The organism is Streptomyces sp. CCM_MD2014 (genome assembly GCF_000772045.1).
In the GTDB taxonomy this organism is placed as follows: Bacteria; Actinomycetota; Actinomycetes; order Streptomycetales; family Streptomycetaceae; genus Streptomyces; species Streptomyces salinarius.
Window position 1 is genome coordinate 4,393,113 of the sequence record NZ_CP009754.1, and the last position, 113,706, is coordinate 4,506,818.

The 113,706-nt window shown below is 70.4% G+C and carries 99 protein-coding genes, 3 tRNA genes, 2 pseudogenes and 1 riboswitch (2 of these 105 running past the window's edge); of the genes and pseudogenes, 48 read left to right on the forward strand and 56 right to left on the reverse strand.

The features are described 5' to 3' along the window. Positions 1-439: the 3' portion of a GNAT family N-acetyltransferase gene (locus tag NI25_RS19345; protein ID WP_061443643.1), read on the forward strand. It extends 179 nt beyond the left edge of the window; only the last 439 of its 618 coding nucleotides appear in the window; its start codon lies beyond the left edge, outside the window; the stop codon is at positions 437-439. A gap of 103 nt (positions 440-542) precedes the next feature. On the opposite strand, the gene trxA is transcribed toward NI25_RS19345, so the two are convergent. From trxA to NI25_RS19380, 7 genes are all read right to left on the reverse strand, one after another. Further along, positions 543-875: a thioredoxin gene (gene trxA / locus NI25_RS19350; protein ID WP_061443644.1), complete on the reverse strand. Its 333-nt coding sequence runs from the start codon at positions 873-875 to the stop codon at positions 543-545. Positions 876-914: 39 nt separating this feature from the next. Next, positions 915-1,883, reverse strand: coding sequence for a thioredoxin-disulfide reductase (gene trxB / locus NI25_RS19355; protein WP_061443645.1), 969 nt, complete (start codon positions 1,881-1,883; stop codon positions 915-917). A 158-nt stretch (positions 1,884-2,041) separates the two neighbouring features. Continuing rightward, positions 2,042-2,890: an anti-sigma factor family protein gene (locus NI25_RS19360; protein WP_107071771.1), complete on the reverse strand. Its 849-nt coding sequence runs from the start codon at positions 2,888-2,890 to the stop codon at positions 2,042-2,044. Between the two features lie 17 nt (positions 2,891-2,907). Beyond that, the gene (sigM, locus tag NI25_RS19365) at positions 2,908-3,633 is read right to left on the reverse strand and encodes an RNA polymerase sigma factor SigM (protein WP_061443647.1); all 726 of its coding nucleotides are present in this window, start codon (positions 3,631-3,633) and stop codon (positions 2,908-2,910) included. Between the two features lie 31 nt (positions 3,634-3,664). Next, positions 3,665-5,383, reverse strand: a complete 1,719-nt coding sequence (locus NI25_RS19370) for a protein kinase family protein (protein WP_061443648.1) — start codon at positions 5,381-5,383, stop codon at positions 3,665-3,667. A gap of 139 nt (positions 5,384-5,522) precedes the next feature. Next, positions 5,523-7,931, reverse strand: coding sequence for a murein biosynthesis integral membrane protein MurJ (murJ, locus tag NI25_RS19375; RefSeq protein WP_061443649.1), 2,409 nt, complete (start codon positions 7,929-7,931; stop codon positions 5,523-5,525). A gap of 44 nt (positions 7,932-7,975) precedes the next feature. Next, the gene (locus NI25_RS19380) at positions 7,976-10,399 is read right to left on the reverse strand and encodes a DUF6049 family protein (protein ID WP_061443650.1); all 2,424 of its coding nucleotides are present in this window, start codon (positions 10,397-10,399) and stop codon (positions 7,976-7,978) included. A 225-nt stretch (positions 10,400-10,624) separates the two neighbouring features. On the opposite strand from NI25_RS19380, the gene NI25_RS19385 reads away from it, so the two are divergent. Next, on the forward strand, positions 10,625-12,076 hold the full coding sequence (locus NI25_RS19385) for a CCA tRNA nucleotidyltransferase (RefSeq protein WP_061443651.1): 1,452 nt from the start codon (positions 10,625-10,627) through the stop codon (positions 12,074-12,076). Between the two features lie 91 nt (positions 12,077-12,167). Here NI25_RS19385 and NI25_RS19390 read toward each other — a convergent pair whose 3' ends face one another. The 4 genes from NI25_RS19390 to NI25_RS19405 all read right to left on the reverse strand — a co-directional run bounded on the left by NI25_RS19390 (position 12,168) and on the right by NI25_RS19405 (position 15,945). Then, the gene (locus NI25_RS19390; RefSeq protein ID WP_061443652.1) at positions 12,168-12,752 is read right to left on the reverse strand and encodes an LppU/SCO3897 family protein; all 585 of its coding nucleotides are present in this window, start codon (positions 12,750-12,752) and stop codon (positions 12,168-12,170) included. Positions 12,753-12,798: 46 nt separating this feature from the next. Continuing rightward, the gene (locus tag NI25_RS19395) at positions 12,799-14,061 is read right to left on the reverse strand and encodes an MFS transporter (RefSeq protein ID WP_061443653.1); all 1,263 of its coding nucleotides are present in this window, start codon (positions 14,059-14,061) and stop codon (positions 12,799-12,801) included. Between the two features lie 79 nt (positions 14,062-14,140). Next, the gene (locus NI25_RS19400; protein WP_061443654.1) at positions 14,141-15,223 is read right to left on the reverse strand and encodes an inositol-3-phosphate synthase; all 1,083 of its coding nucleotides are present in this window, start codon (positions 15,221-15,223) and stop codon (positions 14,141-14,143) included. 44 nt (positions 15,224-15,267) lie between these two features. After that, a complete protein-coding gene (locus tag NI25_RS19405; RefSeq protein ID WP_019324689.1) occupies positions 15,268-15,945 on the reverse strand; it encodes a PadR family transcriptional regulator in 678 nt (225 codons plus the stop codon). A gap of 664 nt (positions 15,946-16,609) precedes the next feature. Here NI25_RS19405 and NI25_RS19410 point away from each other — a divergent pair. Next, positions 16,610-18,997: a transglycosylase domain-containing protein gene (locus NI25_RS19410; protein ID WP_061443655.1), complete on the forward strand. Its 2,388-nt coding sequence runs from the start codon at positions 16,610-16,612 to the stop codon at positions 18,995-18,997. 120 nt (positions 18,998-19,117) lie between these two features. Then, a complete protein-coding gene (locus NI25_RS19415) occupies positions 19,118-20,626 on the forward strand; it encodes a glycosyltransferase family 87 protein (RefSeq protein WP_061443656.1) in 1,509 nt (502 codons plus the stop codon). A gap of 85 nt (positions 20,627-20,711) precedes the next feature. On the opposite strand, the gene NI25_RS19420 is transcribed toward NI25_RS19415, so the two are convergent. The 3 genes from NI25_RS19420 to NI25_RS19430 form a co-directional block, all read right to left on the reverse strand. After that, entirely contained in the window at positions 20,712-21,743 is a 1,032-nt protein-coding gene (locus NI25_RS19420; protein ID WP_061443657.1) for an alanine racemase, read from the reverse strand. Between the two features lie 61 nt (positions 21,744-21,804). Next, on the reverse strand, positions 21,805-22,926 hold the full coding sequence (femX, locus tag NI25_RS19425; RefSeq protein WP_061443658.1) for a peptidoglycan bridge formation glycyltransferase FemX: 1,122 nt from the start codon (positions 22,924-22,926) through the stop codon (positions 21,805-21,807). Between the two features lie 139 nt (positions 22,927-23,065). Beyond that, a complete protein-coding gene (locus tag NI25_RS19430; RefSeq protein ID WP_061443659.1) occupies positions 23,066-23,371 on the reverse strand; it encodes a hypothetical protein in 306 nt (101 codons plus the stop codon). A gap of 275 nt (positions 23,372-23,646) precedes the next feature. Here NI25_RS19430 and rpsF point away from each other — a divergent pair, with 275 nt between their 5' ends. From rpsF to rplI, 4 genes are all read left to right on the forward strand, one after another. Then, positions 23,647-23,937 carry a 30S ribosomal protein S6 gene (gene rpsF, locus NI25_RS19435; RefSeq protein ID WP_019324683.1) on the forward strand — a complete coding sequence of 97 codons (291 nt, stop codon included), beginning with the start codon at positions 23,647-23,649 and terminating at the stop codon, positions 23,935-23,937. Positions 23,938-24,017: 80 nt separating this feature from the next. Next, entirely contained in the window at positions 24,018-24,611 is a 594-nt protein-coding gene (locus tag NI25_RS19440) for a single-stranded DNA-binding protein (RefSeq protein WP_061443660.1), read from the forward strand. A 45-nt stretch (positions 24,612-24,656) separates the two neighbouring features. Further along, complete coding sequence (gene rpsR / locus NI25_RS19445) at positions 24,657-24,893, forward strand: 30S ribosomal protein S18 (protein WP_003949403.1); 237 nt, start codon at positions 24,657-24,659, stop codon at positions 24,891-24,893. Between the two features lie 18 nt (positions 24,894-24,911). Then, positions 24,912-25,358 (forward strand): 50S ribosomal protein L9, encoded by a 447-nt coding sequence (gene rplI, locus NI25_RS19450; protein WP_003975023.1) that lies wholly within the window; start codon positions 24,912-24,914, stop codon positions 25,356-25,358. Between the two features lie 124 nt (positions 25,359-25,482). Here the strand turns inward: rplI and NI25_RS19455 are convergent, their stop codons facing one another. Continuing rightward, positions 25,483-26,820 carry an MATE family efflux transporter gene (locus NI25_RS19455; protein ID WP_061446992.1) on the reverse strand — a complete coding sequence of 446 codons (1,338 nt, stop codon included), beginning with the start codon at positions 26,818-26,820 and terminating at the stop codon, positions 25,483-25,485. Positions 26,821-27,279: 459 nt separating this feature from the next. Between NI25_RS19455 and dnaB the strand changes: the two genes are divergently transcribed. Next, positions 27,280-28,758, forward strand: a complete 1,479-nt coding sequence (gene dnaB / locus NI25_RS19460) for a replicative DNA helicase (protein ID WP_061443661.1) — start codon at positions 27,280-27,282, stop codon at positions 28,756-28,758. Positions 28,759-28,860: 102 nt separating this feature from the next. Further along, the gene (locus NI25_RS19465) at positions 28,861-30,246 is read left to right on the forward strand and encodes a serine hydrolase domain-containing protein (protein WP_061443662.1); all 1,386 of its coding nucleotides are present in this window, start codon (positions 28,861-28,863) and stop codon (positions 30,244-30,246) included. 69 nt (positions 30,247-30,315) lie between these two features. Here NI25_RS19465 and NI25_RS19470 read toward each other — a convergent pair whose 3' ends face one another. Together NI25_RS19470 and NI25_RS19475 are read right to left on the reverse strand one after the other, a co-directional pair. Next, positions 30,316-30,768: a GNAT family N-acetyltransferase gene (locus NI25_RS19470; protein ID WP_061443663.1), complete on the reverse strand. Its 453-nt coding sequence runs from the start codon at positions 30,766-30,768 to the stop codon at positions 30,316-30,318. Between the two features lie 21 nt (positions 30,769-30,789). Then, positions 30,790-31,254 carry a MarR family winged helix-turn-helix transcriptional regulator gene (locus NI25_RS19475; protein WP_061443664.1) on the reverse strand — a complete coding sequence of 155 codons (465 nt, stop codon included), beginning with the start codon at positions 31,252-31,254 and terminating at the stop codon, positions 30,790-30,792. 141 nt (positions 31,255-31,395) lie between these two features. Between NI25_RS19475 and NI25_RS19480 the strand changes: the two genes are divergently transcribed. Both NI25_RS19480 and NI25_RS19485 read left to right on the forward strand, forming a co-directional pair. Next, positions 31,396-32,604 (forward strand): MFS transporter, encoded by a 1,209-nt coding sequence (locus NI25_RS19480; protein ID WP_061443665.1) that lies wholly within the window; start codon positions 31,396-31,398, stop codon positions 32,602-32,604. A gap of 106 nt (positions 32,605-32,710) precedes the next feature. Next, the gene (locus NI25_RS19485) at positions 32,711-33,130 is read left to right on the forward strand and encodes a GlcG/HbpS family heme-binding protein (RefSeq protein ID WP_061443666.1); all 420 of its coding nucleotides are present in this window, start codon (positions 32,711-32,713) and stop codon (positions 33,128-33,130) included. Between the two features lie 94 nt (positions 33,131-33,224). Here the strand turns inward: NI25_RS19485 and NI25_RS19490 are convergent, their stop codons facing one another. The 6 genes from NI25_RS19490 to NI25_RS19515 form a co-directional block, all read right to left on the reverse strand. Further along, entirely contained in the window at positions 33,225-34,091 is an 867-nt protein-coding gene (locus NI25_RS19490) for a GNAT family N-acetyltransferase (RefSeq protein ID WP_061443667.1), read from the reverse strand. 77 nt (positions 34,092-34,168) lie between these two features. Continuing rightward, the gene (locus NI25_RS19495; protein WP_061443668.1) at positions 34,169-34,651 is read right to left on the reverse strand and encodes an NUDIX domain-containing protein; all 483 of its coding nucleotides are present in this window, start codon (positions 34,649-34,651) and stop codon (positions 34,169-34,171) included. Positions 34,652-34,721: 70 nt separating this feature from the next. Then, entirely contained in the window at positions 34,722-35,618 is an 897-nt protein-coding gene (locus NI25_RS19500; protein ID WP_061443669.1) for a LysR family transcriptional regulator, read from the reverse strand. Between the two features lie 253 nt (positions 35,619-35,871). After that, on the reverse strand, positions 35,872-37,050 hold the full coding sequence (locus NI25_RS19505; RefSeq protein WP_061443670.1) for a cystathionine gamma-lyase: 1,179 nt from the start codon (positions 37,048-37,050) through the stop codon (positions 35,872-35,874). After that, on the reverse strand, positions 37,047-37,541 hold the full coding sequence (locus tag NI25_RS19510) for a low molecular weight protein-tyrosine-phosphatase (RefSeq protein ID WP_061443671.1): 495 nt from the start codon (positions 37,539-37,541) through the stop codon (positions 37,047-37,049). Before NI25_RS19510 ends, NI25_RS19505 begins: the two co-directional genes overlap by 4 nt. 5 nt (positions 37,542-37,546) lie before the next feature. Continuing rightward, entirely contained in the window at positions 37,547-37,924 is a 378-nt protein-coding gene (locus tag NI25_RS19515; RefSeq protein ID WP_030403100.1) for a phage holin family protein, read from the reverse strand. Between the two features lie 60 nt (positions 37,925-37,984). On the opposite strand from NI25_RS19515, the gene NI25_RS19520 reads away from it, so the two are divergent. The 4 genes from NI25_RS19520 to NI25_RS19535 all read left to right on the forward strand — a co-directional run bounded on the left by NI25_RS19520 (position 37,985) and on the right by NI25_RS19535 (position 40,251). After that, positions 37,985-38,302: a cupin domain-containing protein gene (locus NI25_RS19520; protein ID WP_003975009.1), complete on the forward strand. Its 318-nt coding sequence runs from the start codon at positions 37,985-37,987 to the stop codon at positions 38,300-38,302. A gap of 151 nt (positions 38,303-38,453) precedes the next feature. Further along, positions 38,454-38,666 (forward strand): DUF5326 family protein, encoded by a 213-nt coding sequence (locus NI25_RS19525; RefSeq protein WP_061443672.1) that lies wholly within the window; start codon positions 38,454-38,456, stop codon positions 38,664-38,666. Positions 38,667-38,987: 321 nt separating this feature from the next. Then, complete coding sequence (locus NI25_RS19530) at positions 38,988-39,713, forward strand: IclR family transcriptional regulator (RefSeq protein ID WP_061443673.1); 726 nt, start codon at positions 38,988-38,990, stop codon at positions 39,711-39,713. 100 nt (positions 39,714-39,813) lie between these two features. Beyond that, the gene (locus tag NI25_RS19535) at positions 39,814-40,251 is read left to right on the forward strand and encodes an SsgA family sporulation/cell division regulator (RefSeq protein ID WP_007388906.1); all 438 of its coding nucleotides are present in this window, start codon (positions 39,814-39,816) and stop codon (positions 40,249-40,251) included. Between the two features lie 48 nt (positions 40,252-40,299). On the opposite strand, the gene NI25_RS19540 is transcribed toward NI25_RS19535, so the two are convergent. Next, positions 40,300-41,790, reverse strand: coding sequence for a YibE/F family protein (locus tag NI25_RS19540; protein WP_061443674.1), 1,491 nt, complete (start codon positions 41,788-41,790; stop codon positions 40,300-40,302). A 71-nt stretch (positions 41,791-41,861) separates the two neighbouring features. Beyond that, positions 41,862-42,051, forward strand: a riboswitch (TPP riboswitch). Here NI25_RS19540 and thiC point away from each other — a divergent pair. Both thiC and NI25_RS19550 read left to right on the forward strand, forming a co-directional pair. Then, positions 42,044-43,870 (forward strand): phosphomethylpyrimidine synthase ThiC, encoded by a 1,827-nt coding sequence (gene thiC / locus NI25_RS19545; protein ID WP_061443675.1) that lies wholly within the window; start codon positions 42,044-42,046, stop codon positions 43,868-43,870. It overlaps the preceding riboswitch by 8 nt. Positions 43,871-43,949: 79 nt before the next feature. Then, entirely contained in the window at positions 43,950-45,434 is a 1,485-nt protein-coding gene (locus NI25_RS19550; protein WP_061443676.1) for a VWA domain-containing protein, read from the forward strand. Positions 45,435-45,458: 24 nt separating this feature from the next. On the opposite strand, the gene NI25_RS19555 is transcribed toward NI25_RS19550, so the two are convergent. The 3 genes from NI25_RS19555 to NI25_RS19565 form a co-directional block, all read right to left on the reverse strand. Beyond that, positions 45,459-46,331, reverse strand: coding sequence for a hypothetical protein (locus NI25_RS19555; protein ID WP_061443677.1), 873 nt, complete (start codon positions 46,329-46,331; stop codon positions 45,459-45,461). Between the two features lie 182 nt (positions 46,332-46,513). Further along, positions 46,514-47,620, reverse strand: a complete 1,107-nt coding sequence (sppA, locus tag NI25_RS19560) for a Ser/Thr/Tyr protein phosphatase SppA (protein WP_107071772.1) — start codon at positions 47,618-47,620, stop codon at positions 46,514-46,516. 370 nt (positions 47,621-47,990) lie between these two features. Further along, positions 47,991-49,103, reverse strand: a complete 1,113-nt coding sequence (locus tag NI25_RS19565) for a LacI family DNA-binding transcriptional regulator (RefSeq protein ID WP_003975000.1) — start codon at positions 49,101-49,103, stop codon at positions 47,991-47,993. Positions 49,104-49,525: 422 nt separating this feature from the next. Between NI25_RS19565 and hisC the strand changes: the two genes are divergently transcribed. Continuing rightward, a complete protein-coding gene (gene hisC, locus NI25_RS19570) occupies positions 49,526-50,605 on the forward strand; it encodes a histidinol-phosphate transaminase (protein WP_061443679.1) in 1,080 nt (359 codons plus the stop codon). A 14-nt stretch (positions 50,606-50,619) separates the two neighbouring features. On the opposite strand, the gene NI25_RS19575 is transcribed toward hisC, so the two are convergent. After that, positions 50,620-51,024, reverse strand: a complete 405-nt coding sequence (locus NI25_RS19575; RefSeq protein ID WP_061443680.1) for a cyclophilin-like fold protein — start codon at positions 51,022-51,024, stop codon at positions 50,620-50,622. Between the two features lie 210 nt (positions 51,025-51,234). Here NI25_RS19575 and NI25_RS19580 point away from each other — a divergent pair, with 210 nt between their 5' ends. The 5 genes from NI25_RS19580 to NI25_RS19600 all read left to right on the forward strand — a co-directional run bounded on the left by NI25_RS19580 (position 51,235) and on the right by NI25_RS19600 (position 60,300). Further along, positions 51,235-52,740, forward strand: coding sequence for a cytochrome ubiquinol oxidase subunit I (locus NI25_RS19580; protein WP_061443681.1), 1,506 nt, complete (start codon positions 51,235-51,237; stop codon positions 52,738-52,740). Positions 52,741-52,760: 20 nt separating this feature from the next. After that, complete coding sequence (cydB, locus tag NI25_RS19585) at positions 52,761-53,765, forward strand: cytochrome d ubiquinol oxidase subunit II (RefSeq protein WP_061443682.1); 1,005 nt, start codon at positions 52,761-52,763, stop codon at positions 53,763-53,765. Between the two features lie 79 nt (positions 53,766-53,844). Then, on the forward strand, positions 53,845-57,360 hold the full coding sequence (cydD, locus tag NI25_RS19590) for a thiol reductant ABC exporter subunit CydD (RefSeq protein ID WP_061443683.1): 3,516 nt from the start codon (positions 53,845-53,847) through the stop codon (positions 57,358-57,360). An 85-nt stretch (positions 57,361-57,445) separates the two neighbouring features. After that, positions 57,446-59,125 carry a GAF domain-containing sensor histidine kinase gene (locus NI25_RS19595; protein ID WP_061443684.1) on the forward strand — a complete coding sequence of 560 codons (1,680 nt, stop codon included), beginning with the start codon at positions 57,446-57,448 and terminating at the stop codon, positions 59,123-59,125. A 122-nt stretch (positions 59,126-59,247) separates the two neighbouring features. After that, entirely contained in the window at positions 59,248-60,300 is a 1,053-nt protein-coding gene (locus NI25_RS19600) for a M23 family metallopeptidase (protein ID WP_061443685.1), read from the forward strand. Between the two features lie 24 nt (positions 60,301-60,324). On the opposite strand, the gene NI25_RS19605 is transcribed toward NI25_RS19600, so the two are convergent. The 5 genes from NI25_RS19605 to NI25_RS19625 all read right to left on the reverse strand — a co-directional run bounded on the left by NI25_RS19605 (position 60,325) and on the right by NI25_RS19625 (position 65,143). After that, on the reverse strand, positions 60,325-61,212 hold the full coding sequence (locus NI25_RS19605) for a Cof-type HAD-IIB family hydrolase (RefSeq protein ID WP_061443686.1): 888 nt from the start codon (positions 61,210-61,212) through the stop codon (positions 60,325-60,327). A gap of 90 nt (positions 61,213-61,302) precedes the next feature. After that, on the reverse strand, positions 61,303-62,208 hold the full coding sequence (locus NI25_RS19610) for an LLM class flavin-dependent oxidoreductase (protein ID WP_061443687.1): 906 nt from the start codon (positions 62,206-62,208) through the stop codon (positions 61,303-61,305). 52 nt (positions 62,209-62,260) lie between these two features. Further along, positions 62,261-62,719 (reverse strand): hypothetical protein, encoded by a 459-nt coding sequence (locus NI25_RS19615; protein WP_061443688.1) that lies wholly within the window; start codon positions 62,717-62,719, stop codon positions 62,261-62,263. A gap of 6 nt (positions 62,720-62,725) precedes the next feature. Then, complete coding sequence (locus NI25_RS19620; RefSeq protein WP_061443689.1) at positions 62,726-63,274, reverse strand: RNA 2'-phosphotransferase; 549 nt, start codon at positions 63,272-63,274, stop codon at positions 62,726-62,728. Positions 63,275-63,385: 111 nt separating this feature from the next. After that, on the reverse strand, positions 63,386-65,143 hold the full coding sequence (locus tag NI25_RS19625; RefSeq protein WP_061443690.1) for an SDR family oxidoreductase: 1,758 nt from the start codon (positions 65,141-65,143) through the stop codon (positions 63,386-63,388). Positions 65,144-65,474: 331 nt separating this feature from the next. Here NI25_RS19625 and NI25_RS19630 point away from each other — a divergent pair, with 331 nt between their 5' ends. From NI25_RS19630 to NI25_RS19645, 4 genes are read left to right on the forward strand one after another with little or no spacing between them, the layout of a single operon-like run. Beyond that, the gene (locus tag NI25_RS19630; RefSeq protein ID WP_061443691.1) at positions 65,475-66,437 is read left to right on the forward strand and encodes an ABC transporter ATP-binding protein; all 963 of its coding nucleotides are present in this window, start codon (positions 65,475-65,477) and stop codon (positions 66,435-66,437) included. After that, positions 66,427-67,335 (forward strand): ABC transporter permease, encoded by a 909-nt coding sequence (locus NI25_RS19635; RefSeq protein WP_061443692.1) that lies wholly within the window; start codon positions 66,427-66,429, stop codon positions 67,333-67,335. Before NI25_RS19630 ends, NI25_RS19635 begins: the two co-directional genes overlap by 11 nt. After that, a complete protein-coding gene (locus NI25_RS19640; protein ID WP_061443693.1) occupies positions 67,332-68,243 on the forward strand; it encodes an ABC transporter ATP-binding protein in 912 nt (303 codons plus the stop codon). Before NI25_RS19635 ends, NI25_RS19640 begins: the two co-directional genes overlap by 4 nt. A gap of 11 nt (positions 68,244-68,254) precedes the next feature. Further along, positions 68,255-68,974 (forward strand): ABC transporter permease subunit, encoded by a 720-nt coding sequence (locus NI25_RS19645; RefSeq protein ID WP_007388893.1) that lies wholly within the window; start codon positions 68,255-68,257, stop codon positions 68,972-68,974. A gap of 309 nt (positions 68,975-69,283) precedes the next feature. Here NI25_RS19645 and NI25_RS19650 read toward each other — a convergent pair whose 3' ends face one another. The 9 genes from NI25_RS19650 to NI25_RS19690 all read right to left on the reverse strand — a co-directional run bounded on the left by NI25_RS19650 (position 69,284) and on the right by NI25_RS19690 (position 79,446). Beyond that, positions 69,284-70,126 carry an HAD family hydrolase gene (locus NI25_RS19650; protein ID WP_061443694.1) on the reverse strand — a complete coding sequence of 281 codons (843 nt, stop codon included), beginning with the start codon at positions 70,124-70,126 and terminating at the stop codon, positions 69,284-69,286. Then, positions 70,123-71,400: a serine--tRNA ligase gene (gene serS / locus NI25_RS19655; RefSeq protein WP_061443695.1), complete on the reverse strand. Its 1,278-nt coding sequence runs from the start codon at positions 71,398-71,400 to the stop codon at positions 70,123-70,125. The genes NI25_RS19650 and serS overlap by 4 nt, the downstream gene beginning before the upstream one ends. A gap of 532 nt (positions 71,401-71,932) precedes the next feature. Then, positions 71,933-72,865, reverse strand: coding sequence for a prephenate dehydratase (gene pheA, locus NI25_RS19660; RefSeq protein ID WP_061443696.1), 933 nt, complete (start codon positions 72,863-72,865; stop codon positions 71,933-71,935). An 80-nt stretch (positions 72,866-72,945) separates the two neighbouring features. Next, positions 72,946-74,283 (reverse strand): iron uptake transporter deferrochelatase/peroxidase subunit, encoded by a 1,338-nt coding sequence (efeB, locus tag NI25_RS19665; RefSeq protein WP_061443697.1) that lies wholly within the window; start codon positions 74,281-74,283, stop codon positions 72,946-72,948. Positions 74,284-74,291: 8 nt separating this feature from the next. After that, positions 74,292-76,418: a copper resistance CopC/CopD family protein gene (locus NI25_RS19670; protein WP_061443698.1), complete on the reverse strand. Its 2,127-nt coding sequence runs from the start codon at positions 76,416-76,418 to the stop codon at positions 74,292-74,294. Positions 76,419-76,431: 13 nt separating this feature from the next. Next, positions 76,432-76,923, reverse strand: coding sequence for a copper chaperone PCu(A)C (locus NI25_RS19675; RefSeq protein WP_061443699.1), 492 nt, complete (start codon positions 76,921-76,923; stop codon positions 76,432-76,434). Continuing rightward, on the reverse strand, positions 76,920-77,570 hold the full coding sequence (locus tag NI25_RS19680) for an SCO family protein (RefSeq protein ID WP_061443700.1): 651 nt from the start codon (positions 77,568-77,570) through the stop codon (positions 76,920-76,922). Before NI25_RS19680 ends, NI25_RS19675 begins: the two co-directional genes overlap by 4 nt. A gap of 149 nt (positions 77,571-77,719) precedes the next feature. After that, positions 77,720-78,475 (reverse strand): YcnI family protein, encoded by a 756-nt coding sequence (locus NI25_RS19685; RefSeq protein ID WP_061443701.1) that lies wholly within the window; start codon positions 78,473-78,475, stop codon positions 77,720-77,722. 131 nt (positions 78,476-78,606) lie between these two features. After that, positions 78,607-79,446 (reverse strand): hypothetical protein, encoded by an 840-nt coding sequence (locus NI25_RS19690; protein WP_061443702.1) that lies wholly within the window; start codon positions 79,444-79,446, stop codon positions 78,607-78,609. Positions 79,447-79,687: 241 nt separating this feature from the next. On the opposite strand from NI25_RS19690, the gene NI25_RS19695 reads away from it, so the two are divergent. After that, positions 79,688-80,152, forward strand: coding sequence for an ATP-binding protein (locus NI25_RS19695; RefSeq protein WP_061443703.1), 465 nt, complete (start codon positions 79,688-79,690; stop codon positions 80,150-80,152). A gap of 69 nt (positions 80,153-80,221) precedes the next feature. Here the strand turns inward: NI25_RS19695 and NI25_RS19700 are convergent, their stop codons facing one another. Both NI25_RS19700 and NI25_RS19705 read right to left on the reverse strand, forming a co-directional pair. Then, on the reverse strand, positions 80,222-81,697 hold the full coding sequence (locus tag NI25_RS19700) for an aminopeptidase P family protein (protein WP_383515419.1): 1,476 nt from the start codon (positions 81,695-81,697) through the stop codon (positions 80,222-80,224). 143 nt (positions 81,698-81,840) lie between these two features. Continuing rightward, on the reverse strand, positions 81,841-83,265 hold the full coding sequence (locus NI25_RS19705) for a PP2C family protein-serine/threonine phosphatase (RefSeq protein ID WP_061443705.1): 1,425 nt from the start codon (positions 83,263-83,265) through the stop codon (positions 81,841-81,843). 661 nt (positions 83,266-83,926) lie between these two features. On the opposite strand from NI25_RS19705, the gene NI25_RS19710 reads away from it, so the two are divergent. Next, entirely contained in the window at positions 83,927-84,592 is a 666-nt protein-coding gene (locus tag NI25_RS19710) for a bifunctional DNA primase/polymerase (RefSeq protein WP_061443706.1), read from the forward strand. A gap of 55 nt (positions 84,593-84,647) precedes the next feature. Further along, positions 84,648-85,379, forward strand: a complete 732-nt coding sequence (locus NI25_RS19715) for a hypothetical protein (RefSeq protein WP_233520752.1) — start codon at positions 84,648-84,650, stop codon at positions 85,377-85,379. Positions 85,380-85,623: 244 nt separating this feature from the next. Here NI25_RS19715 and NI25_RS19720 read toward each other — a convergent pair whose 3' ends face one another. The 3 genes from NI25_RS19720 to NI25_RS19730 all read right to left on the reverse strand — a co-directional run bounded on the left by NI25_RS19720 (position 85,624) and on the right by NI25_RS19730 (position 88,507). Then, positions 85,624-86,589, reverse strand: a complete 966-nt coding sequence (locus NI25_RS19720) for a DUF5926 family protein (protein WP_061443707.1) — start codon at positions 86,587-86,589, stop codon at positions 85,624-85,626. A gap of 171 nt (positions 86,590-86,760) precedes the next feature. After that, positions 86,761-87,399, reverse strand: a complete 639-nt coding sequence (locus NI25_RS19725; RefSeq protein WP_061443708.1) for an ATP-binding protein — start codon at positions 87,397-87,399, stop codon at positions 86,761-86,763. Between the two features lie 271 nt (positions 87,400-87,670). After that, positions 87,671-88,507, reverse strand: a complete 837-nt coding sequence (locus NI25_RS19730; protein ID WP_061443709.1) for a glycerophosphodiester phosphodiesterase — start codon at positions 88,505-88,507, stop codon at positions 87,671-87,673. A gap of 262 nt (positions 88,508-88,769) precedes the next feature. On the opposite strand from NI25_RS19730, the gene NI25_RS19735 reads away from it, so the two are divergent. Next, positions 88,770-90,326, forward strand: a complete 1,557-nt coding sequence (locus tag NI25_RS19735; protein WP_061443710.1) for a S1C family serine protease — start codon at positions 88,770-88,772, stop codon at positions 90,324-90,326. A 78-nt stretch (positions 90,327-90,404) separates the two neighbouring features. Here the strand turns inward: NI25_RS19735 and NI25_RS19740 are convergent, their stop codons facing one another. Then, a complete protein-coding gene (locus NI25_RS19740; RefSeq protein WP_061443711.1) occupies positions 90,405-91,298 on the reverse strand; it encodes an NADP-dependent oxidoreductase in 894 nt (297 codons plus the stop codon). A 71-nt stretch (positions 91,299-91,369) separates the two neighbouring features. Here NI25_RS19740 and NI25_RS19745 point away from each other — a divergent pair, with 71 nt between their 5' ends. Then, positions 91,370-91,960 carry a TetR/AcrR family transcriptional regulator gene (locus tag NI25_RS19745; RefSeq protein WP_061443712.1) on the forward strand — a complete coding sequence of 197 codons (591 nt, stop codon included), beginning with the start codon at positions 91,370-91,372 and terminating at the stop codon, positions 91,958-91,960. A gap of 63 nt (positions 91,961-92,023) precedes the next feature. Continuing rightward, a tRNA-Ser gene (locus NI25_RS19750) sits at positions 92,024-92,108 on the forward strand. 117 nt (positions 92,109-92,225) lie between these two features. Here NI25_RS19750 and NI25_RS40500 read toward each other — a convergent pair. Continuing rightward, entirely contained in the window at positions 92,226-92,360 is a 135-nt protein-coding gene (locus NI25_RS40500; protein ID WP_267484633.1) for a hypothetical protein, read from the reverse strand. 706 nt (positions 92,361-93,066) lie between these two features. Here NI25_RS40500 and NI25_RS19755 point away from each other — a divergent pair. After that, the gene (locus NI25_RS19755) at positions 93,067-93,543 is read left to right on the forward strand and encodes a DUF6281 family protein (protein ID WP_061443713.1); all 477 of its coding nucleotides are present in this window, start codon (positions 93,067-93,069) and stop codon (positions 93,541-93,543) included. A 50-nt stretch (positions 93,544-93,593) separates the two neighbouring features. On the opposite strand, the pseudogene NI25_RS37725 reads toward NI25_RS19755, so the two are convergent. Beyond that, positions 93,594-94,385: pseudogene (locus tag NI25_RS37725) on the reverse strand (IS5 family transposase). A gap of 215 nt (positions 94,386-94,600) precedes the next feature. Here NI25_RS37725 and NI25_RS19765 point away from each other — a divergent pair. The 5 genes and pseudogenes from NI25_RS19765 to NI25_RS37745 all read left to right on the forward strand — a co-directional run bounded on the left by NI25_RS19765 (position 94,601) and on the right by NI25_RS37745 (position 98,245). Further along, positions 94,601-95,386: an aminotransferase class IV family protein gene (locus NI25_RS19765; RefSeq protein ID WP_061443715.1), complete on the forward strand. Its 786-nt coding sequence runs from the start codon at positions 94,601-94,603 to the stop codon at positions 95,384-95,386. A 570-nt stretch (positions 95,387-95,956) separates the two neighbouring features. After that, positions 95,957-96,371 (forward strand): annotated as a pseudogene (locus tag NI25_RS40785) (formylglycine-generating enzyme family protein). Between the two features lie 160 nt (positions 96,372-96,531). Next, a complete protein-coding gene (locus NI25_RS37735) occupies positions 96,532-97,200 on the forward strand; it encodes a dual OB domain-containing protein (protein WP_199560975.1) in 669 nt (222 codons plus the stop codon). 14 nt (positions 97,201-97,214) lie between these two features. Then, complete coding sequence (locus tag NI25_RS37740) at positions 97,215-97,811, forward strand: DUF488 family protein (RefSeq protein WP_199560976.1); 597 nt, start codon at positions 97,215-97,217, stop codon at positions 97,809-97,811. Further along, positions 97,808-98,245 (forward strand): DUF488 family protein, encoded by a 438-nt coding sequence (locus NI25_RS37745; RefSeq protein ID WP_078884669.1) that lies wholly within the window; start codon positions 97,808-97,810, stop codon positions 98,243-98,245. Before NI25_RS37740 ends, NI25_RS37745 begins: the two co-directional genes overlap by 4 nt. Positions 98,246-98,505: 260 nt before the next feature. Here NI25_RS37745 and NI25_RS19770 read toward each other — a convergent pair whose 3' ends face one another. Next, on the reverse strand, positions 98,506-99,399 hold the full coding sequence (locus NI25_RS19770; RefSeq protein WP_061443716.1) for a bifunctional DNA primase/polymerase: 894 nt from the start codon (positions 99,397-99,399) through the stop codon (positions 98,506-98,508). Between the two features lie 362 nt (positions 99,400-99,761). Here NI25_RS19770 and NI25_RS19775 point away from each other — a divergent pair, with 362 nt between their 5' ends. The 3 genes from NI25_RS19775 to NI25_RS19790 all read left to right on the forward strand — a co-directional run bounded on the left by NI25_RS19775 (position 99,762) and on the right by NI25_RS19790 (position 102,856). Continuing rightward, positions 99,762-100,088 carry a hypothetical protein gene (locus NI25_RS19775; protein WP_061443717.1) on the forward strand — a complete coding sequence of 109 codons (327 nt, stop codon included), beginning with the start codon at positions 99,762-99,764 and terminating at the stop codon, positions 100,086-100,088. Between the two features lie 331 nt (positions 100,089-100,419). Further along, positions 100,420-101,052: a SigE family RNA polymerase sigma factor gene (locus tag NI25_RS19785; RefSeq protein ID WP_078884670.1), complete on the forward strand. Its 633-nt coding sequence runs from the start codon at positions 100,420-100,422 to the stop codon at positions 101,050-101,052. A gap of 127 nt (positions 101,053-101,179) precedes the next feature. Then, positions 101,180-102,856 carry a long-chain fatty acid--CoA ligase gene (locus NI25_RS19790; protein ID WP_061443718.1) on the forward strand — a complete coding sequence of 559 codons (1,677 nt, stop codon included), beginning with the start codon at positions 101,180-101,182 and terminating at the stop codon, positions 102,854-102,856. A 76-nt stretch (positions 102,857-102,932) separates the two neighbouring features. Here the strand turns inward: NI25_RS19790 and NI25_RS19795 are convergent, their stop codons facing one another. Then, positions 102,933-104,240, reverse strand: a complete 1,308-nt coding sequence (locus NI25_RS19795) for an MFS transporter (protein WP_061443719.1) — start codon at positions 104,238-104,240, stop codon at positions 102,933-102,935. A gap of 140 nt (positions 104,241-104,380) precedes the next feature. Here NI25_RS19795 and NI25_RS19800 point away from each other — a divergent pair, with 140 nt between their 5' ends. Further along, entirely contained in the window at positions 104,381-104,959 is a 579-nt protein-coding gene (locus NI25_RS19800; RefSeq protein WP_061443720.1) for a TetR family transcriptional regulator, read from the forward strand. Between the two features lie 13 nt (positions 104,960-104,972). Here the strand turns inward: NI25_RS19800 and NI25_RS19805 are convergent, their stop codons facing one another. Both NI25_RS19805 and NI25_RS19810 read right to left on the reverse strand, forming a co-directional pair. Then, a complete protein-coding gene (locus tag NI25_RS19805; protein ID WP_061443721.1) occupies positions 104,973-109,388 on the reverse strand; it encodes a PAS domain-containing protein in 4,416 nt (1,471 codons plus the stop codon). Between the two features lie 194 nt (positions 109,389-109,582). Beyond that, a complete protein-coding gene (locus tag NI25_RS19810; protein WP_061443722.1) occupies positions 109,583-110,050 on the reverse strand; it encodes an SSI family serine proteinase inhibitor in 468 nt (155 codons plus the stop codon). A 212-nt stretch (positions 110,051-110,262) separates the two neighbouring features. Between NI25_RS19810 and NI25_RS19815 the strand changes: the two genes are divergently transcribed. Together NI25_RS19815 and NI25_RS19820 are read left to right on the forward strand one after the other, a co-directional pair. Next, a tRNA-Ser gene (locus tag NI25_RS19815) sits at positions 110,263-110,353 on the forward strand. Positions 110,354-110,546: 193 nt separating this feature from the next. After that, positions 110,547-110,619 (forward strand) — tRNA-Arg (locus NI25_RS19820). A 54-nt stretch (positions 110,620-110,673) separates the two neighbouring features. On the opposite strand, the gene NI25_RS19825 is transcribed toward NI25_RS19820, so the two are convergent. Further along, positions 110,674-111,102: a DUF6010 family protein gene (locus NI25_RS19825; RefSeq protein WP_061443723.1), complete on the reverse strand. Its 429-nt coding sequence runs from the start codon at positions 111,100-111,102 to the stop codon at positions 110,674-110,676. A gap of 242 nt (positions 111,103-111,344) precedes the next feature. Here NI25_RS19825 and NI25_RS19830 point away from each other — a divergent pair, with 242 nt between their 5' ends. After that, positions 111,345-112,832 (forward strand): peptidoglycan D,D-transpeptidase FtsI family protein, encoded by a 1,488-nt coding sequence (locus NI25_RS19830; protein ID WP_061443724.1) that lies wholly within the window; start codon positions 111,345-111,347, stop codon positions 112,830-112,832. Here the strand turns inward: NI25_RS19830 and NI25_RS19835 are convergent. Further along, a complete protein-coding gene (locus NI25_RS19835) occupies positions 112,822-113,217 on the reverse strand; it encodes a winged helix-turn-helix transcriptional regulator (protein ID WP_061443725.1) in 396 nt (131 codons plus the stop codon). The two genes, NI25_RS19830 and NI25_RS19835, sit on opposite strands and share 11 nt — an antisense overlap. A gap of 106 nt (positions 113,218-113,323) precedes the next feature. On the opposite strand from NI25_RS19835, the gene NI25_RS19840 reads away from it, so the two are divergent. Then, a protein-coding gene (locus NI25_RS19840) for a DUF2797 domain-containing protein (RefSeq protein WP_061443726.1) crosses the window boundary here: on the forward strand, positions 113,324-113,706 show its 5' end (the start). It continues 499 nt past the right edge of the window; the window shows 383 of its 882 coding nt (coding positions 1-383); it begins with the start codon at positions 113,324-113,326; its stop codon lies off the right edge, out of view.

The following is a 113,706-nucleotide window of genomic DNA, read 5'->3' on the forward strand; positions in this document are numbered from 1 at the left end:
CGGCCGGGTGGTCTATGTCGATGACGTGCCGGTTGGCTACGTTCTCTACGCGCCGCCGGCGTATGTACCGCGCTCGGCGGCATTCCCCACCAGTCCGGTCTCCTCGGACGCGGTCCAGCTGATGACCGGCTTCGTGATCCCGGGGTATCAGGGTCAGGGGCTGGGCCGGGTGATGGTCCAGACGGTCGCCAAGGACCTTCTGCGCCGGGGCTTCAAGGCGATCGAGGCGTTCGGAGATGCTCGCTGGAAGGAGCCTGCCTGTCTTCTGCCGGCAGACCATCTGTTGGCGGTGGGCTTCAAGACGGTCCGGCCGCATCCCCGTCACCCACGGTTGCGACTGGATCTTCGGTCCACGCTCTCCTGGAAGGAAGACGTGGAGATGGCACTGGACCGCCTGCTTGGCGCAGTTCAGAAGGAACCGGTGTTGCGTCCGCTGTAGTGAGGTACGGAAAGCTGTTGTAAGCAGAATGGGCCGACCCGCTCGGGTCGGCCCATTCGTGTTTCACGTGAAACGTGTGTCGGCGATCGTCAGCCGACGATCGTCAGTCGGCGATGAAGGCCTCGAGGTCGCGGACGATCGCGGCCTTCGGCTTGGCGCCGACGATGGTCTTGGCGACCTCGCCGCCCTGGTAGACGTTCAGGGTGGGGATGGACATGACGCCGTACTTGGCAGCCGTACCCGGGTTCTCGTCGATGTTCAGCTTGACGATTTCGATCTTGTCACCGTACTCGGCGGCGATCGCCTCGAGGGACGGCGCGATCTGGCGGCACGGACCGCACCAGGCGGCCCAGAAGTCCACCAGGACGGGCTTGTCGTTCTTGAGGACGTCCTGCTCGAAGGAAGCGTCGGTCACATGCTTCAGGGTGCCGGCCACGGCGGGCTCCTTAACTGAGTCGTGCGGGGGATGGGGTGGTCAGACGGCGGTCTTCTCGGGCTCCGCCTTGTCCTCGTCGCTGAGCGCGGCGAGGTAGCGCTCGGCGTCGAGAGCGGCGGAGCAGCCGGTGCCCGCGGCGGTGATCGCCTGGCGGTAGGTGTGGTCGACCACGTCACCGGCGCCGAAGACACCCGTCAGGTTGGTGCGGGTCGAGGGTGCCTCGACCTTCAGGTAGCCCTCCGGGTCCAGGTCCAGCTGGCCCTTGAAGAGCTCGGTGCGCGGGTCGTGGCCAATCGCGATGAACAGGCCGGTCACCGGGAGGTCCGAGAGCTCGCCGGTCTTGACGTTGCGCAGCTTCAGGCCCGAGAGCTTCTGGTCGCCCTGGACCTCGGCGACCTCGCTGTCCCAGACGAACGTGATCTTGGGGTCGGCGAAGGCACGCTCCTGCATCGCCTTGGAGGCGCGCAGGGTGTCGCGGCGGTGGACGATCGTCACGGACTTCGCGAAGCGGGAGAGGAACGTGGCCTCCTCCATCGCGGTGTCACCGCCACCGATCACGGCGATGTCCTGGTCCTTGAAGAAGAAGCCGTCACAGGTCGCGCACCAGGAGACACCACGGCCGGACAGCGCGTCCTCGTTCGGCAGGCCGAGCTTGCGGTGCTGGGAGCCGGTGGTGACGATGACGGCCTTGGCGCGGTGGACCGTGCCTGCGGTGTCGGTGACGGTCTTGATCTCACCACTGAGATCGACGGCCACGACATCGTCCGGGATCAGCTCGGCGCCGAAGCGCTCCGCCTGGGCCCGCATGTTGTCCATGAGCTCGGGGCCCATGATGCCGTCCTGGAAGCCGGGGAAGTTCTCGACCTCGGTGGTGTTCATCAAGGCTCCGCCCGCGGTGACGGCACCCTCGAACACCAGCGGCTTCAGCGACGCTCGCGCGGTGTAGAGCGCCGCCGTGTAGCCGGCGGGCCCGGAGCCGATGATGATCACGTTTCGGACGTCGCTCACGGCTTCATTCCTCGTCTCTGGACTGCGTCTTCAGGGCCGGGTGGAGCTGCACTCGGAACTCTCACCCCACCTAACGGATCCTACGGGGCGCGCATTCCCGCTGTGTCCGGGCACACGGCGACAGGGCCGGGCCGTCCGAGGGCGACGAAGCCGGACCGCTACGAACGCGCGTAGGAGTGCTTCAGAAGGATCTTGCCCTTGCCGATCGTGGGCTGTTTCACGCACGCCGACTCGACGATGTAGGCGGTGACCCGTGTGTCGTTGGCGGCGTCGGGCAGCACCACCAGCAGGGCTTCCTTGCCCTTGTAGACGCCCTCCTCCGTGGCGATCGCCGGGTCGTCGCGCCCGATGCCCCTTTGGATGCACTCGGGGACGGTCGGCTGCTTGAAGACGTGGTTTTCGGAGGTCGCGCCACCGTTCTCGGACTCCATGCCGAAGCTGCGCGGTGTGCGCGACTCCTTCTGGGCGCTTCCGTCCGCGACGAGGCCGGTGACCTTGTCCTTGAGGTGCCCCTCGGAGAAGGTGTCCGCGAGCGCGGTCTGCTGCTCGTGGGCGGTGTCGTCGGAGGAGCTCCCCCCGTTCAGGGAGGACACGATGACCGAGCCGAGTCCGATGGCGGCAGCCGCGGTCACGGCGCTGAGGACAGCGATCCTGCGTCGCCCGCCTCTCCGACGGTCCTTGCGACCGGGACCGGTGGAGGAGGGGCGGGCGTGACCAGTGGGCCGGTCGACCGCTGCCGATGTTTCACGTGAAACATGCGTGGTGCCGGAGACACTCGGCAGTGGCTCGGCTGCCAGGGCGGCGTCGATACGGGCAGCCACGTCGTCCGGCATGCGTTCCGGGGCGGGCAGGCTGCCGAGCAATCCCCGGATCTCGTCCAGTGAGGCGTAGACGTCCGCGCAGAGCTCGCAGTCGGCCAGATGCTGCCGTACGTCGGTGGTCCGTGCACTGGGGAGGAGACCTTCGGCGAGGTCGGAGAGCTCCGTGGTGTCCGGGTGCTCGGTCATGTCTGTCGTCGACGACGTCACGCTCGTCCACCTCCGCCCTTCACTGCGGCTGAATCGCTCGGTCCTGTCTCCGGCGGACCCGCACGCTGCGGCCCCGCTGCGGGTGGGACGGATGCCCCCTGCGTCCGGTTCCGCTCCGCGTCCGGTTCCCTCTTCTTCTCGCTGCCGTCAGGCCGGAGGTGGGTGAGTAGCGGCAGAAGCCTGGCTCTGCCCCTGGCACACCGGCTCTTGATCGTCCCGCTCGGTACGTCGAGGATGCGGGCGGCCTCGGCGACGGGGTAGCCCTGCATGTCCACCAGGACGAGAGCGGCTCGCTGGTCGGCCGGCAGGGTACCCAGGGCCTCCAGCAGCTGACGGTGCAGATCATTGCGCTCGGCGGGTGCGGAGGCCGACTCGTGCGGCTCCAGGAGCTGCTCCAGGCGCTCGGTGTCGTCGACGGGTGCGGTTTTCCTCGACGCGGCCTTGCGGGCACGGTCCAGACAGGCGTTCACCGTGATCCGGTGCAGCCAGGTCGTGACGGCTGCCTGCCCGCGGAAGGTGTGCGCGGCCCGGTAGGCGGAGACGAGAGCGTCCTGGACGGCGTCGGCCGCCTCCTCGCGATCCCCCAGCGTCCGCAGGGCCACCGCCCAGAGCCGGTCGCGGTGACGGCGTACGACCTCACCGAAGGCATCGGGGTCGCCCTCGACATGGCGGGCGAGGAGGTCCTGATCGCTGATGCCGCTGTAGGCGGTGTCATCTGCCATCGGGCCTCCTCCCCCTACCCTCCGAGGGCCTTCAGCCCTTGAACGTCACGTCGGTGATCGCCTGCTTGTAGCCGGCGCCGCTGTAGCCGTCGGACGGAGCGTTCGGCACGTCGGTCATCCACAGGAGGACGTACCGCGTCTTGACGGGCTTCGATGCCTTGGCAGTGAGCGAGGTGCCGGTCGTGGTGGCGCTCGCGATCTCCTTCATACCGTCGACCCCTGTCGAGGGCGACAGGCCGTCGGTGGCGTAGAGATGCACGGTCGTGTGATCACCGGTGTACCGGAGCCCCACCGACGCTGTCGAGACGTCCTGCGGCGAACCGAGGTCGTAGACGATGCCGACTCCGGGCTTGTACGGCGCGAGCTTCGGGCCTTCGTTGTACTTCTTCGTGCGCCAGAAGGTGGAGGCGTCGCCGTCGTAGGTGTTGGCGACGTCCCCCGGGGCCTGGGCTCCGCCGCTGGCGACATACTCCTGGGCTTCCCGCACACTGATCGGCTTGGCCGGCTTGGTCCGCTCGTCGTTCTTGTCGTTGCCGTCCGTCGTCTGGGTCTGGTTCTGGTCGTCGGCCTTGCCGCCCCGTTCCATGAGGGCGTCCGCCAACTGCCAGCTGCCGAGGCCGAGCGCGGCGATCAGCAGGGCCGAGACGCTCCACTTGAGGGCCTTGCCGGTACGGCTCTGGAGCGGGGGCGGCGGCGTCGGCACGGGCTGGGTGACACCCGGGAGCGGTGCCGGGCGGCCGTACGCGCCCTGCTGGTAGGCCGTGCGCTGGTACTGGGGTGGAGCGGTGTACGCAGGCTCCGGCGGGCGGATGCGCGGCATCTCGCCGATCGCCTTCACCAGCTCCTCCGGCGTCGTGCACGGGGACTCGTGGCGGGAGGCGGTGGCGCCGTCGTTGGCGAGCGCCCGCATGGCCAGTTCGGACAGGCCGCGGTGGACGCCGGCCCGCACCTGGTCCGGGGGGATCAGGCCGATGTCCTTGGGCAGTCCCGCCAGACCGTGCGCGTCGCTCTCGTACGGCCACCGTTGGGTGAGCGTGGCGTACAGAAGGGCGCCGATGGCCTCGGTGTCGGTGCGCTGCGGAGTGTCGGAACTGATGCCGCGCAGCGCGGCGTTGACGGCGAGTCCGCGGATGCGCCACTGGCCCGTCGACGTACGCAGCACCGCGTTGGGGCTCAGGCGCAGATGGGCCAGGCCTTCGCGGTGTGCGGCCGCCATGGCCGACGCCACCTGACTGACCATCTGATAGGCGTCGTAGGCATCCAGCGGTCCGGAGGCGAGGAGCGCGGTCAGCTCGGTGGCGTCGGGAAGCCACTCGTGGACGACGTAGACGAGGTCGTTGTCCTCGACGGCGTCCAGTACCTGGACGAATCGGGGGTCGCCGAGGAGGGCGGAGGAACGTGCCGCGGCCAGCACGGAGCGGGCTCGCGGGTGGTCCGCCGGAAGGAGGTGGACTCCGACGGCTCGGCGCAGCTTCTCGTCGACGGCCCGCCAACTGCTGAAGCCGTCCAGACGGGTGACGCATTCCTCGAGGCGGTAGCGTCTGGCGAGCTTGTGCCCGCTGTGCAGTTCGGGAGGCGAGGGCTTGCCGGATTCCTCGCTCGTGGGGCTCCCCTGTGCCTCGTCGCTGTCCGTGTCCCGCTCCCGGTTGTTGGCCACCCCGTCGGCCGTGGACTGGTCCGCCTGTGCGGTCAGCGGCTCGTCACCGCTGTTGTCTGCCACGTCGACGGCAGCTGTGCTCCGTTCCGCCACCGTCGTTCCTGCCTCCCCATTCCGTGCGCGTCGGCCGACTCCCGATCCGCGCGTCCGACGCCGAACCCAATTGTGCCCACAGTCCGCCGCTATGCACGACACACAGCGGCGGACGATGGTTGTGCGCCTACCCCGGGTCTCAGCGTCCCAGGCGTCCGCGCACCATCCCGACCAGAGAGTTGACTTCCTCGATGCGCATCTTGCGGGCGGCGACGAAGAAGACGCCGAACAGGAGCAGTCCGCCGGCGATCAGCGCGGCGAACGATCCCACGACGCCCTGGCCGAGCGCCTGGCTGATCGCGTAGCAGGCGGCGCCGCCGAGCAGGGCTGCCGGTACGGACGCGATGCACAGCCGGGCGTACGTGCGCAGCACCCGGGCGCCGTCCAGGTCACCACCGAGCCGCTTGCGCAGCCTGCGCCAGGCGACGCCCACGCCGATCACGTAGGCCAGGCCGTAGGAGGCGGCCATGCCGACCACGGCCCAGCGGGAGGGCAGCAGGAGGTAACACAGACCCGAGGCGGCGGCGTTGACCACGGCCACGATGACGGTGTTGTAGAACGGCGTCCGGGTGTCCTCGTAGGCGTAGAAGGCGCGCAGGACGACGTACTGCACGGAGTACGGGATGAGGCCGAGGCCGAAGGCCATCAGTATGTAGCCCATGTTGGTGGCCGCGCCCGTGCCCGAGGAGCCGAAGATCAACGTGCACATCGGGATGCCGAGCGCCACGAAGCCGAAGGAGACCGGCACGATGGCGACGGCCGTGGTGCGCAGGCCCTGGGAGATGTCGTCGCGGACCGCTCCCCCGTCTTCCTCGGCCGCCGAGCGGGAGATACGCGGCAGCAGGGCCGCCATCAGGGAGACGGTGATGATGGCTTGCGGCAGTCCCCAGATGAGCTGGGCGTTGGCGTAGGCGCTGTAACCGGTGCCGGCGAGGTCGGTGTCGGTGACCGACGCCGTGGCGAGCTGGATGACGACGAGGGCGCCCGCCTGGTTGGCGAGGACGAACAGGATGGTCCACTTGGCGAGCATCGCGGCCTTGCCGAGGCCGTGCCCCCTCCAGTCGAACCGCAGCCGCAGCCTGAACCCGGTCTCGCGGAGGTAGGGGATCATCGCCAGGGCCTGGACGACGAGGCCGAGCAGGATGCCGACGCCGAGGAGCTGCTTGCCCTCTTCCGGGATGGTCGCGACCGTCATCCCGGAGTCCGCGGCGGTGCCGTAGACATAGAGGAACATGCCGAGGGTGACGATGATGACGATGTTGTTCAGGACCGGGGTCCACATCATCGCGCCGAAGCGTCCACGGGCGTTGAGAACCTGCCCCATCACTACGTGGACGCCCATGAAGAAGATGGACGGCAGGAAGTACCGGGTGAAGGTGATGGCCGTCTCGTTGGCCGCGGGGTCCGACGCCACCGGGTTCGACAGTGCGCGAACCAGCAGAGGGGCCGCCAGCATGCCCAACACGGTGAGCACGCCCAGAGCCACCATGACGAGGGTGAGGAGCCGGTTGGCGTAGGCCTCGCCACCGTCGTCGTCGTCCTTCATGGCCCGTACGAGCTGGGGGACGAAGACCGAGTTGAGGCCGCCGCCGACGGTGAGGATGTAAATCATCGTCGGCAGTTGGTAGGCGATCTGGAAGGACTCGCCCAGCAGCGCGAGGCCCAGGGCCGACACGATCATCGCTGACCGCACGAACCCGGTCAGCCGCGAAACCATCGTGCCCGCCGCCATCACGGCGCTCGACTTCAGCAGGCCGCCCGCACGCCCGCCCTTCTTGGGCGCGGCGGCCGGCGGCGCCGCGGGGGCGGGCTCGGGCTCCTGGAGGGGGGCCTCGGCCGCCTCAGGGGTGGGCGCCACCGCGTACTGGCCCGGCGCGGGTGCCGCGTGCTGGCCGGGCGCCGGAGTGGGGCCGCCGTACTGGCCGTGCGCGGGAGCGTTGCCGTACGGGTCGGGCCCTTGGTGCCCGCCGTACTGTCCCGGAGCCGGTGTGGTGCCGTACTGCCCCGGTCCCGCCGTCCCGCCGTACGGGGCCGGAGCCGGGGCGGGTACGGCCGCCTGGTCGTTGTACGAGGGGTGGCCGCCGCCCTGCTGCTGGTCGCGGAAGAGGTGTGCGAAGGCGTCGGGCTCGTGACGCTGGTCACCGGCCTGGCCGACCAGGTCGTCCACGCCGACGAACTGGGTGGTCCGCGGGTCGTCGCCGTACGGCAGGTACTGCGTCGGGCCCTCCGGTTCGGGGGCCGGGGTCGGGGCCCAGAGACGGGGGTCGGGGGCGTGGGGCGACTGGGGAGGCTGGGAGTACAGCGGCTGCTGCGGCGGGTACGTGCCCTGGGGCGGCGGGGGATGCGCGGCGCGGTCGTAGAGCGCCTCGGACACCGGGTCCTGGGCGGAGAGGTCCTGCGCCCGGTAGGGGTCCTGGTCGTAGGCGTCCTGGAGGTACATGTCCGCGGGCGCCTGCGGCGGCGTCCGGCCGGGGTCCGGCGGCGGGCCCTGGGGGTGACCCGAGCCGTCCGCGGCCTGACCGCGGTCACCGTCGTACGGCGCGTTCATGGTTACCCCACCTCATCGTCCCGGGCCGACCGGCCACGACATCCTCAACGGTCCACTCTCTCACCCGTGCCGGACGGGTCGGCGCTTTCCGTTGCGGTGTCCGGTGTCGGGTCACTCGGCTGCTCCGGGTCGCCTGCCCGGGCCGGTGCCTCGGACTCCTGTGTGTGACGTGCTTCGGGGGTTTCCGGGTTCTCCGGGTCGTCCTCGGAGTTCTCCGCCGCCTCCGACTTCTCCCCGGACTCGGTCTCCTCGTCCGTCTCCTCGTCGGCCTTCTCGGCGGCGCGGGCCGCGGCGCGCTTGCGCTGCGTGTACATCCGGAAGCCGGCGAGGACGAGCAGCAGGACACCGCCGCCGATGACGAGCATCACGGTGGCCGTGATCTCGGTGACCTTCACGTCGAAGGTGACGGCCTTGCCGTAGGGCCGCCCGTCCTGCGTGTACAGCTGGGCGATCACGGTGGCCCGGCCGTTGGCGTTGGCCGACGTGGTGAACTTCACCGACTGGCTGTGGCCGCCGGAGACCGAGATCGGCTGCTCCTGGTAGCGGGCGCCGCCGATCTCCAGGCGCGTCGGGTTGGTCGAGGTGAGCCGGAGGACCAGGGGGCCGACGTCCTGCACCAGGTTGTTCTGGACCGTCACCGGGATCGTGGCGCTGCGGCCGGAGAGCTTCGTCTCCGACTTGTCGATCAGCCTGACCCGGCCCGACAGGCTGTCGAGGTAGGACTTCACCCCGTCGCGGAACGACTTCGCCTCGGCGGCCCGGCCGCGCCACGACACGGACATCTCCCGGTTCAGGGCACGTCCGAAGGGGGTCACCACCCGGGACGGGTCCGAGAGCACGACCTTGAAGCTGTCCAGGGCGTCCTGCGTCCGCGCGCTTTCCACGAAGGCCGACCGGGGCAGCTCCTTCTTGCGCAGCCCGGACGGGTAGGAGGAGGTGCCCGGCACCTTGGTGGCGGCGTCCGGGTCCGGCTTGGCGGCGGAGGCAGCGGACAGCTTCTGGGACTGGGACCAGGTGCCGCTCTGGAGGGCCCGCAGCGCCTCGGCCATCGCGCGGGCCTGGCTGCCGGAGGGCATCCGCTGCGGGGCGATGACGACGCTGCGCTGCTTGTCGGTCTGGAGGCCCAGGCCGAGGCTCTGGGCGAGGAAGCGCTGCACGGCGAGCGTGGAGGCGGACGCCGTCGTGAGGTCGCCCTCGAACGCCGTGGAGAGCCGGGCGTCGGCCACGACGGCCGTGGTGCCGCCACCGATGGGACGGGCGGCCGAGGGGGTGTAGGGCAGGCCTTCGGTCTCCCGGAGGGAGTCGCTGCGGGCGATCACCTTGTCGGCGCCCGCGGAGGTGGCGACCTTGACGATCGACCGGTCGACGGCGCCGTCCACGGGCCAGGCGAAGTCGGTGTTCGGCTTCACGTGGAGGATCGGCTCGACGGTGTTGCCGATGACGTCCGTCGCTTCCTTGAGCTGACTCAGGGAGCCGGTGACGTCCGTGCCGTTGTGGGCCAGGGAGGCCAGGTCGGGGTCGGCGAAGGGGAGGGCGACGACCTCCTCGTCGGCCACCGCGTCCTGCAGGTCGGCCAGCCACTGCTTGGCGATCGCCTGGTGGGTGCCGGCGACGGTGTTGTCCCCGTCCCGGACGCGGTAGCTGCCGGTCATCGCGTCGACGGAGGCCAGCAGGTCCGGATCGACCACCCAGGTGACGTCGAGATCCTTGCCCAGCGTCACCATCTGGTTCAGACGGCCGCCGGGAGAGATCTCCTTCGCCAGGTCGTCGTTGAGGAAGACCGGTGTCTGCTCCTCGTTCGGCCCCGTCTCGGCGGCCATGTGCGTCGTCGAGACGAGAGGCCACAGCGCCGTGGTCTTGGTTTTGGTGTCGGCCCCGTCGGGCTGCCACGGCAGGAAGGTCCGCTGGATGCCGAGGATCTGTTCCCACGGCTGTGCGGAGGTCTCACCGGACAGCGAGACGGCGAATTCGTAGACGCCGTCGTCGCCGAGGTTGAGATCGTCGACCGGGACGGAGATGTTGAAGTGCTCGGCGACGCCGGGGGTGAGCTTGGAGAACTTCTCGGTGTACTTGTCGTCGATCTCCGGAGAGACGGAGCCCTGGAGATCGTCGCTGTCCTTGGCGATCGCGTCGACGGACGACCGGGTGTCGATCTGCGGTCCCACGCGCAGGCCCACATGGGCGTCGGTGACGGTCTGCTTGCCCTTGTTCGTCACAGTGCCCGACACGGTCACCGTGTCCCCGTCGGTCGGTGCCGAGGGGGTGAGCGAGTCCACGGCGACGGCCACCGAGCCCGAGTCCGAGTCGGCCAGGGCGGCGGCCGCCCCCTCGGCGTGCGCCGAACCGGCGGCGGGCAGCTGGACCAGGCCGGCCAGCAGCGGCGCCCCGGCGAGCAGTGCCGTGGTGCGCCGGAGCCACCGGCGGGCAGGTGAGGGACTGGTCCCCTGGAAGTCTGCCGCCTCGGCCACGCGCTCGCCCGTCCCTCGTCGTGATCAGTGGTCGTCGGAATGTGCGTCCACGCATGGTAACGATGTGCGCCGAGGGGAAGTGCCGCGGCGTATGCCACAAGATCCGCAGCCGGGGCGGGCTTCCCTCTTTGTGCGCCTATAAAGGGAGCGGTACGAAAGCGGGGGATTCCGCGCCCGATGAATGGGGGCGCCTGTCTCCGTCCGGGCCACGTACCCTGTTCTGTTGTGCCGAACGCCAACGAAGTCAGCCCCAGTGTCCTGAACCAGGAGCAGCACCGCGCGGTGAACGAGCCGCTGCGGGTCGCCCCCGTAGCCGACGATCTCGCCCGCCGCTTTCAGGAGGCCGGGTTCTCGCTCGCCCTGGTCGGCGGGTCGGTCCGGGACGCCTTGCTCGGGCGGCTCGGCAACGACCTGGACTTCACGACGGACGCCCGTCCCCAGGACGTACTCAAGATCATGCGCCCCTGGGCGGACGCGGTCTGGGAGGTCGGGATCGCCTTCGGCACGGTCGGCGGGCAGAAGGACGGCTGGCAGATCGAGGTCACCACCTACCGGTCGGAGGCGTACGACCGCACCTCGCGCAAGCCCGAGGTGTCCTACGGCGACTCCATCGAGGAGGACCTCGTCCGGCGCGACTTCACGGTGAACGCGATGGCCGTCGCGCTCCCGGAGAAGGTGTTCATCGACCCGCACGGTGGGCTCGACGACCTCGCGGCCGGCGTGCTGCGTACTCCGGGTACTCCCGAGGACTCCTTCTCGGACGATCCGCTGCGGATGATGCGAGCCGCGCGCTTCGCCGCGCAGCTTGACTTCGAGGTGGCCCCGGAGGTCGTCAAGGCCATGCGGGACATGGCCGGACGCATCGACATCGTCTCGGCCGAGCGGGTCAGGGACGAGCTGAACAAGCTCATCCTCTCGTCGCACCCGCGCAAGGGACTGACCCTGCTGGTGGAGACCGGCCTCGCCGAGCGGGTCCTGCCCGAGCTGCCGGCGCTGCGGCTGGAGCGTGACGAGCACCACCGGCACAAGGACGTCTACGACCACACGCTCATCGTCCTGGAGCAGGCGATGGCCCTGGAGAGCGAGGGCCCTGACCTGACCCTGCGCCTGGCCGCCCTGCTGCACGACATCGGCAAGCCGCGCACCCGTCGCTTCGAGAAGGACGGCAGGGTCTCGTTCCACCACCACGAGGTGGTCGGGGCGAAGATGACGAAGAAGCGCATGCTCGCGCTCAAGTACTCCAATGAGCTGGTGAAGGACGTCTCGCGCCTGGTCGAGCTGCACCTGCGCTTCCACGGTTACGGCACGGGCGAGTGGACGGACTCCGCGGTCCGCCGCTATGTCCGGGACGCGGGACCGCTGCTCGATCGGCTCCACAAGCTGACGAGGTCGGACTGCACGACGCGCAACAAGCGCAAGGCGTCGGCCCTCTCTCGCGCGTACGACGGTCTGGAGGAGCGGATCGCGCAGCTTCAGGAGCAGGAGGAGCTGGACGCGATCCGCCCGGATCTGGACGGCAACCAGATCATGGAGATCCTCGGAATCCGGCCCGGGCCGGCCGTCGGGCAGGCCTACAAGCACCTGCTGGAGCTCCGTCTGGAGAACGGGCCGATGGGGCATGACGCGGCGGTGGAGGCCCTGAAGGAATGGTGGGCCCAGCACCCGGCGAGCGCATGAGAACGGGCGGCACGTTTCACGTGAAACGTGCCGCCCGCCGGGGTCACGTTTCACGTGAAACATGCCCGTGAGGTTGAGGTGATCCTCGCGCTCAGACGTCGCCGAGGCAGAGCAGGAACTCTTCCCCGTCGCCCGTCTCGGCGTAGAAGCCGGTGGCTCCGTCGACCTTCCGGCACTCGGTCTCGGCGGTCAGCGACGTGAAGTGGCCCTTCACCTTCGAGAGAACCTTGCCCTCGGCCTCCGACGACGAGCAGTCCACGACCTCCATGCGGTCCGAGGACGACGACGCGGACTTCAGGCAGTCACCCACGCCGGCCTGGTCGGCGTCGTCCCGGCTGGCGATGTAGCCGCCGACCGCGACGCCGACGACGATCACCGCGATGACGATGTTCTTGATCGTCTTGAAGCTCGGCTTGCGACGGGCCGGCTGCGGCGGCACGGGGGCGTACGGAGCACCCTGCTGCGGAAACCCGGGCTGGCCCGCCTGCTGCGGGAAGCCCTGCTGGCCCTGGGCGTAGGGGTTCTGCCCCTGAGGCTGCTGCGGAGCCTGCGGCTGGTTCTGCGCGAACGGGTTGCCCTGAGGCGGCGGCTGGGTGGTCACTGGGGGTCCCCCTGGAATAGGTGCGTGTCGCGGACATGCCGCGAGATAAGACGCACGTAAGCTACCGGGTCCCACTGACAACTCTGTAGTCCAGTGGGGCTCTGTGTCACTGATGTGACACTTACCGGCTCTCAAACCGGGCCATAGCTGCCGCAACCACTCCGTAGACCACGGAGACCGTCACGACCAGCGGCACCGAGCGGCCGTCCGGCGGCAGCATGAGTGCGGCCACCCCGGCCGCGCCGACGAAGGCGACGTTGAACAGCACGTCGTAGACGGAGAAGATCCGGCCGCGGAAGGTGTCGTCGACCGCGGACTGCACAACCGTGTCGGTGGCGATCTTCGCCCCCTGGGTCGTCAGGCCGAGCACGAACGCGGCGGCGAGCAGGGGCGCGGTGGCGAACGGCAGGCCCAGCGCCGGCACCAGCACGGTGGCGATCCCGGCGCATACGGCCATCCAGCGGCCGGGGCCCAGCCGTCCCGCCGCCCAGGGGGTGACCACCGCGGCCGCGAAGAAGCCCGCCCCGGAAACGCCGAGCGCCAGTCCCAGCAGGGCGAGTCCCTCCTCCGTGTCCGAGGTCAGGGCGTACCGGCACAGCATCAGCAGCATGACCAGCAGGGCGCCGTAGCAGAACCGCATCAGCGTCATGCCGGCGAGTGCCCAGGCCGCTTCCCGGCGGGCGGGTGCGGCCAGATGGCGCACGCCCGCCACCAGGTCGCGGGCGGTGCCGGTGAGAGCCGAGGTCAGCCTCGGCGGAACACGTGCCGGGTCCGGGCCCAGCAGCGCCACGGCGATGCGCAGCGACGCCAGCGCGCCGCACAGATAGAGACCGGCACCGAGCAGCACCACGGCGGCGTCGGAGTCGGAGACCACGAGGCGCACGACGAACGCGAGTCCGCCGCCCGCCGTGGCGGCCAGGGTGCCGGCCGTCGGGGAGAGCGAGTTGGCGATCACCAGGCGCTCGGCGTCGACCACCCGGGGCAGCGCGGCCGACAGGCCCGCCAGGACGAAACGGTTGACGGCGGTGACGCACAGGGCCGATACGTAGAAGAGCCAGTCGGGGACGGAGGCGAGCATCAGCACCGCCGTCACCGAGGCCAGCACGGCGCGCAGCAGGTTGCCGTACAGGAAGACCTGGCGGCGTCGCCAGCGGTCCAGGAGGACACCGGCGAAGGGGCCCACCAGGGAGTAGGGGAGCAGCAGGACGGCCATGGCGGAGGCGATCGCGGCGGCCGAGGTCTGTTTCTCCGGGGAGAAGACGACGTAGGTGGCGAGCGCGACCTGATAGACGCCGTCGGCGCCCTGGGAGAGAAGGCGAACGGCGAGCAGGTGCCGAAACCCCTTCAGGCGCAGCAGGATGCGCAGGTCACGGACGACGGCCATGGAGCACAGCCTCACATATGGGAAAGGTCCCCGGGTCATGCGACCCGGGGACCCTCGGCAGACCGGGGTCAGCGGCTTCTCAGCGCTCGACCTCGCCCGCGATGAACTTCTCGACGTTGGCGCGGGCCTCGTCGTCGAAGTACTGGACCGGCGGGGACTTCATGAAGTAGCTCGACGCCGACAGGATCGGGCCGCCGATGCCGCGGTCCTTGGCGATCTTCGCGGCGCGCAGGGCGTCGATGATGACACCGGCCGAGTTCGGGGAGTCCCAGACCTCGAGCTTGTACTCCAGGTTCAGCGGGACGTCACCGAAGGCGCGGCCCTCGAGGCGGACGTAGGCCCACTTGCGGTCGTCCAGCCAGGCGACGTAGTCGGACGGGCCGATGTGGACGTTGTCCGCACCCAGGTCGCGGTCGGGGATCTGGGAGGTGACGGCCTGCGTCTTGGAGATCTTCTTGGACTCCAGGCGCTCGCGCTCGAGCATGTTCTTGAAGTCCATGTTGCCGCCGACGTTCAGCTGCATCGTGCGGTCCAGGACGACGCCCCGGTCCTCGAACAGCTTCGCCATGACGCGGTGCGTGATGGTGGCGCCGACCTGGGACTTGATGTCGTCGCCGACGATCGGGACGCCCGCCTCGGTGAACTTGTCCGCCCACTCCTTGGTGCCGGCGATGAAGACCGGGAGGGCGTTGACGAAGGCGACCTTGGCGTCGATGGCGCACTGGGCGTAGTACTTCGCCGCGTCCTCGGAACCGACGGGCAGGTAGCAGACGAGAACGTCGACCTGCTTGTCCTTGAGGACCTGGACGATGTCGACCGGCTCCTCGGCGGACTCCTCGATGGTCTGGCGGTAGTACTTGCCGAGACCGTCGTGGGTGTGGCCGCGCTGGACCTGGACACCGGTGTTCGGCACGTCGCAGATCTTGATGGTGTTGTTCTCGGAGGCGCCGATGGCGTCCGCGAGGTCCAGGCCGACCTTCTTGGCGTCCACGTCGAAGGCGGCGACGAACTCGATGTCACGGACGTGGTAGTCGCCGAACTGGACGTGCATCAGACCGGGGACCTTGGACGCCGGGTCGGCGTCCTTGTAGTACTCGACGCCCTGCACCAGCGATGCGGCGCAGTTGCCCACGCCGACGATGGCTACGCGAACCGAACCCATTCCGGTTGCTCCCTGTGTGTACGAGTGAGGCCCTGACTGGGCGCTCACGTGGCGGTGTCGCCGGGCGTATCCGGCCGGGGGTCGTCCCCCGGCCGGGGCAGGCCGCCCGTCGCTCCAGATGTCGTGTCCTGTTGAGCGGTCCCCTCCGCGGCGGAACCCCTCAGGTCCCGCCCCGCCCGCTCGCTCTCGATGAGCTCGTTCAGCCAGCGCACCTCGCGCTCCACGGACTCCATTCCGTGGCGCTGGAGCTCAAGCGTGTAGTCGTCGAGTCGCTCCCGGGTGCGGGCCAGGGAGGCCCGCATCTTCTCCAGGCGCTCCTCCAGCCGGCTGCGCCGGCCCTCGAGCACGCGCATGCGTACGTCTCGCGACGTCTGGCCGAAGAACGCGAAGCGAGCGGCGAAGGTCTCGTCCTCGTACGCGTCCGGGCCCGTCTGGGAGAGGAGCTGCTCGAAATGTTCCTTACCGTCGGCCGTCAACCGGTAGACGATTTTGGCGCGGCGCCCCGTGAGGGAGGCGGCGGCCTCGCCGACGTTCCCCGGTTCCTCGATCAACCAGCCGTTGGCGACCAGCGTCTTGAGGCAGGGATAGAGCGTCCCGTAGCTGAACGCCCGGAACACGCCCAGTGAGGTGTTGAGCCGTTTACGCAGCTCATAGCCGTGCATCGGGGACTCGCGGAGCAGGCCGAGTACGGCGAACTCGAGGATGCCGGATCTCCGGCTCATCGTCGCCTCCTCTCGCCCTTATGCCGTGCTGATGTATCGACTCGATACATCAGCACGATAGAACGAGCTTCCACGTGCGACAAGGGGGGAACTGGTGAACGGGATCACATCAGGGTTTCATCACGAGCAAGTTGCCTGATTTGAGGTGAACTTCGGGCCTCGGGGGTTTTGACGGTGCGTAGTGTGTGCGCCATGCGAACCACCGGGAACCGAGTGACGTCTGGGGGCGTCCCTGTCCCCGGTGCAGTACGGGTGAATGCGGAAGGGGCCGCATCCGTACTTCGGGGGGACCGGAAACCAGCCGCCTTTACCAGGCGCGCAAGGGTGCGCCTGCCCGAGGAGTAGTCGTTCGATGAGCGAGCACCGTCGCAAACCGCCGCAGCCGCAGGGAGGCGGACGTGCCGCGGCCCGACGCGGTCAGTCCGGCTCGTCCTCCGGCCGCCGTGCGGCACCGCGGGGCGCCACAGGGTCTCCGTCCGGTTCGTACGGTCCGGAGAACGAGGAGCGTGCGTACGGCAGCCGCGCCGAAGCCCGGCGCGCCGCACAGCGGAACGGGGGTGGCCGCCGCAGAGCCGCCGAGCCGGGCCGCGGTGGCCGACGAGGCGCCCCCGGCGGGTCGGCAGGGCCCGGGCGGGGACGTGCCGCCGCGCCCGGCAAGAAGCGGATGATCGACTACCCGCGCTACGACAGGGACGGGTGGCGCCGTTGGGTGCCCTCCTGGAGGCTCGTCTCCGGGCTGTGCATCGCGTTCTTCGGCTGCCTGGTCGGCGCCGCCGGCATCGCGTACGCCATGGTGAGCGTTCCGGTCATCGACGAGAGCGCCACGGCGCAGAACAACGTCTACTACTGGGCCGACAACACCCAGATGGTGGCCACGGGCGGTGACCGCAACCGCCAGAGCGTCGATCTCTCGCAGATCCCCAAGGCGATGCGCAATGCGGTCATCTCGCAGGAGAACAAGACGTTCTACACCGACAGCGGCATCGACCCCAAGGGCATCGCCCGCGCCGTGTTCAACATGGCCAAGGGCGGTGAGACGCAGGGTGGCTCCACCATCACCCAGCAGTACGTGAAGAACGCGATGCTGAACGACCAGTCGCAGACGATCTCCCGCAAGGTGAAGGAGATCTTCGTCTCGATCAAGGTCGGCGCCGAGGAGCCGAAGGACAAGATCCTCGAGGGCTATCTGAACTCCGCCTACTACGGCCGCGGCGCCTACGGCATCCAGGCCGCGGCCCGGGCGTACTTCAACGTCGACGCCGTCGATCTCAACCCGGGACAGTGCGCCTTCCTGTCGGCGATGCTCAAGGGCGCCACCTACTACGACCCGGCGGGTTCGGTCTCCATCGATCCGGCGGCCACTCCGGACGCCAACAAGAAGCGCGCTCACTCCCAGATGCAGGACACCCTCGACAAGATGGTGGAGTACGGGCATCTGAACCAGGCGGAACGGGCCAAGTACACCGAACTCCCCACCACGCAGCACCCGCAGTCGAACGCGAAGCTGGGCGGCCAGATCGGCTACCTCGTCAGGCTCGCCAAGTCCTCCGTGCTCAAGAGCGGCAAGGTGACGGAGCAGCAGCTGGAGAAGGGCGGCTACTCGATCTACACGACCTTCGACAAGAAGAAGGTCGACGAGATGGAGAAGGCGGTCCAGAAGGTCTACAAGGAGAAGATCGACCCCAAGAAGCGCCCCGAAACGGACACCCACGTCCAGTTCGGCGGAGCGTCGATCGACACCAAGACCGGGGCCATCAAGGCCATCTACGGCGGTGAGGACGCCACCAAGCACTTCACCAACAACGCCGACGTGACCGGTGCCCAGGTCGGTTCGACCTTCAAGCCGTTCGTGCTCGCGGCGGCGATGAAGTGGGGCGTGCGCGATCCGGACCTCGGCCCGGTCCAGGCTCAGGACGAGCGCACCATCGCCTCTCCGAAGAGCCTCTACAGCGGCAAGAACAAACTCAAGATCAACAATTACGACGGGTCGGTCTGGGAGAACGAGGACGGCGAGCAGTGGCGCCAGGAGAACGACGGTCAGGACAGTGTCGGTGATCCGCCGGACTACAAGATCGACCTCCGAGAGGCGATGCGGGAGTCGGTGAACTCCGCCTATGTGCAGCTCGGCATGGACGTCGGCCTGGACAAGGTGAAGGAAGCCGCCGTCGACGCGGGGCTTCTGGAGGACAGCCTGACGGGATCCGGCTTCCCGTCCTTCTCCCTCGGTATCTCGGACCCGAGCGCCATCCGCATGGCGGGCGCCTACGCCACCTTCGCGGACAGCGGCAAGCAGCGCGAGCCGTACTCCGTCACGAAGGTGACGAGCAAGGACGGCACGATCTACACGCACAAGGTCGAGGAGAAGCAGGCCTTCACCGCGAAGGTCGCGGACAACGTCACGGACGTCCTGAAGACCGTCGTGGAGGACGGCACGGGCTCCAACGCCCAGCTGCCCGGCCGCGAGGTGGCCGGCAAGACCGGTACGACGGACGGCAACAAGTCCGCCTGGTTCGTGGGCTACACCCCGCAGCTGTCCACCGCGATCAGCATGTACCGCTACCCGGACGACGAGACCATCAAGAACCGCACCTTCCTGGAGATGTACGGAACGGGCGGCGAGAAGAAGATCCACGGCGCCTCCTTCCCGTCCACGATCTGGCAGGACTACATGTCGGACGCGGTGAAGAACCTGAAGGTGGAAGGGTTCCCGGAGCCGGAGCCCATCGGCGAGGTCGTCAACGACACCCCGTCGCCGACCCCCACGCCCACCCCCTCTGCCTCCGCATCCAAGACCGAGGAAGCCAGCCCGTCGCCGACTCCGTCACCCAGTGACACGCAGAACAGCCCCTCGCCTCCGGCCCCGAGCAACACGTGTGGTGTCTTCGAGTGGAACTGTGACGACGAAAGCAATGGCGGCAACGGCAACGGGGGCAATGGCCCAGGCGGCTCGGAAGGGAGCGGATCACCCTCACCAACGTCCAGTGACACGGGTGAAGAGGGCGACAGCAACGGAAACAGCCGAGGGAACACCATCTGGGGTGCGAACGGCTGACCGCAGAGCCGCAAGCAGGGGTGTTTCACGTGAAACACCCGCAAGTTTCACGTGAAACACGGGCCGTCGCATCCAGCAGGGTGCGGCGGCCCCGGCCTGTTCCCAGGGGCATACGGCAGGATGTGCCCCATGCCCAGTGCAGAATCGACGCCAGCGAGCGTGCACGAGCCGGACCCGGTACGACCGACCAGTCAGGACCCGGTCGCCGCGGCCGGAAGCGAGCTGATCGGCGGCCCGATGGGCCGGCGTGCCCTGCTCGGCCGGTCCTGGTGGACGCCTGTGCGGGTGATCGCACTCGTGGCGATCGGCATGTTCGCCCTCGGGCTGGTCCAGAAAGCCCCTTGTTACAACGGTGCCTGGTTCTTCGGAGCCAGCTCCCAGTACACCCACGCGTGCTACTCGGACATCCCGCACCTCTACCAGGGCCGTGGGTTCGTCGACGGACTCGTGCCGTACTTCGACAAGCTCCCCGGCGACATGGAGTACCTGGAGTACCCCGTGCTGACCGGCCTGTTCATGGAGGTCGCGTCCTGGCTCACACCCGGCAGCGGCACCATCCAGGACCAGGAGCAGTGGTACTGGATGGTCAACGCCGGGATGCTCATGGTGTGTGCGGCCGTCATCGCCGTCTGCGTGACCCGTACCCACACCCGGCGTCCCTGGGACGGCCTGCTCGTCGCCCTGGCTCCCGCCTTCGCGCTGACCGCCACGGTCAACTGGGACCTGCTGGCGGTCGCCCTGACGGCCGCGGCACTGCTCATGTGGTCCCGGGAGCGCCCGCTGGCCTTCGGCGTGCTGCTGGGCCTGGCCACGGCCGCCAAGCTCTACCCGTTCCTGATCCTCGGCCCGCTGCTCGTCCTGTGCTGGCGAGCGGGCAAATGGCGGGCGTTCGGAGTGGCTCTGGGTGGCTCGGCCGTCGCCTGGCTCGTGGTGAATCTGCCGGTGATGCTCTACGCCTTCGACGGATGGTCGAAGTTCTACACGTTCAGCCAGGAACGCGGAGTGGACTTCGGGTCCTTCTGGCTGATCCTGGCCCAGAACTCCGACAACCCCCTCAGCACCGAGACCGTCAACACCCTCGCCACGCTCCTGATGCTGCTGTGCTGCGGCGCCGTCGCGGCACTCACGCTGACCGCACCCCGGCGCCCGCGCTTCGCCCAGCTCGCCTTCCTGATCGTCGCGGCGTTCATTCTCACCAACAAGGTCTACTCACCGCAGTACGTGCTCTGGTTGGTGCCGCTGGCCGCACTGGCCCGGCCGAAGTGGCGGGACTTCCTGGTCTGGCAGGCCTGCGAGGTGGCGTACTTCCTCGGCATCTGGATGTACCTCGCGTACACGACCAGCGGTGACTCCCACAAGGGGCTGCCGACGGACGGCTACCACTGGGCGATCGGCCTGCACCTGCTGGGAACGCTGTTCCTCTGCGTCATGGTCGTGCGCGACATCCTGCTGCCGGACCGGGACCCGGTCCGGCGGACGGGCGACGACGACCCGTCGGGCGGTGTGCTGGACGGCGCGGAGGACGTCTTCGTCCTGGGCCCCACGGCTCGCACCGAACCGCCCGCGGCCCACTTCGAAGGACCACACGTCGACTGGGGCAAGAGCCGGCAGCCGGACGGTTCGCTCTGAGCGAACGCATCAAGAGGCCGTACACGACGACCACGGGGATCGCCAGGACGTCGTGTACGGCCTTCGCGCGGGTACGGCCCGTTCGCTAGCGATCGAGGATGCGGTCGAACTGCGTGGTGGTGTGCCGCAGATGGGCCACCAGCTCGTCCCCCACCTTGGGCTCCGTCGCGTCGGACGGAACGAACAGGATCGACACCTGCATGTGCGGCGGCTCCGCGAACCAGCGCTGCTTGCCGCTCCAGACGAACGGCGAGAGATTCCGGTTGACCGTGGCCAGGCCGGCCCGGGCGACACCCTTGGCGCGCGGCATCACGCCGTGCAGCGCCTTCGGCGCCTCCAAACCCACCCCGTGCGACGTACCGCCCGCGACGACCACCAGGAACCCGTCGGAGGCGGCCTTCTGCTGCCGGTAGCCGAAACGCTCGCCCTTGGCCACGCGCGTGACGTCCAGGACCGCGCCGCGGTACTCGGTGGCCTCGTGGTCGCCCAGCCACAGCCGGGTGCCGATCCGGGCGCGGAAACGGGTCTGCGGGAACTGCTGCTGGAGCCGGGCCAGCTCGTCGGCCTTGAGGTGGCTGACGAACATGGTGTGCAGCGGCAGCCGGGCCGCGCGCAGCCGGTCCATCCAGCCGATGACCTCCTCGACGGCGTCCGAGCCGTCGGTACGGTCCAGCGGCAGATGGATGGCGAAGCCCTCCAGCCGGACGTTCTCTATGGCGGCGTGCAGCTGCGGCAGGTCCTGCTCGCTGATGCCGTGCCGCTTCATCGAGGACATCACCTCGATGACCACCCGCGCGCCCACCAGGCCGTACACGCCGTCGATGGACGACACCGAACGCACGACCCGGTCGGGCAGCGGTACGGGCTCCTCACCGCGCCGGTACGGCGTGAGGACCAGCAGGTCACCGCCGAAGAAGTCCTTGATGCGGGCGGCCTCGTAGGTGGTGCCGACGGCCAGTACGTCCGAGCCCAGCCGTGTGGCCTCCTCCGCCAGCCGCTCGTGACCGAATCCGTAGCCGTTGCCCTTGCAGACCGGGACCAGCCCGGGGAACTGCTCCTGCACGTGCTTGTGGTGCGCCCGCCAGCGCGCGGTGTCGACGTAGAGCGTGAGCGCCATGGCCGGACCTGGAACCTTTCTCGTGGCTGTCAGAGGTGCGGATCGGGGATGGGCGGTGTGGTCAGCGGCGCGACATGTAGATGTCGAGCGCCTTGTGGAGCAACTTGTTCAGCGGGAAGTCCCACTCGCCGAGGTACTCGGCCGCCTGACCGCCCGTACCCACCTTGAACTGGATCAGACCGAAGAGGTGGTCGCTCTCGTCCAGCGAGTCGGAGATGCCGCGCAGGTCGTAGACGGTGGCGCCCAGCGCGTAGGAGTCGCGGAGCATGGCCCACTGCATGGCGTTCGACGGCCGGACCTCGCGGCCGATGTTGTCGGAGGCGCCATAGGAGTACCAGACGTGCCCGCCGACGACGAGCATGGTCGCCGCGGACAGGTTCACTCCGTTGTGCCGGGCGAAGTACAGCCGCATGCGATTGGGGTCCTCGTTGTTGAGGGCCGCCCACATGCGCTGGAAGTAGGACAGTGGGCGCGGCCGGAAGTGGTCGCGCACGGCCGTGATCTCGTACAGCCGCTGCCACTCCTCGAGGTCGTGGTAGCCGCCCTGGACGACCTCGACACCGGCCTTCTCGGCCTTCTTGATGTTGCGGCGCCACAGCTGGTTGAAGTTCTTGTGGACCTCTTCCAGGGAGCGGTTGGCCAGCGGCACCTGGAAGACGTAGCGGGGCTGCACGTCACCGAAGCCGGCGCCGCCGTCCTCGCCCTGCTGCCAGCCCATGCGGCGCAGCTTGTCGGCCACCTCGAAGGCGCGCGGCTCGATGTGGTCCGCCTCTATGTCCCGCAGGCGCTTGACGTCGGGGTCCTGGATGCCCTTCTTGATGGACGTCGCGTCCCAGCGCCGGATGATCACCGGCGGGCCCATCTTGACGGAGAAGGCGCCCTGCTGCTTCAGGTGCGCCAGCATCGGCTCCATCCATTCCTGGAGATTCGGCGCGAACCAGTTGATCACCGGGCCCTCGGGGAGGTACGCGAGGTAACGCTTGATCTTGGGCAGCTGCCGGTAGAGGACGAGACCGACGCCGACCAGCTGGCCGGTACGGTCGTCGAACCAGCCGAGGTTTTCCGAGCGCCATTCCGCCTTGACGTCCGCCCATGCCGGGACCTGCATGTGACTCGCCGCCGGCAGGCTCTGGATGTAGGCCAGATGCTGCTCGCGGCTGATGGTCCTCAGGGTCAGGCTCATTCGGGGCGCTCCTCGGGCTGGTGTGTCCCCATGGGTACAGGGGCTCCGGCTCTCGCGCGAAGCCTACTGCGCCCTGTGAGCGCCCCGTCCGGCGTACGGCCGGAAGGGGTGGCCCCGGCCGGGCGGCCGGGGCTGCGGATCAGCCGACGAACCCACCGTGGTAGATGCCGAAGAACAGACCGAACGCGGAGACGCCGAGCGCCAGCACCAGCCCGAAGCGCTCCCGTGTCGTCTCGGACACGTACTGGCCGTACCCGCCGGTCAGGACACCCAGCAGCCCCGCCCAGGAGGTCAGGACGTGCAGTCCCCGGAAGCTCGCGGTCGCGACGGCGAGTACGGCGAGGACGACGGTCACGGCCAGCAGCGTGTCCTGGAGGGGGTGCGGTTTGCCGTCGGTGGCCAGCAGGCCGGTCCGGGGCTTGGCGGGTCGCATGATCTGTGCCATGGGGAACCTCCTGCCGAAGGCAGTGTGTTTTCGCCCTCACATCCCTGACTACCGATTGTGTCCCCTCGGGGCCTGATTTCAACCGCAAGGCGGCAGCCGGGTACGCTGTACCTTCCGCACCGGTGTCTGTTGCCGGCCGTGCCCGGGCCACCTCCTCGGAGGAGGCCCGATTGTCAGTGGGTCCTGGTTTACTCGTTGATGCCGGTGCGAACGCATCGCAACCCTCCTGCCACGGAACGACCGTGGCCGCTGAGTCCAAAGGAGGTGGGTTCCACATGCGTCACTACGAGGTGATGGTCATCCTCGACCCCGATCTCGAGGAGCGCTCTGTCTCCCCGCTGATCGAGAACTTCCTCTCTGTCGTCCGTGACGGCGGCGGAAAGGTCGAGAAGGTCGACACCTGGGGCCGTCGTCGTCTCTCGTACGAGATCAAGAAGAAGCCCGAGGGCATCTACTCGGTCATCGACCTGCAGGCCGAGCCTGCGGTCGTCAAGGAGCTCGACCGCCAGATGAACCTGAACGAGTCGGTCCTCCGGACCAAGGTCCTCCGTCCCGAGACCCACTGAGCCCTCCCGCTCAGCCGATCCCGGGATTCGAGTAGCAGCAACCAAGCAGCCAGAGCAGCAAACCCGCCGAGAGGTTCCCCATGGCAGGCGAGACCGTCATCACGGTCGTCGGCAATCTTGTCGACGACCCCGAGCTGCGCTTCACCCCGTCCGGTGCGGCCGTCGCGAAGTTCCGCGTCGCGTCGACCCCCCGCACCTTCGACCGCCAGACGAACGAGTGGAAGGACGGCGAGAGCCTCTTTCTCACCTGCTCGGTCTGGCGCCAGGCGGCGGAGAACGTCGCCGAGTCGCTCCAGCGAGGCATGCGCGTCATCGTGCAGGGCCGGCTGAAGCAGCGGTCCTACGAGGACCGTGAGGGCGTCAAGCGCACGGTCTACGAGCTGGACGTCGACGAGGTCGGCGCCAGCCTGCGCAACGCCACGGCCAAGGTCACCAAGACCTCGGGCCAGGGCCGCGGCGGCCAGGGCGGTTACGGCGGTGGTGGCGGCGGCCAGGGTGGCGGCGGCTGGGGCGGCGGCCCCGGTGGCGGCCAGCAGGGCGGCGGCGCTCCCGCCGACGACCCCTGGGCGACCGGCGCTCCCGCCGGTGGCCAGCAGGGCGGTGGCGGCCAGGGCGGCGGCTGGGGCGGTGGCTCCGGCGGCGGTGGCGGCTACTCGGACGAGCCCCCCTTCTAAGGGGCGGGCTCCACCCACACTTCTTGATCACACAGGAGAAACATCATGGCTAAGCCGCCTGTGCGCAAGCCGAAGAAGAAGGTCTGCGCATTCTGCAAGGACAAGGTCACGTACGTGGACTACAAGGACACGAACATGCTGCGGAAGTTCATTTCCGACCGCGGCAAGATCCGTGCCCGTCGCGTGACCGGCAACTGCACCCAGCACCAGCGTGACGTCGCCACGGCCGTGAAGAACAGCCGTGAGATGGCGCTGCTGCCCTACACCTCCACCGCGCGATAAGGGAAGGGTGACCGAATCATGAAGATCATCCTCACCCACGAGGTTTCCGGCCTCGGTGCCGCGGGCGACGTCGTCGACGTCAAGGACGGTTACGCTCGCAACTACCTGATCCCGCGGAAGTTCGCGATCCGCTGGACCAAGGGTGGCGAGAAGGACGTCGAGCAGATCCGTCGTGCTCGCAAGATCCACGAGATCCAGACCATCGAGCAGGCCAACCAGGTGAAGGCCCAGCTCGAAGGTGTGAAGGTCCGTCTGGCCGTCCGCTCCGGCGACGCCGGTCGTCTCTTCGGCTCCGTCACTCCGGCCGACGTCGCTTCGGCGATCAAGGCCGCCGGTGGCCCCGAGGTCGACAAGCGTCGCATCGAGCTGGGCTCGCCGATCAAGACCCTGGGCGCCCACGAGACGTCCGTGCGTCTGCACCCCGAGGTTGACGCCAAGGTCAGCATCGAGGTTGTCGCTGCCTGAGCACTGCTCTCGCCGAAGCGATGAGAGGGGCCGCATCTCCTGAGGGGATGCGGCTCCTTTCGTGTTCGTGGCGGCAGTCATGTTTCACGTGGAACGTCGCCTTTCGCCGTTTCGCGCGAAACTGTCAGCGCGTCGCACCGGTGACGATCCAGCGCCCCGATCGGGTACGCAGCCACAGTGTCAGCAGACGCATCGCCATCATCAGCGCCATGGCCGCCCACAGGGCGGTAAGCCCACCGCCGAGCGGGGGGACGAGGAGCGCCGCCGGGGTGAAGACCGCCAGGGTCAGCAGCATGGCCCAGGCAAGGTAGGGACCGTCGCCCGCACCCATGAGGACACCGTCCAGGACGTAGACCACTCCGCAGACCGGCTGTGCCAGAGCCACGATCACCAGTGCGGGCAGCGCGGCGTCCTTGACCACGGAGTCGCCGGTGAACAGCGGCAGGAACGCCGGGCGGGACAGCACTACGAGCAGGCCCAGCACGACCCCGACCGCGATGCCCCACTCCACCATCCTGCGGCAGGCGTCGCGCGCGCCCTGTGCGTCACCCGCGCCCAGATACCGCCCGATGATGGCCTGCCCCGCGATGGCTATGGCGTCGAGGGCGAAGGCGAGCAGACTCCACAGGGACAGGATGATCTGATGCGCGGCGATGTCCGCGTCCCCGAGGCGGGCCGCCACGGCCGTTGCGATCATGAGAATCGCCCGCAGGGAGAGCGTGCGCACGAGCAGTGGCACCCCGGCCTGAGCGGATGCCCTGATGCCGGCCAGGTCGGGTCGCAGGGAGGCGCCGTGCCGTCGAGCCCCGCGAATGACCACCCAGAGATAGACCGCGGCCATGCCGACCTGGGCGATGACGGTGCCCCAGGCGGAACCCGCGATGCCGAGGCCGGCGCCGTAGACGAGCACGACGTTGAGGACGGCGTTGGCGATGAAGCCGGCCACGGCCACGTACAGCGGGGTGCGGGTGTTCTGCAGTCCCCTGAGCACACCGGTCGAGGCCAGTACGACGAGCATGGCGGGGATGCCCAGCGCGGAGATCCGCAGATAGGTCGTGGCATAGGGGCCCGCGGTCTCGGATGCACCGAAGAGTTCCACGAGGGCGGGGGCCGTGGGCAGGACGACCGCTATGACGGCGGCCCCGAGCAACAGGGCCAGCCAGATGCCGTCCATGCCCTGGCGGATCGCCGCTTGCAGATCGCCCGCGCCGACGCGACGGGAAACGGCTGCCGTGGTGGCGTAGGCGAGGAAGACGAAGATGCTGACGGCCGTGGTGAGCAGGGCCGAGGCGATGCCGAGTCCGGCGAGCTGAGCGGTTCCCAGATGGCCGACGATGGCACTGTCGGCCATGACGAAAAGGGGCTCGGCGACGAGCGCGCCGAAGGCCGGGACGGCCAGCGCGACGATCTCTCGGTCGTGCCGGCGCCGGTCGGTCCGGGGACGCGCGGAGGCCTGTGTCATGAGCACTAATCTAATCGTCCACAGGTAAGAGATGCAAAGCCATGACGACCCTTACGAGTGCTCTCGCCCCGTGTGCTTCTGGGCATGGGCTCAAGCGATCTTGGTCCGACTGGGCAAGTTTTTCTTCTGCACAGGCGGTGGACGGTGATTATGCAGGTCAGGGCCGCCTGCCGGCTCGGGCTGCGGGCTTGTTCACAGGGCTGTCCACCGGGTCGTGCACAGGTTTGGCGGAGTTCTCCACAGCATCTGGCCCGTCGTCCACATGGCCTGTGGATAACCAGATTGGCTGACGGTGCCTGCAGGCCTACGGTTATCCGGCGCCCGCTCCGTCCGTCGGCTGGTGAATCGTCACAAAACCGACGCGCCAGAACCGGAGTTGGGCGCCTTATTTGTCAGTGCCGTGCCGTAGAAATGAGACGCACGGCGAGGTCCGCTCGGCGGACGGGAGGAGGTGGCTCGGTGAGCATTTCCGAGCCCTTGGACGACCCGTGGGCCGACAGCGGCCCCAGCGATCGTCTGCCCGCTTCCCGCCGCCGCGGTGAGGGGGGCCGCAACCGCGACGAGCAGCACGAGCGCGGATCGGACAACGGTGCGTGGGACGGCGGCGCCCCGTCGTTCGAGCGGGTGCCGCCGCAGGATCTGGACGCCGAGCAGTCCGTTCTCGGCGGGATGCTCCTGTCCAAGGACGCCATCGCCGACGTCGTCGAGATCCTCAAGGGACACGACTTCTACAAGCCGGCCCACGAGACGGTCTACCAGGCCATCCTCGACGTCTACGCCAAGGGCGAGCCTGCCGACCCGATCACGATCGCCGCCGAACTGACCAAGCGCGGCGAGATCAACAAGGTCGGCGGCGCCTCGTATCTGCACACCCTCGTCCAGACCGTGCCGACGGCCGCGAACGCCGCGTACTACGCGGAGATCGTGCACGAGCGGGCCGTCCTGCGCCGCCTGGTGGAGGCGGGCACCCGGATCACGCAGATGGGGTACGCGGCCGACGACGACGTCGACGAGATCGTCAACCGCGCCCAGGCCGAGATCTACGCCGTCACCGAGCAGCGCACCAGTGAGGACTACCTGCCGCTCGGCGACATCATGGAAGGCGCGCTCGACGAGATCGAGGCGATCGGATCGCGCAGCGGCGAGATGACCGGTGTGCCGACGGGATTCACCGACTTCGATTCGCTGACCAACGGCCTGCACCCCGGGCAGATGATCGTCATCGCCGCACGTCCCGCGATGGGCAAGTCGACGCTGGCGCTGGACTTCGCCCGGGCCGCGTCGATCAAGAACAACCTGCCGAGCGTCATCTTCTCGCTCGAGATGGGCCGCAACGAGATCGCCATGCGTCTGCTGTCCGCCGAGGCACGTGTCGCGCTGCACCACATGCGGTCGGGCACGATGACGGACGACGACTGGACCCGGCTGGCCCGCCGGATGCCCGACGTGTCGGCCGCGCCGCTCTACATCGACGACTCCCCGAACCTGTCGATGATGGAGATCCGCGCCAAGTGCCGTCGCCTCAAGCAGCGCAACGACCTCAAGCTGGTCGTCATCGACTACCTCCAGCTGATGCAGTCCGGCGGGTCCAAGCGCGCCGAGAGCCGGCAGCAGGAGGTCTCGGACATGTCCCGTAACCTCAAGCTCCTGGCGAAGGAGCTGGAGATCCCGGTCATCGCGCTCTCCCAGCTGAACCGTGGTCCCGAGCAGCGAACCGACAAGAAGCCGATGGTCTCCGACCTGCGTGAGTCCGGCTCCATCGAGCAGGACGCCGACATGGTCATCCTGTTGCACCGTGAGGATGCCTACGAGAAGGAGTCGCCGCGCGCGGGCGAGGCCGACCTGATCGTGGCCAAGCACCGTAACGGTCCGACGGCGACGATCACCGTCGCCTTCCAGGGCCACTATTCGCGCTTCGTGGACATGGCACAGACCTGACGTCCGGCCAGGGGGCCTCCACCGTCCTGCCCGACCGAACCGAGGACCGTGCCACGGGGAAATCGGCTCGACGTGAGGGGTGCCGGCCGGTGGACTGGGCACATGACGACACCTGAGCAAGAACTGCTTCCCACCACCCGCCGGGCACTGACACACCGCATCGCCGTGGCGCAGGCCGAAGGGCGTACGCCGTCACTCGTCGCGGCGGTGGCCCGGGGCGGACAGACCGTGTGGCACGGGGCGCGGACCTCGGTCGACGGGCACGGGCCGGACGAGACCGTGCAGTACCGGATCGGCTCGATCACCAAGACGTTCACCGCCGTCCTCGTCCTGCGGCTGCGCGACGAGGGCGTCCTCGATCTCGGGGATCCGCTGGAGAAGCATCTGCCGGGTACCAAGGCGGGGGAGGCCACGATCGCCGAGCTGCTCGCGCACTCGGGCGGCTTGGCCGCCGAGTCGCCCGCACCGTGGTGGGAACGGACGCCGGGCTCGCTGCGACCCGAACTGGCCGATGTGCTGGGCGAACAGCCGCTCCTGCACCCCGTGGGCCGCCGCCACCACTACTCCAACCCCGGATACACCCTGCTCGGCGCGCTGGTCGAGAAGCTGCGCGGTGCTCCGTGGGAGGAGGTGCTGCAGCGAGAGGTGCTGGACCCGCTGGGGCTGGAACGTACGGCCGTGCGTCCCAGTGCCCCGCACGCCGGTGGCTGGGCGGTGCATCCCTGGGCCGATGTGATGCTGGCCGAGCCGCTCGAGGACCTCGGGCTGATGGCCCCGGCAGGGCAACTCTGGTCCACCACGGGGGACCTGGCGCGGTTCGCCGTCTTCCTGATGCGAGGAGACGACAAGGTGCTCGGCGCGGAGACCGTGCGCGAGATGCGGGCGCCCGCCGCGCCGGCCGAGGCGGCGGATGTGGTGGACGGTGCGGCGTACGGACTGGGGCTGCAGCTCCAGCACCGGGACGGGCGGTTGCTGGTGGGCCACTCCGGGTCCCTGCCGGGCTTTCTGGCCAACCTCACCATCGACGCGGAGGACGACGTCGCCGCGGTGGTCCTCACCAACTGCACGTCCGGGCCGCTGCTCGCCGGCGTCGGAGCCGACCTCGTGCGCATCGTCGCCGAGGCGGAGCCCCGGATTCCTGAGCCGTGGCGCCCGTTGCGGGACGTCGACTCCTCGGTGCTGGAGCTGGCGGGGCAGTGGTACTGGGGGACCCACGCCTTCGTCCTGCGGCTGACGCCCGACGGAGGGGTCTCCCTGGGGCCGCTGTCGGGCCAGGGACGACGCTCACTTTTCCGGATGAACGGTGACGGCAGCTGGACGGGGTTGGAGGGTTACTACGCAGGGGAGTTGCTCCGAGCGGTGAGGCATCCGGACGGATCGGTGAGTCATCTGGACGTCGGCTCCTTCGTCTTCACGCGCCAGCCGTACGAAGAGGGCTCCGCGGTGCCTGGCGGTGTGGACCCGGAGGGGTGGCGAGGGATCGGCTGACGGCCGTCCGCCCGGCCCTGTTTCACGTGAAACAGGGCCGGGCACCGGGTGTGCAGCTCGAGTCGTGTCTCAGAGCTGGAGCTTGAACCCCGTGTGAGAAGGCGAGAAGCCGAGACGCTCGTAGAAGCGGTGGGCGTCGGTACGGGTCTTGTCGGACGTGAGCTGCACCAGGTGGCATCCCTGGCGCCGGGACTCGTCGATCGCCCACTCGATGAGCTGGGTGCCCAGCCCGCTGCCGCGTTCGTCGCCGTGGATGCGGACGCCTTCGACGATCGAGCGGGTGGCGCCGCGGCGGGACAGGCCGGGGACGATCGTCAGCTGGAGCGTGCCGACGACACGCCCCTCGCGGACGGCCACCACGAGATGCTGGTTCGGATCGCTTCTGAGCCGTTCGAAGGCGGCCATGTACGGGCCCAGGTCGTCCGGTGATTCGCGTTGTGCGCCCAGCGGGTCGTCGGCGAGCATCGCCACGACCGCAGGAATGTCCTGTGCGGTGGTGGGGCGTATTTCGAGGTCTCCCATGGCAGCACTCTAGAACCGGATCTACGCGGGCACAGGCGCCTTCAGCGTCTCCACGGCCCGGACCAGGGGGGCCAGGTCGGGATTCGTGGCCGCGTCGTCGAGGGCCTCGCGCAGGGCGGCGTCATTGGTGGGCCGCGCCTCGCTGAGCAGTTGCAAGCCCGCCGCGGTGACGTTGGTGTAGATGCCGCGTCGGTCGGTGGGACACAGATAGCGCTCGAGCAGGCCCCGGTCCTCGAGCCGGGTGACCAGTCGGGTGGTCGCGCTCTGGCTGAGGACTACGGCGTCGGCGACCTGTTTCATCTGCAGATGCCCTCCGTCGCCGTCGTGCTGCCTGCTGAGCACGTCGAGCAGCGAATACTCGCGGACGCTCAGGTCGTGGCCGGTTTGCAGAGCGCGCTCGATGTGGGCCTCGATCCTCCCGTGCAGCAGGGAGAGGGCGCACCAGCCCTGGGAGAGGGCGGTGAGCGCGGGATCCGTCGCTGTCATGTGGTTCCTCCGTCCAGGAGCGGCTGAGACCAGGGTAGACCAGGCCCGCAATTGCCTGCGGTTGCATATAGCCCGCGCATGCAACTATTGTCTTCAAATGTAAAGCGCTCTTGCAACCGTTTCGGAAGGTGTACCCCCTCCATGCCTCTCGCGCTTCTGGCCCTCGCGATCGGGGCCTTCGGGATCGGAACGACCGAGTTCGTGATCATGGGCTTGCTGCCCGAGGTCGCGAGCGACTACGGGGTCTCCATCCCCACCGCCGGATATCTGGTGACCGGATACGCGCTCGGCGTGATGTTCGGCGCCCCGCTGATGACCGTGCTCGGCACCAGGGTTCCGCGCAAGCGGATGCTGATGCTGCTGATGGGCCTGTTCATCGTCGGCAATCTGCTCTCCGCCCTCGCCCCCGTCTTCTCCGTCATGCTGATCGGCCGCGTGGTCGCCTCGCTCGCGCACGGCGCCTTCTTCGGCATCGGATCGGTCGTCGCGGCCGGCCTGGTCGCTCCGCACAAGAAGGCCGGTGCCATCGCGATGATGTTCACCGGACTGACCGTCGCCAATGTCGTAGGTGTCCCGCTGGGCACGCTGATCGGGCAGACCGCCGGTTGGCGCGTCACGTTCGCCGTCGTCGCCGTGCTCGGGGTCGTCGGTCTGGCCGGAGTCGCCAAGCTGGTCCCCGACGTGCCCAGGGCCGAAGGCGTGCGGCTGCGCCACGAAGTGGCCGCGTTCAAGAACGCCCAGGTCCTGCTCGCGATGGCCATGACCGTCCTCGGCTTCGGCGGGGTCTTCGCGGCCATCACCTACATCGCGCCGATGATGACCCATGTCACGGGCTTCGCCGACGGCTCGGTCACCTGGCTGCTGGTCCTCTTCGGCCTCGGCATGGTCGGCGGCAACCTGGTCGGCGGCCGGTTCGCCGATCGCGCCCTGATGCCCATGCTGTACATCTCCCTGGGCGCCCTGTCCGTCGTGCTCGCCCTCTTCACCCTCACCGCGCACGACAAGATCGCGTCCGCCGTGACCGTCGTCCTGATCGGCGCCCTGGGCTTCGCCACCGTCCCCCCGCTGCAGAAGCGCGTCCTGGACCATGCGCACGGCGCTCCGACGCTGGCCTCCGCGGTGAACATCGGCGCCTTCAACCTCGGCAACGCCCTCTCCGCGTGGCTCGGCGGCGTCGTCATCGCGGCCGGCTTCGGATACACCGCTCCCAACTGGGTCGGTGCCGTGCTCGCCGCCGCCGCTCTGGTCCTCGCCGTCCTCTCGGCCGCCCTGGAGCGGCGTGGCAGTGCTCCCGGGCCCGTCGTCGCGGGTTCCGTGCCCACCGAGCAGCGAGCCGCTGTCCACCACTGACCGACCTGGGGTCCGGGGCCACGCCGCCTCCGCACCTCCCGGGCCTCTGACGCCTCGTCGACCACCGGGGCACCGCACCACTCAGTACAACCAAGGAGAACGACCCATGAGCACCACCGCCGTCGCCCCGCTGACGATCCAGGACGCCGAAGCGCTCGTCACCGCTGCCCGCCACGCCGCCGAGGCGTCCGGCATCACCGTCAGCGTCACGGTCCTCGACGCCGGGGGCCATCTGCTGGCCTTCCGGCGCGACGACCGCGCCGTGCTGATCTCCGGAGAGACCAGCACGCGCAAGGCCTACACGGCACTCCAGCTGAACACTCCGACCGCCGACCTCGTCGACGCCGTGCAGCCCGGAGGCCCCTTCCACACGCTCCCCACGGCACTCGACCGGCCGCTGCTGTTCATCGCGGGAGGCGTGCCCGTGCACCGAGACGGCCGGCTGATCGGGGCGATCGGGGTCGGCGGAGGCGCGCCCGAGCAGGACCACGGCTTCGCCTCGGCCGCCGTGCGGAGCCTCGCCTGACGGCAGTGGTTCTGGAGCAGCCGCCCGTCCGACCGGTTCCCGGGCCGCCCGGGAACCGGCATCGGCCTGGCGGCGCAGGGGCATGGCGCCGAGATCAGCCCGCCGCCACCGTCAGCGGCGCGAACCGCCGGGTCCAGTCGCCGGGCAGCTCGGTGATCCCGTAGGTCATGACCGCGTTGGGGACGACCGTGGACAGACCGCGCTCCTTGACCCACGCCAGCAATTCCTCGTGCCGTACGTCGATGTCCGTGCGCAGCGGCCGGTCGGTGCGGGCGGCCAGCGAGCCGATCAGAGCCTTGGCCGTCTCGGTGTCGCGGGCGATCAACGGCCCCACCACATGGGTGTCCATGTTCGGCCAGGCCGCGGCATACCCGGTGATCCGGCCGTCCTCCTCGGCGATGCGCAACTGGTCGGCGAAGGCGGGCAGCCGCGTGACGATGTGAGTGCGGTCGGCACCGAAGACTTCCTCGTCGAGCCGGAGGATCGTGGTGAGGTCCTCGGCGGTGGCCGCGCGAGTGACGGCCTTCGGTTCCGGCCCACCCGGGACGAAACGGCCGCGCACCATCTCCGCCCCGCCCGTCACCTTGAAACCCAGCTCCTCGTAGAGCGGCCGACCGTACGGTGTCGCGTGCAGGGTCACGGGAACGGTGCCCAGTCCGGAGACCACGTGGCGCATCAACCGGCGTCCCACCCCCTGGCGGGCGTGCCGCTCGGCGACCAGCACCATGCCGATACCGGCGAGAGCGGGGTGCTCCCCGGGACCGTACTCGGTGACCGTACAGGCGGCGACCAAGCCCCCATCGGGATCGTCGATGCCGTATCCCCGTCCGGCCGTGAGGAGGAACCCCCACTTGTGTTCCTCGCGCGGCCACCCCCGGTCCTCGGACAGGTCGGCGCAGGCGGTGAGATCGCGGAGCGTCAGACGGCGGATCGGTGCAGAGGCGAGGAAAGGAGTCGGCACGCAGGTCAGGCTGTCCGAGAGTGGCCGTCCGCGTCCACCTCTTTCCGGCGGAACACGCGGGCTTTCGGCCACGTCGCTCAGCCGAGGTCGGGGGCGTGCATGGCACGCACACCCTCGATGTTGCCGTCCAGGTAGTGCCGCAGCGACAGCGGTACGAGGTGGACCGAGGCGATCCCCACCCGGGTGAACGGCACTCTGACGATCTCGTACTCACCGGCGGGCTCGTCGACCTCGGGGCCGTGCCGCAGGGACGGGTCCATGGATTCCAGGCGGCAGACGAAGAAGTGCTGCACCTTCACTCCGGTCGCGCCACCGTCCTCGCCGATGTGCTCCACGGTGTCCACGAAGCAGGGCACCACATCGCTGATCTTGGCGCCGAGCTCCTCGTACACCTCACGGTGCAGGGCGTCCACGACGGTGGTGTCGTCCGGCTCGACCCCGCCGCCGGGAGTGACCCAATAGGGATCGACGCCGGGCTTGGTCCGCTTGATCAGGATCAGGTGGTCGCCGTCCAGCAGAACGGCGCGGGCGGTGCGCTTGACCACGGGTCGGACGGTCATGGGAGAAATGTGGCCCGGCTGGTTCCACGTGAAACATCGCGCCGCACGACCGATTCCCGAGTCCGCCGGTTCAGTTCCAGGCGGTGGCCGCACGCAGCAACCCCTCGTGGGCCCGGGCGATGTGCGGCATCGCCAGCGTGCCGGTGCGTGCCACCAGGAAGTACGTCCGCAACGGCGGCACCGGCGGATCGTGCAGGGCGACGACGTCCCCGCGCTCCAGCGCCTCGGCGCACAGATAGCGGGGCAGCACGGCGAGTCCCGCGCCCGCGATCGTGCAGGCGAGAACCGCACGCAGGTCGGGAGCGACGACGGTGGCCGGAGCGGCCGGACGGGCGTCGAACACGGAGCCCCAGTAGCGGGCGACGAAGGGCAGCGACTCGTGCACCTCGACCACGGGGAGGTGTTCAAGGGCGGACGCGTCGGTGTCGTGGAGCTTTTCGACACCGGCACGCTTCGCCCAGTCGGGTGCGGCGACCAGAATGTGCACCTCGTCGCAGAGAGGAGTCGCCGTGAGCAGCGCGCCGCGGGGACGGGCCGTGCCGATGGCCAGATCGTGGTGCCCGGCGGCCAGGCCCTCCAAGATCTGCTCGGCGTTCCCGAAGGAGGCGCGCAGGGCGAACGCCTGCCCGTCGTCTCCTGTCAGGGCCGGCAGCGCCCGTTCCGCGGTGAACTCGGGTGGTCCGGCCAGATGCAGGGTTCGCAGGGCCGAGTCGTCCCCCGGCCCGGTCTCGGCGATCTCCACCAGGGCGTCGAGATGCGGGGCGGCCTTGTGGGCGAGTTCGTCGCCGATGGTCGTCGGAGTCACTCCGCGGGCCTGCCGAAGGAACAGTGGACGGCCGAGCTGACGCTCCAGCGTACGGATCTGCGAGGTGACGGCGGGCTGCGAGAGGCCGAGCAGCGCAGCCGCGCGGGTGAACGAACCGGCACGGTGCACGGTGACGAAGGTACGGAGCAAGGCCAGATCCACGGAAACCCGTCCCTCTTCTGTTCTTCTCCAGCCCCCGCCCGCACCCAACTATAAATATGTCGATAGGTCGCTGTCGCCCCTGTGATTGGACACTGACACTCAGTCAACTAGCCTGGGTCGCGCGGTTCTTCGCGCGTTGAACCGGAGATGCGCGGAGGAACCGGAGGATGGTCCGAGCCACGAGGGGGGAGGCTCGGACCGTCCGTCGCACCCGGCAGGGCGGAGCGTGCGGGCACGGAGCAGTGCTGCGGAGTCAGGCCGCCGTCTCGTCCAGTGCGCGCAGCAGATCGGCCACCAGGTCGTCGGGGTCCTCCGCGCCGACGGAGAGCCGGATGAAGCCCTCCGGTACCGCATCGCCGCCCCAGCGTCCGCGTCGCTCCGCGGTGGAGCGCACCCCGCCGAAGCTCGTCGCACCCTCGACGAGGCGCAGCGCGTCGAGGAAACGATCGGCACGCGCGCGTGAGGGCAGCGTGAAGGAGACGACGCAGCCGTAGCGCAGCATCTGCTGCGAGGCGACCTTGTGGGACGGGTCGTCGGGCAGGCCGGGGTAGCGCAGACCGGTGATCTCGGGCCGCGCCCGGAGCGCCTCGGCCACCTTGAGCGCGGTGGCGTCCTGCCGGTCCACCCGCAGCTGGAGGGTGGCGATCGAGCGATGTGCGAGCCAGGCCTCCATGGGCCCGGGGATCGCACCGACGATCTTGCGCCAGCGTTTCACGGCGGCCATCGCCCCGGCGTCGCGGCCGGCCACGTAGCCCAGGAGGACGTCGCCGTGGCCGGTGAGCTGCTTGGTGCCGCTCGCCACTGAGAAGTCGGCGCCGAGCTCCAGCGGGCGCTGCCCCAGCGGAGTGGCGAGGGTGTTGTCGACGGCGACCAGGGCGCCGCGCGCGTGCGCCGCCTCCACGAGCCGCCGTACGTCGCACACGTCGAGCCCCGGGTTCGACGGCGTCTCGATCCACAGCAGTTTCGCCCCGTCCAGGACGTCGAGCTGGGCGTCCCGGCCGGTCGGCGCGGTGCGCACCTCGATCCCGTACGCCTCCAGCTGTGCACGGGCCAGCGGCAGCGCCTGGTAGCCGTCGTCGGGCAGGACGGCCGTGTCACCGGCTCGCAGCTGCGAGAAGAGCACCGAGGAGATCGCGGCCATGCCCGAGGCGAAGACGAGTGTCTCCACGTCGGCCTGTCCGGGCGCCTCCAGCTCGCCGATGGCACTCTCGAGACGGGTCCAGGTCGGGTTCTCGTCACGGCCGTAGGTGTACGGCCCGGTCGGGTCGCCCGGCAGGTGGAAGTGGGCGGCGAACACCGGACCGGGCAGGGTCGGCTCGTGCTTGACGGGTTCGGGCAGCCCGGCCCGCACCGCGCGTGTGCCGTCACCGGGGCCGGAAGCGGCGCTCCCCGCGCCCCTGCCCGCCCCGTCGTTCGTAACGGAGTCGCTCATGCCGCCCGTCCTTCCACTTGCTCGCGTACGGCGGCGAGCAACCCGGTGCTCGCCGCCTCCACCATCTCAAGGCATTCCTCGAAACCGTCCTGGCCCCCGTAGTAGGGGTCCGGGACGTCCAGGTCATCGCCGTCGGCGGCCGGGTCGTACGAGCGCAGCAGGCGCACCTTGGCCGCGTCCCGCTCGGTGGGGGCGAGGCGCCGCAGGGCCCGCAGATGCCCCGCGTCGAGGGCGACGACCAGGTCGAGACGGGAGAACCAGGACTGCTGGAACTGGCGGGCCGTGTGATCGAGGTCGTAGCCGTTCTCCGCCAGGACGGCCACGGTGCGCGGGTCGGCGCCCTCGCCCTCGTGCCAGCCGCCGGTGCCGGCGCTGTCGGCCTCGACCAGGTCGTCGAGGCCGGCGTCCGCCACGCGCGCGTGGAAGACGGCCTCGGCCATCGGAGAGCGGCAGATGTTGCCCGTGCACACGAAACAGACGCGGTAGGTCACCCGGATCAGTCCCCGTCGGGCAGGAACGCGTTGAGGGCCCAGGAGACGATCGAGATGATCAGACCGCCCAGGACGGCGGTCCAGAACCCGTCGACGTGGAAGCTCAGGTCGAGTTTGTCGGCCACCCACGACGTGAGCAACAGCATCAACGCATTGACCACCAGCGTGAACAGGCCGAGGGTCAGGATGAACAGGGGGAAGGTCAGCACCTGCACGATCGGCTTCACGACCATGTTGACCAGGCCGAACACCAGGGCGACCACGATCAGGGTGGCAGCTTTCTCCCCAGTGCTGCCGCCGGTCAGGGTGATCTTGTCGAGCAGCCACACGGCGACCGCCAGGGCGCCCGCGTTGGCGATCGTCTTGACTAGGAAATTCTTCATGTGTCTGATCGTGGCAGACGCGATCGGAAACGAACGGTGAGGCAGGGGACGGACGAGGCGATGAAGGCATTCCGGCTGGACGAACTGGAGGCGGAGCGCGCCGCCAACGACGGTGCCTACCTGCAGTTCCTGCGCGAGCGGAACATGTCGGTCGGCCTGTACGCCCTCGACGCGGGCACGACCGACCCGCAGAAACCGCACGCACAGGACGAGGTGTACTTCGTGGTGAGCGGGCGGGCCGCGATCACCGTGGGCATGGAGACCACCCAGGTCGCGCGCGGCAGCGTGGTCTACGTGCCGGCCGGGGTCGCCCACAAGTTCCACCACATCAGCGAGGACCTGCGGGTCCTGGTGGTGTTCTCTCCGCCGGAGAGCTGAGACCGGTCCCCGGGATTCCCTAGGGGATCGGTCAGGGGGAGACAAGGGGTGCGGAGCCCCTGCCGTGGTCCTCGCGGCTCTAGCATCGAGTGCAGAACGTCAGAGGATTCCCCGGACTGGCCGGGGTTCCCGAAAGGTGAGGGCAAGGGCGATGCGAGGGATCTTCACGGGACTGCCGTGGTGGGTGAAGTGGATCGCGGTGCCGGTCATCGCCCTGGTCGTGTTCGGCGGACTGATCGCCAGCGTGGTCGGGTTCGTGATCGGGCTGCTGTTCAAGCTGCTGGTCTTCGTCGCGCTCGTCGGCGGACTGATCTACGTCGTACGCAAGTTCATGTCGAGCTCGTCGTCGCGCAGCGACTGGTGAGAGAGGTGGGACACCGGTGGCGGTAACAGGAACCACCGGTTCCCTCGGGCGGGGGAAGTTTCCCGGACGGGCCCTCGGTGAGCGGTGACCGACGGTTAGAGTCCGGAACTCCACGCGGGGGCGACCCCGTGCACGGCGTACACCCCCACCCGTGTTCTCCGCACGGGCTGCCTCCTCGCGTTCCGGGAGTGACCCTTGGCCACGGCTGACACCGCATTCGCTCACCCGCACGCCCTTCCCGTGCAGCCCTGCTCGACGCCTCGGACCTCTCCCACGTCCTCTTCCGCCGACCCGCCGCCCTCAGCGACCCTGATCGGCTCCGTGCAGCGGGCGATGCGCCTGCTCGAGTGCGTCGCCGAGCACGAGTACGGCGCCCCGGCCAAACAACTGGCCCGCGAGACGGGCCTGGCACTGCCCACGGCGTACCACCTGCTGCGCACGCTGGTGCACGAGGGCTATCTGCGCCGGGAGAAGGGACTGTTCTTCCTCGGCGAGGCCGCCGAGCGGCTGAGCAGCAGCGGGGCCGAGCAGAAACGTCGCAGCACGGTGGTCGACACCATGGCCCGCTGGCGCGACGCGATCGGCGTGCCGGTGTACTACGCCATGTACCGGGACGGCGAGATCGAGGTCATGTGCGTCTCCGACACCCCGGGCAACCCGGCGGTCGAGGAGTGGGCGGACTTCCGGGAGACGGGGCACGCGCACGCCATCGGGCAGTGCCTGCTGTCCCAGTTGGACGAGGACGCCCGCCGTGACCACCTGGACCGCTACCCGGTGCGGCCGATCACGCCCTACACGCTGCGTGACGGCCACAGCCTGTTGAAACGGCTGGAGCGCACGCGCCGGATGACGCCGGTGATCGAGCGCCAGGAATACGCGCTCGGCACGGTCTGCGCGGCCATTCCGATCACCGTCGGCACCACGGCAGCGACGATGGCCATCTCGCTCCCCCTCCACCAGGCGGACCGATTGCTGCCCGCGGCTCAGCGTTTGCAGACCGAGGTGGGGCGGCGTCTGGGTTCACTGGCGCTCTCTATCAGTATCTGAAAACTCACTCCTTGTGATCTGGTGTGTACGTTGAGCAAGATGCCACCAGTGTTAGAGGTTTGATTCCCGGACAGTCGACGGCGAATGACGGGGTAGGCGAATGGGCGAGTCCGTACAGGCAGAGGTCATGATGAGCTTTCTCGTGTCCGAGGAGCTGTCGTTCCGCATCCCGGTGGAGCTGCGGTACGAGACACGTGATCCCTACGCCGTGCGACTGACCTTCCATCTGCCCGGAGACGCGCCGGTGACCTGGGCCTTCGGCCGGGAGTTGCTCGTCGACGGAGTGGGCCGGCCGTGCGGCGACGGCGACGTGCGCATCGCACCGGTCGATCCGGAGCCCTTGGCCGAGGTGCTGATCCGCCTTCAGGTCGGCAGTGACCAGGCACTGTTCCGCTCCTCGGCCGCGCCCCTCGTGGCCTTCCTCGACCGCACCGACAAGCTCGTGCCTCTCGGCCAGGAGGGCGCGCTCGCCGACTTCGACAGCCACCTCGACGAAGCCCTGGACCGCATCCTGGCGGAGGAACAGAGCGCGGGCTGAACCGTTACGGCAGACGCGCGGCGGTGGCGTAACGCTTCGCCGGGCGCGTCAGCGCTTACGGCGACGGCCCCGCCCGCCGCGTGCGGGCGTCCTCGTACCGGCTGCCGCTCCCTCGGCCGGGGCCGGCCGGTCCGCCGACACCACCAGGGCCGCGAGGGCCGTGGTGACCGGCACGGAGGCGACCAGCCCGATCGAGCCGACCAGCGTACGCACGATCTCCTCCGCGACCAGCTCGCTGTTGGCGACCGTCCCCACCCCGCTCTGCGCGATCGAGAACAGCAGCAGCAGGGGGAGTGCGGCGCCCGCGTAGGCGAGGACCAGCGTGTTCACGACCGAGGCGATGTGGTCGCGGCCGATGCGGATGCCCGCGCGGTACAGGCCGCGCCAGCCCATCGTCGGGTTGGCCTCGTGCAGTTCCCAGACCGCGGAGGTCTGGGTGACCGTCACATCGTCGAGGACACCCAGCGAACCGATGATGACCCCGGCCAGCAGCAGGCCGCTCATGTCGATGGACGGGTACAGACCGTGGATGAGGCCGGTGTTGTCGTCCGTGTTGCCGGTGAGCGCGGCCCAGCCGATGAACAGCGACCCGAGCACACCGATCAGCAACAACGAGATCAAGGTGCCGAGCACCGCCACCGAAGTGCGGGCCGACAGCCCGTGGCACAGATACAACGCGATCAGCATGATGGCGCTGGACCCGATCACCGCGACGACCAGGGGGTTGGAGCCCTGCAGGATCGCGGGAAGGATGAAGAAGTTCAGCAGCAGGAAGCTGATGGCCAGCGAGACCAGCGCCATGAGACCGCGCAGCCGCCCGACGACCACGACGGCGAGGGCGAAGATGCCGGCGAGCAGGGCCAGGGGGAGCCGGCGGTTGATGTCGGTCACCGAGTACTGCAAATCCTCGGGCGCCGAGGGCTCGTAGGCGACCACCACCTTCTGCCCCTCGTGCAACTGCCGTGACTGGTCCGGCTGCACGATCTCGTTGAACGTACGGCCCTTGTCGTCGCCGGTGTCGACGCGGATGGTCGCCCGCTTGCACTCGCCCTTCGCCTGCTGCACCGCGGAGGATCCCTCGGCCGTGGACGTGTCACCGGTCGGGGTGGCGCCCGAGGCGTTGACCGACTGGCAACTGAGCGCGACCACCTTGGTGACGGTGGCCTCCTGTGTCTGCCGGTCGAAGCCGACACCCGTGCGCTCATGAGAAGGCGCACCGCCCGGCCACAGCACCGCGAGGCCGACCACCACGGCCGCGGCGAAGGGGATCAGGACGGCGGCGATGACCTTGCGCAGATGCCGGGAGACGGGCGCCGCGGGGCCATGGCTGTGTGTGTGCGAGTGCCCGTGCCCGCCACCCGCACCCTGTCCGCCGCCCTCCGCTCCGTGCCCGTGCCCGTGCCCGGCCTCGGGTCTGCCCTCGGGCGCACCATGAGCGGCGGCAGGGGCATGTCCGGTCGCACGGCCGTCGCCCTCTTCGGCGTTCGGTCCGCGGCGGGGCCGACGCGGTGGAAAGGGGGGATGCTGCGGTGTGGTCACCGCCCGATCATCGCAAGAACGAGGGGGGCCCTCTGGTCACCGCGCCCGAAGGGGCGCTAGCGTGGAGGCACCTTTGTACACGCGGGAGCTCGGAGCACCGGGCTGAGAGGGCGCTGACCTCCGTCCCAGCGATGTTTCACGGGAAACGTCACCGAAGTCGAGTGATGTATCCCACGAAGCACCGTCGGACGGAAGCCGCTGCGTCGACCGCCGAACCTGTTACCGGGTAATGCCGGCGTAGGGAGTAGGTCTCATGACCATCAAGGACGCACGCACGCCTGCCTCCGCGCAGAACTCCGCGCACAACCCCACCCAGAACTCCGGCCAGGAGGACGCCGGGGAGACCACGGAGGCCGGGAAGTCCATCGGCTGGCACAAGGCGTACGTCGAGGGCTCACGCCCCGATCTGCGGGTGCCGGTCCGTCAGGTGCACCTCACCAACGGGCAGTCGGTCACGCTGTACGACACCTCCGGCCCGTACACCGATCCACTCGTCGACACCGACGTCCGCAGGGGCCTCGCTCCGCTGCGGGAGAACTGGATCATCGCCCGCGGCGACACCGAGGAGTACGCGGGCCGTCCCGTCCGACCCGAGGACGACGGAATCAAGCACACCTCGCCGCGCGGCGGCCTGCGCAACCTCGACGCCGTGTTCCCCGGCCGCCCGCGCCAGCCGCGCCGGGGCCGGAACGGCACCGCGGTCACGCAGCTCGCGTACGCGCGACGGGGCGAGATCACCCCGGAGATGGAGTACGTGGCCGTCCGGGAGAACGTCTCGCCGGAAGTGGTCCGCGAGGAGATCGCGGCGGGACGCGCCGTTCTGCCCGCCAACGTGAACCACCCCGAGATCGAACCGATGATCATCGGCAAGCGGTTCCTGGTGAAGGTCAACGCCAACATCGGCAACTCGGCGGTGACGTCCTCCATCGAGGAGGAGGTGGACAAGATGACCTGGGCGACCCGGTGGGGCGCCGACACGGTCATGGACCTGTCCACCGGCCGGAACATCCACACCACACGCGAGTGGGTCCTGCGCAACTCCCCCGTTCCCATCGGCACCGTGCCGCTCTACCAGGCCCTGGAGAAGGTAGACGGCCGGGCCGAGGAGCTGACCTGGGAGATCTACAAGGACACCGTGATCGAACAGGCCGAGCAGGGTGTGGACTACATGACGGTCCACGCGGGCGTGCGGCTGCCATACGTACCGCTGACCGCGAACCGCAAGACCGGGATCGTCTCGCGCGGCGGCTCGATCATGGCGGCGTGGTGCCTGGCGCACCACAAGGAGTCGTTCCTGTACGAGAACTTCGAGGAGCTCTGCGAGATCCTCGCCGCCTACGACGTCACCTACTCCCTGGGCGACGGACTGCGCCCGGGCTCGATCGCGGACGCCAACGACGAGGCGCAGTTCGCCGAGTTGCGCACCCTCGGGGAACTCAACCGGATCGCCAAGCGTTGCAACGTACAGACCATGATCGAGGGCCCGGGACATGTCCCGATGCACAAGATCAAGGAGAACATCGACCTTCAGCAGGAGATCTGCGAGGAAGCTCCGTTCTATACGCTCGGCCCGCTGACGACGGACGTCGCGCCTGCGTACGACCACATCACCTCCGGCATCGGTGCCGCGATGATCGCCTGGTGGGGCACGGCCATGCTCTGCTACGTCACGCCCAAGGAGCACCTGGGCCTGCCCAACCGTGACGACGTCAAGACCGGCGTCATCACCTACAAGATCGCCGCTCATGCCGCCGACCTCGCCAAGGGGCACCCGGGTGCACAGGAGTGGGACGACGCGCTGTCGGACGCCCGGTTCGAGTTCCGGTGGGAGGACCAGTTCAACCTGGCCCTCGACCCGGACACGGCCCGGGAGTTCCACGACGAGACCCTGCCGGCCGAGCCCGCCAAGACGGCCCACTTCTGCTCCATGTGCGGGCCCAAGTTCTGCTCCATGAAGATCTCGCAGGACATTCGCCGGGAGCACGGGAGCAGCAGGGGCGAGATCGAGGAGGGCATGGCTCAGAAGTCGAAGGAGTTCGCGGCGGCGGGAAACCGCGTGTACCTGCCGATCGCGGACTGAGTGCCCGGGCGCGGGGAGGGGCCAGACCGCAGGGTCGGCCCTCTCCCCGCCGAGGGGCACCGCTCGGCAGACTGGACGCATGACAGCCACCTCACTGAGCAAGGGTGCCAACGTCGCCGTCGACTCCCCCGCGGTACGCGTCGAACTCGTGTGGTCCGCCGGGCCGGGCGTCCCCGAAATCGACGCCTCCGCGCTGCTGCTCACCTCGGCCGGGCGGGTGCGGGACGACGGTGACTTCGTCTTCTACAACCAGCCCGGGCACAGTTCCGGCGCGGTGCGGCACCTGGGCAAGCGGGGCGGGCCCGGCGCGGACGCGGGCGTGATGAGCGATGCCGTCGAGGTGGAACTGCGGGCGGTGGAGACGGCCGTCGAGCGCATCGTCCTGTGCGCCTCGGCGGACGGCGGGACGTTCGGCCGGGTCCCCGGGCTGTCGCTGCGGGTGCTGGACACCGGGAGGGGCACCGAACTGGCCCGGTTCGACATCACGGCCGGGCCGGAGACCGCGCTGGTCGGTGGTGAGCTGTACCGGCGCCAGGGGAAGTGGAAGTTCCGCGCGGTCGGACAGGGATACGCCGCCGGACTCGCGGGGCTGGCCACGGACTTCGGCATCACCGTGGACGACGCTCCCCCGACGGCCGCTCCCACCGCGGCTCCCCGCCCACCGTCGGCACCGGCACCCCCGGTACCTGCCGCCCCCGCGCCGACGGCACCGCCTTCCCCGGCGCCCACGGCTCCCGTACCGCCGTCGGTCCCCTCCGTACCACCGGTGCCGCCGGGTGCGGCGCCGGCCGCCACCGGCCCCCGTCTCACCAAGGGTGAGGAACGCCTGCCCGTGGACATGCGCAAGCGGCTGTCCCTGCGCAAGGAGCAGGTCGCGGTGAGTCTGAGCAAGCACGGAGCGGCCGGAGTCACGGCGCGCGTCATCCTCGTACTGGACGCCTCCGGGTCCATGTCCTTCCTCTACTCGAAGGGCGTCGTCGCGGACGTCGTGGAGCGGATGGCCGCCGTGGCCGCGCAGTTGGACGACGACGGCGAGATGCAGGCGTGGACCTTCGCCTCCAACCCGGCGCGCCTGCCCGACCTGCGGCTCGGTGAGCTGCCGGACTGGCTGCGGCTGCACGTACGCGTGGGGGAGATCAGCCTCTTCCGGTGGGGCCGGAAGAAGGGCCTTCACCCCGAGCAGGTCGACATGCGGGCGGTCGGCATCCAGAACGAGGAGCAGAAGGTGATCGCCGAGGTCCGCGCCTTCGTCCGGGACCACCCGGCGCCGGTGCCGACCCTGGTGCTGTTCTTCTCCGACGGAGGCGTCTACCGCAACGCCGAGATCGAGCGGGAGTTGCGGGAGGCCGTGGAGGAACCGGTCTTCTGGCAGTTCGTGGGGCTCGGACGCTCCAACTACGGCGTGCTGGAGCGGTTCGACACCCTGCCGGGCCGTCGCGTCGACAACGTCGGCTTCTTCGCCGTCGACGACATCGGCACCGTACCGGACCCGGAGCTGTACGACCGTCTGCTGTCCGAGTTCCCGTCCTGGATCACTGCCGCCGGCCGGGCGGGCATCCTCTGAGTCGCTGCCCGCCCGTGCCGGTGGCTATTCGGGCCGGTGTTCCGGGCCCCCGAAGTCCGGGCTGCTGTAGTCCGGGCTCGAGTAGCTCGGACGCGAACCGGCGTCGGATCCGCCGTCGGGGCTGGTGAACCCGGGGCGGCCGTAGCCGAGGTGCGGCATGCGGCTGCTGCCCGGGGCCGCCGGTCCCCCGTGTTGCAGTGCCGCCGTGCCGGGTTCGCTGAGTGCCTCCCGCAGGAACGGCAGGATGCCCCGTTCCAGCAGGGCCTCGTGCCAGGCGGCCCGGGCCCGGGCCACCTCCTCGTCCCTGGCGTCGTAGAAGCCGGACTCGGCGGACGGGTGGTTGCGCAGCGCCGTGAGCAGCAGCCCCACCGCGGCGACGAGGATCGCCACCGCGGTGACGGCGCCGAACACCCACCCCGTGGTGAGCATGGTCTGCGCGAACGCCTGCTCCGGGTCGAGCATCTTCAGGATGTAGCCGACCAGCAGGAAGATCGCCGCGGCGGTACCGGCCAGGACCGGCGCCAGGACCGCGACGACGGCCACGGCCCCCGCGCCGGTCGCCTCGGCCATCTCGCCCATGGTGGCGGCGAGACCTCCCGCACCCGTGTCCTGCTCCTGGGAGCCGGATCCGCGCGTGGTGGACGACGGGCCCGAGGGCGCGGGGTGCCGCATCTCCTCGCGGACCTTCACGTAGTGCTGGTACTCGGTGGTGGCCGCCGCCGTGATGAGGGCGGTGGCGTTGAGCGCCATGGTGCGCAGTTGTTCGGAGTTGAGCCGCTGACCGACGGCGGTCAGTTCCGGGCGGTGTGGTGCGGAGCGCAGCGCCTCGTCGAGGATCCGCTCGTACTCTTGGCGGTCCTCGGTCGACAGGTACTGCGGAACGCTGTTCATGTGCATCCCCCGATGCTCCGTAGGGCTTGGGGCTCGCATGCCAACGAGCCGTCGGGCAGAAACGGAGGGGAGCCTGCTACGGATAAGCCGATGGTAGAGCGGTGACGGTGGAGGGTGACAGGGGGTTTCCGGAAATTGGGTGCCCGTCCGCGGGGAGGGCGCCCCCGAGAACACCGCGGGGTGAACGGTCAGACGTCCAGGGGAAGTTGCTGGACCAGCAGTTTTCCGGCCATGGTGACGCCGCCGTCCATCGCGATGGCCAGGCCGTCCGCGTAGACGTGCGGTCCCTCGACGACGGTACGGGTGTCATCCTCGCCGTCCTCGGAGCCGACTTCGCCCAGCAGGTAGGGGATGGGGCTGTGGCCGTGAACGATCCGGGTGCCCCCGTACGTATCCAGCAGTGAACGCACGGCGTCGGCGCCGCCCTCGTCGCGGAAGGAGAAGCGCTTGGTGAACTTGCGGAACAGGTCCCACACCTCCTCCGCGTCGTTGCGCGTGAGCGTCTCGCGGACGGTGTCGTTGACCTCTTCGATGGAGCGGCCGTAGTCGAGGTAGGTCGTGGCGTCCGAGTGGACCAGGAGGTGGTCGTCGACCTCCTCCATGGCGTCGAGGCGGGCCATCCACTGCAGATGGTGGTCCTGGAGGCGGTCCATGTCGGTCTTCTGGCCGCCGTTCAGCAGCCAGGCGGCCTGGAAGGTGGCGGTGCCCGCCCCGGAGTTGACGGGCGTGTCGCCGAACCGCTTGGCGCCGAGCAACAGCAGTTCGTGGTTGCCCATCAGCGCCTTGCAGTAGCCGCCGGCCGCGGCGGCCTCCGCGGACAGCCGCATCACCAGGTCGATGACGCCGATGCCGTCCGGGCCGCGGTCGGTGAAGTCGCCGAGGAACCACAGCCGGGAGGTGCCCGCGCACCACTGGCCGGCGTCGTCGACGAGTCCCTTCTCCCGCAGCGCGGCCAGCAGTTCGTCGAGGTAGCCGTGCACGTCGCCGACGACGAACAAGGGCCCTTGGCCCGTGGCCTGCTGCTGCACCGCGACCGGTGCGGGGTCGACCGTGACCTGGACCGTGTCACCCCGGCGGATGACGGGCAGGTCGCGCTGAGTGGGCGTGTAGCCCTCGGGCAGGGCCTCCTCGAGCCCCTCCTCGGAAGGCGGCGCCGACTCGCCCGTGTGCATGCCGGGGGCAGCGTACGGAGCGGCATCGTGGACGTACGCGGGTACCCGGAAGTCGCGCACCGTCGCCGTCCGCTCCACCTCGGGTCCCTGACCGGCCCCCTGAGTCATCGACCCCTCCACCATCGCGCCGCATCTGCACCGCTTCGGACTGCCTGGTCGCAGCGGCCCGCGGTGTGTGGGCCCATCATAGGAATGCGGATCGCGCTGTGTGATGACCCAGGGGTGGTGAATCAGGACGGGACTCCGGTTCACCGCGGCATTCGCCCCGATTGGGCCTGGCTTCGCCCGTCCGCAACCAGGGCCCGGTCCTGTTCCTGACGGGGCGGGTGTGGCGTTCGCCGCCCCGTTTCGCCGTCCCGCGCCGCCGCTTTTCCGGGTCCCTCGGCGGCGTCGTCCGCCCCCACCGGCAGCGCGTGCCGATTCCGACCGGGACGGCGTCGCCGCGCGCCACGCCGCCGCTTCCCGGGGCCCGCGTGCCGCGCGTCCGGCCGTCCTACTCGCCCTCCGGCGACCGCGGCGGGCTGACCGTCGTACGCGGTGGCCGCCGCTGCGACGACGTGCGCACGATCAGTTCGGTCGGTATCACCTGCTCGACGGGCTGATCGGAGTGCAGCCCCTCGATCGCGTCGATGAGGACCTGGATGACCGCGGTGCCGATGCGGCGGGGTTTCAGCGACAGGGTGGTGATGGGCGGCTCGGTGCTGGCGTACACGGTGGACTCGCTGCAGCAGACCAGCAGCAGGTCCTCCGGGACGCGCAGACCGTAGCGGCGGGCGGCGGCGAGCAGGTCGGTGCCGTTCGGGTCGAAGAGGCCGTAGACGGCGTCGGGCCGGTCCGGGCGGGCGAGCAGCCGGTCAGCGGCGACCGCGCCCGCGCACGGATCGTGCGCTGGGTAGGCCTCGTAGACCGGGTCCTGGCCGACGCGCTCGCACCAGCGCAGGTAGGCGGTGGTCGACAGATGCGTGTACGTGTCCGTCGTGGTGCCCGTGAGCAGGCCGATCCTGCGGGCGCCGGCGTCGGCGAGGTGGTCCAGGATGCCTAGTACGGCCGCCTCGTGGTCGTTGTCGACCCAGGCGGTCACCGGCAGCGATCCCGCGGGACGGCCGTCGGACACGACGGGTAAGCCCTGCCGGACCAGTTCGCTGACGACCGGATCGTGGTCCGAGGGGTCGATGACGACCGTGCCGTCGAGTGCGACGTTGGACCACACGTCGTGACGGGAGGTCGCCGGGAGGATGACGAGGGCGTAGCCGCGGGCGAGCGCGGCGGACGTCGCGGCGCGCGCCATCTCGGCGAAGTACGCGAACTCGGTGAAGGTGAAAGGTTCATCCCCGTACGTCGTCACGGTCAGGCCGATCAGCCCGGACTTGCCGGTGCGGAGCGTGCGGGCGGCGGCCGAGGGCCGGTAGCCCAGCCGGTCGGCGACCTCGCGCACATGGCGCCGGGTGGCATCCGGGAGTCGGCCCTTGCCGTTGAGGGCATCGGAGACGGTAGTGATGGACACTCCGGCGGCGGCGGCCACGTCCCTGATACCCGCCCGGCCCGGCCGGCTGCCTCGACGTGAGGTTTCCGCGCGACTCACCTGGTGCTTCCCTGCTGCTGTCATGGCGAGCCGATAGTAGGGCTCATGGGGTGGGGTAGTGCGGACGCATATGCACGCGTTGACAGTCACGTTTCTGCATGATCGTTTAAGGTGAACGCCCTTGGAAAGCAAGTTAGTTGGGCTCTACCACCCCATTACCTGACGTGCTGGCCAGTGAGGGCCTGCGGGGTGGCGGATGTTGCGAAGAGGTCTCAACTCACCTGCACGAGCGATGCGCGCCACGGCGCGAGCCACCGGCGCGTAGATATATGTGCGGCGCGCCCCCCGAATCGTGCGCCTTCGTGTGCTGGTGTCCCTGATGCCACTGTGACGGACGAGGCATGTTCACGCCCGGACGCCGTCCGGTCCCACCTATACGCAGCGACGGCGAATCCTCATAAGGTGAGAAGTATTCGATGCCGGTGGTGGTCACGAGGAGGACTGCGGTGAGCGAGAAGAACCCCAAGCTGCGCGCCGAGCTGGAGGGGATTCCCACCTACAAGCCGGGCAAGCCCGCCGCGGCCGACGGCCCGGTGGCCTACAAGCTGTCCTCCAACGAGAACCCCTATCCGCCGCTGCCCGGAGTGATGGAGACGGTGACGGCGGCCGCCGCCTCGTTCAACCGGTACCCCGACATGGCCTGCACGTCGCTGATGGCCGAGCTGTCGGACCGCTTCGGCGTCCCCCTCTCCCACCTGGCCACCGGCACCGGCTCGGTCGGTGTGGCCCAGCAGCTGATCCAGGCGACCTCCGGCCCCGGCGACGAGGTGATCTACGCCTGGCGCTCCTTCGAGGCGTACCCGATCATCACGCAGATCAGCGGTGCGACGTCCGTGCAGGTGCCGCTGACGCCGGGCGAGGTGCACGACCTCGACGCGATGGCGGACGCGATCACCGACCGGACCCGGTTGATCTTCGTCTGCAATCCCAACAACCCGACGGGCACGGTGGTGCGGCGGGCCGAGCTGGAGCGGTTCCTGGACCGGGTGCCGAGCGATGTGCTGGTGGTCCTGGACGAGGCCTACCGCGAGTTCATCCGCGACGCCGAGGTCCCGGACGGCGTGGAGTTCTACCGCGACCGGCCGAATGTCTGCGTCCTGCGCACCTTCTCCAAGGCCTACGGCCTGGCCGGCCTGCGGGTCGGGTTCGCGATCGCCCACGAGCCGGTGGCGGCGGCCCTGCGCAAGACGGCGGTGCCTTTCGGGGTCAGCCAGATCGCGCAGGAGGCGGCGATCGCCTCGCTGCGCGCGGAGGACGAGCTGATCGGCCGGGTCGGCTCGCTGGTGTGCGAGCGCACGCGCGTGGTCGACGCGCTGCGCGCGCAGGGCTGGACGGTGCCGGAAACCCAGGCCAACTTCGTCTGGCTGCGGCTGGGGGAGCGCACGCTCGCCTTCGCCGAGGCGTGCGAGCGGGCCGGCGTGGTCGTACGGCCGTTCCCGGGCGAAGGTGTGCGGGTGACGGTCGGGGAGAGCGAGGCGAACGACATCTTCCTGAAGGTGTCGGAAGCGTTCCGCAAGGAGATCTGACGGGGCGGTGGGCGTCAGACGTCCACCGTCTCCACGCGTACCGGGTCGCCGTCGCGCACCGTCGCCAGCAGGCGGGGGTCGCCGTCGAGGCGGCCGAGGACGTTGCACGGGCTCGCGAGGCGGCACTCGTCGCCTCGCGAGATCGGCGTGGGCCCGTACGGGAGAGCCAGCGCGTCGCCGTCGGTCCAGAAGGTGACGGTTCCCGGCTCGACGACCTGCCGGGCGTCCGTTTCACGTGAAACCGACACACCTGTGTCGAAGTACACCTCCTCGCCCCAGGTGTGGGCGGAGGCGCTGAGTGGCACGGCTTTGAGAAGCGCCTGTGTGGTGGGGGTGTCCTCGAGGGTCGCGGTGAGGTGACCCGCCGGCCATGAGATGCGTATCCGTGCGTACTGCTCCTGGGTGTCCGTGGTGTCCATGCCGCGGATTCAACAAGATGTTGAACTTCTTGCCAAGGGGTTGACGTCACAGGGGACCCCCCTTCCGGTGTCGAAAAGCAGTAGGTCATAATTGCTTGTGAATGTGAACGCGTTCACAAGCGTGTCCCGGTTGCGCCCGCGTTGGGTGTGACAAACACGCTCAAACTGCCGCTGACCACGGCGATGTGGCGATGTAAGGAGAGTGACGACGTGGACATGGCTCTAGCGCCGGAGACGCTGGCGCGATGGCAGTTCGGCATCACGACCGTCTACCACTTCCTGTTCGTCCCGCTGACGATCTCGCTGGCCGCCCTCACGGCCGGACTGCAGACCGCCTGGGTCCGCACGGAGAAGGAGAAGTACCTCAGGGCGACCAAGTTCTGGGGCAAGCTCTTCCTGATCAACATCGCGATGGGCGTCGTCACCGGCATCGTGCAGGAGTTCCAGTTCGGAATGAACTGGTCCGACTACTCGCGTTTCGTCGGCGATGTCTTCGGTGCCCCGCTGGCCTTCGAGGCGCTGATCGCGTTCTTCTTCGAGTCCACCTTCATCGGGCTGTGGATCTTCGGCTGGGACAAGCTGCCGAAGAAGATCCACCTGGCCTGCATCTGGATGGTCTCGATCGGCACCCTGCTGTCGGCGTACTTCATCCTCGCGGCCAACTCCTGGATGCAGCACCCCGTCGGCTACCGGATCAACGAGGAGAAGGGCCGCGCCGAACTCACCGACTTCTGGCAGGTCCTCACCCAGAACACCACCCTCAACCAGGTCTTCCACAGCTTCTCGGCGGCCTTCCTCACCGGCGGCGCCTTCATGGTCGGCATCGCCGCCTTCCACCTGATGCGCAAGAAGCACATCCCGGTGATGCGGACCTCGCTCCGGCTCGGCCTGGTGACCCTGGCCGTCGGCGGCCTGCTCACCGCGGTCAGCGGCGACACCCTCGGCAAGGTCATGTACGAGCAGCAGCCGATGAAGATGGCCGCCGCCGAGGCCCTGTGGGACGGCGAGCAGCCGGCACCGTTCTCGGTGTTCGCCTACGGAGACGTCGACAAGGGGCACAACGAGGTCGCCCTGGAGATCCCGGGACTGCTCTCCTTCCTCGCCCACAGCGACTTCGAGTCCTACGTTCCCGGCATCAACGACACCAACAAGGCCCTCCAGGAGCAGTTCGGCCCCGGTGACTACAAGCCCATCGTCCCCGTCGCCTACTGGGGTTTCCGCTGGATGATCGGCTTCGGCATGGCGTCCTTCTCCCTCGGCCTGCTGGGCCTGTGGCTGACCCGGAAGCGGTTCCTGCTGCCACCGGCCCTGCGCACCGGGGAGGACGAGGTCCCGCATCTCGTACTGCTGAAGAAGCCGCTCGGCGCGAGGCTCTCCCGGCTGTACTGGCTGCTGGCGCTGTGGACGATGGCGTTCCCCCTGATCGCCAACAGCTGGGGCTGGATCTTCACGGAGATGGGCCGGCAGCCCTGGGTCGTCTACGGCGTGATGCAGACCCGCGACGCGGTCTCCCCCGGTGTCTCCACCGCCGAGGTCATCACCTCGATGTCCGTCTTCACCCTGCTGTACGCCGTCCTGGCCGTCATCGAGGTCAAGCTCCTCGCGAAGTACGTGAAGGCGGGACCGCCCGAGCTGACCGAGGCCGACCTCAACCCGCCCACGAAGATCGGCGGCGATCTCCGTGACGCCGACAAGCCGATGGCCTTTTCGTACTAGGCCGAGGGAGCTGCACAGTCATGGAACTGCACGACGTCTGGTTCGTCCTGATCGCCGTCCTGTGGACCGGCTACTTCTTCCTGGAGGGCTTCGACTTCGGAGTCGGAGTGCTCACCAAGCTGCTCGCCCGGAACCGGGCCGAGAAGCGGGTGCTGATCAACACCATCGGCCCCGTGTGGGACGGCAACGAGGTGTGGCTGCTCACGGCCGGTGGCGCCACCTTCGCGGCCTTCCCCGAGTGGTACGCCACGCTCTTCTCCGGGTTCTACCTCCCCCTGCTGGTCATCCTGGTCTGCCTGATCGTCCGCGGCGTGGCCTTCGAGTACCGCGTGAAGCGGCCCGAGGAGAACTGGCAGCGCAACTGGGAGACGGCGATCTTCTGGACCTCGCTCATCCCCGCCTTCCTGTGGGGCGTGGCCTTCGGCAACATCGTCCACGGCGTGGAGATCGACCGGAACCTGGAGTACGTCGGCTCGGTCTGGGACCTGCTCAACCCGTACGCCCTCCTCGGTGGTCTGGTGACGCTGACGCTGTTCACCTTCCACGGGACGGTGTTCACCGCGCTCAAGACCGTCGGTGAGATCCGTGAGCGGGCGCGGACCCTGGCGCTGCGCGTCGGCCTGGTCGCGGCCGTGCTGGCCCTGGCCTTCCTGCTCTGGACGCAGGCCGACAGCGGGGACGCCAAGAGCCTGATCGCCCTCGTGGTGGCCGTCGCCGCCCTGGCCGCCGCGCTGATGGCGAACCAGGCCGGGCGCGAGGGCTGGTCGTTCGCCCTGTCCGGCGTCACGATCGTGGCCTCCGTGGCGATGTTCTTCCTGACGCTCTTCCCGAACGTCATGCCGTCCACGCTGAACGCGGACTGGAGCCTCACCGTCACCAACGCCTCGTCCAGCGCCTACACGCTGAAGATCATGACCTGGCTGGCCGTGATCGCCACGCCGGTCGTCCTGCTCTACCAGGGCTGGACGTACTGGGTGTTCCGCAAGCGCATCGGCACCCAGCACCTCGCCGACGCCGCGCACTGAGTCCAGCGGGGTGCGTTCACCGTGTTTCACGTGAAACGCGGCTGGGACGCACCCCGTAGGTCAGGAAGGCCTGTTTCACGTGAAACCCATCGATCCACGTCTTCTGCGGTACGCCCGCGCCACCCGGTTCTTCCTGGCGGCCGTCGTCGCCCTGGGGGCCGTCGGGGCCGGACTGCTCGTCGCCCAGGCCATGCTCATCGCCGAGGTGGTGGTCGGCGCCTTCCAGCACGGCACGACGGCCGCCGGACTCCGTACCCCGCTCCTGTTGTTGGTGGCCGTCGCCTGCGGGCGTGCGCTGGTCGGCTGGCTCACGGAACTGGCCGCACACCGCGCGAGCGCCGCGGTGAAGTCGGAGCTGCGGGGCCGGCTGCTGGAGCGGGCCACCGTACTCGGTCCCGGCTGGCTGAGCGGCCAGCGGACCGGGTCACTGGTCGCGCTCGCCACCCGGGGCGTCGACGCCCTCGACGACTACTTCTCCCGCTATCTGCCGCAGCTCGGCCTCGCGGTGGTCGTGCCCGTGGCGGTGCTGGCCCGCATCGTCACCGAGGACTGGGTCTCGGCGGCCATCATCGTCGGCACCCTGCCCCTCATCCCGATCTTCATGATGCTGATCGGCTGGGCCACTCAGTCCCGGATGGACCGCCAGTGGCGGCTGCTGTCGAGGCTGTCCGGGCACTTCCTGGACGTGGTCGCGGGGCTGCCGACGCTGAAGGTCTTCGGCCGGGCCAAGGCCCAGGCCGAGTCGATCAAACACATCACCGGGGAGTACCGCCGGGCGACCATGCGGACGCTGCGGATCGCCTTCCTGTCGTCCTTCGCGCTGGAACTGCTCGCCACGCTGTCCGTGGCGCTCGTCGCCGTCACCATCGGCATGCGCCTGGTCCACGGGGACATGGCGCTGTACGACGGCCTGGTCGTACTCGTCCTCGCACCCGAGGCCTATCTGCCCCTGCGGCAGGTGGGGGCGCAGTACCACGCGGCGGCCGAGGGCCTTGCCGCCGCCGAGGACATCTTCGAGGTGCTGGAGCGCCCCGTACCGGTGTCGGGGACCGGCCGGGTGCCGGCGGACGGTGCCCTGGCCTTCGAGAAGGTGACGGTCCGCTACCCGGAACGCACCGCGGACGCCCTCACGGACGTCGAATTCACCGTGGACCCCGGAGAGACGGTGGCGCTCGTCGGGCCCAGCGGGGCGGGCAAGTCGACACTCCTGAACGCGCTTCTCGGTTTTGTGGCCCCGACCGGCGGACGGATCCGGATCGGCGGGGCCGATCTCTCCTCCCTCGACGTGGCCGAGTGGCACGCCCGGGTCGCCTGGGTGCCGCAGCATCCGCACCTGTACGCCGGCACCATCGCGGAGAACGTACGGCTGGCCCGGCCCGAGGCAGACGACACCGCCGTACGGCGGGCGCTGCGGGACGCGGGTGCCCTGGAGTTCGTGGACGCGCTCCCCGAGGGCACGGCGACGGTCCTCGGGGAAGACGGAGCAGGTCTGTCCGCCGGACAGCGGCAGCGGCTCGCGCTGGCCCGGGCATTCCTCGCGGACCGGCCGGTGCTGCTGCTCGACGAGCCGACGGCGGCCCTGGACGGGGCCACCGAGGCCGAGGTCGTGGACGCCGTGCGCAGGCTGGCGCAGGGGCGAACGGTCCTGCTGGTGGTGCACCGGCCGGCACTGCTGGAGGTGGCCGACCGGGTCGTGCGGCTGGAGGCGCCGGCCGTCGTGGCCTCCGAGGACACCGGTGGGCTGCCGACCGCCGCGCGGGGAAACACGCGCTTGCCCGCCCCGGATGCCTTCGACGAACCGGGTGCCGAGCCCCCTCGGCGCACCGAGCTTGCTCCGGGGGCCCGGGGAGGCGTGCTGTCCAGGGTCCGCGCCCTGTCCGGGGCCCGGAGCGGCCGGCTCGGCCTCGCACTGCTGCTCAGCACTCTGGCTCTCGGCAGCGCGGTCGGCCTGATGGCGACCTCCGGATACCTGATTTCTCGCGCCTCCGAGCAGCCGCCGGTGCTGTACCTGATGGTGGCCGTGACGGCGACGCGCGCCTTCGGCATCGGACGGGCCGTGTTCCGCTACGCGGAGCGGCTCGTGTCGCACGACGCCGTGCTGCGGATGCTGGCCGACACGCGGGTCGCCGTCTACCGCAGGCTGGAGCGGCTGGCCCCCGCGGGGCTGCGCCGCAGCCGCCGGGGCGACCTGTTGTCCCGGCTCGTCGCCGACGTCGACGCCCTGCAGGACTACTGGCTGCGCTGGCTGCTGCCCGCCGGCAGCGCGCTGATCGTCTCCGCCGTGTCGGTGGGATTCACGGCCTGGCTGCTGCCGGAGGCGGGTGCCGTACTCGCGGTCGGCCTGCTCGCGGCCGGTGCCGGTGTCCCGCTGCTCACCGCGGCCGTGGCACGGCGCGCCGAGCGCAGGCTCGCCCCGGCCAAGGGCGTACTCGCCACCAGGGTGACGGACCTGCTCACCGGCACCGCCGAGCTGACCGTCGCCGGTGCCCTGCCCCGGCGTGCCGCCGAGGCGCGGCGGGCCGACGGCGCCCTCACCCGGATCGCCTCGCGGGCCGCCACCGCCACCGCGCTGGGCGACGGACTCACGGCGCTCGTCTCCGGCCTGACGGTCGCGGGCGCCGCCCTCGTCGGAGTCCAGGCGGTCGCCGACGGCCGGCTCGCCGGGGTGGCCCTGGCCGTCGTCGTCCTGACCCCGCTGGCTGCCTTCGCGGCCGTGCTCGGCCTGCCGCTCGCCGTGCAGTACCGGCAGCGCGTGCTCCGGAGCGCCGAGCGCGTGTACGAGGTGCTCGACGCCCCGGAGCCGGTGCGGGAGCCGGAGACGCCCCGGCCGGCGCCCACCTCGCCGTTCCCGCTGGTCCTCAAGGGGCTGTCCGCGCGTCACGCCGGACAGGACAGGGATGCGCTGGCGGAACTGGACCTGACGCTGTCAGAGGGCCGCCGCGTCGCCGTGGTCGGACCGTCCGGGTCCGGCAAGACGACCCTGGCCCAGGTCCTGCTGCGCTTCCTCGACGCGGACGCCGGCTCCTACACGCTGGCCGGTGTCGACGCCTACGCCCTGGCCGGCGACGCCGTGCGGCCGCTCGTCGGGCTGTGCGCCCAGGACGCGCACCTCTTCGACAGCTCGGTCCGTGAGAACCTGCTCCTGGCCAGGAAGGACGCCACCGAGGGCGAGCTGCGCGACGCGCTGGCGCGGGCCCGGCTGCTGGAATGGGCCGACAGCCTGCCCGACGGCCTGGACACGCTGGTCGGTGAGCACGGGGCGCGACTGTCCGGTGGCCAGCGCCAGCGGCTGGCCCTGGCCCGGGCACTGCTCGCCGACTTCCCCGTCCTGGTGCTGGACGAGCCCGCCGAACACCTCGACCTGCCGACCGCAGACGCGCTCACCGCCGATCTGCTGGCCGCGACCGAGGGCCGTACGACCCTGCTGATCACGCACCGGCTGGCGGGACTGCGGGCCGTGGACGAGGTGATCGTCCTGGACGGGGGCCGGGTCGTGCAGCGGGGCACCTACGCGGAGCTGGCGGCCGTTCCGGGACCGCTGCGGGAGATGGCCGGGCGGGAGGCGGCGGCGGAGCTGCTCGTGGCGGCACGATGACCGGCCGGGCCGACCCGGGCACGGTTTCGGAAAAAATCCTGGAATACGACTTTCCTGACCAAAAGGGTCTCATTAGGCTCGGGGCATGCCCCCAGCACCGCCTCCCGGCTCGCTGCCGTCCCGCCCGGAGGCCTCGGCCGAACTCTTGGCCCGGGTGCCGAAACTGCTGGACGCGATGCGGTCCGTCGGCAGCGGCCTGGAGCTGCACACCACGCTCCACCGAATCTGCGAGACGGCCGCCGGCCTGGCACACGCCCGGTACGCGGCCATCGGCGTCGTCGACGAGGACGGCGACGGCCTCGCCGGCTTCGTGCACCACGGCCTCGACGAGGTGACCGCCCGGCGCATCGGCCACCGCCCGGACGGCCGGAAAAGCCTGCTCGGCGCGCTGGTCAGGGGCCCCGAACCGGCCCGGCCGACCGACTCCGCGGACCGGCCTGCGCTCGGCGCGCCCGAGCAGCACCCGCCGACGCGCGGTTTCCTGGGAGTCCCCATCCGCGTGCAGGGCGAGATCTTCGGCCACCTCTACCTGACCGACAAGCACACGGGCGAGCCCTTCGACGACTACGACCTCGCCATGGTCCGGGTGCTGGCCGCGGAGGCCGGAACCGCCATCGGCAACGCGCGACTGCACGAGGCCGCCCAGCAGCGGGAGCGCTGGATCGACGGATCGGTCGCCGTCACCACCGCCCTGCTCGCGGGCGGCGACACCGACGACGCCCTGCAGATCGTCGCCGAGCAGGCCCGCCGCCTGTCCGGGGCTGCGGCCGGGTTCGTCCTGCTGCCGGCCGACGGGGGCGGCCTGGAGATCGTGGCCGTCGACGCACCGCACCCCACGAACGCCCTCGGCACCGTCCTCCCGCCGGAGAACGGCATCGTGGCGGAGCTGCTCGCCGGGCGGCCCGTCTTCGTGGACGACGCCGCCACCGACCCCCGCCTGGAGGCCGGGCCGGCGCGCTCCTACGGACCGGTCATGCTGATGCCGCTGTGCCGGGAGGGGAAGGTCCTGGGGAGCCTCGTCCTGCCCCGATCACGGGGGGAGCGTCCGTTCACCCGGACGGAGCGTGCGCTCGGCGAGCGGTTCGCCTCACAGGCGGCGCTGGCGCTCACGATGGCCGAGGCCCAGCGCGACCGGGAACGGCTCGCCGTGTACGAGGACCGGGACCGGATCGCCCGGGACCTGCACGACCTCGTCATCCAGCGGCTGTTCGCGACGGGGATGATGCTGGAGAGCGCCCAGCGCAGGTCGGCCGTGCCGGAAGTGCGTGACGGGGTCGGCGGGGCCGTCGAGGAACTCGACGTCACCATCCAGGAGATCCGCTCGGCGATCTTCGCGCTCCAGCAGCCGGCCGAGACACCCGCAGGACTGCGCACCCGGGTACTGCGCGAGATCACCATGGCCGCCGCACCGCTGGGCTTCACGCCGGCGCACCGGTTCGCCGGCCCGGTCGACACCGCCGTCGGCGACCTGACCGCCAAGAACCTCATCGCCGCGCTGCGCGAAACCCTGTCCAACGCCTTCCGGCACGCCCACGCGGACCGGATCGAGGTGGTCGTGGACGCGTCGGTGACCCTCCGGGACGGCCGGCCGGGCGTCCGGCTGACGGTCGCGGACGACGGGGTCGGCATTCCGGAGGGCGGCCGGCGAAGCGGCCTGCACAATCTGCAGCGCCGCGCCGAGGCCGTGGGCGGCACCAGCAGGCTCGGGCCGGGCATCGGGGCGGACGGCACCGGCACGACGGTGGTGTGGGAAGCGCCGTACTGAGTGACGCAGGCGCCGTGGTGCCCCGTGTGCAGCAGTGGCACTGATCCGTGTGCAGCAACGGGTCCCCCACTCGTACGACCCGGACGAGACCTCTGGCCCCGCGCCGGGCCACGATCGCTGACATGCGCTCATCCCGCCGACGCCCGCTGCTCGTCCCGGTGCTGTTGTGCGCACTCGCGCTGCTCGCGGCCCGCCCCACCGACGGCACGGACGCGGACGGCGGATCCGCTACCGCCCTCGGCCCGCAGGTGGCGCGCCTGTACCAGGACGCGGCGACGGCCACCCGCCAGTACGAGGACGGGCGGCGCGCGGCCGAGACCCAACGCGCGAAGGCCCTGGAGTACGAGCGGCTGCTCGACGCGCAGCGGCAGAAGACCGACGCCATGCGCGAGGACCTCGGCCGCATCGCCCGTGCCCAGTACCGCGGCGGCGGTGGGCTGCCGCTCACGGCGCGGATGCTGCTCGCCCAGGACCCCGACGAGCTGATGCGCGGTCAGCGGGCGGTGTCCCGCGCGCATCAGGCCGTCGACAGGGCCGTCGGCGCGAACCTCCGGGCCGAGGCACGGCTCGCCGCCGACGAGGACAAGGCACAGGCGGCGTGGCGTGCCCTGGACAAGCGCAACGCCGAACTGGCGCGGCTGAAGAAGAAGATCGAGGACAAGCTGGAGGCGGCGCGGTCGCAGTTGGAGGGACAGGCGGACTCCTCCGTCGCGGCCGGCTCGTGCCCCGGTGCGGTCCGTCTCGACCAGCCGGAACTGCCCGCCGGCCCGGTCTGGGTGGCACCGGTCGAGACCTACGAGCTGTCCGCGTCGTTCGGCAGCGGCGGGGCGCGGTGGGCGAACCGGCACACCGGCCAGGACTTCGCGGTCCCGGTCGGGACACTGGTGCGCTCGGTCGGCGCGGGGCGGGTCCTGAAGGTGTCCTGCGGCGGGGCCTTCGGCATCCAGGTCGTCATCCAGCACGCGGGCGGCTACTACACGCAGTACGCCCACCTCGCCGCCGTCGCCGTCGACCAGGGCGACCGGGTCGAGGCCGGGCAGTGGATCGGGCAGTCCGGCACCACGGGCAACTCCACCGGGCCCCACCTGCACTTCGAGGTACGGGTCACCCCGGAGATGGGCTCGGCGCTCGACCCGGTGCCATGGCTGTCGGAGCACGGCGTGCCGCTGCGGTGACGGCACCGGACGTGCGGCGTGGCGTCAGGGCAGGTCCGCCAGCATCCGCTCGATCACGACGGCCACCCCGTCGTCGTTGTTGGCGACCGTTCGCCCCGAGGCGGCGGCGACCACGTCGGGGTGCGCGTTGCCCATCGCGTACGACCGTCCCGCCCAGGTGAGCATCTCGACGTCGTTCGGCATGTCGCCGAAGGCGACGACCTCTTCGTTCGAGATGCCGCGCTCGGCGCAGCACAGGGCGAGCGTGCTGGCCTTGGAGACGTCCGGACCGCTGATCTCCAGCAGGGCGCTGGGGCTGGACCGGGTGACGTTGGCGCGGTCGCCGATGGCGAGGCGGGCCAGGGTGAGGAAGGCGTCGGGGTCGATCTCCGGGTGGAAGGCGAGGATCTTGAGGACGGGTTCGGCGGCGGCGCGGCCGCCCGGTGCCAGGATCTCCTCGGCGGGCAGGAGGTCGTCGGGCACCTCCATGTGCAGCTTCGGGTAGGCCGGTTCCTGGTGGAAGCCGTACGTCTGCTCTACGGCGTACACCGTGCCGGGCGCCGCCCGGCGCAGCAGCCGTACGGCGTCCAGCGCGTTCTCCCGCGGCAGCTCGCGGACCTTTACGAACCTGTGCTTGCCCGGGCCGCCGTGCAGGTCGACCACGGCGGCGCCGTTGCCGCAGATGGCGAGGCCGTGCCCGTGGACGTGGGCGCTGACGACGTCCATCCAGCGGGCGGGACGGCCGGTGACGAAGAAGACCTCGATGCCCGCCTTCTCCGCGGCGGCCAGGGCGGCGACCGTGCGCGGGGAGACCGACTTGTCGTCACGCAGCAGGGTGCCGTCGAGGTCGGTGGCGATGAGCCGCGGGCGAGTGGCGGCGGCCGGGGGCTCGGGCTTTCGGGTCGCTGAGGTCACCCGGCCATTGTCACGCATATGCGTGCACGCCCGTGCGGGGGTCCGCACATATGTGAGCTACGGCTCTCATGCACGGACCCTCCTTGCACGGACCTCTCCCGCCCGCAGTCACCCCTTCAACTGCGTGGGCGCCTCCATGGCGATCCGCTCGAAGACCTTCTCGTCCGCGGCGAAGTCGGAGTCGGCGATCGGCCAGTGGACGACAAGCTCGGTGAAGCCCAGGTCCTGGTGGCGCCCGGCGAAGTCCACGAAGGCGTCCACGGACTGCAGCGGGCGGTTGCGCTCCGGGGTGAAGCCGGTGAGCAGGACCCGGTCCAGCTCACCCACCTCGCGGCCGATCGCGGCACAGGCGTCGGCCAGCCGGTCGGCCTGCTGCCGCAGGGCCCGGCCGGACTGCTCGGGGGTGCCGTTCTCGAACAGCTTCGGGTCGCCGGTGGTCACCCACGCCTGCCCGTGCCGTGCGGCGAGCGCCAGTCCCCGCGGGCCGGTAGCGGCCACCGCGAAGGGCAGCCGGGGGCGCTGCACACAGCCCGGGATGTTGCGTGCTTCGTGCGCCGAGTAGAAGTCACCCTTGTACGACACGGCGTCCTCGGTCAGCAGCCGGTCGAGCAAGGGCAGGAACTCGCCGAACCGGTCCGCCCGCTCACGCGGCGTCCACGGCTCCTGACCGAGCGCCGTGGCGTCGAATCCCGTGCCGCCCGCTCCTATGCCGAGGGTGATCCGCCCGTCGGAGATGTCGTCGAGGGAGATCAGTTCCTTGGCGAGCGTCACCGGGTGCCGGAAGTTCGGCGAGGTGACCAGGGTGCCCAGACGCAACCGCTCGGTCACGGCCGCGGCGGCGGTCAGGGTGGGTACGGCACCGAACCACGGGCCGTCCCGGAAGCTGCGCCAGGAGAGGTGGTCGTAGGTGTACGCGGTGTGGAAGCCGAGCTGCTCCGCCCGCGTCCAGGTCGAACGGCCGCCCTCCTGCCAGCGGCGGTGGGGGAGGATCACGGTGCTCAGGCGCAGGCTCATGTCTTCGAGCCTATGCGTCCGGCTCCCGTTTCACGTGAAACGGCCTCCTGCGTCACCGTACGCGGCTGCTCAGCCACGGTGTGAGGAGGAGCATCGAGACGTGCTCCCTGACGGTCCGGTCGCCCGGCAGCGGGACGATCAGGCGGTATCCGGGTGGGAAGCGGCGCCCGTGCACGTAGGCGAGGCCACCGAAGACGGCGCGCAGGAACGCGGGTACGTCGTCGCGTTCGACATCGGGAAACTCCACGTTCTCGACGGTGATCAGGGCATCGCCCTCATGGAAGAGCCGCACGCTCACCCTGGGAACGCCACCGAACTCGACGAACGCCTCGTGCGGGAGGGAGCCGTCGGCGTCGGTGGTCACCCCCACGCCCGCGGCACTGCGGCGGGAGGTCTGGTCGGCACCGATGTCGTCGGTGACCTCTATCTCCAGCGCGTACTCCTCGGCGATGGCTCGGAGGGCGGCGACGGCGGACTGGGTGGTAGGGAGGTGCTCCATGACCTCGATCATGCGGGGTCAGTGCGGAGCGGGAAAGCGCAGGTAGCGGGAGGGCACGGCTTTCGTCAGCCAGACCTCGTTCGCGCTGACGCGGAAGACGAGGCCGTCGCGGTGCATGGCGGCGGCGTCCACCGAGAGGACGACCGGCCGGCCGCGGCGGGCCCCGACCCGGGCCGCGGTCGCGCGGTCGGGCGAGAGGTGCACGTCGTGCCGGTTCATGGGCCGCAGGCCCTCGGCACGGATGGCCTCCAGGTGGCGGGCGACGGTCCCGTGGTAGAGGTACGGCGGCGGGGCCGCCGAGGGCAGTCCCAGGTCCACGTCGATGCTGTGGCCCTGGCTGGCGCGGATACGGGTGCCGTCGACGGCGAAGCGCCGCTTGTCGTTGGTGGCGACCACGTGCTGGAGCTCTTCGCGGGTGAAGCGGAAGCCGTGTGCGGCCGCTGCGGCGATCAGCGCGTCGATCTCGGCCCAGCCGCCCTCGTCGAGCGTGAGCCCGATCCTCTCCGGTTGGTGGCGCAGGTGCTTCGAGAGGTACTTGGACACCTTCACCGCGCGTTCCTGTTGCATGGCACCAGCCTGCCTGGTGAGACGCGCGTCACGCGAAAGATTATTGCTCGCAAGGTTTGATCCACAGTCAAGTGTGGTTATCCACAGGCTGGTTGGGTCAGTCTGTGGAAACTAGAGAGGCGGCTTCACACGGGCGAGGCGCCTCAACGCCCCCGGAGCGATACGGGACATGAGGTGGGCGCCCCGCGCTTCCGGCGTCACCGGCACCACGGCCCGGTTGTGCACGACCGCCTCCAGGACGGCGTCCGCCACCTTCTCCGGCGGGTAGTTGCGCGCCCCGTACAGCCGGGTGGCGCGCTGCCGCCGGCGCTTCTCCTCCTCGGCGTCCACCCCCGCGAAGTGCGCCGTGGCGGTGATGTTGGTGTTGACCAGGCCGGGGCAGATCGCCGTGACGCCGATCCCCTGGCCGGCCAGCTCTGCGCGCAGGCACTCGCTCAGCATCAGCACGGCCGCCTTTGAGGCGCCGTAGGCGGGGAGCGCCCTGGAGGGCTGGAAGGCGGCCGCCGAGGCGGTGTTGACGATGTGCCCGCCCTGCCCGCGTTCGGCCATCTGCCGGCCGAACAGACGGCAGCCGTGGATCACGCCCCACAGATTGACGTCGAGGACCTGCTTCCAGTCCTCCGGCGTGGTGTCGAAGAAGGAGCCGGACAGTCCGATCCCCGCGTTGTTCACGAGCACGTCCACCACGCCGTACTCGGCGGCGACCCTGGCCGCCAGCTTCTCCATGGCCTGCCCGTCGGAGACGTCCACGGCCTGTGCCCAGGCGGCGCGCGCACCGATCAGCCGGGACAGCTCCGCCGTCCGGTCGGCGGCCTCGGCGTCCCGGTCGACGGCCACCACGCGCGCACCAGCCTCGGCGAACGCCAGCGCCGTCGCCCGCCCGATGCCGTTGCCCGCACCGGTGACCAGGACGAGCTGCCCGCCGAAGCGGTCCGCGTACTTCCCGCTCGCAGCGGTCCCGGAGCGGCCGTCCTCGGTGGCGGTGACGAACTCCGTGATCCAGTCCGCCAGCCGGTCCGGCCGGGTGCGCGGCACCCAGTGCTTCGCGGGCAGCGTGCGCCGGGTGAGCCGCGGGGCCCACAGTTCCAGTCCGTCGTAGAGCCGCTCCGACAGGAACGCGTCGCCCAGGGGCGTGATGAGCTGTACGGGTGCGTGTGCGTAGGCGTCCTCGCGCGGCCTGCGCAGCCGGGGCCGGACGTTGTCCCGGTACAGCCACGCCCCGTGGGCCGCGTCCGACGGCAGGGACGCGGTCGGGTAGTCGCCGCCCGGCACCTTCTCGACGCGCTCCAGGATGCCCGGCCAGCGCTTGCCGAGAGGTCCGCGCCAGGCCAGCTCGGGAAGCACCGGCGTGTGCAGCAGGTAGACGTACCAGGACTTGGCGCCCTGGCCGAGGAGCTGCCCCACCCGGCGCGGGGTGGGCCGCCTGAGGCACTGGTTGATCCAGTGCCCGAAGTGGTCCAGGGAGGGGCCGGACATCGAGGTGAAGGAGGCGATGCGGCCCTCGGTGCGCTTGACCGTGACGAACTCCCAGGACTGCACCGACCCCCAGTCGTGGCCCACCAGGTGCACCGGGCGGTCCGGGCTGACCGCGTCGGCCACGGCCAGGAAGTCGTCCGTCAGCTTCTCCAGCGTGAACCCGCCCCGCAGCGGGCTCGGCGCGGTGGACCGGCCGTGGCCGCGGACGTCGTAGAGGACCACGTGGAAGCGGCCGGCCAGGCGGGCGGCGACCTCGGACCAGACCTCCTTGCTGTCCGGGTATCCGTGCACCAGGACGACCGTGGGCTGCCGGGGGTCGCCCAGCTCCACGACGCACAGCTCGACCCCGCCCGTGCGCACCCAGCGCTCTCGCCCGCCGTTCAGCACCGTCATGCCTCCTCCGCCCAGCGCCGCTCGCGCGGCAGATCGTCGTCCTGCCCGAAGGCGCGTGCTCCTCCGTGGCCGGTGCCGGCGTGGATCCCCGTCCCGGCGCGGTCCCTCCGACCGTGCTACTCGCGCGTAACGCGGCTGGGCCGAATCTCCCAGCTGTTAGACCCATCGTCAATAGGGCGGTCGGCGAGGCGGCGTGCGGCCGCGGAACCACACTCGGTGGCTCTCAGGTACGGCATCCCCTACGGGCCCGTACTACTCGAGTCTGACGCGAAGACGGCTCTGCGGTCTGACGACCGCAGTGGCGCCCGTCACTACTGTCGTGGATGTGACTGTGATCGCGACCGAAAGCCTGAGCAAGCGGTTCCCCCGGGTGACCGCGCTCGACCGGCTCTCCGTGGACGTCGGACCCGGTGTGACCGGACTCGTCGGTGCCAACGGCGCCGGCAAGTCCACCCTGATCAAGATCCTGCTGGGTCTGTCTCCCGCCACCGAGGGCCGGGCCGAGGTGCTCGGACTCGATGTCGCCACCAAGGGCGCCGACATCCGCGAGCGGGTCGGCTACATGCCGGAACACGACTGCCTGCCACCCGACGTCTCGGCCACCGAGTTCGTCGTCCACATGGCACGCATGTCCGGCCTGCCGCCCACCGCCGCCCGCGAGCGCACCGCCGACACCCTGCGCCACGTCGGCCTGTACGAGGAGCGCTACCGCCCCATCGGCGGCTACTCGACGGGCATGAAGCAGCGAGTGAAGCTCGCGCAGGCCCTCGTCCACGACCCCCAGCTGGTCTTCCTCGACGAGCCGACCAACGGACTCGACCCGGTCGGCCGCGACGAGATGCTCGGTCTCATCCGCCGCATCCACACCGACTTCGGCATCTCCGTCCTGGTCACCTCGCACCTGCTGGGCGAGCTGGAGCGCACCTGCGACCACGTCGTCGTCGTGGACGGCGGCAAGCTGCTGCGCTCCAGCTCCACCACGGACTTCACCCAGACCACCACGACCCTCGCGATCGAGGTCACCGACACCGACGAACACCCCGACGGCACCCGCGCGGTGCGCGACGCGCTCGACGCGCGCGGGGTGACCGTCCAGGACGGCAGCGGCCTGCCCGGCGCCGGTCACGTCCTGCTGCTCACCGCGGCGGGCGAGGAGACCTACGACCTGGTCCGGGACGTCATAGCCGACCTCGGCCTCGGCCTGGTCCGCATGGAGCAGCGCCGGCACCACATCTCGGAGGTCTTCACCGACAGCGACGCAGCACGGAAGGAGGCGGTCGGCCATGGCAGCTGAACAGCCCGCAGCCACGGTGACGGGTGACCAGACCCGCATCCACAACATCGGCTACCGCAGCTACGACGGCCCCCGCCTCGGCCGCGCCTACGCCCGCCGCTCGCTGTACTCGCAGTCCCTGCGCGGCGCCTACGGCCTCGGCCGTTCGGCCAAGTCCAAGGTGCTGCCGATGCTGCTGTTCGTGGTGATGTGCCTCCCGGCGGGCATCATCGTCGCGGTCGCCGTCGCCACCAAGGCCAACGACCTGCCCCTGGACTACACGCGCTACGCGGTCGTCCTGCAGGCCGTCATCAGCCTCTACGTCGCGGCCCAGGCCCCGCAGTCCGTCTCGCGCGACCTGCGCTTCAAGACCGTGCCGCTGTACTTCTCCCGGCCGATCGAAACCTCCGACTACGTCCGCGCCAAGTACGCCTCGCTGGCCTCCGCCCTCTTCATCCTCACCGCCGCACCCCTGCTGGTGCTCTACGCGGGCGCACTGCTCGCCAAACTCGACTTCGCGGACCAGACCAAGGGGTTCGCCCAGGGACTGGTCTCCGTAGCACTGCTCTCCCTGCTCTTCGCCGGCCTCGGCCTGGTCGTGGCCTCGGTCACCCCGCGCCGGGGCTTCGGCATCGCCGCCGTCATCGCCGTCCTGACCATCACCTACGGCGCGGTCTCCACGCTCCAGGCCATCGCGGACGTCCAGGGCAGCTCCGGAGCCGTCGCCTGGATAGGCCTGTTCTCGCCGATCACCCTCATCGACGGAGTGCAGTCCGCCTTCCTGGGCGCCACCTCGGCCTTCCCCGGCGGGGTCGGCCCTAGCAACGGTGAGGGCGCCGTCTACGTCCTCGTCACCCTCGGCCTGATCGCCGGCGCCTACGGCCTGCTGATGCGCCGCTACAAGAAGGTGGGACTGTGACCACGCTGAACATCGACCACGTCTCCCGCTGGTTCGGCAACGTGGTCGCCGTCAACGACATCACCATGACGATCGGCCCCGGCGTCACCGGCCTGCTCGGTCCCAACGGCGCGGGAAAGTCCACCCTCATCAACATGATGGGCGGCTTCCTCGCCCCCTCCACCGGCAGCGTCACCCTCGACGGCCAGCCGGTCTGGCGCAACGAGGACATCTACCAGCACATCGGCATCGTCCCCGAGCGGGAGGCGATGTACGACTTCCTCACGGGCCGCGAGTTCGTCCTCGCCAACGCCGAGCTGCACGGTCTGGGCGCCAAGGCGGCCGACGAGGCGCTCGCCACCGTGGAGATGGCCTACGCCCAGGACCGGAAGATCGCCACCTACTCCAAGGGCATGCGCCAGCGCGTGAAGATGGCCTCCGCCCTCGTCCACCAGCCCTCGCTGCTCCTGCTCGACGAGCCGTTCAACGGCATGGACCCCCGCCAGCGCATGCAGCTGATGGACCTGCTGCGGCGCATGGGCGACGAGGGCCGCACCGTGCTCTTCTCCTCGCACATCCTCGAAGAGGTCGAACAGCTCGCCTGGCACATCGAGGTCATCGTCGCCGGACGCCACGCGGCCAGCGGCGACTTCCGCAAGATCCGCCGCCTGATGACCGACCGGCCGCACCGTTACCTGGTGCGCTCCAGCGACGACCGGGCCCTCGCGGCAGCGCTGATCGCCGACCCGTCGACGTCCGGCATCGAGGTCGACCTCGCCGAGGGCGCCCTGCGCATCCAGGCCGTCGACTTCGGCCGGTTCACGGCCCTGCTGCCGAAGGTCGCCCGCGACCACGGCATCCGACTCCTCACGGTCTCGCCGTCCGACGAGTCCCTCGAGTCCGTCTTCTCGTATCTCGTCGCGGCGTAGGAGGCCGAAGAATGTACGACCCCACAGTCGCCCGGCTCACCTACCGGGCCCTGCTCGGCCGCCGCCGGGCCCTCATCCTCGGCGCTCTCCCCCTGCTGCTGCTCGTCATCGCCGTCGCCGTGCGCGCCCTCGCCGGAGCCGACGACCAGACCGCGGCGGACGTGCTCGGCGGCTTCGCCCTCGCCACCATGGTGCCGATCATCGGTGTCATCGCCGGCACCGGCGCCATCGGCCCCGAGATCGACGACGGCTCGGTGGTGTACCTGCTGTCGAAGCCGATCAAGCGGCCGACGATCATCTTCACCAAGCTGATCGTCGCCATAGCCGTGACGATGGTCTTCTCCGCCGTGCCCACGCTGCTCGCCGGCCTGATCCTCAACGGCAACGGCCAGCAGGTCGCCGTCGCCTACACGATCGCCGCGCTGGTCGCCTCCATCGCCTACGCCGCCCTGTTCCTGCTGCTGGGCACGGTGTCCCGGCACGCGGTGGTCTTCGGTCTCGTCTACGCCCTGGTCTGGGAGGCCCTGTTCGGCTCCCTCGTGCCGGGGGCCCGCACACTGAGCGTCCAGCAGTGGTCGCTGGCGGTGGCCCAGAAGGTCGCCGACGGGAACCTGGTGACCTCCGACGTCGGCCTGCCCACCGCAACGGTGCTGCTCGCCGCGGTGACCGTGCTCGCCACCTGGTACGCCGGCCAGAAGCTGCGGTCGCTGACCCTCGCCGGGGAGGAGTGACCGGGCCGCCCCGGCCCCGGGCGGGGAGCCCGTACGGGGCGCGGTGGCCCGTGAGGACACGTCGCCCCGCGGCGGTCCGGCGGGCGAAGAGCCGTCGGTAACGCGGTGTACGTCCCCTTTTAATCGGTGGCGCCCGGCTCTCCGTGGCGGCACTGTGGGGGATGCACGAGGCCGGACGGCGTCGGCGCAACGGAAGGCCGCTTCGAGCACGCGGGATGCCCCGTGTGGGCCGACCGACGGGGACGCCGACGCCGTCCGGACCGTGTGCGAGACCGCTTCGAAGAGCACCGCCGGGCCGGTATGCCGGGATCAGACCGACAGACGCTCCAGTACCACCGCGATGCCGTCCTCGTTGTTGGAGGACGTCACCTCGTCGGCCACCGCCTTCAGCTCCTCGTGGGCGTTGGCCATGGCCACGCCCCGGGCCGCCCAGCCGAACATCGGCACGTCGTTCGGCATGTCGCCGAACGCGATGGTGTCCGCGGCCTTCAGGCCGAGCCGGCGTGCCGCCAGCGAGAGGCCGGTCGCCTTGGACAGACCGAGGGGGAGCAGTTCGACGACGCCCGCGCCGGCCATGGTCACCGTGACGAAGCCGCCGGCGGCCTGCCGGGCCACCTCGGCCAGCTCGTCGTCCGACAGGGTCGGATGCTGGATGTAGATCTTGTTCAGCGGCGCCGACCACAGGTCCGAGGCGTCGGTGAGCGGCAGCGCGGGGAGGTCACCCCCGACCTCGTATCCGGGGCCGACCAGCACGTCGCCGTCCAGGCCGTCCCGGCTCGCCGCCAGGTACAGCGGGCCGGTCTCCGCCTCGATCTTGGCCAGTGCCACCCCGGCCAGCTGCCGGTCCAGGGTCACGGAGGTCAGCAGCCGGTGCTCCCCGGCGTGGTAGACCTGCGCGCCCTGACCGCAGACGGCCAGCCCGTCGTAGCCGAGGTCGTCCAGGATGTGCCGGGTCCACGGCACCGCCCGCCCGGTGACCACGATGTGGGCCGCGCCCGCCGCGGTGGCCGCGGCGAGCGCGTCACGGGTGCGCTGCGAGATCGTGTCGTCGCCGCGCAGCAGCGTGCCGTCGAGGTCGGTCGCGATCAGCCGGTACGGGAAACCCCCGGCGGAACCGGTGCCGGAGACCGTGGCGCTGCCGGTGTCGGTCACTTGGACACCGGCTCCAGGACCTCCCGGCCGCCCAGGTACGGGCGCAGCACCTCGGGAACGCGGACCGAACCGTCGGCCTGCTGGTGGTTCTCCAGGATCGCCACGATGGTGCGGGGGACGGCGCACAGCGTGCCGTTGAGCGTGGCCAGCGGGCGCACCTTCTTGCCCTCGCGGACGCGGATCGACAGCCGGCGGGACTGGAACTCGGTGCAGTCCGAGGTCGAGGTCAGCTCGCGGTACTTGCCCTGGGTCGGGATCCACGCCTCGCAGTCGTACTTGCGCGCGGCCGAGGAGCCCAGGTCGGCCGAGGCCACGTCGATCACCCGGAACGGCAGTTCCAGCGACGTCAGCCACTGCTTCTCCCACTCCAGCAGGCGCTGGTGCTCGGCCTGCGAGTCCTCGGGGAGGACGTAGGAGAACATCTCGACCTTGTCGAACTGGTGCACGCGGAAGATGCCCCGGGTGTCCTTGCCGTGCGACCCCGCCTCGCGGCGGAAACAGGGCGAGAAGCCGGCGTAGCGCAGCGGCAGGCGCTCGGCGTCCAGGATCTCGTCCATGTGGTACGCGGCAAGGGGCACCTCGGACGTGCCGACCAGGTACAGGTCGTCCTTGTCGAGGTGGTAGACGTCCTGGGCGGCCTGGCCGAGGAAGCCGGTGCCGGCCATCGACTGCGGGCGCACCAGCGCCGGGGTCAGCATCGGCGTGAAGCCGGCCGCCGTGGCCTGCGCGATCGCCGCGTTGACCAGGGCGAGCTCCAGGAGGGCGCCCACGCCGGTCAGGAAGTAGAAACGCGAGCCGGAGACCTTGGCGCCGCGCTCCACGTCGATGGCGCCGAGCAGCTGGCCCAGCTCCAGGTGGTCCCTGGGCTCGAAGCCCTCGGCGGCGAAGTCGCGGTGCGTGCCGTGCGTCTCCAGCGTGACGAAGTCCTCCTCGCCGCCGACGGGCACGTCGGGGTGGACGAGGTTGCCGAGCCGCTGGAGCAGCTCCTGGGTCTCGGCGTCGGCCGCGTCGCGCTCGGCGTCGGCGGCCTTGACGTCGGTCTTGAGCTGTTCGGCCCGCTTGAGCAGCTCGGCCTTCTCGTCTCCGGCGGCCTTGCCGATCAGCTTGCCGAGGCCCTTCTGCTCGGCGCGCAGCTCGTCGAAGCGGACGCCGGACGACCTGCGCCGTTCGTCGGCGGACAGGAGGGAGTCGACGAGCGCGACGTCCTCTCCACGGGCGCGCTGCGACGCGCGCACACGGTCGGGGTCCTCACGGAGCAGGCGAAGGTCAATCACGCGGTCAAGGCTACCGGTGCGCGGTGTCGGGTCTCGACCCACTATTGCCGGACGCTGGCCTCACGTTCCGTCCGGCCGGTCAATGAGGCGGGTCAATGAGGCGTTGCGTCATCCCCGGAACGAGGCTCGCCAGGACACCCCGTTGACCGGATTTGCTTGTGGAGAACGGGACTTGGGGCGCGGCTGTCCACAGGAATCCACGCTCCGGAAAAGTTATCCACAGGGCGTGCGAAAGATCTGTGGACTCACGGAAGTGATCATTCCCAATTCCGGACGGCGGACTGCCCAAACCCTCCACGCCTCCACTTTCGAGTGGAAACGGGGCGCCAGGTGTCACTCCGGAGAATGGGGTGCAAGAAACAGGTGGACGAAGGGTGACCTGGACCCCTGTGGGTGAAGTGAGGGCCCGTAGGGGGATATGTCGACTGAATGCCGTTTCGTTGTCGACTTGTCCCCAGGTCGAGAAGAGGACCTGTGGATAACTTCTGTGGACAACGAGCGGACGAGGAAAATCAGCCGATAGGCCCGGTGATCAGAACCGGCCGTCCTGGCAGCGCGCCACCCAGTCCGCCGCCGCGACGAACGCCTCGTCCGAGGTGCCCGGCCGCAGCGCGTCCACGTCCGCCGGCCCGACCTCCGCCCGCGGGTACGACCCGAGGAAGCGCACCTGCAGACAGGTCCGCTTCAGGCCCATCAACGCGTCGGCCACCCGCCGGTCGGAGATGTGTCCCTCGGCGTCGATGCAGAAGCAGTAGTTGCCGATGCCGGCACCGGTGGGCCGGGACTGCAGGAGCATCAGGTTGATGCCCCGGGTGGCGAACTCGCCCAGCAGGTCGCGCAGGCCGCCGGGATGGTCGTCGCGCTGCCAGAGCACGACGGAGGTCTTGTCCGCGCCGGTCGGTGCGGCGGGCCGGGCCGGGCGGCCCACCAGGACGAAGCGGGTCTGGGCGTTCTCCGCGTCGTGGATGTCGGCCTCCAGCACCTCGAGGCCGTAGCGCTCCGCGGCGAACTCGCCGGCGAAGGCCGCGTCGTACCTCCCCTCTTGCACCAGGCGGGCGCCGTCCGCGTTGGACGCGGCCGACTCCCAGGCGACGTCCGGGAGGTGCGTCTTGAGCCAGTTGCGGACCTGGGGCTGGGCGGCCGGGTGGGCGGTGACCGTCTTGATGTCCGACAGCTTGGTGCCGGGGCGGACCAGCAGCGCGAAGGTGATGGAGAGCAGCACCTCGCGGTAGATCATCAGCGGCTGGCCGGCGACCAGCTCGTCCAGGGTGGTGGTGATGCCGCCCTCGACGGAGTTCTCGATCGGCACGAACGCGGCCTCGGCCTCGCCGGTGCGCACCGCGTCGAGCGCGGACTGCACGGAGACGTACGGGACCAGTTCCCGGGTCGCCGTCTCCGGGAGGGTGCGCAGGGCGACTTCGGTGAAGGTGCCTTCAGGGCCGAGATACGCGTAACTGGCTGGCATGTCCTCACCCTAATGGGCCCGGGGCCGCCAGGTTCACGCGTCTCTCCCAAGCCCCTCGGCGGGGTGACGCACGGCCGGTTTCACCCCTCCAGGAGCCGCTGACCCACGTACTCTCCCTCCGCCGCCCCGCCCGGCACCGCGAACAGACCGCTCGCCTCGTGCCGGATGAACGGCGACAGCGCGTCGCCCCGGTCCAGCTTGCGCTGCACGGGCACGAAGCCCCGCAGCGGATCGGCCTGCCAGCAGATGAAGAGCAGCCCGGCGTCCGGGACGCCGTCGGAGTCGAAACCGTCGTGGTAGGAGAAGGGGCGGCGGACCATGGCCGCCCCGCCGTTCTGGTCGGGGCGGGTGATCCGGGCGTGAGCGTTGATCGGCACGACGAGCTTCCCGGAGCCGTCCGTCTTCTCCAGATCCATCTCCGTCGTCTCGGTCGCGTCACTCCCTCCGGACAACGGCGCCCCGTCGGACTTGCGACGCCCGATGACGTCCTCCTGGGCCTTGAGCGACAGCTTCTCCCAGTCGTCGAGGAGCATGCGGATGCGGCGTACGACGACGTAGGAGCCGTTCGCCATCCAGGCCGGCCCGCCCTTCCCGGCCCCGGGCGCCTCCGGGACGAAGATCCGCTTGTCGAAGTCGGCGTCGGCGGGCTTCGGGTTGCGGGTGCCGTCGACCTGGCCCATAAGGTTGCGGGCGGTCATGGGGTGGGCGGTGGCACCGGGCGAGCGGTTGAAGCCGTTCATCTGCCAGCGGACACGGGCGGCCGTCCCCGCGTCCTGCTGGATCGCGCGCAGGGCGTGGAAGGCCACCAGGGCGTCGTCGGCGCCGATCTGCACCCACAGGTCGCCGTTGCTGCGGTTCCTGTCGAGGTGGTCGGAGGAGAAGTCGGGGAGCGGGTCGAGCGCGACCGGGCGCTGCTCCTCCAGCCCGGTCCGGCCGAAGAAGCTGTGGCCGAAGCCGAAGGTGAGGGTCAGCGAGGAGGGGCCGGCGTCCCTGGCCACGTCGGTGTCGCGGGTCCCGGCCGGCTCGCCCGCCATCAGCCGCCGGGCCGTGTCGGACCAGCGGCGCAGCAGCGCGGCGGCTTCCTTGCGGCCGGCACCTGCCGCGAGGTCGAAGGCGACGAGGTGGCCGCGCGCCTGCATGGGGGTGGTGATGCCGGGCTGATGTTTCCCGTGAAACATCGCCCGCTCACTGCCGAGCGAGGTGAGGGGCGTGGCGGCGGAGGAGGGGGCGGCGGCATAGCCCGCGGCGGCGCCCGCCGCGCCGAGGACGAGCCCGGTGGCACCGGCGGTGCCGAGCAGCCGCCGCCGTGAGATGCCCTGGGGAGCGGTGGTGCCGTCGGAGTCGATCGGTCCGGGTCCGTCGGGTGCCTTGCGGGTCGTCCCAGGGTTCCGGGCCTCCGGGATGGACTGGTCTGCCATGGTGCGGTTCAGCCGATCTGCGCGTTCTTGGTGAGGGTGACCTGGTCGATGTCGGAGGTCCGTACGGTGACGGCGACTTCCCAGTCTCCGGCCATGGGGATCTGTACTCCGCTCGCCGACCAGTGGCCGGTGGTGATGTGGTCGGGCGCGACGGGCAGGGGCCCGATGTCCTTGGCCTTCTGGGTGAGGGCCAGCTTCACCTCGGGGATGTCGAAGGCGGTTCCGTCCGGGCGTTCGACGTAGAGGTGCAGGTCGTTGGCGCCGACCCGGGCGGGGTCGAGTTCGACCCGTACGACGCCCTTGCCGTTCTGGCCGCCGGTGTCGAAGGGCATGTCGAGTGTCACCGCGCCGGTGGTGGGTGCGGCGCTGGCGGCGGAGGCGGCTCCGGCGGCCTTTGCGTCCTCCTCGGTGCGGCCGGGCTCGGTCTGGGTCAGGACGGTGGTGACCACGAGCAGGACGACGGCGACGCCCGCCTCGGCGAGCACGGAGCGGCGCAGTCCGAAGCGGTGCGGGTCGGCGTCGCGTTGCCGTTTCTGCCGGGCGGCGTCCACGGCCGCGCGCTGCCGGGCGAGCTGGGCGGCGCGCTGCGAGCCCCCGGAGCCCTTCCCCGTGCCGGACGCCTTTCCAGGGGCCTTGGTCTTCCCCGCGGCTCCCGCCTTTCCGGCGGCTCCCGCCTTCCCCGCGGCTTCCGCCTTTCCGGCGGCCTCGGTCTTCTCCGAGACCCCGGTCTTCTCCGTGACCCCGGTCTTCGCTGCGGCTTTGGTCTTCTCTGCCACCCCGGTCTGCCCCGTGGCTTCGGGCTTTTCCGTGCCCCCGGTCTTCCGCGTGACTTTCGCCTCGTCGTTCTTGCGGCCGCCCGACGCGGCCACGTGCTCCTTCTCCCGCTGCCCGGCGAGGGACGGCACCGCCTCCGCCAGCTGGGCCGTCCACCGCCGGGAGAAGTACGCGACGCCGACGAGCACCGCCACGAGCCCGATCTTCACGAGGAGCAGCTGCCCGTACCGGGTGTCGGTGAAGGCCGTCCAGGAGCCGAGCTGGCGCCACGACTGATAGGCCCCGGTCACCACCAGCGCCACGACGCTGCCGAAGGCGATGCGCGAGAACCGTCGTACGGCGAAGGCGGGCACCGGTGTCTGTGCCGGTGCGCGGTACAGGGCGACGAGCAGCGCGGTGAGTCCGCCGAGCCAGGTGGCGACGGCGATCAGGTGGACGACGTCGACCGGCATGGCGAGACCGGCCTGGAGGCCGACGGAGGCGTGCTCGGACATGGCCCACGTCGCCGCGAGGCCCGCCGCCACGACGCTGCCGCCGACCGCGAGCCCGAAGGTGAGGTCCCGCCTCTCCTCGTCCTCCCTCTTGTCGTACGCGCCGAAGAGCACGGCGATGAACAGCGCGGCCGCCGCGAGCAGCAGCAGCCGGGAGACGAGCGCGGCGCCGGACTTGGTCTGCAGCACCTCGCCGAGCAGGCTCAGGTCGAAGACGTCGGCGAGCTTCCCGGAGCCGGTGTAGGAGCCGCGCAGCAGGAGGAGCAGCAGGGTGGCGGCGGTCAGCGCGAGCCAGCCGGAGACGACGAGGCGCTGCACGGCGCGCACCCCGGAGCCGCGCGGCCAGCAGGCGAGCACGAAGGCGGCGCCGCCCACCAGGACGACGAAGGCGGCGTACGAGACGTACCGCCCGACGCCGTACAGTCCGCCGACGAAGCCGCCGCCCGCCGCCTGTGCGGAGACGGAGACCGAGGTCTCGGAGGGGGCGCCGACGGAGAAGGTGTAGGCGCCGGCGACGGGGTGGCTGTCGGCGGAGACCACCTGGTAGGTCACCGTGTAGGTGCCGTCGGGCAGCCCGGCGTGCAGTTTCACGGAGTACGTGGTGCCGCCGGTGCCGGACGGGCTGCCGTCGTCGACGCGCGTGCCCTTGGGGTCGAGGACCCGCAGCGAGTCGTCGTCCATGGAGACCGACTCGGAGAAGGTGAGCGACACCTGGGCCGGGGCCTTGTCGACCACCGCCCCCTGCCGGGGATCGCTGCCGGTCAGCGCGGCGTGCGCGGAGGCCGGTCCGGCGCCGGCCAGCAGCGCGCAGGCCGCTGCCAGGAGCAGCAGTACCAGGGTCCGGACGCGCGGGGCGATGGTCTGCGTCAAGGTGGTCCCTCCCTCAGTGTCCGGAGTCTTCGGTGTGCCCGGAGTGTCCGGTGGTGGGCTGATAGGTGGCCGCCTTCACGGGCATCTTGACCGTGACGGGGTCGGAGTGCGCGAAGTGCAGTTCGACGGCGACCGACTGTCCCTGCTTCGGCTGCCGCTTCAGCTTCTCGAACATCAGGTGGTTTCCGCCGCTCTTGAACACGAGTTGACCGTGGGCGGGGACTTCGAGGCGGTCGACCTCCTTCATGGTCCCCTCGACGGTCTCGTGCACGGTGACCTCGCCGGCCTCGCTGGTGACGGAGGTCAGTTCGTCCGCGGTGTCGCCTTCGTTGGTGATCGTGAGGAACCCGGCCGCCATCGAGTCGGAGACGGGCTGCGGTATGTAGGCGGCGTCGACGGAGAGTTCGGCACCGGAGGCCGCGGAGTCGGAGTCCGAGCCGCCGCAGCGCGCGAGGGCCAGGGCGCCGATCATCGTGACGGCGGCGAGAACGGGGCGGCGCCTCACGGGTTCTCCCCCTTGATCAGCTTGGGGAGGTCCTTGGTGTAGTCGTCGACCGTGGCGTCCTCGCCGTAGAGGACGTAGCCCGCGTCGGACTTCGGGGAGAAGGCGACGACCTGGGTGCCGTGGGTCGAGACGATCTTGCCGTCCTTGTCCTTGGTCGGCGGCTCGATCGAGATGCCGAGGGTGCGGGCGCCCGCCTGGATGGTGTCGAAGTCGCCGGTCAGGCCGACGATCTGCGGGTCGATGCCCTTGAGCCACTTGCCGAGCGCGGCCGGGGTGTCGCGTTCGGGGTCGGTGGTGACGAAGACGACGCGGAGCTTGTCCTGCTCCGTCTGGGAGAGCTGCTTCTTGGCCACGGCGATGTTGTTCATGGTCAGTGGGCAGACGTCGGGGCAGTGGGTGTAGCCGAAGTAGATCAGGGTGGGCTTGCCGGCGGTCTGCTCGCGCAGGTCGTACTTCTTGCCCTGGGTGTCGGTGAGGACCAGGTCCGGCTTCTCGAAGGGCTTGTCGAGGACGGTGGCGGCCTGCCGGCTGTTGTCCTCGGAGACCACGGTCACGGGCTTGCCGCTGTCGGCGCCGCTGCCGCAGGCGGACAGTGTCAGACAGGCGGCGGCGAGCACGGCGGCCATGGCGAACGTCTTCTTGCGCATAGAAAAATGTCCCAGATGTGAGGTGCTCCGGTGCGCGCCGGGGTCCGCCGGCCGGGACCGGATGGACGGACCGGCGGACGGGTGTCCGGCGCGCACCGGACGAGATGATGCGCCGGCGAGGTCACGCCGACGCACCGGCACGGGCGCTGTTACGCCGCCGTGCCGGAGTTGCGCCGCCGGCCGGCCAGCACGCCGTATGCGACGCCCGCCGCGCCGACGACGATGCCGACGATGCCGAGGACCCGGGCGGTGGTGTCACTGCCGGAGCCGGAGTCCGACGAGGAGGCGTCGGCGGCGGTGTTCTGTGCGGCCGCCTGGGCGTCGTCGGCCTTCGCGTCCGAGGAGCCCGAGGCGCCGTGGGCGTCGTCCTCGGCCGCGGACAGCTTGAGCACGGGCGCCGGGGTGTCGGGTTCCTCCTGGCCCTCCTGCGGCACCTCGATCCAGCGCACGACCTCCTTGTTGGAGTACGTCTGGATCGCCTTGAACACCAGCTGGTCGGCGTCCTCGGGCAGCGCGCCGATGGAGACCGGGAACTTCTGGAAGTAGCCGGGCTCGACACCCTTGCCGTCGGCGGTCCAGGTGACCTTGGTGACGACCTCGGTGATCTGCTTGCCGTGCGACTCCAGCGGCTTGGCCGGCTTGGCCTTGGTGACCTCGGCCTTCCAGCCCGGCACCGGCTGCGGCATCACGGACGCCAGCGGGTGGTCGGTGGGGAAGGTGACCTCCAGCTTGGTGGTGGAGGCGTTGTCGCGCTCGTTGGGGACCTTGAAGTCGACGACCGCGTAACCGCCCTTGGCGGCCGCGCCCTCCGGCTGCACGCTGACGTGCGCGAAGGCGGGGGCGGACAGGGCGAGTACGGCGATACCGGACACGGCGCCGGCGGCGGCGATACGGGAAGCCTTCATGGACGGAGTACTCCGCTTCGTGTGGACACGGGGATGTGACCCGGTGCCGGGTGACAGGAGGGATGCGCGCACGCGCGCGTGCCGCACGACGGCGGCCCCTCCCGGGGAAGCGGGACGGTGGTCGCGTCGTGTCAGGCGGCGAGGGCGAACGCGTCACTCGGCGGGCCGCGCCTGATGACCGTGTGCTGGAGTGCGGTGGTACGGGGCCGCGGCGGCACCCACAGGGTGGGGCGCGGCAGGCGGGGGCCCGTACCGGGGGCGCCGGCCAGTCCGGCGTGCAGGGCGCGCACCAGGGAGAGCGCGGCGCGCAGGGCGCGTACGAACGCCGCTTCGGCCACGGAGTGGGCCGAGTGCGCCGACAGTTCGACGAGCCGGGCCAGCGCCAGGTCCCCGCGCCGCAGCAGCCAGCCGGCGGCCAGGGCCGCGAGGACGTGACCGAGCAGCATCGGCAGGGACGGCAGCAGCGAGGCGGAACCACCGGCGCCGGCCAGGGCGTCGGCCGGGTGGTGCGTTGCGGCGGTCTGGGCGTCGGGGGCGATCCGCGCGTCGGTGAGGATGCGCTGGGCCTGGGCCGGGCTGATCGCCGCCGCGGTGGTTCCGCAGACCAGCCGTGCGGCCTGCTGGACCAGCGAGGCGTCGGACAGCGCGCCCGCCCCGGTGCCGGACGCCGCGGCCGGGGCGGCGACGGCGGTGCCGTGCTGACCCAGCCCGAACAGGGTGTGCAGCGCGGTCTGTCCGACGGTGAGCAGCGTCACGATGCCGGCCAGCGAGCGCCGGCGCCCGGCGAGTGGCACGGCGACCAGGACCGCCCCGAGGAATCCCGCGCCCAGCGACCACAGCGGAACGGTGGCGCAGGAGGCGAGGGTGTGCCCCGCCGCGGCCAGCACGACGCAGACCGCGGCGAACACCGCGGCCCGCAGGACCCGGAGATCGTTCCCGGAGCGCGCCGTTGGCGGGTGGGGGGCAGTCATGGCGGCCTCATCATCGCACCCGCGGCCCGCGCGCCGTACGGCAGGTCCACAAGATGCCGTACGGCCGGAAGGTGAGGAACGGCACGGAAGGTCACCTTCTGTCACGGGCCGCCCGGCATACACCGATCGGCGCTGGCGACGCATCCGCCAGACGAGCGGTGTCCCGGCGGCGGTGTGCTTACGCCCGGGTGTGAGGGGCAATACGTATCGGTATGTCGAGCCGCGGCCGGGAGGCTGGAGCATGAGCATCTGGTGGTCACTCCATTTGCGGCGCGAGGCTGCGAGCGTGCCCCTGGCCCGCCGCCTGCTGATCGGCACCATGGAGACCGCGGGCGTCGACCCCGACATCTCCTTCGACCTCTCCGTCGCGCTGAGCGAGGCCTGCGCCAACGCCGTCGAGCACGGCGGCGACGACGGGTCCGGCGGCCCCGGCGAGGCCTACCGCGTGACGGCCTACCTGGACGGCGAACTGTGCCGTATCGAGGTCGCCGACACGGGCCCCGGTTTCCCCGCCACCGCTTCGGACGGACCGCGGGGCACGGCGCGTCCGGCACCTGCGGAGGCGGAGAGCGGCCGCGGTCTGTGTCTCATCCGGGAGCTCGCCGACCACGTCCACATCGGCAGTGCGCCGGGGCGTGCCGGTGCCGTGGTGAGCTTCGACAAGATCCTCAAGTGGCGCGAGAACGCCCCGCTGATGGCGGTCTGACGGCCACAGCCGCGCGGGAACGCCGACGGCCGGGCACCCACAGGGGGCGCCCGGCCATCGTACGACAGGTCAGCCCTTCAGCGCGGCCATCCACGCCTCGACCTCGTCCGACCGGCGCGGCAGACCGGCGGACAGGTTCCGGTTGCCGTCGGCGGTGACGAGGATGTCGTCCTCGATGCGCACGCCGATGCCCCGGTACTCCTCGGGCACGGTCAGGTCGTCGGCCTGGAAGTACAGGCCGGGCTCGACGGTGAGCACCATGCCGGGCTCCAGCGTGCCGTCGACGTACGACTCGACGCGCGCCGCGGCGCAGTCGTGGACGTCCATGCCGAGCATGTGACCGGTGCCGTGCAGCGTCCAGCGGCGCTGCAGGCCGAGCTCCAGGACGCGCTCGACGGGGCCCTCGACCAGGCCCCACTCGACGAGCCGCTCGGCCAGCACGCGCTGGGAGGCGTCGTGGAAGTCGCGGTACGCGGCGCCCGGCTTCACCGCCGCGATGCCGGCCTCCTGGGCGTCGTACACGGCGTCGTAGATCTTCTTCTGCAGCTCGCTGTAGCGGCCGTTGATCGGCAGGGTGCGCGTGACGTCGGCGGTGTAGTACGTGTGCGTCTCCACGCCGGCGTCGAGCAGCAGCAGGTCGCCGGAGCGGACCGGGCCGTCGTTGCGGACCCAGTGCAGGGTGCAGGCGTGCGGGCCGGCGGCGCAGATGGAGCCGTAGCCGACGTCGTTGCCCTCGACGCGCGCGCGGAGGAAGAAGGTGCCCTCGATGTAGCGCTCGCTGGTCGCCTCGGCCTTGTCGAGGACCTTCACGACGTCCTCGAAGCCGCGCACGGTGGAGTCGACGGCCTTCTGCAGCTCGCCGATCTCGAACTCGTCCTTGACCAGGCGGGCCTCGGAGAGGAAGACGCGCAGTTCCTCGTCGCGCTCGGCGGTGACCTTGTCGGTCAGGGCCGCCTCGATGCCGGCGTCGTAACCGCGCACGACGCGCACCGGGCCGGTGGCCTCGCGCAGGCTGTCGGCCAGCTCGCGGACGTCGGAGGCGGGGATGCCGTACAGCTTCTCGGCCTCGGTGAGGGAGTGGCGGCGGCCGACCCACAGTTCGCCCTGGCCGTTCAGCCAGAACTCGCCGTTCTCGCGGTTGGAGCGGGGCAGCAGGTAGATCGTCGCGGTGTGGCCCTCGCCCTCGGGCTCCAGGACCAGGACGCCGTCCTCGGTCTGGTTGCCGGTCAGGTACGCGTACTCGACGGAGGCGCGGAAGGAGTACTCCGTGTCGTTGGAGCGGGTCTTCAGGTTGCCCGCGGGGATCACGAGTCGCTCGCCGGGGAAGCGGGCGGACAGCGCGGCGCGGCGGGCGGCGGTCTCGGCGGCCTGGGCGATCGGCTCCAGGTCGTGCAGCTCCGTGTCGGCCCAGCCGGACTTCATGTTCTCGGCCAGCTCGTCGGACACGCCCGGGTACAGGCCGTTCTTGCGCTGCTTGATGGGCTCCTCGGTCTCGTCCGGGTTCTCCGGGTTCTCCGAAATCTCCGGGTTGAGCTCCTCCGCCACGGTCATCCTCCTAGGTACGGCACTGGACCACCCCCATCGTACGGTCGTACGGAAGGGGGCCCAGGGCCGGAGGACCTGTTACGCGAAGGCACTACCGTCCGTTATGCGTGGTCTGCGGGGCGTCAACGCGGGTCCGGTGTCCGTTATTCGAACCGGACCGCCAGGAGGACGACGTCCTCGTCCGAGTCCGCCTCCGCCTTTGCGCCGGGCAGCACGGTGCGCAGGACGTGTTCGACGACCGCGTCCGGGTCGCGGCGTGCGGCTCGGGGCACTCCGGCCGCCGCCGCGTGCAGCCGGGCGAAGGCGCGGTCGGCAGGGTCGCCGGTGCGGTGCAGCAGGCCGTCGGTGTACAGCAGAACCGTCTCTCCGGGTTCGGCCTCGAGCTCCACGCTGGGCGCTTCCCAGCAGGCGAGCATGCCGAGCGGCGCGGAGACGGAGGTCTCGACGAACTCGGTGCGCCGCTCCCCGATCAGCAGCGGCGGGCTGTGCCCGGCGCCGGCGAGGGTGATCCGGCGCAGCGCGGGCTCGCAGTAGCCGAACAGCGCGGTGGCCGAGCGGGCGGGCTCGGTGAGCCGCAGCAGCAGCTCCAGGTCGGACAGGACGGCGACCGGATCCTCGCCCTCCATCACGGCGTACGCCCGCAGCGAGGCGCGCAGCCGCCCCATCGCGGCGACCGCGCTGGGCCCCGACCCGGTGACGGAGCCGACGGCGAGGCCGAGAGCGGCGTCCGGCAGCGGCAGCGCGTCGTACCAGTCGCCCCCGCCGCGCGGGCCGGTGCGGTGCCGGGCGGCGAGCTGCACGCCGGGCACCCGGGGGAGCCGGGAGGGCAGCAGTTCCTCGGCCATGGTGGCCATGGCGGCGCGGGTGCGCTCGACCTCCAGGAGGCGGGTCAGGTGCTGGGCGGCGTACCGCACGTACAGGCCGGCGAGGTGGCGCCGGCGTTCGCCCGGTTCGGCGGGCTCGTCGTAGAGCCAGACGGCGGCACCGAGGCGCCCGGTGCCTTCGGCGCGCAGGGGGAGGGCGTAGCTCGCGGCGTAACCGAGGCGGGCGGCGACCTCGCGGTGGCGGGGGTCGAGGGTCTTCTCGGCGAGCAGGTCGGGTTCGGCGACGCCGTCCTCGTCGACCGGCAGGCCGTCCAGAATCCGTCCGTAGGGCAGGGAAGAGCGGGGCACGGTCTCGATGTGGCCGAGATCGGAGCGGGCGAGGCCGAGGCCGACGGTGGTGTCGGGGCCGAGTCCGTCGGCCGGTTCCAGTACGACGAGCCCGCGCCGGGCGCCGACCAGGGCGGCACCGGCGTGCAGGAGTTCCTGGAGGCCGTCGGCGAGGGTGCCCGTGCGGACCAGGCGTTCGGTCAGTTCGTGCAGGGTCGTGAGGTCCGAGACGCAGCCGGCGAGCCGGTCCTGGAGCAGGGCGCCGGGGGCGCTGGAGGGGTCCGTGACGGCCTCGGCGTCCGCCGTGGGGGACCCGGTCGCCGAGGAGGCGTCCGCCGCGGCGGGCGCGACAGTGTGTGCGGGGGAGGGAACCGTTGAATCGATTCCGGCCACTTTCGCAGGGTGCGGGGCGTTCATGGCGTCCGGCCTTCCGACCGGCGCTTACTGCTCAAAAGCATCGCAAACCCCCATGTCATTCTGCGCCGCCAGCAGTGTCTCCACATGTACACGCACTCGTAAGGGGATGTCCAGCATTGTCCTGCTGGGATTCCTGGTGTCCGTGGGGTGCGAGCGGCCTCCTCCCCGCCCCCTTGCGTAAAAGCGAAATTGGCTTGAAACTGCCCCAGAGGACGCCTTGTTGCGGTCGACTGGGGGTGCTTCACGGAGCGTCACAGCGGTCGTGATGGGTACGTACTCGGAGAAGGCCAGGGGTGGTTGGGGGCCACCTGGAACCTGGCGACGGACCCGGGCGTCCTATCCACCGACGACCGTGCCCCATCCTCCCGTGGCGGAGGCGGAGAGAAATACGCGCGACGGCAAAACGCCATACTTCGCCACCCCCGCGCCACGCCCATGCTTTTGCCAGACGCAGTGGTCGGAACCGTCACGGACGCAGTCAGTGCTCGACCCACAGGGGTTTCCCTTGCCCTTGGCGGAGGTGTCGTCCGGGGATCTCCCCGTGGGGGCGCCCCCCGGCAGGGGTGTGATGCGCCACCAGCAACGCACAGCGAAGTGATCGACACATGGTGTGAAGTGACCACGGTGTTGCCAGGCGTGCAACGGAAAGGAACGAGCGCTCATGCGCGAGATCCTCGGAAGGCGACGCAGGCTCCTGTCCCAGCACGACGACGGGCGGCCTGAGCTGATCGGCGCGGCCCTGACCTACGCGACACAATGGCGGTGGCCCGTACTCCCGGGCGCGGCGGCCGACGAGCGGGCACGGTCGCGCTGCGCCTGCCCCGACCCCGAGTGCACGGTGCCGGGCGCGCATCCCTTCGACCCCGGTCTCCTCGCGGCGACCACCGACGCCCGCATGGTGCGCTGGTGGTGGACCAACCGGCCGACCGCCCCGATCGTCCTGGCCACCGGTGGCAGCGCCCCGTGCGCCGTGTCCCTGCCCGCCCTGCCGGCCGCCCACGCGCTCGCCGCGCTCGACCGCGCCGGGCTGCGCACCGGCCCGGTCGTCGCCTCGCCCCGCCGCTGGTCGCTGCTGGTCAGGCCGTACTCCATGGAGCAGTTGGGCGAGTTGCTCTACGCCAAGGACTTCGTCCCCGGCTCCCTGCGCTTCCACGGCGAGGGCGGCTATCTCGCGCTGCCCCCCTCCGAGACCGGCGCCGGTGCCGTCCGCTGGGAGCGGGCGCCGCTGCCCGGCTCCGCCGCACCCTGGGTGCCGGACGTGGAGGCCGTCGTGGACGCGGTGGTCGACGCCCTCACTCGTACGGGTGTGAGCGCGCCCGAGTTGTAGAGGTGTCCGGCGCGCGCCGGGTCCGGGACGGCTCCCGGTCGTTATCGTCCGCCCCATGCCGCTTCATGCCGGGGAGCACCGCACCGTCGGACCGCGCGGCGCCGTCGGACCGCGCCGCGCCCTAGGGCTGCTCGGCGCCGTCGGACCGCGCCGCGCCGGGCGACGCCGTGGTGGGCCGGACCGTCGGCAGATCCGTCTGTACGGGCTCGCGGGCATCGTGGTGTGCGCGGTCGTGCTGCCGTTCGCCGTGGCGTCCGCAGGGCCCTCGGGCGACGGGGGCGAGGGTGCACCGGCGGCCGTCCCGCTTCCCGCCCGGGGCGGTGACGGCAAGGCGCCCGCGTCCCCGACGGTGACGGGCGCCGCGTCCCCCCGTCCGCCGCTGCCGCCCGGCGCCGCCCTGGCCGCGCGCTGCGGTCCCGAACTCACCTCGCCCGCGGGCGTGGAGGCGCAGACCTGTGTCCTGACCCGGGGTACGGAGACCTGGGCGCGGACCTACTACCGCAATGTCACCGGCGGCCCGCTCGAGTCCGTACTGAGCCTCATGGGGCCCGACGGGCGCAGCGTGCGGATCCGCTGTGCGGTGAGCGCCGAGGACGCGCCGGGAACCTGTGAGACGCCGCCGGACACCGAGGGCGCGACCCGGGGCGGACTGGCGGGGTACAGCGCGGTCGCGGAGTTCGCGCGACGGGCCGGGTACGGGCCGCTGCTGCTGCGTGCCGGGAGCGGCGGGGGTGCCGAGCGCTTCGATAGCACTGGGGACAACTCGCCTGTGCAAACGGGGAGTTGACGGGCGACTGCGGTGAGTGCCCGACCTGGGGCACGGAAAGACCCGGTTGCTGGCGACGGGGGATGCACCAGCAACCGGGCTACTGGAACGGTAACAAGAGATCGGCGGTTAGCAAATTCGATCTTTTGTTTCCGGTCACCGACTGGCCTGTCTCCATGGGGAGTTGTGACCGGAGTCACGCGTCCGGAGGGCGCCGCTCCGGCTGACCGGTCGGTCAGCCGGGGACGGCGTCGGCGAACGGGCGTCAGCTGAGCGTGACCTGCCGGTTGGTCAGGCCGCCGCGCGCCCGGCGCTCGTCGTGCGTGAGCGGGGCGTCCGCGGCCAGCGCCTCGGCGAGCCGCTCGGCGAACTCCGCGGCGGGCTTCTCGATGTCCTGCGCGGTGATCTCGCTCGGCAGGTCCCACACCGGCACGGTGAGCCCGTGGGCGCGGAAGGAGCCCACGAGGCGGGTGCCCTCGCCGAGGGACGACCGGCCCGCGGCGTGCAGCCGCGCCAGGGCGTCCAGAAGGCGCTCCTCCTCGTGCGGCATGACCCACCGAAGGTGGTTCTTGTCCGGCGTCTCGCACCAGTACGCGGCGTCGACGCCCTGCAGCCGGACGGTCGGGATGGCCGCGGCGTTGGCCCGCTCCAGGGAGGCGGTGACGTCCGGCGTGGCGTTGTCCGGGTCCGGCACCCAGAACTCGAAGCCCGAGTGCACCTCCGGCTCGAAGGCGCCCTCGGGTGCGAGCAGGTCCTGCAGCCGGGGACCGTCGGCCGGAGCGCGGCGGCCCTGCACCGGGGTGCCCGGGTCGGCGGTCAGCGCCCGCGCGAGGGTGTCGGCGAGGTCGCGGCTGATGTCGCCGGACGCCGTGTCGTTCTGCAGGCCGAGCAGGACCGAGCCGTCGTCGCGGCGCAGGGCGGGCCAGGCCATCGGCAGCACCGTGGCCAGCGTGACGGAGGGGACGCCCTCGGGCAGGCCGTCGCGCAGGGTCAGCTCGACCGTGGCCGCCGGCACCAACTCCCGCAGGGCCACCCAATCGCACTCGCCGGGCAGCCCCTCGAACGGGCGCTGCACCAGCGCGGTCGTGGCCTGGGCGGCGGTCCGGCCGTGACAGGCCTTGTACCGCCGGCCGCTGCCGCAGGGGCAGGGCTCACGGGCGCCGACGACCGGGACCTCGGCGTCGTCGAGCTGGGGCCGCTTGGCCTTCGTCTGGGGTCGCTTCTTGGCCATCGTGGGTGTCTCCCGGTTACGGCTCTACTCGTACGGCGCGAGCCTAGCCGTTCCGGACCCGGCCGACGGGACCCTGTGGACGACGGGCCGCCTGTGCACAACTCGCCGTCGCCGGCCGAGACCTGTTGCCCGCCCCGGCCACCCCGCCCGCTCCGGGCGCGGGCCGCCGGATCAGCCGAGGTCGTCGAAGGCGTCCGCGAAGTCCAGGCCGGGGATCTCCGAGACCGCCGGTGCCGAGATCCGGGCGGCGAAGTCGTCCCGGCGGTGCCCGGCTTCCGGGTCGCGCACGTCGCCGTGGACGACGACCCAGACCGTGACCTCTCCACGGGGGTCGTCCCGTACGCCCCAGTCGTCGGCGAGCGCCGTGATGATGTTCAGCCCGCGGCCGCCGTGTGCGGTGACCGAGGGGGTCGCCGGAGCCGGGCGGGTCGGGCCGCCGCCGTCCGTGACCTCCACGAGCAGCCGGCCGCCCGCGTCCACCTGCCACGCGGCGCGGACGTCGCCGTCCCCGGCCAGGGCGTCGCCCAGCGGCCGGCCGTGCTTGCAGGCATTGCTCAGCAGTTCGGAAAGGACCAGTACGGCGTCGTCGATGACCGATTCCGTCACACCGCCTCTGCGCAACTGATCACGCATGCGGTGTCTCGCTTCCCCCACGCCCGCAGGGCCATGGGGCACGGCCATGCTCGACGACGTGGGCACCTCCTGTGCCACCACCAACGCCACCCCCGAGACCTCCTTCGCCCCACGCCACGGTGTGGATGCCCCATCGCTCCGAGCCGGAAACCGGCCGATCCCCGTACGGTGACGCATTCGACACGGTCGGACACGCACCGAACGCGCCGGAGCACTCCCCGTAATCGTGTGGCTGGATCTGATCGGTGCGGCCGAGACCGGAGAATGGGGCAGCGGGGCCGCCGGGTCAAGAGCCGCGGACGAACCGACGTCCCGGGCGATCGGCGGATCGCGGTCGGCGGGTGGCGGTCTGGGCTGTCGGCGGGTCGCGGTCGGCGGGTGGTGGTCCGGGCGGTCGGCGGGTCGCGGTCCGGGCGGTGCACCGGTCTCGGTCCGGGCGTCGGGCCGGTCAGCGGCCCGGGTGGCTCAGGTGGTCCAGGACCGCGCGCGGCCGGTTGGTGATGATGGCGTCGACGCCCAGGCCTGCGCAGAGGTCCACGTCGGAGGTCTCGTTCACCGTCCACACGTGCACCTGGTGACCGGCCTGCTTCAGGCGCTCGATGTAGGCGGGGTGATTGCGGACGATGCGCATCGAGGGGCCCGCGATCCGGACACCCGCGGGCAGCCGCCCGTCGCGCAGCCGGGGCGAGACGAACTGCATCAGGTAGACCGTCGGCAGCGTCGGCGAGGCGGCGCGCACCCGGTGCAGCGACCGGGCCGAGAAGCTCATCACCCGCACCGGGGATTCCTCGGCCGAGGCCGGTGCGTCCAGTCCGAACCGCTTCAGGAGCAGCAGCAGTCGCTCCTCCACCTGTCCCGCCCAGCGGGTGGGGTGCTTGGTCTCGATGGCCAGTTCCACGCGCCGCCCCGCGTCGGCGACCAGTCGGAGCAGCCGCTCCAGAGTCAGTACGGAGGTCTCCTCCCGGTCCTCGGGCCGGTGCTCCCAGTCGGGCTGCTCGTCGCGCGTGCGCCAGAACTCCCGGGTCCGTCGGGCGCCGAAGTCCAGGGCGGCGAGATCGGCGAGCTCGAGCGCGGACACCGCGCCGCGACCGTTCGACGTACGGTTGACGCGCCAGTCGTGGACGCAGACGAGATGGCCGTCGGCGGTCAGGCGGACATCGCACTCGAGGGCGTCCGCCCCGTCCTCGATCGCCTTCCGGTACGCGGCCAGGGTGTGCTCGGGGGCCTCCTCGGAGGCTCCGCGGTGGGCGACGACCTGAATCCGGTGCTGTCGTGCGTGGGTCACCGCGTCATGGTGCCACCGCGGGCGGGTAGACGTGCCATCGGCGGAATCGGCAACGCGTCCGTTTAGTCTTGGATGACCTATGTAAAGAACGGTCGGGGACCCACAGCAACGGCTTATGGTGCCCTGACGGCCCGTGGGAAAAGCTGATGGCATACAAAAACACCGGCACATCCGCGTCGCGCCGGACCGTGGAGCAGCGCGTGAGCGCGGCTGAGCGCGACCAGGGTGAGCGACAACCAGCCGTGGAACGAGGAGAGAAGCTGTGAGCACCGAGAACGAGGGCACCGCGGTACCCCCGGCCCCGTCCGCACCTCCCGTGCCGGTGGATGCTCCCGCTGCCTCCGCCCAGCCGCAGCCTCCCGCCCCGCACACCTCCCACCCGGCCCCCGGGTCCCCCGAGGCCCCGGCGTCCGCCCCCGAGGCTCCGGCGGCTCCCCCCGCTCAGGCCCCGGCCCCGGTGACCCAGGCGCACCAGGCGCCGCAGGACCAGCCGGCCCCCCAGGGCGGCGAGGCCCCCCGGACGCCCACGGCTCCCGACGCCTCGTGGCCCCCGCCCCCGCCGCCGGGCACCCCGGCGCAGACCCCGGCGTACGGCGCGGGCGGCGGCGACGGCTTCGGTCACGGCGACGGCCCGGGCGAGGGGGCCGGTGGTGGAGCGGGCGGCTGGGGAGCCGCGTACCAGCAGCCCGCCCCGAAGCCCGGCCGCGGACGGGGCGGTCTGCTCGCCGGCGTCCTGATCGCCGCGCTGGTCGCCGGCGGCCTGGGCGGCGGCCTCGGCTACACCCTGGCCAGGAACAACGACGGGAACGGCTCCACCACGGTCTCCGCCTCCGACACCGGCGGCTCCGTCAAGCGCGACGCGGGCACCGTCGCCGGGGTGGCCGCCAAGGCGCTGCCCAGCACGGTCACCATCCAGGCCGAGGGAAGCAACGGCGAGGGCGGCACCGGCACCGGGTTCGTCTTCGACAAGGAAGGCCACATCGTCACCAACAACCACGTGGTGGCGGAGGCGGTCGACGGCGGCAAGCTCAGCGCGACCTTCCCCGACGGCAAGAAGTACGACGCCCAGGTGGTCGGCCACGCCCAGGGCTACGACGTCGCGGTCATCAAACTCGAGAACGCCCCTTCGGACCTGAACCCCCTCCCCCTCGGCGACTCCGACAAGGTCGCGGTGGGCGACTCGACGATCGCCATCGGCGCCCCGTTCGGCCTGTCCAACACGGTGACCACGGGCATCATCAGCGCCAAGAACCGCCCCGTGGCCTCCAGCGACGGCAGCGCCGACAGCAAGGCCTCGTACATGAGCGCCCTGCAGACCGACGCGTCGATCAACCCGGGCAACTCCGGCGGGCCGCTGCTGGACGCGCAGGGCAACGTCATCGGCATCAACTCCGCGATCCAGTCCACCGGCAACGGCGGCTTCGGCACCGGCCAGGCCGGCTCCATCGGCCTGGGCTTCGCGATCCCCATCAACCAGGCCGAGTTCGTCGCCCAGCAGCTGATCGAGAACGGCAAGCCGGTGTACGCGAAGATCGGCGCCTCCGTCTCCCTGGAGGAGACGACGAACGGTGCCAAGCTCACCGAGCAGGGTGTGGGCGGCTCCGACCCCGTCGAGAAGGGCGGCCCGGCCGACGACGCGGGCCTGAAGCCGGGTGACGTCATCACCAAGCTCGACGACCGGGTGATCGACAGCGGTCCGACCCTGATCGGCGAGATCTGGACCCACAAGCCCGGCGACGAGGTCACGGTCACCTACGAGCGCGGCGGCAAGCAGCACACCACCGAGGTCACCCTGGGCTCGAAGGTCGGCGACGACTGATCCACCCCGCTCCCCCGCACGACGCCGCCTCCTTCGCCACCGGCATCCGCCCGGTGGCGAAGTGCGTTGTACGGGCGGTCAGATGACGATGACCCGGCGCCCGCGCGCGTGACCGGCCTGGCTGTCGACGTGCGCCGCCGCGGCCTCGGCGAGTGAGTACGACTTCTCGACCGGGATGTGCAGCCTGCCCCGCGCGATCAGGTCGACGGCCTCGGCGAGCGCCGCCGACATGCTTCCGGCCACCCCGGAGAACCGCACACCGAACTCGGGCGCCCCGAGGTCGGCGATGCTTACGACGCTGTCGGTGTTCCCGGTCAGCTCGACGAGTTCGCGAACGACACCCGCCCCGGCCAGATCGAGAGCCGCGTCGACGGGACCGAGCCCTCGCACCCGCTCCACCCAGCCCTCGCCGTACGTCGTGGCGAGGGCGCCGAGTCCGCGCAGGTACTCCTGATTCGCGGTGCCGGCCGTACCGATCACCCTGATGCCGCGGTCACGGGCGATCTGCAGCACCGCCGACCCGACTCCTCCCGACGCGCCGCTGACCAGAAGCGTCTGTCCGGGGCGCACGCCGACCTCACGGACGACGCGCAGCGCGGTCTCCACCACGGAGGGATACCCGGCCGCCTCCTCGAACGACAGCCCCTCGGGCATCCGCGCCCAGGCCCCGAGCACGGCGAACTCGGCGTAGGTACTGGAACCCTCGCCGAACACCCGGTCGCCGATCTCCACCCCCACGACCCCCTCACCGACCTCGTCCACGACCCCGGCGGCGTCGATTCCGACCCCCGAGGGCAACTCGATCGGATGGGCTCCCAGAACCTGTCCCTCCCTGATCCTCCAGTCGACGGGATTCACGCCCGCCGCGCGCACGGCGACGCGTATCTGGCCGGGGCCCGGACGGGGCTCCTCGGCGTCGACGAGTTGCAGAACGTCCGGACCGCCGAACTCGGCGAAGCTCACTTTCTTCATGCCGCCGAACGTAGCACTAACGGATAGCTTTTCCTAACGGTTATTGTTTCGTACCTGCTAGCCTGCCGGGCATGACCGTGCAGCAGTCCGGCCGTCGTGAGCGCAAGAAGGCCGCGACCCGCCAGAAGATCGCCGACACCGCGCTGCGGCTCTTCCTGGAACGCGGGTACGACGCGGTGGGCATCCGTGAGGTGGCCGCCGAGGCCGACGTGGCCGTCACCACGCTCTTCTCCCACTTCGCCTCGAAGGAGGCGCTGGTCTTCGAGCAGGACGAGGACTTCGAGCACCGCCTCACGCGGGCGGTCACCGACCGGTCCCCGCACGAGCCGCTCATCCCCGCGCTCCGCCGCGAGGTCCTGGCCCTGGTGCGGCACTGCACCGCCGACGGTGCCGCCCCGGTCTGGCGCATGATCGAGGCGTCCCCCGCCCTGCGGAAGTACGACGAGGCGGTCCGCCTGCGTCACGCGGACGCCCTCGCGCGGGCCATCGCCGCCGACCCCGGCCTGACCCGGAGCGAGACGGCCGCCCGCACCCTCGCGCGGTTCGTGATCGACGCCTACTCGCTGTCCCGCGAGGCTCCCGATCCGGAAGCCGCCCTGGACGAGATCTTCCCGATGATCGAGGCCGCCTGGGAGGCCGCCCGCCCTCCCCGCCGCACGTGAGCCCCGCCCGCCGGACGCTGCCGGTAGGCTGTACCCGCTCCGCCCCCGGCGGGACGGTGCGAGGGTGGGTTGCCCGAGCGGCCTAAGGGAACGGTCTTGAAAACCGTCGTGGCGCAAGCCACCGTGGGTTCAAATCCCACACCCACCGCGCAGGTAAGCGGCCCCCGACCAGCAGGTTGGTCGGGGGCCGCTGCCGTGCGCTTTGCCCGTCAGTAACCGCGGTTCCCCGCTGATTCCCGATTGAACGGGCACGGGAAGGGCACGGTCAGCTGGTGCGGTTGTTGTTCTTGGCTGTTGTACCGACGACTGTGATCAGCAAGGACGCCAAAGCAACGGCGTCGGTGTAAGCAGCCGCGACCGCGCCCATCGATGGCCATGCGATCATGACGAGAACGATCACGATGATCAGTCTTGACCTTGTCTCGTGGTTTGACAGATCCCACGAGGTAAGGGACACACTCATCCTTGGGCCTCCAAGAGGTTCGGAACCCGCCCCTGCCGTGCACGCCTAGGAACCTGTTCGGCGGGGGTGGGTTTCTCTGTGTGGTGTGGGTCATAGTGACCTACATCCGGGGATAAACAAATTCGATCTCGCATTTTCGGGCGCCGATTGACCTGCTGCATCGAGGAGTCGTGGCAGGCGTCTCCTTGAGTTGGCAGAGCCGTGGTGCTGAGTCGAATGGGTCGCATACAGTCCCCAACTGCGTGACCAGGCTAGATAGCCTTCCCAAAACGCCGCAATATGGACATCCTTAGAACCCGTAACAAGATCTTGCTGCGGTGTCCTGGTTGTGAGGGACCGGGGATGATCCGGCCGTTCATGGCGTTTGAAGTCTCAGCCATGACCGTGGACGGCGACAGTGTGGGCATAGGGCAACCGCTGCCGGCGCTCTGACCGGAGCGGCAAGGTCTGGCCTTTCGACAGGGCGCCGGGTTTGCGCCGCACCCGCAGGGCTAAGCCCGACAGTTGGCAGCCGCGTCGAAGGTCCAGCCGAGGATCGTTCAACAACATTCAGCGTGCCGTAGGACAGGAGCGAACCTTTCGCGGCCCTGTGGCGTCGAAGGTTCGGCAGGCGGCGGTTACGGGAGTTGAGGGAGGTCGGTTCATGACGGGCAAGCAGACGGTCGGTTGGACGGCGCGCGGAAGGATGGCGGCTTCCACGAGTGTGCGGGCGGCGCTTGTGGCTGCGATCCTGATCATGTCCACGTCCTGCGCTGGGGCGGGCACCACGCAAAGTGGTGCAGACAGTTCCTGCGAGGCTCTGCTCGTGTATGGGAGCCACACCTATCTCGGCCACGGACTCCACCCTGATGACGAAGGCGAGAGCGTCGACGTCAGAGCGGGCAAACGGCTGGGCACGGGCACCACCCCTGGGTGCAACGACACCCCCGATGACGATGAGCAGGAACCGACTTCGGAGCCGGTAATCGTGTACGCGATTGCAGGCGTGGACCCTGTCGACGCCGTGACCGTGGACCATCCGGCCGGCGGCACCCTCTACATCGAGCAGACCTCGAAGAAGACCCTGCCAGAGCTAAGGAAACTGCTCAAAGCCGAGGAGCTGGACCCGACCACCGAGTGACGCGGGCCCGCAGGAAAGGCGTTCTCCTGCGAAGAGAGCTCGTGAAACGATCATGCGTTGGCCTTCTTCAGGCGTCTCCAGCAGATGAGGCTGCAGGCGAGGGAGGTGAAAGACGTCGTGGAGTTCGGTGCGGCGTTCCCAGCGAACGGCGAGACGTTTGAACTGGTGGAGGAGGGCGAAGGTCTGCTCGACGACGTAGCGGAGCTTGCCCAGGCCCTTGATGTTTGGGCTGCCCTTGCGGGAGATGACCGGCAGGATCCGGCGCTTGCGCAGTTCGCAGCGGTTGGGGTTGGAGTCGTAGCCCTTGTCTCCGAGGAGGGCCTCGGGGCGGCGGCGGGTTCGGCCCGGGCGGCTGGCGATGGGTGGGATGCCGTCGACCAGGGCGAGGGTCTGAGTGACGTCGTTGACATTGGCCGCGGTGGTGATGACCTTGAGCGGGGTGCCGCGTCCGTCGCAGATCAGGTGGTGTTTGCTGCCCGTCTTCCGCCGGTCGACCGGCGACGGACCGGTGTCGGCTCCCCCTTTTTGGCGCGGACGTGCGAACCGTCGACGCAGGCTCTGGACCAGTCCAGCTCGCCGGCCGCGTGCAGCCTGGCGAGCAGGACGTGGTGCAGTTGGTCGAAGAGTCCGGCCTGCTGCCATCGCTCGAGGCGCCGCCAGCAGGTCTGTACCGAGCCGAACCCCAGTTCCACGGGCAGTAGTTGCCAGGCGATGTCGTTGCGCAGTACGTAGAGGATGCCCTGCAGGCCCAGCCGGTCGGGCACCGGCCGTGGACCAGGCGCCTTCTCGGGCCAGGGCGGCAGGAGCGGCTCGATCAGCGCCCACGAGTCATCGTCCACTATCCACGGCCGGGTACTTACACCATCTCGAACGGCCGAATCGTCACACCGGTCACGACCGACCCGGACTGTTCAACAAGATCGTGTTACGAGCTCTAAGCGTGTCCCGATAAACGCTCCGGGAGTACGTACTCCCGCCGCCCCTGCACCGAACTAATCCGAACTCCAATTGCTGGACGGGGTGTTGACGCAGCGTCAGGGACTGCAAGACTGGCCGCATGGCTGAACTCAACGGCGAGCCCGTCACTCTGGACGAACTCGAAGCTCTCGCCCTCACGAACTACGGACACTTCACGTCCATCCGTATGGAGGACGGCACGATCCGCGGCCTGTCGCTCCACATGGACCGCTTGGTGCGAGACTGCCGACTCGTCTTCGGTGTCGAGCTGGACCGCGAGCGAACCCTGAAGTACATCCGCAAGGCGGTTGAGGGCGTTGAGGGCGTCGCAGGGCTCCGAGTCACAATCTATGACCCTGCGATCGACATGGGCCGTCCGAGCGGCGCCAAGGACCCTCATGTCCTGGTGAACTTGCGGCCGGCAGGCGCTATGCTGCCGCCTCCGCTCGCGGCCAAGTCCTTCACTTTCACCCGCGACAGCGCGGCCGTGAAGCACATCGGACTCCACTCGCAACTCCGGATTCGCCGGGAGGCTCAGCTTGCCGGCTTCGATGACGCGGTGTTCGTCGAACCGGACGGCCGTGTCTCAGAGGGCGGCACCTGGAATCTCGGATTCGTCGACCAGGACGGCACGGTCATTTGGCCGGACGCTCCCGTTCTACCCGGCACGACGATGCTTCTGCTCCAGAGCCTTGATGCTCCCAAGCAAGTCACGGCCCCGGTACAACTTGCCGACGTTCCGAACATGGCGGCAGCTTTTGCCACGAACACCACGATTGGTGTGCGCGCGCTGAGCGCTCTTGATGACGTTCAGTTCTCCCAGGACCACCCCGTGCTCGCCGCACTGCGTGAGGGGTACGCCGGAATTCCCGGCGACCGCCTGTAACGCGTGCTCACCGCCCTTGCCAGGGGCGCGTTCCACGACAGAGGTAGCCCATGCCACTCGTTACAAAATGGACCGGACGTGAAGTTGGGGCGCTGTGCGAAGCCGTACGCATGAGTCTCATGGAGTTCGCAGAAAAACTCGGCGTCTCCGACCGCATCGTCTCCCGATGGGAGGCAGACGGCGAGCAAGTCACACTGCGCATGGTCAATCAGGCGGCTCTTGACACCTTGCTCCCCAAGGCCGAGCTGGATGCTCAGGGGCGTTTCGTAGGCATTCTCGCGGCAGATGACATCCCCACCCAAGCCGTTATCGAGCGGAGTGAGGATCAGACGAGCAGCGGCGAATACGTGAAGCATCCGGGAGACGGGAAGCTAATGGCGTATATCCCGGGAGGAATCTTCCTGTCGGAGGAAGATGACGATCCGGTGTGGGTGGATGACTTCCACATCGACACCTTCCCGACCACCAACGCCGACTACGCGAGGTTCTGCGCAGCCACTCAGCACCCGGTACCCGAGCACTGGGAAAGGGTCGATGTCCCCGTGAGCTGTAGACCACCCCGTTGTGCACGTGACGTGGCGGGACGCGAATGCGTACGCGACATGGGCGGGGAAATCGCTGCCAACAGCCGAACAGTGGGAAAAGGCGGCGCGCGGCAGGTCGGGGCGCACGTTCCCGTGGGGGCGACCAGAAGACCGCGGCGAAGTTCAATGTCCGAGAGACCGGCGTAGAAGTCACGACGTCCGTTTCTCGGTACCACAGCGGCATGTCGCCGTACGGGGTCTACGACATGGTGGGCAATGTCTGGGAATGGCTTGCGACGCCGACGGCACCAGACCGGCACGAACTCCGCGGTAGTGCTTTCACAAGCCCGTTGTTCCGGGGGATGCCCGCCTTTCCTAACGACGTCGATGTCAATATGCAGGACGACGATATAGGATTTCGTTGCGTAGCCTCGCCAGAACACATTAGCTTTCGTGAGTAGACAGTGCCGAGGTCGACAATAGGGACTGGCGCATGAGGGCTTGGCGACGTATTTGAGGTCGAATTCTGAGGGGGTTCTTGAGGGGTTCATGTTTCGAGTAGCGATTTAACGATCGAAGTGCCGACGGTAAAAGATGCTGGTCACAATGTTTGGGGGGCAAGTGGAAAAGACTGTCCGGATGGTGTGTTTAGCAAATTCCAGGAAGAATGGCGGCCGCTGTGTGGCTGGCATGGAAGTCGTTTCGAAAAGTTGGATGCGACCCGTTAGTCGTCGACTAAATGAGGAAGTCTCGGCCATCGAGCGGCAGTACGTAGGCAAGGTTGAGCCTCAAGTGCTGGACGTCGTAAAGCTGCGCCTTACCGAAAGAAAGCCCAGCGACTTCCAGCGAGAAAACTGGTTGTTTGACCATACCGTGAGATGGGAAAAGGTGGGGCGGATTGGTTGGGAGGAACTCAACGGGCTGGAACAACAGCCTGAGAGTCTATGGATCGACGGGTACTCCACGTGGGGCGGTCTAAATAATAAGATTCCCGTTTCTCGGCAGGACGAGGTCTCGGGCTCGCTTGTACTTATACGAGTCGACGCCGTTGAAATAAAGGGAGACGGTTCGGGGTTATTCGCACATTTCGACTACATGGGACGCGATTACGCGATCAACCTGACCGACCCCGTGTATGAGGAAATTATGGAAGCAAAGGGATATCGGCGTCACAAGTTGGGCGAGTCCTTTATTACCGTGAGCCTGGGCAAGGAGTGGCATGGGTATCTATTTAAGTTCGTAGCTGCTATAATCGAGCGTTCCGAACTCGAATCGGGTGATAGGCAATGACTCCAAATGTAGTGATGACAATTGGTCACTCCACGCATCAATTGCCAGAATTCATGCGGCTTCTTCAGCAGAACGCGATCACGGCGGTGGCTGATGTGAGATCGATTCCCGCGAGCCGCTATGCACCGCAATTCAATCAGCGCTCGTTGGAAAGTGCTCTACGTGATAGGGGCCTGAAGTACGTCTTTCTCGGTGAAGAGCTCGGGGCCCGAACAAGGGACGCTAGCTGTTACGTTGATGGTCGAGTGCAATACCACCGCCTTGCTCAGACCCGAGAGTTTCGACTCGGTATCGACCGCTTGGAAAGAGGAGCGAAAACCGAGCGTATCGCCATCATGTGTACTGAGGGTGACCCATTGAGCTGCCACCGAACGGTTCTGGTTGCGAGAGTTCTTTCTTCCCGGAGGCTTGAGGTCCAACATATTCATGCGGACGGGCGGATTGAAACCCACGCTTCTGCTATGAAACGTCTTATGGCCAAATTTGGTCTAGAGCAGGATGAGCTGTTCCGTACATCGGACGAACGGCTGGCTGAGGCTCTCAGTCGCCAGGAGAGCGAAATTGCGTACGTCAGTGAAACGCCTCAGCTCGATAGAATGGCAGACGTGTGAAAATCTATACAATCGGCTTCACGAAGAAACCTGCAAAAAAGTTCTTTGACTTGCTTATTGGGACGGGGGCGACAACCCTCGTAGATATTCGCCTGAATAATGTGTCGCAACTTTCAGGTTTCGCCAAAAGGGACGATCTCGCCTACTTTCTGCGCGAGATCTGCGGCATGGCGTACGTCCATAAGCCCAATTTGGCGCCGACGCAACCCATGCTTGATGATTACAAAAAGAAGCGCTCAGGCTGGGATACGTATGAGGCTCGATTCTTAGAACTCATGGAGCAGCGGGATATCTCGCACGTAATTTCGCAGGAACTTCTCAGCAACTCCGTCCTGCTCTGTAGCGAAGACACCCCCCATCACTGTCACCGCCGTTTGGTGGCGGAGTACCTGGCACAGCGTTGGGAAGGCGTCACGGTCGAGCATCTCGTTTGACCATCTGTGAGTGACCTGAGCCTCTTGCCGGACGATGTGTGGGCCACAGGCCCAGCAGGGTAGGCCCGCAAGTGAGAAGCTGCTGGTCACAGGCGCGTAGGTTGCTGTACCGACGACGCTCTTGAAAACGTCGTGGCGCAAGTCACCGTGGGTCCAAATCCCACACCCACCGCGGTGATTGACGGCCCCTGACCAGTGTTGACGGTCGGGGGCCGCTGTCATGTGCGTCGTGTGGCGGATGCCGTGTGTGTGGGGGGCGGTCAGGTGTGGTGGCCCGTCATGCGGGCCGCCGAGGCGATGGTTGCGCGGGCCTCGCGGTCGGTCAGGCCCGTGGTGCGGGCGGCTTGCAGCAAGGGGGTCAGCAGGGCCGGGCCGATGCCGTTCTCGTAGGCGCGGCAGGCCGCCCAGAAGAGGCGGGTGTTGCGCTGGCCCTCCTGTGCGGCGAGGACGAACTGGACGAGGCCCCGGCCGCCCGTCACCGGCTCGCCCGAACCCGAGCCGCCGCCCCCGGTGCGCCGTACGGGAGGCGGCAGCAGCAGCCGGAGCAGTGCGGGCGGGCAGGGGGCCGGGGGAAGGTGGGACGTGCCGGGGGCGGTGGTGTAGGTGCCGTGGCGGGTGCGGGAGCCGGGGCCGACCAGGTAGCCGCCGGCTCCCCGGACGTCGATGCCGGGGGCGAGGCGGCCGGCCGAGTTGGGGACGACGTGGCCGGGCGGGCCGGTCAGCCACAGGTGGCGGCCTCCGCCGGGGGTCAGGACGACGACCGTGGGCGGGATCGTGAACAGGTGGCGCAGGGCCAGTTCGCGCAGGGCGGTCGAGGAGCCCGTCTCCGGCTCTCCGGGCCTCCTGTCCAGGTCGATGCCGATCAGGTGGTGCGGCGGCAGGCCGCAGGCGATGCCGTAACCCGTGGCCCAGGGGGCGGCGGCGAACAGGGCGCGGATGCGGGCCGGGTCGGTCGAGGCGTCGTGGACACCGTGGCCGAAGCGGCCGCACTCGCCGTGGCAGGTGACGGGCTCGGGGGCCGGGGCGTGACGGTGGGGGGAGCGCAGCGCGGGGAGCTTGGTCCGGGCCAGCGGGATGACCGCCAGTCCGCGTTCCGCGGCTGACAGGGCGTGTGCGAGGGCCAGCGTCGTGGCCTGCCGGTCGGTGGTGGCCATGGGTCTATGTTCGTACGTATGTTCGACAAAGGGAAGGGCGGCGGGCGCGACGCGCCGGGGAGGGCGGGGCGGGGAGGAAAAGTGGCGGAACGCTTCACCTCTTGTGGGGCTTGGGGTGGGGTTGTCCGTGCTGTGGGCGGGTGATGCGAAAGGGAAGCAAAGGGGTTTATCGACTTGTCCTCACGCTTGAGGGCGAATCGATGCTTCCGGGGTGGTTCGCCGGGGTCCGCTGGGCAATTCTGATCACGCGACGTCGTGCACAGCGTCGAGGCGGTCGGCCAACTGCCTTGGCACAAGTCCCGGTTCACGTACTTCTCGCGTTGTCGGCTGAAGCCGGTGCGCACTTGTTCTGGAGGAACAACATGGCAAGCATCCGTACCGCCCGTGTCGTCGCCGCCGTCGTCGCCCTCCCGCTCGCCGCCGCTCTCTTCGGCGGGGTGGCGACGGCGGACAACGGCGCCTTCGCGGACGACGGATCCAGCGCGACCGCCGCCAGCGCCAACGCCGGCATCCTCGGCAGCGGCGTCGGCGACGACAACAACGGCAACTCGTCCACCACGCAGCAGCAGGCGGTCGGCTCGGGGGCGTCGAACCAGAGCAACACCGCGCAGGTCGACGGCTCCGCGTTCACGGCGATCAATCAGGGCAACGAGAACGTGGCCGTCAGCTTCTCCCCGCTGTGGTGGTGAGCTGAGGGCCCGGCGCGGGTGCGCTGCCGCGCCGGCCCCTCGGTTCCTTGTGCGGGTGTGCTTCATGGGGTCGCAGTGCGCCGGGGCGGCGGTACTTCGGTACCGTCGCCCCGGCGTTTCCGCCTGTCCCCGGGCAACCCCTTCCTCCGTCGCCCGGGCGAACCCTTCGCCCGTCCCCCGGCCAACCCCCAGGGGGCAACCCGCAGTACCCCTGCTCCCCCGCTCCACCTACAGGAGGTGGGGCCAACACCACCCCTACAACCTGAGGGGGACTCTCCTTCGGGACCTGCGGCCGATCCGCCGGGTACCCCCTCGCTCATAGCGTTGAGCCATGACCGCACCCGTCTGCACCAGCGCTTCGAGCGCCGCCACCGCCACGGCGCCGGCCGCGGCGCCGCCCCCGGCCCCGGTCGTGGCCACCGGCCCGGCCCTGGCCACGGCCACAGCAAGGACGCAGACCTTCCCGTACCCGTCGTTCTCGTCGTACGTGAAGGCCCGCCGGCCGGTGCTGCTGCGTACCGCCCGCTCGCTCACCGCGAACCCGAGTGACGCGGAGGACCTGCTCCAGACCGCGCTCACCAAGACGTACGTGGCCTGGGAGCGCATCGAGGACCATCGCGCCCTGGACGGCTATGTGCGCCGGGCGCTGCTGAACACGCGGACCTCGCAGTGGCGCAAGCGCAAGGTCGACGAGTTCGCCTGCGACGAGCTGCCCGAGCCGGAGCCCGTGCCCGGCGGCGACGACCCGGCGGAGCGGCAGGCCCTGCACGACGCGATGTGGCGGGCGATCATGAAGCTGCCCGCACGGCAGCGTGCCATGGTCGTCCTCAGGTACTACGAGGACCTGAGCGAGGCCCGGACGGCAGAAGTGCTGGGCGTTTCCGTGGGCACCGTGAAGTCGGCGGTCTCCCGGGCCCTCGGCAAGCTCCGCGAGGACCCTGAGCTGGGGTTTGTCCGGTCCTGAGCCGGGCCGTACACACCCTCGGCGGGATCGCGGGTCCGTTCACGCCCACTGATCGATCGCCCGGGACTAGTGACATACCACGCGGTATGTGCGCAGAATCAGCGCATCCCTTACCGCCGCGTAGGCAATGTCGCCCCGGGAGGACACCGTGCTGAGCACGATGCAGGACGTACCGCTGCTGATTTCGAGGATCCTGACCCACGGGTCGGCCATCCACGGCAGCTCGCAGGTGACCACCTGGACCGGTGAGGACGAGCCGCACCGCCGCTCCTTCGCCGAGATCGGCGCCCGCGCCGCCCAGCTGGCACACGCCCTGCGCGAGGACCTCGCCGTCGACGGCGACGAACGCGTCGCCACCCTCATGTGGAACAACGCCGAGCACGTCGAGGCCTACTTCGCGATCCCCTCCATGGGCGCGATCCTCCACACCCTCAATCTCCGCCTCCCGCCCGAGCAGCTGGCCTGGATCGTCAACCACGCCGCCGACCGGGTCGTGATCGCCAACGGTTCGCTGCTGCCGCTGCTCGCCCCGCTGCTGCCGCACCTGAAGACCGTCGAGCACGTCGTCGTCACCGGGCCGGGCGACCGCTCGCTGCTGGACGGGGCCGCCGTCCAGGTGCACGAGTACGAGGACCTGATCGCGGGGAAGCCCACCGCGTACGACTGGCCCGAGCTGGACGAGCGGGCCGCGGCCGCCATGTGCTACACCTCCGGCACCACCGGCGACCCCAAGGGCGTGGTCTACAGCCACCGCTCCATCTACCTGCACTCCATGCAGGTCAACATGGCCCAGTCGATGGGCCTGACCGACCAGGACACCACGCTGGTCGTGGTCCCGCAGTTCCACGTCAACGCCTGGGGGCTGCCGCACGCCACCTTCATGACCGGCGTGAACATGCTGATGCCGGACCGCTTCCTGCAGCCCGCGCCCCTCGCCGCGATGATCGAGGGCGAGCGCCCCACGCACGCCGCCGCCGTCCCCACCATCTGGCAGGGCCTGCTCGCCGAGCTGACGGCCAAGCCCCGCGACGTCTCCTCCCTCACCCAGGTCACCATCGGCGGCTCGGCCTGTCCCCCCTCCCTGATGGAGGCGTTCGACGCGCTCGGCATGCGGGTCTGCCACGCCTGGGGCATGACGGAGACCTCGCCGCTCGGCACCATCGCCCGGCCGCCCGCCCACGTGGTCGGGACGCCGGAGGAGTTCGCCTACCGCCTCACCCAGGGCCGCTTCCCGGCCGGCGTCGAGGCCCGCCTCACCGGCCCCGGCGGCGAGCGCCTGCCCTGGGACGGCGAGTCCGCGGGTGAGCTGGAGGTGCGCGGCAACTGGATCGCGGGTGCCTACTACAACGGCCCCGGCGCGGAGCCGCTGCGTCCCGACGACAAGTTCAGCGAGGACGGCTGGCTGAAGACGGGTGACGTCGGCACCATCTCGCCGGACGGCTTCCTCACCCTGACCGACCGGGCCAAGGACGTCATCAAGTCCGGCGGCGAATGGATCTCCTCGGTGGAGCTGGAGAACGCGCTGATGGCCCACCCGGACGTCGCCGAGGCCGCCGTGGTCGCCGTGCCCGACGACAAGTGGGGCGAGCGCCCGTTGGCCACCGTCGTCCTCAAGGAGGGCGCCACCGCCGACTTCGCCGCCCTGCGCACCTTCCTCGCCGAGGACGGCAAGATCGCCAAGTGGCAGCTCCCGGAACGCTGGACCGTCATCGAGACGGTGCCGAAGACGAGCGTCGGCAAGTTCGACAAGAAGGTGCTGCGCAGGCAGTACGCCGACGGCGGACTCGACGTCACCCGCCTCTGACCGGCACGGGTACGGGGATGCCGGTCGGCGGGGCCCCACGGCCTCCCGCCCGGCACCCCCGCCGCCTCCTCCGCCCTCACCGCGCGGTGCGTGCAGTCCGCGCAGTACGAGGAGTGCGCGCAGTCCGCGCCGGGCGTACGACCGTGGCCGTCCACCCCAGCACCAGCCACGCCCCCGCCACCGCGCACACGCCGCCCCAGCCCCAGTGCCCGAACGCGGGCCCGGTGAGGGCCGAGGCCAGCGCGCCGCCCGCGAAGCCGGCGACGACGTAGGCCGTGTTGGCGGTGGCCGGGGCCGAGGTGGTGGTCAGGGCGAGGGTCTGGTTGGCGACGTGGGAGGCGACCAGGGCGGCGTGCACCAGGACCGCGGCCGCGCACAGCGCCGCCATCACCTGCCCGCCCAGCCAGAACAGCGGCACCGACAGGGCGGCCAGCGCGTACGCGGACCGTACGACCTTGGCGGCGCCGAACCGGTCGACCAAACCACCGGCGAGCGGCGCCACGACGCTCGCCGCCAGCCCGAACAGGCCGAACAGACCGGCCGCGGCGGTGGTCATGCCGTACCCCCCGTCCCCCGTGAGGAGCAGGGCGAGCGAGGTCCACAGGGCGCTCCAGGCGCCGTACATCCCCGCCTGCCGCACGCACGCCCGCCACAGATCGGGCGAGCGGCGGACCACGCCCGGTATCGCGACGAGCCCCGCGAACAGCGGCCCCCGCCGCTGCCGCCGCTCCACCGGCAGGATGTACGCCGTCGCCAGCCCCAGTACGGCGGTCAGGACGGCGGCGCCCACGAACACCGCACGCCAGCCGAAGGCCTGCCCGGCGAGACCGCCGAGCACCCGGGCCGCGACGACGCCGGTGAACAGGCCCGCGATGACGGCGGCGACGTGCCGGGCCCGGCGTGCGGCGGGGGCGCGCTCGGCGACCAGCGGGACGAGCAGCTGCGGTACGACGGTCGCGGCCGAGGCGACCAGGACCGCGGCCGCGAGCGCGCCGGTGCCGGCCGACGCGGCGGCGGCGAGCAGGGCCGCCGTGGCGACCAGCGAGAGGACGGCGACCAGACGGCGCCGGTTCACGCTGTCCCCGAGCGGGGCGAAGAAGAGCAGGCCGGCCGCGTACCCGAGCTGCGCGACCGAGGCGAGCCAGGCGACCCCCGACGGGGTGGAGCCCATGTCGTGGGCGATGAGGGGGAGCAGCGGCGCCGCGAGATAGATGTTGGCGGCCGTGACGGCGGTGCACAGGGCGATCAGGGGGAGGAAGAGCCGGGCGACGGCACCGGACGGGCCGGTTCCGGGCGGGCCGGCGGCCCCGGGGGTGTGCGCGGGGCCGGTCCGTCCGGGACCGGTCTGCGGCGACGTGACGGAAGAGGGGGGCGATGACGGCATGAGCGGACCGACTCCTTCGAGCGCGCACCGGATAGCAACTAACTGGTTGGTTGGAGGCAACCCCGGGAGTCTGTCCCGCATTCCCGAACCCTGTCAACCAAATGGTTGGTTACCGTCCGCGCCCTCGCTACCCTGGCCCCATGGCAGCAAGGGACCCCGAGGCCACCAAGGCCCGGATCTTCGAGGCGGCGGTGGCGGAGTTCGCCCGCCACGGCATCGCCGGCGCGCGCATCGACCGCATCGCGGCCGAGGCCAGGGCCAACAAGCAGCTGATCTACGCCTACTACGGCAACAAGGGCGAGCTGTTCGCGTCCGTTCTCGAGAAGAAGATGCTCGACCTCGCGATCTCCGTCCCCGTCGACCCGGACGACATCGAGGGCTGGATCGACCGCCTGCTGGACTACCACGCCGCCCACCCCGAGCTGCTGCGGCTGCTCTTCTGGGAGGGCATGGAGTACGGCACCGCCGAGCTGCCCCACGAGAGCGAACGCCAGGCGCACTACGCCCGCAAGGTCGCCGCCCTGCGGGACGGTCAGGAGCGCGGCGTGATCACCGGCGTCATCCCGGCGCCCGACCTGCTGTTCCTGCTGGTCGCGATGGCCAACTGGGCGGTCGTCGTGCCCCAGATGAAGCGCATCCTCGTCGGCGGCGAGGACGGCGACGGCGACCGGCTGCGCGACTCGATCAAGAAGGCGGCCCGCCGGATCGTCGAACGCTAGGAGCCGCCGGTCCTCAGTTGGTCCCGATCCGCGCGAGCAGCTCGACGATCCGGGACTGCACCTCGCCGCTGGTGGAACGCTCCGCCAGGAACAGCACCGTCTCGCCCGAGGCGAGGCGCGGCAGGTCGTCCTGGTCGACGGCGGCGGTGTAGACGACCAGCGGGGTGCGGTTGAGCTGCCCGTTGGCGCGCAGCCAGTCGATGATCCCGGCGGACCCCTCCTGGCGCCGCTGCACCCGCAGCAGGTCCATCACGACCAGGTTCGGCCGGAACTGCCCCGCCAGCGTCACCGCGTCGGCGTCGCTCGCCGCCCGCGCCACCTGCATCCCGCGCCGCTCCAGCGTCGCGGTCAGCGCCAGCGCGATCTCCGCGTGCTCCTCGATCAGCAGCACGCGCGGCGGGTGCTGCTCGCTGTCCCGGGGCGCGAGCGCCTTCAGCAGCACGGCGGGATCCGCGCCGTAGGCCGCGTCCCGCGAGGCCTGGCCGAGACCGGCCGTGACCAGCACCGGCACCTCGGCCGCCACCGCCGCCTGCCGCAGCGACTGGAGCGCCGTACGCGTGATGGGCCCGGTCAGCGGGTCCACGAACAGCGCGGCCGGGAACGCCGCGATCTGCGCGTCGACCTCCTCGCGCGAGTTCACGATCACCGGCCGGTAGCCGCGGTCGCTGAGCGCCTGCTGCGTGGAGACGTCCGGCGCGGGCCACACCAGCAGCCGGCGCGGGTTGTCCAGCGGCTCCGGCGGCAGCTCGTCGTCCATCGGCTGCGGACGCGGCGGGTCGGCCACCTCGACGGCCCCGCCGGGCCCGTCCAGCGGCTCGGGCCCCTCGGCGGCGTCCCGGTCCGGTGCCCCTATGGCGTACGACCGTCCCGCGCCCTCGGTGACCGGCGCCAGCCGTCCCTGACCGCCGGCCGGGGACGGCTGCTCCTGGGGCTGCGGCGGGGACTGCTTCTTCGGCTGCGCGGTGGGCTGCGGCGGGGTGGGGGGCTGCGCGCCGGGCGGCTGCTCCGCGGCCGGGTGGGGGCGGGCCGACTGCGCCGCGGCGGTGGCGGCCGGGTCGGGCGGCGTGCCCAGCTTGCGGCGCCGCCCGCCGCCGGTCGGCTGGTGCGGGGCGGGCGTGGCCGACGGCTGCTGCACCTGGACCGCCTGCCGGTTGAACGGCACGCCCTGGCCCAGGGTGCGCACGCTGATCGCCCGCCCCTGCGTCGAGTTCGGGTCGACGGGAGCGGACGCCTCGGCGGGCAGCGGCTGGGCCGCGCGCGGGGCGGGCGCGTTCTCCGGCGGCAGCGGCGTGCCCCGGCTCGGCGTGGTGGCGGGCACGCTCCGGGGAGCCGCCGGGGCCGCCGTGGCGGCGGGCGCGGCGGGCGCGGCAGGCGTGGCCGGAGTCGCGGGGCCGGCGGCCGCGCCGGGCGGTACCGGCGGTACGGGCGTGCCGGCGCCCTGGGTGTCTCCGGCCGCCGGCCAGGGCTGCGGCTGTGGCACCGGGGCCGGGGCCGGCCGACCGGGGGCAGCCGGCGCCGCGGCGCCGGGGTGCAGGGTGTCGGGCTGCGGGGCGTCGGCACCGGCCTCGGCGGGCCGGGGCACCTGTGCCCCGGCGGGCGGGGGCACAGGTGCCCCGGCCGGAGACGGCACCGGGGCTCCCGGCACCGGGGCTCCGTGCACCGGCGTCGGCGCCCCCTGCACCGGGACGCCCTGCGCGGGGGCGTGCTGAGCCGGGACCGGCGCCGGTTCTCCGGCCGGCCTGGGGGTGCCGGCCCGGCGGCGGCGTCCCGTGGGCGCCTCGGCGGGGTGCGGCTGCGGCGGCGTGTGGTCGTCGGCCCGGTCGTGCGGTACGGCGTCGTGACGGCCGTCGTCGGGCAAGGCGTCACCGGGAGCGGCGGGCCCGGGCACGGGAAGGGGGCCGGCCGGCGCCTGCCCCGGAACGCGGGCCGGGCCCTGGGGCTCGGCCGCCTCCGCCGTACCGTCGGACGGACGGTCCGCGTCGGCGGGCGGCAGGGCGAACACCTGCCGCGGGGCGGCCTCCTGCGCCGCGGCACGTTCGTTCGCGGAGGCGAGGGCACGCCGCCGGCGTCCCGTCGGCCGGTCCGTGTGCGCCAGGTCTGCCGGGGCGGGGTTCGCGGGATCGGACTCCCCGGCCTGCGCGGGCAGGGCCGGGGGCAGCGCGTGCTGCTCCCCGCCGTCCTGCCCGGCCCGTCGGCCGGCGGCGGGCGCGGGCACCCCCTGCGGCGGCACGGTCCCGCCCAGCCCGGTGTTGGACGCCGCGGACCCCGCGCCGTGCTCACCGGCCATGACGACGGCCCCCTCGGACACCCCGGCGGGCGCTCCCTGCGGTGCCACGGCGACCTCGGCACCCGGAGCCTCCGCGGGCCGCCCGCGCCGACGTCCGGTACCACCGGCCCCGGCTCCCTGACCGGGCCCCGCCTGCGCCGGCACGGGAAGCGGCGCCGAAGCGGCGTCCTGTTCCGGCACCTGCGCCTGTCCCGGAGCCTGGGGCCCGCTCTCGGCCTGCGCCGCGCGCCGCCTGCGCCGCCCGGTCGGAGCGGCCTTCTCCGCCTCGGGCCCGACGCCGCCCTCGCCCGGCGCCCCCGCGATTTCACTCTCCAGGAACGCGTCGACCGACGCCCGGCGCGCACGCCGCCGCCCGCCCCCGGGAGCCGGCTCCCGCAGGGCCACGGCGTTCTCCGCGCCCGCGCCGACGCCACCCTCGGCAGGCGCGACGGAGGCCGCTTCGGCCACCCCGGAGCCCGGGGCGGCGACGACCGCCCCGGCCCCGCCCCCGATCGGCACCTCCAGCACGAACGCGCTGCCGCTCATGCCCGGCACCTCGTGCGTCTGCAGCACGCCACCGTGCGCCCGCACGATCCCGCGCACGATCGGCTCGTGCACCGGGTCCCCGCCGGCGTACGGCCCGCGCACCTCGATGCGCACGACCTCGCCGCGCTGCGCCGCCGCGACCACGACGGTGTTGTCCAGGTACCCGCCCGTCGCCGACACGGGCGAGTTGCCGGTGGCGTCGACACCGGCGACGTCCGCGACGAGATGGGCGAGCGCGGTGGCCAGGAGCCGGGGATCCACCTCGGCCTCGATCGGCGGCGCGTGCACGGCGAACTGCACCCGCCCCGGACCGATCAGCTCCACGGCCCCGTCGACACCCGCGGCGACGACGGCGTCCAGCATCACCTTCGTACGGGCCACCTGCTCGTTGCCGACGTCGAGGCGCTGGTAGCCGAGGACGTTGTCGATGAGGGTGGTGATGCGCGAGTAGCCCGCCGACAGGTGGTGCAGCACCTGGTTGGCCTCGGGCCACAACTGACCGGCGTCGTCGGAGGCCAGCGCGGCCAGCTCCCGGCGCAGCTCGTCCAGCGGTCCGCGCAGCGAGTCGCCGAGGAGGGTGAGCAGCTGCTCGTGCCGCCCGGCGAGCGCCTCGTACCGGTCCTTCTCGCGCTCACCGAGGGCGGCGTAGCGGTCGGCGTCCGCGGCGAGCTCCTCCGCGTGCTTCTCCCGCAGCTCCTCCAGCTCGGCGACGTGCTGCTGGCGCAGCGCGGTGAGTTCGGAGGCGTGCTCCTCGGCGAGCCGTTCCAACTCCTCGGCGTGCCGCTGCTCCGCCTCCTCGTGCTCCTTGACGAGGGCGTCGTACGGGCGCCGGTCGGTGAAGGTCATCACGGCGCCGACGAGCTGGTCGCCGTCGCGCACGGGGGCGGTCGTCAGGTCGACCGGCAGCTGGTCCCCGCTCTTGGCGAACAGCACCTGCCCGCGCACCCGGTGCTTGCGTCCGGAACGCAGGGTGTCGGCGAGCGGCGACTCGTCGTACGGGAACGGGGAGCCGTCGGCGCGGGAGTGCAGGACGAGGGTGTGCAGCTCGCGGCCGCCCAGTTCACCGGCGCGGTAGCCCAGGATCTGGGCGGCGGCCGGGTTGACGAGGACGATCCGCCCGTCGGTGTCGGTGCCCACGACGCCCTCGGAGGCGGCCCGCAGGATCATCTCGGTCTGCCGCTGCGAACGGGCCAGCTCGGCCTCGGTGTCGACGGTGCCGGAGAGGTCGCGGACGACCAGCATCAGCAGCTCGTCGCCGGTGTAGCCGTAGGTGTCGTAGGCCTGCTGGCCGGTCTCCAGGTTGGCGCTGGTGACCTCGACGGGGAACTCGCTGCCGTCGGTGCGCCGGGCGACCATCCGGGTCGGCTTGGTGCGCGCCCGCGGGTCGATGTGGTCCGGTCGCCGCATGGAGCCCGGGATCAGCCGCGAGTCGAACTGCGGCAGCAGATCCAGCAGACCCCGGCCGACCAGCGCGGTGCCCGGCGTCTCGAACGCCTCCAGCGCGATGGTGTTCGCGTTGACCACGGTGCCGTTGGCGTTGACCAGGACCAACGCGTCCGGCAGCGCGTCCAGTATGGCTGCGAGGCGAGCAGCGCCTCGGGATGGCCTGCTGCTCACGAGACGCTTCCTCCCTGTTACCGCACTTGCCGACCGCCTGGGCCATCTTGCCAATCGGCCCGCGGCGTGTCACCCGAGGGAGTCTAAGGGCTGGGGCCCGGCGGGCGGGGAGGGATGGGACGTAGGTCGCACGAGGAAGTGACGTAGAACGTGTGACCGGTGACCGTCGGGCCGATGAGGCGTCGTCGTCCCTGCTAGGACCGGGCCGGGCCCCCGAGGCCGGGCAGCAGCGGCACCATGCGGTCCCAGCGGGCGATCTCGCAGCCGTCGCGGCGGTCGTACGTCGCGTCGACGGGGCGGCCGGCCCAGACGCCGGTGACGTGCGCGGTGGCCGGGCCGCCGTACTGCATGGTGCAGACGCTGCCCTCGGGCACCGGTGCGAAGGTGTCCCGGCCCCACCGGGTGTCGCCCTCGACGGCGGCGCAGGCGCCCTCCGGGTCGGGGTGGTCACCGCCGGCGGGGTGGCAGGACAGTTCGTACGTGCCGTCGAAGCCCGGGCCGGCGTCGCGGACGGTGATCGTCAGGTGGCCGCCGCCGGGAGCGCCGGGACCGGCGGCAGTGGCCGCGGCCGGGTGCGCGGCGCAGACGGAGGCGAGGGCGGCGGCGGACAGGGCGGCGGCGCCGAGAAGGCGCGCGGCGGGGGTGCGGGAGACCTGGAACATGACCTGACCAACGCGCCGGCGGCCGCGACGTTGCGCGTGCGGCCGCGGAGTACGCCGTGCGGACGCGCGACGTCCGGCGACCACGCGGTAAGGGCTTTGCCCTGCGGCCTGCCCGCCTAGTACCGTAGGGGCCGATTGGTGACAGCGCGCTCAACTGTGTCATCATCGGCACGCGCCACTCGCGCTCGCACGCGAGAGTGGTGATGTTGTCTGGAGGCGTCGCCTAGTCCGGTCTATGGCGCCGCACTGCTAATGCGGTTTGGGGCTTACACCCCATCGAGGGTTCAAATCCCTCCGCCTCCGCACGATCACCGAAGCCCCGGCCCGCACGGCCGGGGCTTCCGTGTTGTCCGGCGGGCTTCAGTCGGGCGTTTGCGCAGGTCACAAGGGGTGTGGCCAATGGATTTCACATGACGGCGGCAGTCATGTAATGTTCTTCCTGTCGCCGCGAGCGGGCCGGAAGGGCCGGGAGCGGCGGTAAAACTGAAAAAGACAAGCACTCGTAGCTTAACGGATAGAGCATCTGACTACGGATCAGAAGGTTGCAGGTTCGAATCCTGCCGAGTGCACAGTGAATCGGAAGCCCCGTGGAGATCTCCACGGGGCTTCTGTTCTGCCCGTACCTATGCTTTTGCCTTCTCCCCGGACGTGAAGGCGGGGACGAGTTCCCGCAGGGGCGGGCCGCCGCGCAGGCACCACAGGGCGATGACCGGGTCGCAGATCGCGCAGCCGAGGGACGAGTCGTGGGCGAAGGGGAGGATCGGGTTGCCCTTCAGGTGGTGCACGACGTCCCACGCGGTGTGCAGCAGCCAGCCGATGCCGATGTACGTCCAGGACGTGAGGCCCCGGTAGGCGACGTACAGCATGAGCGCGCCGAAGGGGAGCTCCCAGGCGCCGAGGCCGCCGCCCGAGAAGTAGACGCCTCCGGCCCCGGCGATCCCGAGGGCGTTCAGGGGGCGGCGGTGCGGGTCCGGGACGAGGGACAGCAGCAGGACGACGAGGAGGCCGATGCCGATCGGCATGACGTAGGGGAGGAGGCCGGCGAGGTTCATGCGGGCACGCTATGCAGGACACGGGGGGTGTCCCAGTGGCGTGAGTGACAGGTTCCGACGGATTGTCGCCGAGGGTCTCGACGGTCATGTGCCCCTGGAGTCGGGCGACACGGCCGGTGCGGCGGGCGACCGGACGTGAGTACGGTCCGCAACTGTGTCTAGGGTGTGCGCATGTTGAGAGGATCAGTCTTCATATCCGACCGGACGATATCCGACCGGCCGAGCCTCGACGGAGGCCGACGGTGAACAAGCCGCTGAGGGCCGTGGCCATCTTCTGCGGGCTCCTGGTGCTCGGCCTGCTGATCCGTGCGAACTGGCTGCAGTACGTCCGGGCCCCGGAACTGGCCTCCGACACCAAGAACCGGCGGGTGCAGATCGAGCAGTTCGCCACGCCGCGCGGTGACATCGTCGTCGGCGGACGGGCCGTCACCGGCTCCAAGGAGACCGAGAGCACCGACCTCAAGTACAAGCGCACCTACGTCGACGGGCCGATGTACGCGCCGGTCACCGGGTACGCCTCGCAGGCCCAGGGCATGACGCTGCTGGAGAAGACCTATGACTCCATCCTCACCGGGAAGGACGACCGGCTGGCCTTCCAGCGGTTCGCCGACGTGGTCAGCGGCGAGGGGCGGCGGCCCGGCTCGGTGGTCACCACCATCGACCCGAAGGCGCAGAAGGCGGCCTGGGACGGTCTGACCGACCTGAAGGGCGCCCGGGGGGCCGTGGTCGCGCTCGACCCGCAGACGGGGAAGGTGCTGGCGCTGGTCTCGGCGCCCTCCTACGACCCGTCGGTGTTCGCGGGCAGCACCTTCAAGGAGTCCGACCGCTTCGTGGCTCTCGACAAGCAGAAGAACAAGCCGCTGGCCAACCGCGCGCTGCGGGAGACCTACCCGCCGGGCTCCACCTTCAAGATCCTCACCGCGGCCGCCGCGCTGGAGCACGACATCGTCACCGACGTCGACGCCCGCACGGACGCCGTCTCCCCGTACCCGCTGCCGCAGTCCACCAACAAGATCGGCAGCGAGGCCGGCGACGCGGTCTGCAACAAGGCCTCGATGAAGACCGCCATGCAGTACTCCTGCAACAACGTCTTCCTCGACGCCGCCTCCAAGCTGGGGCAGGACAAGATGCGCGAGACGGCCGAGAAGTTCGGCTTCAACGAGGACGTCTACTCCGACGACTTCGGCGACCTGCTCGCCACCAAGAGCCTCTACCCCGAGAATCTCGACAAGCCCGGCACCGCCCTCACCGGCATGGGCCAGGGCAGCCTGACCAGTACGCCGATGCAGATGGCCATGGTCACCGCGGGGATCGCCAACGACGGCAAGGTGATGCAGCCCTACATCGTCGACGAGGTCAAGGGCCCGGACCTGGACACCCTGGAGAAGACCGAGCCCGCGACGATGAGCGAGGCCGTCTCCGCCGAGACCGCGCAGAAGGTCCAGGAGATGATGGAGTTCACCGCCAAGGAGGGCAGCGCCCGCCGCGCCCAGATCGAGGGCATCACGGTCGGCGGCAAGACCGGTACCGCGCAGCGCGGTGTCGACGTCAACGAGAAGGTGCCGTACGGCTGGTTCGTGTCCTACGGCAAGAAGGACGACGGGTCCTCCGTCGCCGTGGCCGTGTTCATCGACCCGACCGACATGGACATCTCCCGCGAGGACATCTCCGGCGGCGGGCTCGGCGCGCCCATCGCCAAGCGCGTGATGGAGGCCGTCCTCAAGCAGTGACGCCGGGGACGCCGGTGCGGACGGCGGCGGGTCGGGTTCTCGTCGCGTCGTAGGCCTCGCGGGCCCGCTCGACCGCCGTCAGCCGCCGTTCCGTCCAGCGCGCGAGGTCCCGGACCTGTTCGGCGGCCTCGCGGCCGAGGCCGGTGAGGGAGTAGTCCACGCGGGGCGGGATCACCGGCTTGGCGTCCCGGTGGACCAGGCCGTCGCGCTCCAGGGTCCGCAGGGTCTGGGCCAGCATCTTCTCGCTGACCTGCCCGATCTCCCGGCGCAGTTCGCTGAAGCGGTGCGGACGGTCCAGCAGGGCGATCAGGGCCAGGGTGCCCCAGCGGCTGGTGACGTGCTCCATGAGCAGGCGCTCGGGGCACATCGGTTCACTTTCGGCCATGACCGTACGGTACGTCCGGGCGGGCGCTCACCACGAGTGAGTGTCCGCCCGGACGTCGTCCCGGGCCCGGTGTCGTTGTCAGTGGTGCCCTCTACTGTCGGTGGGGATGGCACAGGCATGGAAGTGCGCGGGGCTGCGGTGGGCGGCGGACGGCCCCGTGCTGTCGTGGGTCGGGGGCCGGCGCAGCGCGCTGGTCCGGGGGAAGCGGGTGGCCTTCGCGGTCACCGAGGGGGGTGTGCGGATTTGTGTGGGGGCGCGGGGGCACGCGTGTCCGGTGCGGGCGGACGTGCCGGGGCGGAGCACGGGGGCGCGGTGCGAGGAGTGCGCGCGCCTCGACCGGGCCCACTCCGTGGCCGCCGACACCGTCGCGGACGATCCGCGGCCGTACCGCGTCTATCTGGCGTGGTTCGGGCCGGGCCTGGTCAAGGTGGGGATCACCGCGTACGAACGGGGATCGGCCCGGCTCCTCGAGCAGGGGGCCGTGTGCTT

What these genes read in the sequence shown, in the direction of transcription:
- NI25_RS19360 (WP_107071771.1), bottom strand. Translation starts at nt 2,890, where the DNA reads ATGACCGAGCACCCGGACACCACGGAGCTCTCCGACCTCGCCGAAGGT.
- sigM (WP_061443647.1), bottom strand. Translation starts at nt 3,633, where the DNA reads ATGGCAGATGACACCGCCTACAGCGGCATCAGCGATCAGGACCTCCTC.
- murJ (WP_061443649.1), bottom strand. Translation starts at nt 7,931, where the DNA reads ATGAACGCGCCGTACGACGGTGACCGCGGTCAGGCCGCGGACGGCTCG.
- NI25_RS19395 (WP_061443653.1), bottom strand. Translation starts at nt 14,061, where the DNA reads ATGGCCGTCGTCCGTGACCTGCGCATCCTGCTGCGCCTGAAGGGGTTT.
- NI25_RS19400 (WP_061443654.1), bottom strand. Translation starts at nt 15,223, where the DNA reads ATGGGTTCGGTTCGCGTAGCCATCGTCGGCGTGGGCAACTGCGCCGCA.
- NI25_RS19405 (WP_019324689.1), bottom strand. Translation starts at nt 15,945, where the DNA reads ATGAGCCGGAGATCCGGCATCCTCGAGTTCGCCGTACTCGGCCTGCTC.
- NI25_RS19410 (WP_061443655.1), top strand. Translation starts at nt 16,610, where the DNA reads ATGATCGACTACCCGCGCTACGACAGGGACGGGTGGCGCCGTTGGGTG.
- NI25_RS19415 (WP_061443656.1), top strand. Translation starts at nt 19,118, where the DNA reads ATGTGCCCCATGCCCAGTGCAGAATCGACGCCAGCGAGCGTGCACGAG.
- NI25_RS19420 (WP_061443657.1), bottom strand. Translation starts at nt 21,743, where the DNA reads ATGGCGCTCACGCTCTACGTCGACACCGCGCGCTGGCGGGCGCACCAC.
- femX (WP_061443658.1), bottom strand. Translation starts at nt 22,926, where the DNA reads ATGAGCCTGACCCTGAGGACCATCAGCCGCGAGCAGCATCTGGCCTAC.
- NI25_RS19430 (WP_061443659.1), bottom strand. Translation starts at nt 23,371, where the DNA reads ATGGCACAGATCATGCGACCCGCCAAGCCCCGGACCGGCCTGCTGGCC.
- rpsF (WP_019324683.1), top strand. Translation starts at nt 23,647, where the DNA reads ATGCGTCACTACGAGGTGATGGTCATCCTCGACCCCGATCTCGAGGAG.
- NI25_RS19440 (WP_061443660.1), top strand. Translation starts at nt 24,018, where the DNA reads ATGGCAGGCGAGACCGTCATCACGGTCGTCGGCAATCTTGTCGACGAC.
- rpsR (WP_003949403.1), top strand. Translation starts at nt 24,657, where the DNA reads ATGGCTAAGCCGCCTGTGCGCAAGCCGAAGAAGAAGGTCTGCGCATTC.
- rplI (WP_003975023.1), top strand. Translation starts at nt 24,912, where the DNA reads ATGAAGATCATCCTCACCCACGAGGTTTCCGGCCTCGGTGCCGCGGGC.
- NI25_RS19455 (WP_061446992.1), bottom strand. Translation starts at nt 26,820, where the DNA reads ATGACACAGGCCTCCGCGCGTCCCCGGACCGACCGGCGCCGGCACGAC.
- NI25_RS19465 (WP_061443662.1), top strand. Translation starts at nt 28,861, where the DNA reads ATGACGACACCTGAGCAAGAACTGCTTCCCACCACCCGCCGGGCACTG.
- NI25_RS19470 (WP_061443663.1), bottom strand. Translation starts at nt 30,768, where the DNA reads ATGGGAGACCTCGAAATACGCCCCACCACCGCACAGGACATTCCTGCG.
- NI25_RS19475 (WP_061443664.1), bottom strand. Translation starts at nt 31,254, where the DNA reads ATGACAGCGACGGATCCCGCGCTCACCGCCCTCTCCCAGGGCTGGTGC.
- NI25_RS19480 (WP_061443665.1), top strand. Translation starts at nt 31,396, where the DNA reads ATGCCTCTCGCGCTTCTGGCCCTCGCGATCGGGGCCTTCGGGATCGGA.
- NI25_RS19485 (WP_061443666.1), top strand. Translation starts at nt 32,711, where the DNA reads ATGAGCACCACCGCCGTCGCCCCGCTGACGATCCAGGACGCCGAAGCG.
- NI25_RS19495 (WP_061443668.1), bottom strand. Translation starts at nt 34,651, where the DNA reads ATGACCGTCCGACCCGTGGTCAAGCGCACCGCCCGCGCCGTTCTGCTG.
- NI25_RS19505 (WP_061443670.1), bottom strand. Translation starts at nt 37,050, where the DNA reads ATGAGCGACTCCGTTACGAACGACGGGGCGGGCAGGGGCGCGGGGAGC.
- NI25_RS19515 (WP_030403100.1), bottom strand. Translation starts at nt 37,924, where the DNA reads ATGAAGAATTTCCTAGTCAAGACGATCGCCAACGCGGGCGCCCTGGCG.
- NI25_RS19520 (WP_003975009.1), top strand. Translation starts at nt 37,985, where the DNA reads ATGAAGGCATTCCGGCTGGACGAACTGGAGGCGGAGCGCGCCGCCAAC.
- NI25_RS19525 (WP_061443672.1), top strand. Translation starts at nt 38,454, where the DNA reads ATGCGAGGGATCTTCACGGGACTGCCGTGGTGGGTGAAGTGGATCGCG.
- NI25_RS19535 (WP_007388906.1), top strand. Translation starts at nt 39,814, where the DNA reads ATGGGCGAGTCCGTACAGGCAGAGGTCATGATGAGCTTTCTCGTGTCC.
- thiC (WP_061443675.1), top strand. Translation starts at nt 42,044, where the DNA reads ATGACCATCAAGGACGCACGCACGCCTGCCTCCGCGCAGAACTCCGCG.
- NI25_RS19550 (WP_061443676.1), top strand. Translation starts at nt 43,950, where the DNA reads ATGACAGCCACCTCACTGAGCAAGGGTGCCAACGTCGCCGTCGACTCC.
- NI25_RS19555 (WP_061443677.1), bottom strand. Translation starts at nt 46,331, where the DNA reads ATGCACATGAACAGCGTTCCGCAGTACCTGTCGACCGAGGACCGCCAA.
- sppA (WP_107071772.1), bottom strand. Translation starts at nt 47,620, where the DNA reads ATGGTGGAGGGGTCGATGACTCAGGGGGCCGGTCAGGGACCCGAGGTG.
- NI25_RS19565 (WP_003975000.1), bottom strand. Translation starts at nt 49,103, where the DNA reads ATGACAGCAGCAGGGAAGCACCAGGTGAGTCGCGCGGAAACCTCACGT.
- NI25_RS19575 (WP_061443680.1), bottom strand. Translation starts at nt 51,024, where the DNA reads ATGGACACCACGGACACCCAGGAGCAGTACGCACGGATACGCATCTCA.
- cydB (WP_061443682.1), top strand. Translation starts at nt 52,761, where the DNA reads ATGGAACTGCACGACGTCTGGTTCGTCCTGATCGCCGTCCTGTGGACC.
- NI25_RS19595 (WP_061443684.1), top strand. Translation starts at nt 57,446, where the DNA reads ATGCCCCCAGCACCGCCTCCCGGCTCGCTGCCGTCCCGCCCGGAGGCC.
- NI25_RS19600 (WP_061443685.1), top strand. Translation starts at nt 59,248, where the DNA reads ATGCGCTCATCCCGCCGACGCCCGCTGCTCGTCCCGGTGCTGTTGTGC.
- NI25_RS19605 (WP_061443686.1), bottom strand. Translation starts at nt 61,212, where the DNA reads ATGCGTGACAATGGCCGGGTGACCTCAGCGACCCGAAAGCCCGAGCCC.
- NI25_RS19610 (WP_061443687.1), bottom strand. Translation starts at nt 62,208, where the DNA reads ATGAGCCTGCGCCTGAGCACCGTGATCCTCCCCCACCGCCGCTGGCAG.
- NI25_RS19615 (WP_061443688.1), bottom strand. Translation starts at nt 62,719, where the DNA reads ATGATCGAGGTCATGGAGCACCTCCCTACCACCCAGTCCGCCGTCGCC.
- NI25_RS19620 (WP_061443689.1), bottom strand. Translation starts at nt 63,274, where the DNA reads ATGCAACAGGAACGCGCGGTGAAGGTGTCCAAGTACCTCTCGAAGCAC.
- NI25_RS19625 (WP_061443690.1), bottom strand. Translation starts at nt 65,143, where the DNA reads ATGACGGTGCTGAACGGCGGGCGAGAGCGCTGGGTGCGCACGGGCGGG.
- NI25_RS19635 (WP_061443692.1), top strand. Translation starts at nt 66,427, where the DNA reads ATGGCAGCTGAACAGCCCGCAGCCACGGTGACGGGTGACCAGACCCGC.
- NI25_RS19645 (WP_007388893.1), top strand. Translation starts at nt 68,255, where the DNA reads ATGTACGACCCCACAGTCGCCCGGCTCACCTACCGGGCCCTGCTCGGC.
- pheA (WP_061443696.1), bottom strand. Translation starts at nt 72,865, where the DNA reads ATGCCAGCCAGTTACGCGTATCTCGGCCCTGAAGGCACCTTCACCGAA.
- efeB (WP_061443697.1), bottom strand. Translation starts at nt 74,283, where the DNA reads ATGGCAGACCAGTCCATCCCGGAGGCCCGGAACCCTGGGACGACCCGC.
- NI25_RS19680 (WP_061443700.1), bottom strand. Translation starts at nt 77,570, where the DNA reads ATGCGCAAGAAGACGTTCGCCATGGCCGCCGTGCTCGCCGCCGCCTGT.
- NI25_RS19685 (WP_061443701.1), bottom strand. Translation starts at nt 78,475, where the DNA reads ATGAAGGCTTCCCGTATCGCCGCCGCCGGCGCCGTGTCCGGTATCGCC.
- NI25_RS19690 (WP_061443702.1), bottom strand. Translation starts at nt 79,446, where the DNA reads ATGACTGCCCCCCACCCGCCAACGGCGCGCTCCGGGAACGATCTCCGG.
- NI25_RS19695 (WP_061443703.1), top strand. Translation starts at nt 79,688, where the DNA reads ATGAGCATCTGGTGGTCACTCCATTTGCGGCGCGAGGCTGCGAGCGTG.
- NI25_RS19705 (WP_061443705.1), bottom strand. Translation starts at nt 83,265, where the DNA reads ATGAACGCCCCGCACCCTGCGAAAGTGGCCGGAATCGATTCAACGGTT.
- NI25_RS19710 (WP_061443706.1), top strand. Translation starts at nt 83,927, where the DNA reads ATGCGCGAGATCCTCGGAAGGCGACGCAGGCTCCTGTCCCAGCACGAC.
- NI25_RS19715 (WP_233520752.1), top strand. Translation starts at nt 84,648, where the DNA reads ATGCCGCTTCATGCCGGGGAGCACCGCACCGTCGGACCGCGCGGCGCC.
- NI25_RS19720 (WP_061443707.1), bottom strand. Translation starts at nt 86,589, where the DNA reads ATGGCCAAGAAGCGACCCCAGACGAAGGCCAAGCGGCCCCAGCTCGAC.
- NI25_RS19725 (WP_061443708.1), bottom strand. Translation starts at nt 87,399, where the DNA reads ATGCGTCACCGTACGGGGATCGGCCGGTTTCCGGCTCGGAGCGATGGG.
- NI25_RS19740 (WP_061443711.1), bottom strand. Translation starts at nt 91,298, where the DNA reads ATGAAGAAAGTGAGCTTCGCCGAGTTCGGCGGTCCGGACGTTCTGCAA.
- NI25_RS19745 (WP_061443712.1), top strand. Translation starts at nt 91,370, where the DNA reads ATGACCGTGCAGCAGTCCGGCCGTCGTGAGCGCAAGAAGGCCGCGACC.
- NI25_RS19755 (WP_061443713.1), top strand. Translation starts at nt 93,067, where the DNA reads ATGACGGGCAAGCAGACGGTCGGTTGGACGGCGCGCGGAAGGATGGCG.
- NI25_RS19765 (WP_061443715.1), top strand. Translation starts at nt 94,601, where the DNA reads ATGGCTGAACTCAACGGCGAGCCCGTCACTCTGGACGAACTCGAAGCT.
- NI25_RS37740 (WP_199560976.1), top strand. Translation starts at nt 97,215, where the DNA reads ATGACAATTGGTCACTCCACGCATCAATTGCCAGAATTCATGCGGCTT.
- NI25_RS19770 (WP_061443716.1), bottom strand. Translation starts at nt 99,399, where the DNA reads ATGGCCACCACCGACCGGCAGGCCACGACGCTGGCCCTCGCACACGCC.
- NI25_RS19775 (WP_061443717.1), top strand. Translation starts at nt 99,762, where the DNA reads ATGGCAAGCATCCGTACCGCCCGTGTCGTCGCCGCCGTCGTCGCCCTC.
- NI25_RS19785 (WP_078884670.1), top strand. Translation starts at nt 100,420, where the DNA reads ATGACCGCACCCGTCTGCACCAGCGCTTCGAGCGCCGCCACCGCCACG.
- NI25_RS19790 (WP_061443718.1), top strand. Translation starts at nt 101,180, where the DNA reads ATGTCGCCCCGGGAGGACACCGTGCTGAGCACGATGCAGGACGTACCG.
- NI25_RS19795 (WP_061443719.1), bottom strand. Translation starts at nt 104,240, where the DNA reads ATGCCGTCATCGCCCCCCTCTTCCGTCACGTCGCCGCAGACCGGTCCC.
- NI25_RS19800 (WP_061443720.1), top strand. Translation starts at nt 104,381, where the DNA reads ATGGCAGCAAGGGACCCCGAGGCCACCAAGGCCCGGATCTTCGAGGCG.
- NI25_RS19810 (WP_061443722.1), bottom strand. Translation starts at nt 110,050, where the DNA reads ATGTTCCAGGTCTCCCGCACCCCCGCCGCGCGCCTTCTCGGCGCCGCC.
- NI25_RS19825 (WP_061443723.1), bottom strand. Translation starts at nt 111,102, where the DNA reads ATGAACCTCGCCGGCCTCCTCCCCTACGTCATGCCGATCGGCATCGGC.
- NI25_RS19835 (WP_061443725.1), bottom strand. Translation starts at nt 113,217, where the DNA reads ATGGCCGAAAGTGAACCGATGTGCCCCGAGCGCCTGCTCATGGAGCAC.